Source organism: Enterovibrio paralichthyis (assembly GCF_019209835.1).
In the GTDB taxonomy this organism is placed as follows: Bacteria; Pseudomonadota; Gammaproteobacteria; order Enterobacterales; family Vibrionaceae; genus Enterovibrio; species Enterovibrio paralichthyis.
The window spans coordinates 57,672-149,280 of the sequence record NZ_JAHUTS010000013.1; the positions used below are offsets into that span (position 1 = coordinate 57,672).

General features: G+C 50.3%; 79 protein-coding genes and 5 pseudogenes (1 of these 84 running past the window's edge). 39 read left to right on the top strand and 45 right to left on the bottom strand.

Translation table 11 applies throughout. The features are described from left to right. From KU854_RS15405 to KU854_RS15415, 3 genes are all read left to right on the top strand, one after another. Positions 1–387 carry the end of a retention module-containing protein gene (locus KU854_RS15405; RefSeq protein ID WP_218359342.1) on the top strand. Its footprint begins 8,793 nt before the window's first position, so 387 of the gene's 9,180 nt are visible here — the last part of the coding sequence; its start codon lies off the left edge, out of view; its stop codon occupies positions 385–387. A 108-nt stretch (positions 388–495) separates the two neighbouring features. Next, complete coding sequence (locus tag KU854_RS15410) at positions 496–1,236, top strand: glycerophosphoryl diester phosphodiesterase (protein ID WP_218359343.1); 741 nt, start codon at positions 496–498, stop codon at positions 1,234–1,236. Between the two features lie 134 nt (positions 1,237–1,370). Next, positions 1,371–1,847: a Dps family protein gene (locus KU854_RS15415; protein WP_218359344.1), complete on the top strand. Its 477-nt coding sequence runs from the start codon at positions 1,371–1,373 to the stop codon at positions 1,845–1,847. A 94-nt stretch (positions 1,848–1,941) separates the two neighbouring features. Here the strand turns inward: KU854_RS15415 and KU854_RS15420 are convergent. After that, a pseudogene (locus tag KU854_RS15420) lies at positions 1,942–2,747 on the bottom strand (sulfite exporter TauE/SafE family protein). Between the two features lie 107 nt (positions 2,748–2,854). Here KU854_RS15420 and KU854_RS15425 point away from each other — a divergent pair. Then, positions 2,855–3,670, top strand: coding sequence for an AraC family transcriptional regulator (locus KU854_RS15425; RefSeq protein ID WP_218359345.1), 816 nt, complete (start codon positions 2,855–2,857; stop codon positions 3,668–3,670). Positions 3,671–3,739: 69 nt separating this feature from the next. Here the strand turns inward: KU854_RS15425 and KU854_RS15430 are convergent. From KU854_RS15430 to KU854_RS15450, 5 genes and pseudogenes are all read right to left on the bottom strand, one after another. Further along, positions 3,740–3,961: pseudogene (locus KU854_RS15430) on the bottom strand (hypothetical protein); the annotation flags it as partial. Positions 3,962–4,259: 298 nt separating this feature from the next. Then, positions 4,260–4,517, bottom strand: a complete 258-nt coding sequence (locus KU854_RS15435; protein ID WP_218359346.1) for a bacteriocin immunity protein — start codon at positions 4,515–4,517, stop codon at positions 4,260–4,262. A 1-nt stretch (position 4,518) separates the two neighbouring features. Further along, positions 4,519–4,800, bottom strand: a complete 282-nt coding sequence (locus KU854_RS15440; protein ID WP_336245257.1) for a hypothetical protein — start codon at positions 4,798–4,800, stop codon at positions 4,519–4,521. Between the two features lie 168 nt (positions 4,801–4,968). Then, positions 4,969–5,486: pseudogene (locus KU854_RS15445) on the bottom strand (RNA methyltransferase). Positions 5,487–5,585: 99 nt separating this feature from the next. Continuing rightward, positions 5,586–5,966 (bottom strand): annotated as a pseudogene (locus KU854_RS15450) (SpoIIAA family protein). 195 nt (positions 5,967–6,161) lie between these two features. On the opposite strand from KU854_RS15450, the gene KU854_RS15455 reads away from it, so the two are divergent. Beyond that, on the top strand, positions 6,162–6,344 hold the full coding sequence (locus tag KU854_RS15455) for a hypothetical protein (RefSeq protein ID WP_218359348.1): 183 nt from the start codon (positions 6,162–6,164) through the stop codon (positions 6,342–6,344). 173 nt (positions 6,345–6,517) lie between these two features. On the opposite strand, the gene KU854_RS15460 is transcribed toward KU854_RS15455, so the two are convergent. Both KU854_RS15460 and yccS read right to left on the bottom strand, forming a co-directional pair. After that, positions 6,518–6,796 (bottom strand): hypothetical protein, encoded by a 279-nt coding sequence (locus KU854_RS15460; protein ID WP_218359349.1) that lies wholly within the window; start codon positions 6,794–6,796, stop codon positions 6,518–6,520. Between the two features lie 12 nt (positions 6,797–6,808). Beyond that, positions 6,809–8,983, bottom strand: coding sequence for a YccS family putative transporter (gene yccS / locus KU854_RS15465; RefSeq protein ID WP_218359350.1), 2,175 nt, complete (start codon positions 8,981–8,983; stop codon positions 6,809–6,811). A 200-nt stretch (positions 8,984–9,183) separates the two neighbouring features. Between yccS and helD the strand changes: the two genes are divergently transcribed. The 5 genes from helD (at position 9,184) to hflC (ending at position 16,175) form a co-directional block, all read left to right on the top strand. After that, the gene (helD, locus tag KU854_RS15470; RefSeq protein ID WP_218359351.1) at positions 9,184–11,268 is read left to right on the top strand and encodes a DNA helicase IV; all 2,085 of its coding nucleotides are present in this window, start codon (positions 9,184–9,186) and stop codon (positions 11,266–11,268) included. A gap of 556 nt (positions 11,269–11,824) precedes the next feature. Further along, on the top strand, positions 11,825–13,006 hold the full coding sequence (locus KU854_RS15475) for an N-acetyltransferase DgcN family protein (protein WP_255555587.1): 1,182 nt from the start codon (positions 11,825–11,827) through the stop codon (positions 13,004–13,006). Next, complete coding sequence (locus KU854_RS15480) at positions 13,003–14,061, top strand: alanine/ornithine racemase family PLP-dependent enzyme (protein WP_218359353.1); 1,059 nt, start codon at positions 13,003–13,005, stop codon at positions 14,059–14,061. Before KU854_RS15475 ends, KU854_RS15480 begins: the two co-directional genes overlap by 4 nt. 66 nt (positions 14,062–14,127) lie before the next feature. Continuing rightward, on the top strand, positions 14,128–15,180 hold the full coding sequence (gene hflK / locus KU854_RS15485) for an FtsH protease activity modulator HflK (RefSeq protein ID WP_218359354.1): 1,053 nt from the start codon (positions 14,128–14,130) through the stop codon (positions 15,178–15,180). Then, entirely contained in the window at positions 15,177–16,175 is a 999-nt protein-coding gene (gene hflC / locus KU854_RS15490; RefSeq protein WP_218359355.1) for a protease modulator HflC, read from the top strand. The genes hflK and hflC overlap by 4 nt, the downstream gene beginning before the upstream one ends. Positions 16,176–16,383: 208 nt before the next feature. Here hflC and KU854_RS15495 read toward each other — a convergent pair whose 3' ends face one another. Both KU854_RS15495 and KU854_RS15500 read right to left on the bottom strand, forming a co-directional pair. Continuing rightward, complete coding sequence (locus KU854_RS15495) at positions 16,384–17,829, bottom strand: HD-GYP domain-containing protein (protein WP_218359356.1); 1,446 nt, start codon at positions 17,827–17,829, stop codon at positions 16,384–16,386. Between the two features lie 19 nt (positions 17,830–17,848). Beyond that, entirely contained in the window at positions 17,849–18,340 is a 492-nt protein-coding gene (locus tag KU854_RS15500) for a hypothetical protein (RefSeq protein WP_255555588.1), read from the bottom strand. A gap of 387 nt (positions 18,341–18,727) precedes the next feature. On the opposite strand from KU854_RS15500, the gene KU854_RS15505 reads away from it, so the two are divergent. The 3 genes from KU854_RS15505 to KU854_RS15515 all read left to right on the top strand — a co-directional run bounded on the left by KU854_RS15505 (position 18,728) and on the right by KU854_RS15515 (position 21,041). Continuing rightward, a complete protein-coding gene (locus tag KU854_RS15505; RefSeq protein WP_218359357.1) occupies positions 18,728–19,477 on the top strand; it encodes a PilZ domain-containing protein in 750 nt (249 codons plus the stop codon). Between the two features lie 156 nt (positions 19,478–19,633). After that, positions 19,634–20,251, top strand: a complete 618-nt coding sequence (locus KU854_RS15510; RefSeq protein ID WP_054778234.1) for a hypothetical protein — start codon at positions 19,634–19,636, stop codon at positions 20,249–20,251. Between the two features lie 55 nt (positions 20,252–20,306). Continuing rightward, positions 20,307–21,041: an oxygen-binding di-iron domain-containing protein gene (locus tag KU854_RS15515; protein WP_218359358.1), complete on the top strand. Its 735-nt coding sequence runs from the start codon at positions 20,307–20,309 to the stop codon at positions 21,039–21,041. Positions 21,042–21,097: 56 nt separating this feature from the next. On the opposite strand, the gene KU854_RS15520 is transcribed toward KU854_RS15515, so the two are convergent. Both KU854_RS15520 and KU854_RS15525 read right to left on the bottom strand, forming a co-directional pair. Then, on the bottom strand, positions 21,098–21,508 hold the full coding sequence (locus KU854_RS15520) for a BLUF domain-containing protein (RefSeq protein WP_218359359.1): 411 nt from the start codon (positions 21,506–21,508) through the stop codon (positions 21,098–21,100). A 90-nt stretch (positions 21,509–21,598) separates the two neighbouring features. Continuing rightward, positions 21,599–23,230 carry a VRR-NUC domain-containing protein gene (locus KU854_RS15525; RefSeq protein WP_218359360.1) on the bottom strand — a complete coding sequence of 544 codons (1,632 nt, stop codon included), beginning with the start codon at positions 23,228–23,230 and terminating at the stop codon, positions 21,599–21,601. A gap of 55 nt (positions 23,231–23,285) precedes the next feature. On the opposite strand from KU854_RS15525, the gene KU854_RS15530 reads away from it, so the two are divergent. The 3 genes from KU854_RS15530 (at position 23,286) to KU854_RS15540 (ending at position 28,590) form a co-directional block, all read left to right on the top strand. Continuing rightward, positions 23,286–24,749, top strand: coding sequence for a phosphatase PAP2 family protein (locus KU854_RS15530; RefSeq protein WP_418885864.1), 1,464 nt, complete (start codon positions 23,286–23,288; stop codon positions 24,747–24,749). Positions 24,750–24,930: 181 nt separating this feature from the next. Further along, the gene (gene ydiJ, locus KU854_RS15535) at positions 24,931–27,984 is read left to right on the top strand and encodes a D-2-hydroxyglutarate dehydrogenase YdiJ (protein WP_218359362.1); all 3,054 of its coding nucleotides are present in this window, start codon (positions 24,931–24,933) and stop codon (positions 27,982–27,984) included. Between the two features lie 162 nt (positions 27,985–28,146). After that, complete coding sequence (locus tag KU854_RS15540) at positions 28,147–28,590, top strand: VOC family protein (protein ID WP_218359363.1); 444 nt, start codon at positions 28,147–28,149, stop codon at positions 28,588–28,590. Positions 28,591–28,629: 39 nt separating this feature from the next. On the opposite strand, the gene aqpZ is transcribed toward KU854_RS15540, so the two are convergent. Next, positions 28,630–29,322, bottom strand: a complete 693-nt coding sequence (aqpZ, locus tag KU854_RS15545; protein ID WP_218359364.1) for an aquaporin Z — start codon at positions 29,320–29,322, stop codon at positions 28,630–28,632. Positions 29,323–29,581: 259 nt separating this feature from the next. Here aqpZ and KU854_RS15550 point away from each other — a divergent pair, with 259 nt between their 5' ends. Further along, entirely contained in the window at positions 29,582–29,737 is a 156-nt protein-coding gene (locus KU854_RS15550) for a hypothetical protein (protein ID WP_218359365.1), read from the top strand. Positions 29,738–29,814: 77 nt separating this feature from the next. On the opposite strand, the gene KU854_RS15555 is transcribed toward KU854_RS15550, so the two are convergent. From KU854_RS15555 to aceB, 8 genes are all read right to left on the bottom strand, one after another. Then, on the bottom strand, positions 29,815–32,148 hold the full coding sequence (locus tag KU854_RS15555; RefSeq protein WP_218359366.1) for a YgiQ family radical SAM protein: 2,334 nt from the start codon (positions 32,146–32,148) through the stop codon (positions 29,815–29,817). Positions 32,149–32,337: 189 nt separating this feature from the next. After that, on the bottom strand, positions 32,338–33,654 hold the full coding sequence (gene guaD, locus KU854_RS15560) for a guanine deaminase (RefSeq protein WP_218359367.1): 1,317 nt from the start codon (positions 33,652–33,654) through the stop codon (positions 32,338–32,340). Between the two features lie 4 nt (positions 33,655–33,658). Further along, positions 33,659–34,531 (bottom strand): xanthine dehydrogenase accessory protein XdhC, encoded by an 873-nt coding sequence (gene xdhC / locus KU854_RS15565; RefSeq protein ID WP_218359368.1) that lies wholly within the window; start codon positions 34,529–34,531, stop codon positions 33,659–33,661. Positions 34,532–34,558: 27 nt separating this feature from the next. Beyond that, positions 34,559–36,940: a xanthine dehydrogenase molybdopterin binding subunit gene (gene xdhB / locus KU854_RS15570; protein ID WP_218359369.1), complete on the bottom strand. Its 2,382-nt coding sequence runs from the start codon at positions 36,938–36,940 to the stop codon at positions 34,559–34,561. Further along, positions 36,930–38,384: a xanthine dehydrogenase small subunit gene (gene xdhA / locus KU854_RS15575; protein WP_218359370.1), complete on the bottom strand. Its 1,455-nt coding sequence runs from the start codon at positions 38,382–38,384 to the stop codon at positions 36,930–36,932. The genes xdhB and xdhA overlap by 11 nt, the downstream gene beginning before the upstream one ends. Before the next feature lie 287 nt (positions 38,385–38,671). Then, positions 38,672–39,406, bottom strand: coding sequence for a GntR family transcriptional regulator (locus KU854_RS15580; RefSeq protein WP_218359371.1), 735 nt, complete (start codon positions 39,404–39,406; stop codon positions 38,672–38,674). Positions 39,407–39,649: 243 nt separating this feature from the next. Next, entirely contained in the window at positions 39,650–40,090 is a 441-nt protein-coding gene (locus KU854_RS15585) for a GlcG/HbpS family heme-binding protein (protein WP_218359372.1), read from the bottom strand. Between the two features lie 28 nt (positions 40,091–40,118). Then, positions 40,119–41,744 carry a malate synthase A gene (gene aceB / locus KU854_RS15590; RefSeq protein ID WP_218359373.1) on the bottom strand — a complete coding sequence of 542 codons (1,626 nt, stop codon included), beginning with the start codon at positions 41,742–41,744 and terminating at the stop codon, positions 40,119–40,121. A gap of 302 nt (positions 41,745–42,046) precedes the next feature. Here aceB and gcl point away from each other — a divergent pair, with 302 nt between their 5' ends. From gcl to KU854_RS15615, 5 genes are all read left to right on the top strand, one after another. Then, positions 42,047–43,825 (top strand): glyoxylate carboligase, encoded by a 1,779-nt coding sequence (gene gcl / locus KU854_RS15595; protein WP_218359374.1) that lies wholly within the window; start codon positions 42,047–42,049, stop codon positions 43,823–43,825. 27 nt (positions 43,826–43,852) lie between these two features. Further along, positions 43,853–44,641, top strand: coding sequence for a hydroxypyruvate isomerase (gene hyi / locus KU854_RS15600; protein ID WP_218359375.1), 789 nt, complete (start codon positions 43,853–43,855; stop codon positions 44,639–44,641). Positions 44,642–44,645: 4 nt separating this feature from the next. Continuing rightward, a complete protein-coding gene (locus KU854_RS15605; protein WP_218359376.1) occupies positions 44,646–45,536 on the top strand; it encodes a 2-hydroxy-3-oxopropionate reductase in 891 nt (296 codons plus the stop codon). Between the two features lie 178 nt (positions 45,537–45,714). Next, positions 45,715–46,992: a glycerate kinase type-2 family protein gene (locus KU854_RS15610; RefSeq protein ID WP_218359415.1), complete on the top strand. Its 1,278-nt coding sequence runs from the start codon at positions 45,715–45,717 to the stop codon at positions 46,990–46,992. Positions 46,993–47,083: 91 nt separating this feature from the next. Further along, positions 47,084–47,698 (top strand): TetR/AcrR family transcriptional regulator, encoded by a 615-nt coding sequence (locus tag KU854_RS15615; RefSeq protein ID WP_218359377.1) that lies wholly within the window; start codon positions 47,084–47,086, stop codon positions 47,696–47,698. 246 nt (positions 47,699–47,944) lie between these two features. Here the strand turns inward: KU854_RS15615 and KU854_RS15620 are convergent, their stop codons facing one another. Beyond that, positions 47,945–48,706: a HEPN domain-containing protein gene (locus tag KU854_RS15620; RefSeq protein ID WP_218359378.1), complete on the bottom strand. Its 762-nt coding sequence runs from the start codon at positions 48,704–48,706 to the stop codon at positions 47,945–47,947. A gap of 504 nt (positions 48,707–49,210) precedes the next feature. Between KU854_RS15620 and KU854_RS24870 the strand changes: the two are divergent. The 3 genes and pseudogenes from KU854_RS24870 to KU854_RS15630 all read left to right on the top strand — a co-directional run. Continuing rightward, a pseudogene (locus KU854_RS24870) lies at positions 49,211–49,408 on the top strand (regulator); the annotation flags it as partial. 181 nt (positions 49,409–49,589) lie between these two features. Next, a complete protein-coding gene (locus tag KU854_RS15625) occupies positions 49,590–50,753 on the top strand; it encodes a DUF262 domain-containing protein (protein WP_218359379.1) in 1,164 nt (387 codons plus the stop codon). Then, positions 50,743–51,321 (top strand): HEPN domain-containing protein, encoded by a 579-nt coding sequence (locus KU854_RS15630; protein WP_218359380.1) that lies wholly within the window; start codon positions 50,743–50,745, stop codon positions 51,319–51,321. Before KU854_RS15625 ends, KU854_RS15630 begins: the two co-directional genes overlap by 11 nt. Positions 51,322–51,971: 650 nt before the next feature. Here the strand turns inward: KU854_RS15630 and KU854_RS15635 are convergent. Beyond that, positions 51,972–52,538 carry a hypothetical protein gene (locus tag KU854_RS15635; protein ID WP_218359381.1) on the bottom strand — a complete coding sequence of 189 codons (567 nt, stop codon included), beginning with the start codon at positions 52,536–52,538 and terminating at the stop codon, positions 51,972–51,974. Between the two features lie 292 nt (positions 52,539–52,830). On the opposite strand from KU854_RS15635, the gene KU854_RS15640 reads away from it, so the two are divergent. Both KU854_RS15640 and KU854_RS15645 read left to right on the top strand, forming a co-directional pair. Further along, the gene (locus KU854_RS15640) at positions 52,831–53,445 is read left to right on the top strand and encodes a hypothetical protein (protein ID WP_218359382.1); all 615 of its coding nucleotides are present in this window, start codon (positions 52,831–52,833) and stop codon (positions 53,443–53,445) included. Positions 53,446–53,541: 96 nt separating this feature from the next. Next, positions 53,542–53,787 carry a hypothetical protein gene (locus KU854_RS15645; protein WP_218359383.1) on the top strand — a complete coding sequence of 82 codons (246 nt, stop codon included), beginning with the start codon at positions 53,542–53,544 and terminating at the stop codon, positions 53,785–53,787. Positions 53,788–53,847: 60 nt separating this feature from the next. On the opposite strand, the gene KU854_RS15650 is transcribed toward KU854_RS15645, so the two are convergent. From KU854_RS15650 to uraH, 4 genes are all read right to left on the bottom strand, one after another. Beyond that, positions 53,848–55,212 (bottom strand): 8-oxoguanine deaminase, encoded by a 1,365-nt coding sequence (locus KU854_RS15650; protein ID WP_218359384.1) that lies wholly within the window; start codon positions 55,210–55,212, stop codon positions 53,848–53,850. A 70-nt stretch (positions 55,213–55,282) separates the two neighbouring features. Then, positions 55,283–56,710 (bottom strand): nucleobase:cation symporter-2 family protein, encoded by a 1,428-nt coding sequence (locus tag KU854_RS15655; RefSeq protein WP_218359385.1) that lies wholly within the window; start codon positions 56,708–56,710, stop codon positions 55,283–55,285. Positions 56,711–56,852: 142 nt separating this feature from the next. Further along, complete coding sequence (locus tag KU854_RS15660; RefSeq protein ID WP_218359386.1) at positions 56,853–58,193, bottom strand: NCS2 family permease; 1,341 nt, start codon at positions 58,191–58,193, stop codon at positions 56,853–56,855. 108 nt (positions 58,194–58,301) lie between these two features. Next, complete coding sequence (gene uraH / locus KU854_RS15665; protein ID WP_218359387.1) at positions 58,302–58,655, bottom strand: hydroxyisourate hydrolase; 354 nt, start codon at positions 58,653–58,655, stop codon at positions 58,302–58,304. A gap of 439 nt (positions 58,656–59,094) precedes the next feature. On the opposite strand from uraH, the gene puuE reads away from it, so the two are divergent. The 5 genes from puuE (at position 59,095) to KU854_RS15690 (ending at position 63,664) form a co-directional block, all read left to right on the top strand. After that, the gene (gene puuE, locus KU854_RS15670; RefSeq protein WP_218359388.1) at positions 59,095–60,033 is read left to right on the top strand and encodes an allantoinase PuuE; all 939 of its coding nucleotides are present in this window, start codon (positions 59,095–59,097) and stop codon (positions 60,031–60,033) included. 2 nt (positions 60,034–60,035) lie between these two features. Continuing rightward, entirely contained in the window at positions 60,036–60,551 is a 516-nt protein-coding gene (gene uraD, locus KU854_RS15675) for a 2-oxo-4-hydroxy-4-carboxy-5-ureidoimidazoline decarboxylase (RefSeq protein WP_218359389.1), read from the top strand. 199 nt (positions 60,552–60,750) lie between these two features. Then, entirely contained in the window at positions 60,751–61,743 is a 993-nt protein-coding gene (gene alc / locus KU854_RS15680; RefSeq protein ID WP_218359390.1) for an allantoicase, read from the top strand. Between the two features lie 35 nt (positions 61,744–61,778). Continuing rightward, complete coding sequence (locus tag KU854_RS15685) at positions 61,779–62,312, top strand: ureidoglycolate lyase (RefSeq protein WP_218359391.1); 534 nt, start codon at positions 61,779–61,781, stop codon at positions 62,310–62,312. 128 nt (positions 62,313–62,440) lie between these two features. Next, positions 62,441–63,664, top strand: coding sequence for a urate hydroxylase PuuD (locus KU854_RS15690; RefSeq protein WP_218359392.1), 1,224 nt, complete (start codon positions 62,441–62,443; stop codon positions 63,662–63,664). 73 nt (positions 63,665–63,737) lie between these two features. On the opposite strand, the gene KU854_RS15695 is transcribed toward KU854_RS15690, so the two are convergent. From KU854_RS15695 to KU854_RS15710, 4 genes are all read right to left on the bottom strand, one after another. Then, on the bottom strand, positions 63,738–64,643 hold the full coding sequence (locus KU854_RS15695; protein WP_218359393.1) for a glucosaminidase domain-containing protein: 906 nt from the start codon (positions 64,641–64,643) through the stop codon (positions 63,738–63,740). A 140-nt stretch (positions 64,644–64,783) separates the two neighbouring features. After that, the gene (locus KU854_RS15700) at positions 64,784–65,773 is read right to left on the bottom strand and encodes a DUF2860 domain-containing protein (RefSeq protein ID WP_218359394.1); all 990 of its coding nucleotides are present in this window, start codon (positions 65,771–65,773) and stop codon (positions 64,784–64,786) included. Between the two features lie 184 nt (positions 65,774–65,957). Then, the gene (locus KU854_RS15705) at positions 65,958–66,485 is read right to left on the bottom strand and encodes a DUF6942 family protein (RefSeq protein ID WP_218359395.1); all 528 of its coding nucleotides are present in this window, start codon (positions 66,483–66,485) and stop codon (positions 65,958–65,960) included. A gap of 10 nt (positions 66,486–66,495) precedes the next feature. Continuing rightward, on the bottom strand, positions 66,496–67,365 hold the full coding sequence (locus tag KU854_RS15710; protein ID WP_218359396.1) for a LysR family transcriptional regulator: 870 nt from the start codon (positions 67,363–67,365) through the stop codon (positions 66,496–66,498). A gap of 118 nt (positions 67,366–67,483) precedes the next feature. Here KU854_RS15710 and KU854_RS15715 point away from each other — a divergent pair, with 118 nt between their 5' ends. After that, the gene (locus KU854_RS15715; protein ID WP_218359397.1) at positions 67,484–68,686 is read left to right on the top strand and encodes an MFS transporter; all 1,203 of its coding nucleotides are present in this window, start codon (positions 67,484–67,486) and stop codon (positions 68,684–68,686) included. A gap of 60 nt (positions 68,687–68,746) precedes the next feature. On the opposite strand, the gene KU854_RS15720 is transcribed toward KU854_RS15715, so the two are convergent. Further along, positions 68,747–69,787 carry a GGDEF domain-containing protein gene (locus tag KU854_RS15720; protein WP_255555590.1) on the bottom strand — a complete coding sequence of 347 codons (1,041 nt, stop codon included), beginning with the start codon at positions 69,785–69,787 and terminating at the stop codon, positions 68,747–68,749. A gap of 408 nt (positions 69,788–70,195) precedes the next feature. Between KU854_RS15720 and KU854_RS15725 the strand changes: the two genes are divergently transcribed. Both KU854_RS15725 and KU854_RS15730 read left to right on the top strand, forming a co-directional pair. Further along, the gene (locus tag KU854_RS15725) at positions 70,196–70,870 is read left to right on the top strand and encodes a hypothetical protein (protein ID WP_218359399.1); all 675 of its coding nucleotides are present in this window, start codon (positions 70,196–70,198) and stop codon (positions 70,868–70,870) included. Positions 70,871–70,990: 120 nt separating this feature from the next. Further along, positions 70,991–71,185: a DUF4250 family protein gene (locus KU854_RS15730; protein WP_054778253.1), complete on the top strand. Its 195-nt coding sequence runs from the start codon at positions 70,991–70,993 to the stop codon at positions 71,183–71,185. 48 nt (positions 71,186–71,233) lie between these two features. Here the strand turns inward: KU854_RS15730 and metR are convergent, their stop codons facing one another. Next, a complete protein-coding gene (metR, locus tag KU854_RS15735) occupies positions 71,234–72,145 on the bottom strand; it encodes an HTH-type transcriptional regulator MetR (protein WP_218359400.1) in 912 nt (303 codons plus the stop codon). 104 nt (positions 72,146–72,249) lie between these two features. Between metR and metE the strand changes: the two genes are divergently transcribed. Both metE and KU854_RS15745 read left to right on the top strand, forming a co-directional pair. Next, a complete protein-coding gene (metE, locus tag KU854_RS15740) occupies positions 72,250–74,520 on the top strand; it encodes a 5-methyltetrahydropteroyltriglutamate--homocysteine S-methyltransferase (protein ID WP_218359401.1) in 2,271 nt (756 codons plus the stop codon). A 142-nt stretch (positions 74,521–74,662) separates the two neighbouring features. Next, positions 74,663–76,267, top strand: a complete 1,605-nt coding sequence (locus KU854_RS15745) for a CHASE domain-containing protein (RefSeq protein WP_218359402.1) — start codon at positions 74,663–74,665, stop codon at positions 76,265–76,267. 46 nt (positions 76,268–76,313) lie between these two features. Here the strand turns inward: KU854_RS15745 and KU854_RS15750 are convergent, their stop codons facing one another. From KU854_RS15750 to moeA, 8 genes are all read right to left on the bottom strand, one after another. Beyond that, the gene (locus KU854_RS15750; RefSeq protein ID WP_218359403.1) at positions 76,314–76,760 is read right to left on the bottom strand and encodes an META domain-containing protein; all 447 of its coding nucleotides are present in this window, start codon (positions 76,758–76,760) and stop codon (positions 76,314–76,316) included. Positions 76,761–77,100: 340 nt separating this feature from the next. Further along, complete coding sequence (gene pstB, locus KU854_RS15755; RefSeq protein ID WP_218359416.1) at positions 77,101–77,904, bottom strand: phosphate ABC transporter ATP-binding protein PstB; 804 nt, start codon at positions 77,902–77,904, stop codon at positions 77,101–77,103. Positions 77,905–77,939: 35 nt separating this feature from the next. Continuing rightward, positions 77,940–78,785, bottom strand: coding sequence for a phosphate ABC transporter permease PstA (pstA, locus tag KU854_RS15760; protein ID WP_218359404.1), 846 nt, complete (start codon positions 78,783–78,785; stop codon positions 77,940–77,942). A gap of 6 nt (positions 78,786–78,791) precedes the next feature. Then, the gene (gene pstC / locus KU854_RS15765; protein ID WP_218359405.1) at positions 78,792–79,703 is read right to left on the bottom strand and encodes a phosphate ABC transporter permease subunit PstC; all 912 of its coding nucleotides are present in this window, start codon (positions 79,701–79,703) and stop codon (positions 78,792–78,794) included. Positions 79,704–79,785: 82 nt separating this feature from the next. Next, positions 79,786–80,607 carry a phosphate ABC transporter substrate-binding protein gene (locus KU854_RS15770; RefSeq protein WP_218359406.1) on the bottom strand — a complete coding sequence of 274 codons (822 nt, stop codon included), beginning with the start codon at positions 80,605–80,607 and terminating at the stop codon, positions 79,786–79,788. 188 nt (positions 80,608–80,795) lie between these two features. Continuing rightward, on the bottom strand, positions 80,796–82,415 hold the full coding sequence (locus KU854_RS15775; protein WP_218359407.1) for a putative bifunctional diguanylate cyclase/phosphodiesterase: 1,620 nt from the start codon (positions 82,413–82,415) through the stop codon (positions 80,796–80,798). Between the two features lie 139 nt (positions 82,416–82,554). Beyond that, positions 82,555–83,304: a molybdopterin-synthase adenylyltransferase MoeB gene (gene moeB, locus KU854_RS15780; RefSeq protein WP_218359408.1), complete on the bottom strand. Its 750-nt coding sequence runs from the start codon at positions 83,302–83,304 to the stop codon at positions 82,555–82,557. Positions 83,305–83,312: 8 nt separating this feature from the next. Beyond that, complete coding sequence (moeA, locus tag KU854_RS15785; RefSeq protein WP_218359417.1) at positions 83,313–84,548, bottom strand: molybdopterin molybdotransferase MoeA; 1,236 nt, start codon at positions 84,546–84,548, stop codon at positions 83,313–83,315. A gap of 384 nt (positions 84,549–84,932) precedes the next feature. Here moeA and folE point away from each other — a divergent pair, with 384 nt between their 5' ends. Next, complete coding sequence (folE, locus tag KU854_RS15790) at positions 84,933–85,586, top strand: GTP cyclohydrolase I FolE (RefSeq protein ID WP_218359409.1); 654 nt, start codon at positions 84,933–84,935, stop codon at positions 85,584–85,586. 66 nt (positions 85,587–85,652) lie between these two features. On the opposite strand, the gene KU854_RS15795 is transcribed toward folE, so the two are convergent. The 4 genes from KU854_RS15795 to KU854_RS15810 all read right to left on the bottom strand — a co-directional run bounded on the left by KU854_RS15795 (position 85,653) and on the right by KU854_RS15810 (position 90,812). Further along, on the bottom strand, positions 85,653–86,846 hold the full coding sequence (locus KU854_RS15795; protein WP_218359410.1) for an amino acid aminotransferase: 1,194 nt from the start codon (positions 86,844–86,846) through the stop codon (positions 85,653–85,655). 310 nt (positions 86,847–87,156) lie between these two features. Further along, positions 87,157–87,405 carry a hypothetical protein gene (locus tag KU854_RS15800; protein ID WP_054778257.1) on the bottom strand — a complete coding sequence of 83 codons (249 nt, stop codon included), beginning with the start codon at positions 87,403–87,405 and terminating at the stop codon, positions 87,157–87,159. Positions 87,406–87,562: 157 nt separating this feature from the next. Continuing rightward, positions 87,563–88,963, bottom strand: coding sequence for an asparagine--tRNA ligase (asnS, locus tag KU854_RS15805; protein WP_218359418.1), 1,401 nt, complete (start codon positions 88,961–88,963; stop codon positions 87,563–87,565). A gap of 244 nt (positions 88,964–89,207) precedes the next feature. Beyond that, the gene (locus KU854_RS15810) at positions 89,208–90,812 is read right to left on the bottom strand and encodes a methyl-accepting chemotaxis protein (protein ID WP_218359411.1); all 1,605 of its coding nucleotides are present in this window, start codon (positions 90,810–90,812) and stop codon (positions 89,208–89,210) included. A 249-nt stretch (positions 90,813–91,061) separates the two neighbouring features. Here KU854_RS15810 and queD point away from each other — a divergent pair, with 249 nt between their 5' ends. Continuing rightward, a complete protein-coding gene (gene queD / locus KU854_RS15815) occupies positions 91,062–91,424 on the top strand; it encodes a 6-carboxytetrahydropterin synthase QueD (protein ID WP_054778258.1) in 363 nt (120 codons plus the stop codon). Positions 91,425–91,609 lie beyond the last annotated feature (185 nt).

Here is a 91,609-nt window from a genome sequence, read left to right on the forward strand (position 1 = left end):
TCTGGCGATGATACGTTAACCGGCGGCGCGGGTGATGACGTGTTTGCCTGGGGCGCGTCAGATGTGGATGCGGCAACCCTAAGCAAAGATGAAGTCACAGATTTCGAAGTGGGTGACAGTGTCACTGGTGACAAACTGGATATCTCCGCTCTGCTGCCAGAGACAGTCGGCAGTGGGTCGACCATTGAAGAGCTTCTTGACTACATCCGTCCTGAAGTGACTAGCGAAGGTTTGACCCTTCACGTATCGCAAACAGCCAACGGGACAGAAGTTCAGGACATTGTCCTGCGGGATATTGGGCTGTCAGATCTGGGTTTGAGTTCCGGTGCAACCGGCACACAAATCCTCGATGAGCTGGTTCAACAACAAACGCTCAAGCTGGATTAGGCCTTCGGCCATCACACCAAAAGCACTGCTTAACGGCGGTGCTTTTTTGTAGCCATTCGCCTGGCGAAGCGCTAAGTTTATGCCACCGAAACGTCAGAAGAAGAAAGAATGAAGACACTATTCGCCCACCGGGGGATGTCAGCCCTCGCACCTGAAAATACCCTTGCCGCGTTCAACCTGTGCCCGGAATATGGACTTTCCTGGGTGGAAGTGGATGTCGATGTACTGGCCGATGGTACCGTGGTGGTCAGCCATGATGACACGCTGGACCGCTGCACCAACCGCACTGGCAGTCTGTATGACCTGACCTTCGAAGACTTGCAGGACATCGATGCAGGCAGCTGGTTCGGTGATGACTTTATCGGGGAACCTCTACCTACCTTTACTCAGTTTATTGAGCTGGTGAACAAGCACAAACTCAATATCAATGTGGAAATAAAATCCTGCACGGCGGGGTGGGAACATACCGAAAAGCTGATTGACGGCGTGATTAACGGGCTGAAAAAGCTCAACCGTTACAGCGATTTACTGGTTTCCTGTTTCAACCCGCTGGCACTGGCAGAATTCAAGCGCAGAAGCCCGAATACAGCAGTTGCCTGTCTGTTTGAAAAAGAAACCCTGCAGCAGGACTGGTTGTCGATTTTGCAGGCCTGCCATGCTGAAGCAATCCACGTAGAAAACGATGGCCTCACCAAAGAAATGGTGCATGAAATGAAGCACCACGGATACGCCGTAAACGTTTATACCGTGAACGATCTTGCCCGTGCCAACCAGCTATTCAACTGGGGTGTAGACGGTGTGTTCACCGATGTAGGCCACTTGTTCCCGTCGCGCTACCGCCACGGCTAGCCATTATTAGCGATAGGTATAACGGATTGAATCTATAACTATCAACGATTATACCTATCGCCATACCTTTCGTAGACTGTTCCCAACAGGTGAGGCAAAGACCTCGAACCGGAAAAACAAAAAAGGGGATAGTCATGACAAGCATTAATATCGGTATCAAAGAACAAGATCGGATTGCTATCGCAGAAGGCCTGAAGCGCCTGCTGGCAGATTCTTACACCCTGTACCTGCAAACCCATAACTTCCACTGGAATGTTACCGGCAAACAATTCCGTGAACTGCACGTGATGTTTGAAGAGCATTACAACGAAATGGCTCTGGCCGTGGATGAAGTGGCTGAACGTATTCGTACACTGGGTTTGGCTGCACCGGGCACTTACAAGGCGTTTGCAGAGTTAAGCGCCATCAAAGAAGTGGATGGTGTGCCGTCCTCAAGTGAAATGGTCGATATTCTTACCCAAGGTCACGAGCAAGTTGTACGCACGGCACGCGAAGTGCTGAAAATCGCCCAAAGTGCCGATGATGAATCTTCCGCGTCGCTGGTTTCAGACCGTATGCGTGTCCACGAAAAAACGGCCTGGATGCTCCGCGCCCTGCGTGAAAACGGCTAAACCGTAAAGATTAAAAGCAAGCAATGTTCCGTAAGACAAAAGACCGCCGGTTGGCGGTCTTTGTGTATAGACAGCTTTTGTAGACTGGGGAAGGTTAGCCAATCACCTGAAAGAGCATTTTCACACTGAGAATGACGCAAAGGATCCCGATAAACTTCTTCAGTGTTTCACTTGGGAAATAACACGCCAGACGGACACCAAGGCGTGTCGAGAGATAGCTGCTGATTGAAAAAGCAATCATCGCTGGCAGGTAAATGAATCCCACAATCATGTTGTTCAGATCTGTATTGTCCAAACCGTTAATGAGGTAACCAAAGGTGCCAGACAGGGCAATCGGAAAGCCGATGGCGGCGGAAGTGCCTATCGCCCGTTTGACCTCAACGTTCTGCTGCACCAGATAGGGGATGGTCAATCCAGCACCGCTGATAGAAACAAGCGCCGACACTGAACCTATCGAAAACCCGGTCAACATATTCCCCACTGGGCTTTGTGGATTGTCGTTAACCTCATGTTCTTTCTTTCTGAACATTTTGAATGCCACATAAAGCATAAAAAGGCTAAAGAATCCCGCCAGATATACCCCATTTAAATAGGAAGCGATGAAGGTCGCCAGAAACGTCCCGACAAGCACAGCTCCCGACATTCTTATCGCCATTTTTGTATCTACATTTCTTTTTTTAAATGGGCTTTCATGCTGCCAAACGTAGTGAAAATCATCGCCGCCATGGATGTTCCTAAGGCCAGATGAACCACGTCATCCTGTCCAATGCCCTGTTTAGCAAATAAAAAGGTAAAAATCGGGACAGCCATTCCACCGCCACCCACACCGACAAGCCCGGCGAGCAAACCAATGCCAAGGCCTGCTGCCACGTAATAGAACAAAAACAAATACTCGTTCATCAGCACTCCATTTCGTACGAATTTGTTGGATTCCCCAAAATGCTACGAGAAAGTATATGTGCTGTGATAACGTTGTTTGGACATTAAATAATGAAAAGTGGCCAAATATGGATCGCCAAAAACCGCGTGAAGATTGTGATTACAGTGAGTGGCGGGAGGGAGCAGAATTAATTGCCCGAAACTGGTCACATGCCCGCGATGAAAGGGTTTCTCGCGCGCAGCGACCTTATGTGAGCCACAATCATCATCGAGGACAGTTAATATGTATTGATGAAGGATTGATACAGGTTAATACCGAGGAAGGGACTTGGCTGCTGCCGCCTCACCGCGCAGGATGGATACCGCCAGACGCCGTGCACAGTGTCTATTTTCATGGTTCGCTGAAAGGTTGGTCACTGTTATTTGCTCCTTCTGTCTGTCACGAACTACCCAATGCTCCCTGCGTGATTGCAATGAATGATGTCCTCAAAGTCCTGTCACACCGTGTGTTGGGTTGGAGTAAAGTGGCTGAATTATCCCCAGAGCAATCACGAATGCTCAGCGTTATTCTTGATGAAATCAGCAGGGCTCCTCACGAAGATCTTTACTTCCCTTTACCAAAGGATCCAAGGTTACAAAAGATCGCCCAGTCGATGCTGAATGAACCTGCAAACACACAATCGGTGGAACACTGGGCAAGCATCGGTGCCATGTCATCGAGAACACTCAGGCGGCTGGTCAGGACTGAACTAAATATGACCTTTAACATGTGGCGACAACAGATACAGTTGATCCAAGCAATGGAAATGCTGGCGCGAGGGAAGTCTGTCGGAGATGTTTCATTTGCTTTGGGGTACGCGACGCCGAGCAACTTTATTGCCATGTTTCGCAAAGTCTACGGTGAATCTCCCGCGCGCTATTTTTCCAGGCACCGGGCAGATTAAATGTGCATGATGTCGTTTTGCTGGCAGAAGGAAACATCAAAACCAACACCGTCATGCCTTTTATGTTCGCTATGCACAATCCTGATTGGGTATGTGTTCTGCTTTTACTCGCAAGCGATTCCGGTTGTCCCGGCTTCGCTTAATCAACTCATCACCCTGTACCATATCGTCTGATTTCGCCAACCGGTCATACAGCAGAACGTTGACGGTGGCGGCGAGGTTCATACAGCCAACAGTAGGCACGTAGACGACATGATCGGCTCTGTCGGCAATCGCCTGTGGAATGGCACCTTTTTTCGAAGGTGTAGTCAGTGTGGGTGAGCCGCATTCTGTATCGTGGGATTCAGGCTATATGTGGAAGTAGAGTAAAGGCCGACGGTTGGCGGCTTTCGTGTGTTTGGGCTCTTTGTATTTCCCTTTATCCAAGTGGCAAGTTAGATGGAGAGCTTCGAAGTATTTGGGACATTTACCCTTGTCGTGGAAGTGGAAAAATGGTCTTGGTTCTTCCCCCTTTTTAAGGGGGAAGTTAGATGGGGGTTTTGGCTCGTGCCAGAATAAATCGGCGTGGCACGATAGATAGAACGTTTATTTAGCGGTCTTTGAAGCCAGGTAAGCCCTCTGAGACTCTCCATTCCTTCACAATACGAACGATATTCTCAGGGGTGCCATCTTCTTCTGCTTCAGGGTAGTAAATGAGGTCAGAGCCGTCTGGGTGCTCACTGATTTCTTCAAAGTGCTCGATAAGTTCATCAAGCAGATCGTCAGTTTCTGCTACGTTTTCTAAAAATATTTGTTCTAGCAGGGCCAAAAATTCTGCTTCAGTGTAATCCGATATCGAGTTTTTCATTTCATCCTGCTTTGTGTATGTCTATGTGATTTTTGGGAGTGTTAACTCTTACGTTGTCGACATCGTAAACTTTACCACCATGCTGAATTTCCTCTACGTGGTGTAATTCATACGATGTTCTCTTACCTGCTTTATCTTTTTTTCTTACTTTCGGCGCTTTACCTACTTTCATGCGGTTGTGATTTTGGGTACTAAACTGGTTTAAAAGTTGTTCATCTTTAGACACTTCAATCCAAAACGCTTCTCTGAATTTATCAAAGCTAGAGAATTCGCGCCCCCGCATTTTGTCTGTGTAGTGGCCTAATGAACCCGGACACTATTTTAGGTTTTGGGGCAATACTGAGCTTGGTGTATTCCCCATCTTTGCCTTGCGTCTGAAAGTGGGAAACAACCGAGAGCTAAAAAGATAAGACCGTCATGCGACGGCCTTATTGGTATCCGGTTGGGCGGTTTATGCCATCTCGGTGCAAGCCTTTACCTTTAAGCGGTTCCGGTTGTCGCGGCTTCGCTTAATCAACTCATCACCCTGTACCATATCGTCTGATTTCGCCAAACGGTCATACAGCAGAACGTTGACGGTGGCGGCGAGGTTCATACAGCCAACAGTCGGCACGTAGACGACATGATCGGCTCTGTCGGCAATAGCCTGTGGAATGGAGCCATCTTCCGGGCCAAAGATATAGATCGCTTTTTCCGGATGCTCAAAGTAAGGCAATGGCGTCGCGCCCAGCGCCAGTTCGACACAAACCACCTTTGTATCGGTTGGCAAATCATCAAGCACACATTCGACATTCATTAAAGGGATGTTATCCACCATGGTTTTTGTGTCCGTGGTGAATTTCATTGCGCGATCGTAACGCACTATGTCACAGCGTCTGCCTGATAACAGCCTGCAGCGCGCATAACTGCGCCGACGTTTTCAGGGCTCTTAGGGTTAATTAAACCAATTACGGTGCGTGACTCTTTCATCGGGTGTCTCTGTTACGTTTTGGGCAATAGCGCGAAAGGGCGGCATTCTAGCAAATGCCGCGGATGATTGGCATCTTCAAGGCGGGCGTTATTTCCGGCTTAGCTGATCAGCCAGTTAACAGCATCATCATGCGAGGTGAATGAACGGATATCACCATGAACAAACCAGCTACCTACTTTGGCCGCCAAATCCTGCCATTCGTGTTTGCCGTAAATAGCAATCTTGTCAAAGCTTGGGGCGTGGGTAAGGCCGAGCTTGAAATCATCCCACGCCGCGCGAAGCTCCCAGCCTTCAAATTCAGTGGCATCAAAGAGCACCTTTACGCGGGGTTCATTGACTTTCACAAGCGCGGCTTCAAGCAGTGACACCATGCGCTCGTAATCTTCGTGGGTCAGTTTGCCCGATGCTTATATCGAAACAAAAAACTCATTTCTGGCTCTGTCTAAGCCAATTGAAAGCCCGTGCTTGCTCATATCCAACCTCCTGTTTACGTATGTTTTTCAACGCACAGGGGTCAGGCAAGGTGCAACCCCAAGTAAAAGCAACGCTTACATTGAGTGAGGCAAATTTGCAGGTTTAATTTTGTTGATCTTATGTTGCACTTTTAACAGGTGCGCAATGCGTCTGAAAGCCCTAATGTTAGTAGCACGTAGACCACACCGGAGAGTGACGTTATGAAAGTACTCATTGAATACATCCAAGCGGATAAATACAGGGACCAAGCGTGGGAAGCCAAAACACACAGAATGAAAGGGGAAGTCCAGGCGGTGACGCCGTCTTACGCCTTTCAGTTGATCTCCCAGAAAAAAGCGAGTCTCGTTACTTCTGAAGAAGCGCAGATCATTATTCTTCCGTGATGGTTGCACGGAGAGTTGTCATTCCGCTGACAGGTTGCATGCTCCAGGCGGGTGATGACGCAAGGCGGACGTGCTCCAATAATACCCAGGGCTTCGTTTTGTAAGGGTGTCCGACAGCAATACCCCCCTCTTATGGCCCAAAGAGGGGTTTTAACTTTCGGCTCACACTGGTTTTAGCCTGAATGTTCATCGTCTGTTTCTCTCGAAAACCCCTCCTCTTCAAAGCAGGCCACCGCGGCTTTGTATTCTTCGATGAGTGCTTCCAGATCGCCGCCTTTAAAATTGGCGATACGGTTCGCGGTATCGTCAACCCCGCATTTTTCCAGTAAATCAATAATCCGCTGATCTGAGACGGTGTTGCCATTCTCATCCACCCATTTTGATGGCGTTTGCGGGTTGGCATTCACCGACCCGAATGTGAGTAATAGCAAAGGAAGCATCAGTTTTCTCATCAAACAAATCTCCTAGGCTTTGGAGCTTTTCAATGCTTTTGCCGCCAGTTCATTGGTCAGCTCGTGCATTTCAGGCAGCATCCGGTGGATAAGATGAAGTTGCTGCAACACCATACGTGCGGAGGTGCTCTCTTCTTCACGCCAGCGTTCCAAATGCTTACCGAGCGCGGCATCCAGACAAGGCTTTTCTGTCGGTGACGTGCCGTCGAGGTTGGCAATCAGGCAGTCCAGCTCTTCATGAATTCCACGGTGCGCTTTGGAAACCAGCTCATGGATACTGTCGTCATCCATTTGCATCCGGTGCGCGCCAAGCGCCGAGATATAGCTCAGCATGGCGTGGTTCAGGCACAGGAAGCGAAAACTTTCGTCAGTTGCAGTGCGGTAACGTCCCGGTTCGGCGAGCATGTTACTGATCGCCGTGGTCAGCTGTGCATCATTATTGTGGGCGTTGCGGCGTGCCACGCGGTAAGCCATATTGTCGCGCTTGCCAATGCGGTACTGGCCGATAATTTGTGCCAGATAATCGCGGTTGGCAGACACAGCGTCTTTCATGATCCCCCGCAGGCGGTGGGCTTGCCAGTCTGGCAGGATATAGCGCACGGCAAGGACAGAAAGCGCACAGCCGACGATAGTATCCCCAAGCCTTGGTAACATCACATCGAAACCTTCCCCGAGCTGGTTAAAACACATCAACACCAGCAGGGTGATAAAGGCGGTCGCCATAGCGTAATGGGTGGTACGGAATGCGAAGAAAAGCACCCCGAACAACACCATCAAAACAAGCTGTCCGGTTAAGTCCGGGAACAAGGTCAACAATGGCAAACCTGCCAGCAGACCCACAAGGGTGCCGGAAATACGCTGGGTCAGCTTGCTGCGTGTCGCCGAGTAGTTGGCCTGACACACAAACAGAATGGTCAGCAAAATCCAGTAGCCACGTTGAAGCTCGAAACCCTGGATGATGCCGTAGCCAACAGCAAGCGTCAGGCTCAGGCGCACCGCGTGGCGGAACAGCAGGGATTTCGGTGTCATTTGCGCCCAGATGCGCGCCGCTTTTTCCCTTAGGCTGTGGGCGTCATAGTCGGCGATTTCTTTGTCTTCTTCGCCTTGTGTCAGTTCAGGGTTGCTGATGTTGAATAGCTGGCGTTCAACGGTGGCAAGGTTCCTGAACAGGTACTCCAGCTGACTGACCAGGGGTTTCCATGCCGGGTTTTCCTGCGCCTTGATATATTCAAGCGATTCATACAGTTCATCCAGCGCTTTAACGCTGTCTTGCCCATGTTGATAAGGCTGTGACAGGGTCAGGCAATGGGAGACTTCCATACAGGCTTTGGCCTGCAGGCGCAGCAGGCGCTGCAAACGGAACATCACGTCGCTGTGGTAAAACACCTCAGCCAGTTCCTGATAACGGTAGTGGGAGGAATTCGCCCGCTCATGAATATCCTGTGCGAGGAAATAGATTTTCAGCAGTTGGCTGTTGGTGTCGCTGAGCCTGCCGCCGCGCACGCGGTTCAGCAGGGTCGCTTTGGCGATATTCAGCGCGCTGACGACCTTGGCGTTTTCCCGGGCATCTTGCAGGCGCAATGGCTGGGGTTGCAGGTCGCGCGCTGGGTGGAACATATCAGACTTTTGCTCGAGATAAGCCGACAGGGATTTAAACACTTCTGCAAGGCTTTGCTGTACCGGTTGCAGCGGCCAAAGCATCAGCCAGACCAGCGAAATCACGCCATACCAAGCGGCACCGGCCAACAGCAGTGAAGGTTGGTACCAGATATTCTCAGAGGCATGCGCTCCCAGCATGGTGTAAACGGCGATAAGCAAAGACGCGAAGGCGATGCTGGCATAGCGTGGCCCAATAGCGCCCAGCATGATAAAGCCGAAGGTAGAGGCCATCAGTCCTGCGACAAACAGCAGGGGATAATTGAACAGCAGTTCAATGGAAAACGTGGCGACGGCAAAACAGAAAAGGGTGGTGAGAAGGGCAGAAAGCCTGCCGGAAAAGTTGTCGTCTGTTTCAGCCAGAGCCGAGGCGATAATGCCCAGCACCAAGGGAGTGATTGCCTGGGAATTGTCATACCACCAACAGGGAACAGCGACACCGACCAGCGCGATAAAAACACGCACACTGTAGTTAATCCGGCTGTTGGCCCAGTATTCCCGAAAAGTAAGAGAAGTTCGCTTGGAAATCATGACGACACTGATAGAGAAGGAATGTGGCTAAGATAGCAGAATCCGATCGGCTTCCAAGGGACGAGATCAAAAAGCGGTGGCTTTTCGCGTGTCAAAACAGTCAATCCCGTGCTTTTGCTGCCTTTTCATTCACATGGGTAAGCGAATCCAGCCCGAAATTGGTATGCTCTCCCTTCACTTATTACCACAAGACGTTATTCATGAAGCTAGTCGCCAACCGCATCGCACAATGGTTTGTTCAGGGGGCACATTACAGTGTCATGCTGGATGAGCATTGTCTGGTCTTTGAGTCCAAATCAATGAAGGAAACCGTGCCGTTTTCGATTTGGGACGGCCAGTGCCGGTTGTCGCGCGGTTTGTTGTGGGGCAGGTTGACGTTTGTGGTGTCGCCACTGGATGCGCCAGCGCGGAGTATCACTATATATGGTCTGCCATGGCGTGGATTGAAAGCCTTTACGGAATCACTGACAGAAGCGTATCAGGCATGGCTGGGCAAACAGCAAGGCCGCTTCAAAATGTTGGAGCCAGACTTTTTCGCATTGCGTGATGAGCTGGCAGAGCACAATGGCTTTCTGCGCCATGATGATTTGGTGAAGTGGCAGCAAAAAGTGGATGCCCTGTTCGCCAAAAACCAGATCCACCCGCAGGTGATGTCTAGCGCCAATCCGGCGCTTTACAACGCCATTTTTGGCTGGATGCAAAACAGCGAAGCAACGCGCAGCGCCCGCAACGCGGCGTGGCGTGAATCTGAGCTGGAACGCTGGAAAGTGTGGTTTGATGGCATCGAATCCTCGCCGCTTAATCTATCGCAACGTGAAGCGGTGTTGATGGATGACAATCATAACCTGCTGCTGGCGGGCGCCGGGTCGGGCAAAACCAGCGTTTTGATGGCGAGGGCACAGTATCTGGTTGCGTCCGGGCAAACCCTGCCAGAGCGAATTCTTATGCTCGCGTTTGGCAAAAAAGCCAGTGAGGAAATGTCCGAACGTTTGCAAAAGGCCGGGCTGAAAAATGTCGATGTCTCGACGTTTCACGCCTTGGCATTGAAAGTGATTAAAACCCTGACGGGGCAACATCCGACTATTTCGCCGCTGGCAACGGATGAGGAAAGCAAAACCAGCTGGATCACGCTCTGGCTGGCCGAAAACCTTGCCCAGCAAACCGTTGAAAAACGTTGGCTAAAACACCTTGGCGAGTGGTCAATTCCGGGGTTGAATGCCGACTCCCCGTTAAGCGGACAAGCCCATTCGGCAAAGTTGCACAAATGGTTGTGGCGACAATTGGATATCCTGCTTCAGCAACCCCAATCCGCTTCTGCACTCAAAGCCATGGTGAAAGGGGATGCCCAGGCAGAGAGTGAGTATGCCCTGATTTCACCGATTGTGCGCAGTTACCAGAATACGCTGAAAGAGGAGAAGGCTTACGATTTCCATGGCCTGATCCGCGAAGCGACCAAGCTACTTTCCAAGAAAAGTGCGACGTTTGGCGCGCAGTTTGACCACATTATGGTGGACGAGTACCAGGATATTTCCCCATCCCGTCTGACAATGTTGGAAGCCCTGTGCGGCGGGCAGCGTGATCGCGCACCGGCATTGTTTGCAGTCGGTGATGACTGGCAGGCGATATTCCGTTTTGCTGGTGCAGATGTCAGTCTGACGACCGATTTCCTGACCCGTTTCCCGCACGGCAATATCCGGTATCTGGACACCACTTATCGCTTCCACTCCCAAATCGGCGCAGTGGCAAATCCGTTTGTGCAAGTAAACCCAAAGCAATTGAGTAAACCGCTCAATAGCGTGAAAGTGCAGAAGAAAAAAGCGGTTCATCTGATGCCTTCAGAATCACTGGAGGATGTTTTGGCAACCATCGCCAAAGGTGCAACTGGCGAGCTGCAAACTGTGATGGTTATTGGCCGAAATCACGCCAACCGCCCAGAGCGCTTTTCAAAGTGGCAGGAAGCCTACCCGAACCTGTCACTGAATTTTGTCACCGCCCACGCCAGCAAAGGTCTGGAAGCGGATTATGTTTGCATTGTTGATGTGAACGACGGTGTATTCCCATCGCGTTCAACGGCCGTGGGTATGGAGGCGGCGCTGCTCAGGAGTGATGAAGAAACGCCTCATTCGGAAGAACGCCGCCTGTTTTATGTCGCCCTGACCCGCGCCAAAAAAGAGTGCTGGATATTCACCAATCCGGAAAAGCCTTCGCCATTTGTGGTTGAGCTTTGGCAGGGTGGCTATCCGGTCACCAGTAAAATCCCGAAAAAGGCGCTGGTGGCAGTGTGAAGCGGCGTATTACTTTTCCTAGGGTGAAAAGGGGCAATAGTGAATTGGCGGTCGCGCTCAAAGCTGTTGACTTCGGAAAAGTTATAATTGGGGAACCTCGGATTTTCATTAGTAGGGCTGATAGGCCTAAAACCTATGCTTGCGCGCTATCAGTCAAGAGGTCAAAACATCGATATGCAGATTTCGACCATTGCCAGATTTCACCTATCCATTGAAGCATCTGTTTGACTAGCATAGATAGTGATATTGAACGAGGGGTGTTTGTCTGACCAAACTAAGGCTGTAATACTCCTCGCACCGAAACCGTCTTAATGGTCTCCAATTTCTCAGCCAACAGGCAATGCCGACCACGGTGAGTTGCCTGTCACTTTGAACAATGTCTTGCTAGTGAGGCAAACTCAACTTGCATGATTCAAGAGCCGCACTGGTTAAATTAGTGTGCTACTGTTTATATTCCCCCATCGCTTAGTGGGGACCTCTTGTACCCTCCCGAAATGACGCATCGGCCTGCACTCGTCGCCCCCTAAGCCTAAACCCAACAAGGCTTATTATGTCCATGTTATCGCTCCCCGAGCCCCCCGAGACTGACACGCTTGACGTTCAACTGGTAAAACAGTTTTCGAAATTGTACTTAATCCAATCAGGGTACGAAACGTTGCCCACGGCCATTGTTTACTGCGAGGCGAACTTTGGAAAAATTGACGGGAAAACTGCAAACGGCCTTGTTCGCCTTTCCCCAAATTTCCGTATCCTAGCGGTGATAGATAGCGAGAAATCAGGCTTAGATTCTGGCTATGTGCTCGATGGTGAGTGCAACGGCATTCCAGTTTGTGCCAGTCTGAAGGACGCAATTGACAATGCCGGTGGCATCCCCGATTACTTCATTTTTGGTTTGGCACCATCAAGTGGCATGTATTCAGAATCTGAGAAATCACTCATCCTTTATGCAATGCGACTAGGTATGAATATTGTGAACGGTTTGCATGAGTTTCTAAATGATGACCCTGTTTTCATTTCTTCTTCCGAAACCCTCAATGTCACCATTCTTGATATTCGAAAACCTCATGCGAAGAAAGACTTACAAACGTTTAGCGGGATCATTCATCGGGTTGGCTGCCCTCGAATCCTTGTGGCAGGCACTGACTGTGCGATCGGGAAGCGCACCACAGCGACAATCTTAGCCAATGCGTTGCGTGAGCGCGGCCTGAATGTTGTGCTCATTGCAACAGGACAAACTGGCATCATGCAAGGTGCACGCTATGGTGTTGTTATGGATGCCGTGCCATCGCAATTCTGCGCGGGTGAGCTGGAGTCACTCATTGTGGGTGCATATGAAACCGAGCAACCTGACGTCATTATCATAGAAGGGCAAGGTGCACTCAGTCACCCCGCCTTCACCACGAGTGCTGCTATTCTTCGGGGCTGTGCACCAAATGGGGTCATATTGCAACATGCTCCTAGCAGGGCACATCGAAGTGATTTTGAAAACATGCCGATGCCTTCAGTTCATTCAGAAATCGACCTCATTGAGCTATTTGGTGAAGTTCCGGTGCTGGGTATCACGCTTAATCATGAAGGAATGAGTGCGCATGACATCGAAGAAACAATCAAGGAGTATCACAAGGAGTTTGAACTGCCTGTGACAGATGCTCTCTCTCTGCCTGCTGAGCGTTTATGCCAGATGGTCTTCAATACCTTTCCTGCGCTAAATAAACAGCTTCCAAGTATCACGCAATGATATCCCCCCGATTGGAGATACATTGCCAAAAACTTAAGCACAACGCGCAACGCTTAATAGGAAGACTCTCTCAGCTTGGCATATCAGCCACCCCTGTGATGAAGGTGACTCAAGGGGATCCCCATTTGGCGAAGCTATTTATCGAAGCTGGGGCAACTATGCTGGCGGATTCCCGCATCGATAACATTGAAAGAATGCGTAGTGCAGGCATTCATGTGCCCATTCTGCTAATGCGTACGCCAATGTTAAGTCAGGTCGAGCGAGTCGTCGAACACTGTGAAATTAGCTTGAATACGGAGATAGCGGTGATACATGCCTTGTCGCTGGCGGCAGAAAGGACAGGGCGAACCCATGGCGTGATCATCATGGTTGAATTAGGGGACTTACGTGAAGGGGTCATGCCCAATCTACTAGAAAAGGTGATGAGATATACCCTGAGCCAGCCCAATATTACGCTTGAAGGGATAGGCGCAAATTTAATGTGTCGTCATGGCGTCTCGCCGGATAAAGAAAAAATGTCGCGTTTGTCTGAGTTGGTACAGGCTTTGGAAACCATTTTGTCTGTTTCACTCCCTGTCATTTCGGGCGGAAACTCAGCGAATCTTCTCTGGGCAATGGGTGAGTATAAAGCCAGTCGGGTTAATCACTTGAGGCTAGGAGAAGCTATTTTCCTTGGAAGAGAAACGCTCAAGCAAACAAGGATGATGGATCTACATGTGGATGTTTTCTCGCTCTATGCCGAAGTCATTGAAGTAAATAGAAAGCCTTCTCTACCCTGGGGAGAAATACGTAACAATGCCTTTGGCGAATATAAGAAATGTCATGATCGAGGAGAGGTCAATCAAGCGATACTCGCCATTGGCCGACAAGACGTTTACCCACAAGGGCTCACACCGCCAAAAGGCATCAAGCTGCAAGATGCGAGCAGTGACCATCTTATTGTAGAAACCACCGATGATTCTTTGTGCGTGGGAGAAGAGGTGGCATTTTCTCTGGATTATGCTGCTCTCCTTTCTGCCATGACATCGCCCTACATAACGAAGGTTTATGCGTAATACATACCAATATTTGGTCTTTAGGCTAACAGCACTCATTCAAGTCAATGAACGGAGGGTCTAAAAATGCCTAACAACAATCAACCATCCAATAATCCTTGGGGTGGGAATAAATCGCCCCCTGATCTCAACGAATTTATCGAAAAGATACGCAATGTTAAAAAGTTACTTCCCGGAGGTAACCCATTTAATTTCGGCATTATTCTGATTGTGTTGCTTATCGCTTTATTAATAAAAAGCGCCATATATACCGTGCCTAGCGATTCTGTGGCTGTCGTTCAACGGTTTGGTGAATATGTATATACGGTCTTGCCGGGTTTGCATTTCAAACTTCCCCTTGGTATCGACTCGGTCGAAATTGTTCCAGTAAAGCGTCAACTCAAACAGGAATTCGGTTTTTCCACACCAGAAGCAAATAACCCCTACCAAAGTGCCCGGCTCTTCGACCAAGTGAGAGAAACGCAAATGGTGACGGGCGATCTGAACGCCGCTTTGGTCGAATGGGTTGTGCAGTATCGCATTTCAGACCCCGTTAAGTTTCTGTTTGAAGTACGGCAACCGAGCGCAACGTTACGTTATGTCTCTGAATCGGTGATGCGCGAGGTCGTTGGCGATAGAACCGTTGATGAAGTGATTACCGTTGGGCGGCAGGATATTGAATCAGAAGCACTGATAAAAATGCAGGAGCTATCCAGAAAATATGAGATGGGGTTTAGCATCGACCAAGTGCAATTGAAAAACATTAACCCCCCAGTTCCGGTTCAAGCGTCTTTTAATGAAGTAAATCAGGCGCAACAAGAAAAAGAAAAGTTAATCAATGAAGCCCGCAGGGATTACAACAAAATCATTCCCCTTGCTCTGGGTGAAAAAGACCAACAGATCCGGCAAGCCGATGGTTACCGGTTAAAACGCATTAACGAAGCAGAAGGTGACGTTTCTCGATTCAACGCGCTCTATGCGGAATATCTTAAAGCGCCAGCGGTAACTAAACGAAGGGTCTATATCGAAACCATGCAGTCTGTACTGCCAAAAATTGATGGCAAAATCATCATTGATACCAACTTGGAAGCGATTTTGCCGCTGCTCAACATTAAAGACAGACAGGGAGAGGGACAATGAAAGTCAAAACCGTTGGGGGAGTCGTCGCCCTTATCTCTGTCGTGGCGCTGGTCTTATACAGTGCGCTTTACACGGTAGATGAAGTGGAACAAGTGATCATCACGCAGTTTGGGAAGCCCGTCGGTTCACCCGTGGTAACGCCGGGTTTAAACATCAAGGTGCCATTCATACAGAAAGTCAATGTGGTTGAAAAACGGGTGCTGGAGTGGGATGGCGCCCCTTCTGATATGCCAACAAAAGATAAGCTTTATATCTCTGTTGAATTATTTGCCCGATGGAAAATCGTCGACCCGCTGCAGTACTACCTTCGCCTTAGAGATGAGCGCAGTGCCCAATCGAGGCTTGATGACATACTCGGCAGCGAAACCCGAAATGCGATTGCAAAACATGAATTGATAGAGGTGATCCGCACAACGAAAGACAGAGTGCCAGTGCGAGACGGGTTAATAGGGGACATGGAAGAGACGATAAAAATTGGCACGCTTGTGCCTATTTACAAGGGAAGGAAGCGGGTTGAAGAAGAGATCTTTGCCTCGGCAGCCCAAAAAATACAGGTATTTGGTATTGAGCTGCTTGATATCCGCTTCAAACGCATTAATTACAATGAAAGTGTCCGTCCAAAAATCTATGAACGCATGATCAGTGAGCGTCGCCAGATCGCTGAACGTTTTTTGTCTGAAGGTAACGGCGAGTCAGCAAGAATCCGTGGTGACCGGGTGAGAGAGCTGGACAAGATTCAGTCTGAAGCTTATCGCGAAGTGGAAGAGATCAGAGGGGTGGCGGACGCTAAAGCCGCCGAGATCTACTCACGGGCATACAATCAAAGTGATGAGGCGGTTGAGTTTTTCGAGTTTGTCAGAACATTAAGGTCATACGACGCTGTTTTTTCCGACAATACGTCGGTCATCCTCTCGACCGATGGGGCACTATTTCGTTTTCTGAATGGCTTTGAGACACTTTCGTCGCAGAACAAGACCCTCCAATTAGAAGAGTGATACCTAGTAACCCACACAAATTTTGAATTTCAAGGAGGAAAGACGTCGCCTTTCTGAGCGGGCTGTGTAGTGGTCTAATGAAGCCGGACACTATTTTAGGTGGTAAAGTTGCCACCTGACTAAGAGCTGGAGGCGCATTTAGGTTTGGGGCAAAAAAACTAACCTAACAAACAGCAATTAAACACAAACGGAAACAATTGGGCGGATATCAAGCTGCTTTCATATCCGCATCCTGATATCTCTCTGCAATGTTCTGGAATATCCGCTCTGTAGCGAGGAAGGCATCTACAACATCGGGGTCGAAATGTCGGCCTCGGCCTTCAATAATAATGGTTCGTGCCTGCTCGTGATGGAATGCTGCGCGGTAAATGCGGGTCGAGATCAGGGCGTCATAGACATCTGCCAGCGCGACCAAACGGGCGGGGAAGGGAATTTCTTCTCCCGACAGCCCTTTTGGATAGCCTGAACCATCCCACTGTTCATGGTGGGATGCGGCCATTTCCTGTGCGAAACGCAAAAACCGGCTGCTTTCAATGTCGTTATTTGGCATTGAAAGGGCATCAGCACCGAGTTGAGCATGGGCTTTCATAACCGCATATTCATCGTCGTGGAGCTTTCCCGGCTTCAGGAAGATGGCGTCAGCGATGGCGAGTTTTCCAATGTCGTAAAGGGGCGTGGCACTTTGCAGTAAATCAATCGTTTCATCCGTCAGGAAGTCTGCAAATCTGTCTTGCTTTTTCAGCTCGTAGGCCAGCGTTTTGACGTATGCCTGTTTACGAAGGATATGAGCGGGAGAAGGATTTTCCCGAAGCGCTGCAAGGGCGGATATTCCAGTAATTGTGATGTCACGGGTGAGGCTAATTTCAGTAAAGCGTTCATTGAGTTTCTGGAACATCTGGTTGGTGTGAAAGGCAATGTCGCTCAGCTCTCCGGCATCGCCAACGGTAACGGGGTGATTGAAGTTTCCGTTTGCTGCAAGGGCAAGGGCGCTGCGTTGGCGCTCTACCTGTTCATTGACCAGTCCGGCGCTGTTTTTGGCAATCACAATGATGTAGCCAATCACCACCATCGCGACAAAGAAAAAGGCTTTTAGTATTGCGGTGATCTTTTCAGTCGCTGATTCTGCTATGGCGGTATTGACCAGTGATACTTCTTTGGTAACCACCAGGCCAAGCAGGGTGGTTAGCATGACGACCAGGAAAATCGCGGTGAGCCCCATTTGCGCCGACAGCGATTGGTAGCCTGGCGCACCTGTCTCTTCCCTGGACTGCTGCTTCATTTTGAAGCGGGTACAGCTGATTGAAAGGTCGAGGCTGATCACCATGCCAATCAAGATCAAACCAAACGCCACTTTAAGGCTGTTTTCAAACGGAAAGCCATACAACGCGGCGTACCAAAGCGCGAACCCAATACCACCGAGCGCGAAAATTGTCACATTGGAAGAGAAACAAGGTTCACTGTGTTTAATGGCCCGCACAACCAGACGGCAGAAATACAGGAAAATAAACACGGTTGCGGTGTGTAGCGCCAACACGGCAGTGGGCAGGGTGTCGAGAAACGGGCAGATAAGGTTTCCGTATGAGGTGAAAACCACGACACCAGCCAGATAATGCAGTGCGGGGCGCAGTTGCGACGGTGGCGATGTTTCAGTCATTCATGGCCTTTAGCGGGTGTCATGGCTGTTTAATCCCGCATTGCATTAAGGTGCGCTCGGCAATCATTTCAGTGACCAAAACATGATATTGGTAGGCGGTGCCACCCTGATGGATTTTGGTTTCCGGTTGTAGCAGGGCTTGTTTGGTTAACTGGCTGTAAGTGGAGAAGGTATCGGCGGAAGAGTCGCCAGTGACCGCCATGGCAATCTTGGTGCAGACCGAGAGATTATTCACTAGCGAAATCTGCATTGACTCTTCATTGGCATCACTGACTGTCATGACAGCGAAATAGTCGCCCTCACGAAGCCACAATTCGCCATTCGGCAGCGACATTTTCTCCCCGCCCTGTGTTTCACGCCAATTATCTTCAAACCCAAATTGCACCAGGGCCTGTTTCATTGTTGCTGTGGCAGGAAAATGTTGTGGTGCCATCTCGTTGTTGGCAATCGTGGCTGCAGTAAAAAAGGATGCGGCAAACAGTGAGATTGTTTGAATCAGGAATGCTTTCAATCAGAGTCTCCATTACTGATGCTTACTGCCAAGTGTAGACAGAATGCGACCAGTAAGCTGTGCAACTAAAGCCTAACAACCATTGCGTGATGTCACAAAATTTAATCATGCTTCTTATTATTGCGGTGAAATGCGGCGGCGGAATCTAAAGAAACCCTAAGAGAAACAATGTGAAAATTGGGCGCTTTATCAATAAGTGACGTGTAACTATCACATTGAATTAAAGTCACCTTTTGCCTATATGTTATTAGTATGAGTTTTAAATGTTGGTTCCTGATGTGCGCGTCAGTTGTAAATAAATCCAACAGTATTCGGATATCCTGTCGTTAACTTAAAACGTATCGGGACAATAAAGTACAGAAAAAGCATTACCGGCGAGGACGTTGGATGAACACAAATACCGCAGCTACGAAGAAGCCGCCGGCAAGACAGAGAGAACGCGTGATTATGGGGCTTCAGGCCATGGATTTTATCCAGCATGGTACCGAGGCTTCTTTGACGATTGTGACGCCCTTGGGGCAGAGGCTGGATTTCAAATCCAACTTCATCGGGTTTGACGACCAACAGCATATTTTTTTCACCATGCCCAGGCTGACGAAGCACGAGTATGAAGAGTTTCTGGTTGAAGGCTTCAATGCAGATATCGAAGGGATTTCAGAGCAGGGGGCAGGGGCGCTGGTTCGTTTCCGGACACGAATCGAACATGTTGTTTACCGTCCTGTCCATCTGCTGGTTTTCCCTGTACCACAACAGGCGAAACTGGTATTGCTGCGCAACGAGGTACGTTATGAACTCAGGCTGCCCGGTGACATTCAGCTGGCATCACGCAAATTGAGGGTAGTGCTGACGGATGTGTCTTCCGGTGGCTGTGGCTTCAGTTTTGATGCCATTTCACCGGAGTTCGATGTCGACCTGAAAATCGTGTTGGAAGTGGTGAATGGTACGTCTGGCGACACTTATGCCCTCAGTGGTGCAGTGAAAAACTGCCGTAAAAAACGCGGGCGGCAAAACTACGGCATGGTGTTTGATGAGCCGGGTAAAGCCAACTGTCGCCGTCTGCTCTCCAACCTTATCTATGACGGCACCAAATACGTGTTCAAGAACCCTAAAAAGGATCAAGCGCCGGGCACCAATTAACCTTCCTTTCCTAAGCACCGCAAGTCGGTGCTTTTTCTTGTTTGCATGCTGGAAAACCGCGCTGGTTCAAATGTTAAAGAAAAAATGTCTCATTTGTGAACAGCCCCATTTTGTTGTCTAAACTAATTAAAGACCTCAATAAAATCAGACAGATTTATGACAAACCTGAATTCTGACAACCACTTTGTTACCGCTGCGATTGTGGCTGCTGAGCTCTATAAAGCCAGAGAGATTGCCAATGATATTTCATTGACTGCGAGTAACGCGCGGGCACTGGCGTTGCGTGCAGGGCAGGGGGCGGCAGGGTTTCGCGCCATCACAGATTTTATCGACCAATTGGCCGAAACCACGGTGAAGACCTCGGACATTATCAACCTCAAAGCGGTAACGATAAGCCAGTTGGCAACGGTGACAGTGAGAAAGCGCCGTTCGATTGAGAGCTTTACCAAAGCGGCGAAGATGAGCAAAGACGCCGAATACGTCAGCAGCATTGCGGAACCTATAGAGAAGATCAAAGCTGAGTATGCGGTTGTACTGCGGGAATTTCACCGCGAGGTGCTGCAGCTTTCAGAGCACTTGGACAATCTGGCACGTGAAATCAAAACCGCGTCTGTGTTGTCGGCGATGTCCCGAGTGGAAGCTTCCCAGTCTGGGAAAAAATTTGAGGAAGGGCTAAACGTCGTCGCGGACAACGTTTCCAATGCTGCGGTACAGATCCAGCAGCATGTAATGTTGTCGCAGTCACTTTGTCGTGATTTAGCCGAAGAGTACTGAATCTTACGTATTTAAATAGTTATTGCGCAAATTAACGGTTGCGGAGACACCTTGCATGATCACAAGAGAAATTTATTCCGGCGAAACGCATCAATGGTTCATGTTTGGACGTGATCCTTCAAAACCGGAGAAAATCATTGATACCAACCAATACATGATTCGTACCTCCAAAAACGCATTGCTGATGGACCCTGGCGGTATCGAAATTTTCTCTGCCATGCTCGCTTCTGTTGTGAAGCAGGTGCCGATTGACCAAATCCACCATGTATTTGCCTCGCACCAGGATCCGGATATCATTTCCTCCCTGGGACTTTGGGACACTGCTTTATCAGAGGCGAAACTGCATGCGCCCTGGCTTTGGGAAGGGTTTATCCGCCACTTCGGCATGGAAAATATTGAGTATGCCCCGATTGCAGACGAAGGGGGCACTATCGTGTTAAACGGCGTGGAGGTAAGGTTTATTCCGGCTCACTACCTTCATGCTTCGGGCAACTACCATGTTTATGATCCGAAAGCCAAAATCCTTATGAGTGGTGATGTTGGCGCGGCACTTGAAGCGCCGGAAGCGCCGCTTGAAGTGGAAGACTTTGAGGAACATATTCCTAAAATGAAAGGCTTCCACCAACGCTGGATGCCTTCAAACAAAGCGAAAAATGATTGGATTGCCCGTGTGCGTGAGCTGGATATTGAAATGATTTGTCCGCAACATGGCCGGATATTTACCGGCGACAATGTTGGTAAATTCCTGAACTGGCTGGAAGCGTTGGAAGTCGGTGTTGCGGTGCGGTAGCCCAGGTCGTTTAGGTATATAACCAATGAAAAGAGCGTGCGTTGGGCACGCTTTTTTTATTCCCTGAAAACGAGCAATAGGTTCAGGGCTTCACCAGGGTCAACGTTTTCGTGTTCTACATCATCAAAAAAGCGGTTGAAACCCGCTAGGCGTGGGTCGTTCACATTGATGTGGTGGAAACCCATACTCCAGTTGCTGAATTGCCGCTCTGTGATGTTTTTTCGCATCAGTTCAACGATGGAATAGTGGCGCGGGTCGCGGCTGATGGTGTCAAACAGCGGGCCCAGAACCTCAGGTCTCCCTTCAATCACCTGAATAAAGTCCCCGTCTTTGTAGAGCAGCATGCCGGTTACACCAAGCCTTTCGTTTTTCGCCCGGATCGTCGCCAGCATTTCCGCGAACTCCTCATCGGAGAAAAGATGTTCTGCACTGCTGATATAGACTACCTGCTGCAATTCATCGCTCATGGGGGCTCCTGATGTATTACCCGTTTTTCTTTGCCTTTAAGTATGTATCAGATCTGAGCTTTTGCATGGTAAATCACTGGATTTATAGGTTTATCTCTCAGTGTTCTCTTTCACGAAAGTGACAGAAGCCTTGATGGATTGCCCATTGAGAAAGTTCAGCCAACGCACCTGGTGATGCTGCAATTTATCACCCGGGCCTTTCACCTCAACGAACTGGCACTCACTCCCTTTCACCATAAACAGGTCCGGATGACCTGAACGGTTGGCGCGACGGTCAAACAGCAGGCGTGAAAGACAGGATATGAGCTGGCGGGGAGTGATTGTCTCCAATGCTGCTTCCAGCAACGTCCTGTCTATCCATTGCCAGTTAACCCAGTCATTGGCGAGCCCGGATTTAGCATCATAAACGGCGAGCAAATCGAAATTCCCTGCCAAAAATTCCGCATTACGGGCTTCAATTAGCCTTTGCCGGGCAGCAAGAAATTCAGACGAATACATGTCCCTCGGCCCGCGCTGGAAGGGGTTGAGGAAAGCGCCGGGGATGGGGGCGAAAATAATGTCCCAATACAGTAAGCCAAACAGGGCATTGAGCAGGCAGTTTTCGGTATACCAGACTCGCCACCCTAACTGCGCATAGTGATGCGCGGTTTCAAGTTCTACCCGTTGGTTCAGCGCCAATGTGATGGTGTGTTGCTCAAACTGATCGACCGTTTTTTCCGGCGCTGAAATGGCAGTTTTCTTTGAAAGCTGGCGGGCAAGGCGGCAGGCGACATCATGCTCGTCTTCATTAAACGGGTTGCCTAGCATGTCGTTGACATAATTTGCTGCGTCCTCAAAAGCGCCTTGTTTTATCGCAATGCGCGCCAGACGCTCCCTTGCTGGTGGCAAGGTGGATTGTTGATAGAGCGCTTGCGCGTCATCCAGTTGTTCTTCGCGCTCCATGTCCCGCGCAATGTGGTTAGCCAGCCTCTCCCATTTGCGGGAAAGGGGTGACCAGTCGGGTTTGGGAGGGAGGGACGTGGCCAGTGCCAGGATACCTGCGCGGTTTTTTGCTTCAGCATACTGCCAGCAAAGGTCGGCAAGTTCAGAAAGTTTAAGCCAATTTTCTATTTGGTCTCTGTTAGTAAACAGTCTGTCCTCCTGCCTAAGTGTTACGCTCTCAAAGCGGTAGATGCCTAGGTCGTTTAACACAAATTGGCTGAGGTCCTGCCGTGAATTGCCAAAGTAAAGTAACAGGAATACTGGCATGACGTCGTGATGAACACATATGCATGGCGTGGTAAGCCGTGGTGTTTGTTCCGGCGTCAATGTGGCTGAAATACTCTCGACAATCTGCGGTTTTCGAAGGGTCGATTTCAGGTGCAGATGGGAAAAGAGCGACAACAGTTCCGGTTTGGTCAGCAAGGATGCCATAACGTCGAATGGAGGTTGGTGGCTAAGGCTGACCATTTTTGCGCGTTCGAGTGCAACCAGTGCAGCGTCGATATCTTCAATTTCGGCGTAGCTCAGCTTGTCGCGTCGAAACCAGTTGCCGGTTCGTGAAAGCAGTCGCACCAGCAAAAGCTTTGCACCGAGCGGCAGGGCAGAAAAGGTGGTAAGCCAATTGCGTTCAGCTTCGGTTAGTAAGTCTAAATACCTTGCTGCAATCGTGTTGGTAATTGACGTGAAATTATCGAGGTAGTAGTGCGGATGCAGCACTATCATTTCCTGTGACTGGCTCATGGCAACCTAAAATCATTAAACGCGCGTGAAAATTTTTTATGGGGATTTATTCGTTGTGAGCATACCACGACTCATTTCAGGGCTGTTCTTTCTTCTCTCATTCTCCGTTTGGTCGGCGGGGGAGGCATCCAATGCCATCAACAGTACTTTGCCTGTCAAGGCAGCGGATTGCTTAATTGTTGATGATCAAAAGAACATACTGATGATTGATGAAGCCATCAGCGGCCGCTATTCCATTCCCGGTGGCTCTATCATTGGCGATGAAACACCACAGCAGGCGGCAGTGCGCGAGGTATATGAAGAAACTGGCTTGCATGTGACGGTTGGAAAGCAGATAGCCCAGACCTACAACTCCGCCATTTTTAGCTGTGAAATCAAAACGCCGACGCCTTATTTTGTCGATTCCAGCGGAAGAAGGGTGGTCATGGCCTGGTCAGCCCCCCACTTTGGCAAAGAGGTGACCCGTGTTTTGCTAATGCCAGACAATAAAACCGTGCGCGACAATTACCGATTCCCCGAACACAAATGGATGTTCAGGATCTGGGTGCCTGAAGTGTCGCCAAGCGAATTTGTTCTCTCTCCGGGGGAGTCGGATGCGTTAACGCCGTTTTATCGTAGCCAGCTCGATTTCTTGCAATCACTGCATGTTTACCGTGCCCAAAGCCCCGTGTTTGCCATGGCCGTTAAAGCGGTTGTGGTATTGGGCAGCATTTTCTCACCTCTGTTTTTCCTGCTGACGCTGTCGTATATCCGCGCCTATCATGGTCACCGCGCTGCGTTGATTTATGGCGCAGGCTTGATGACGGTTTCCATCATTGTCTTATTGATGTCCACAGTTATTGAAGTGCCGCGCCCCTATTTTATCGACCCAGTATTTCGGGAACACAATACAGTGGGTTACACCCTGCCAAGTTCCATGGTGGCGTTGACGACGTTTTTCTTCAGCTGGCTTTTGATCAACTGGGACAAAGAAAAACACCCGAAAGGAAGAAAGCGCGTAATGTTGCTGTCCGCGGTCAGTGTGTTGTTGATCAGTGCCAAGGTGATGATTCACGGTGAGCACTATCCCTCGGATATTATTGTCGGCTTTGCTATCGGGCTGTTTTGCAGCGTAGGACTCCGCCAACTCAAGGACTGGCGGTTTGCTACCCGAAACCGTGCCCTGACATCAGCAAGGTTCTGGTTTCTGGCTTTTATCGCAGCGGCAATCATCGGGTTGGGGATTCATAAGCCGCACATTGTCTACCTGTCCGCCATCTGCCTTGGTACCTGGTGTGCGTTGATGTGGCTGAAAATATTCCCGACTTACGTATCCGCAGTCAGGCGACCGGCAAAGCTGACATTCTTGCTGATAGCCGGGTTTGGTACGCTGGCGATTGTTGTCCTGGATCATTATTTTTCCGCCAAATATGCCGTCAATGAAGTGATTGTGGCGATGAATTGTGCCGCCGCCTGGGCGGTAGCCGTGTGGGTGCTGGTGGTGACACCGAGGATCTTCCATCGCATGTCAAAACAATAAGATAATGGCTGAAATCTGGGCCAGAAAGTAGAGCGATTTCAGCCGGTTTTACGTGCAGCCTAGCAGGATTTCTTCTTTGAAGCAGGTCACGCCTGAGGTAAAGTGAATGCAGTCAATTTCAACTGCAATTAGCCAGTTGCCGTAAGGAATCACGGCGAGGGTACTGGCATCAGGGAGCAAGATGTTACCAGCACTTAACCATCAGCATACGCTAGACCCGGTTGTTAGCGCATTTCTCGACGCACTCAAATCTGCCGGATTCAAAGGGGATAGCGAAACCTCTTACGCCAGCCGACTGGCTGTCGCCACCGATAACTCTGTCTACCAGCTTCTACCACAAGCTGTTGTTTTTCCCACTTCAAATGAAGATCTCACGCTTATCGGTAAGGTAAGCAGCAAGCCTGAGTTTGCGTCTGTCCGCTTTTCTGCCCGCGGTGGCGGCACAGGTACCAATGGTCAATCGTTGACGCAGCACGTGGTGGTCGATCTTTCCCGCCACATGCGAAAAATTCTGGAAGTGAATGCTGAGGAAGGCTGGGTGCGTGTTCAGGCGGGTGTCGTCAAAGATGCCCTGAATGATGCTTTACGCCCACACGGCTTTTTCTTTTCGCCGGATCTGTCCACCAGTAACCGCGCTACCGTTGGCGGCATGATTAACACAGACGCTTCCGGCCAGGGCTCATTGCGCTATGGCAAAACGTCGGATCATGTGTTGTCGCTTAAGGCCATTCTGGCAGATGGTTCCATGCTGGACACTCAAGCCCTTTCATTTGATGACATCGATGCGATTAAGGGCGGTGACTTTGCTGCCCAGGCGATGCGCAAGGTATCGGCTATCTGCCGCGAAAAGCGCGACGAGATTGAGGCCAAGTTCCCGCCTCTGAACCGCTTCCTGACCGGTTACGATCTGAAAAACGCCTATAACCCTGAGCAGGACACCTTTGATATCGGCCGCGTGTTGTGTGGTGCAGAAGGTTCGCTTGGTTTTATTGCCGAAGCCAAACTCAATATCACGCCAATCCCGAAAGCGCGTACGTTGGTTAATATCAAATACGACAGCTTTGATTCTGCGCTTCGCAGTGCACCAGTGATGGTGGAAGCCAATGCCCTGTCGGTAGAAACCGTAGACTCCCGCGTACTGAACCTTGCCCGTGAAGACATTGTCTGGAACACAGTGAAAGATCTGCTGACAGACGTACCGGGCAAAGAGATGCTTGGCATCAATCTGGTGGAATTTGCAGGAAACGATGTTCAGGAAGTGGCTGATCAGGTCGCGTCACTCTGCAAGCGTCTGGATACGCTGGTGGAAGAGGGCGGCCAAGGTGTGATTGGTTATCAGGTTTGCACCGAACTGGCTTCCATCAACAAAATCTACAACATGCGCAAAAAGGCCGTTGGCCTGTTGGGCGCAACCAAAGGGGCGGCAAAACCGGTCGCCTTCACCGAAGATACCTGTGTGCCACCGGAAAACCTCGCTGACTTTATTGTCGAATTCCGCGCGTTACTGGACAGCCACAAGCTCGATTACGGCATGTTCGGCCATGTTGACGCGGGCGTGTTGCACGTACGTCCTGCCCTTGACCTCTGCGACCCGAAACAAGAACTACTGATGAAAACCCTCTCTGACGACGTCGTAGCGCTGGTTGCCAAATACGGCGGCTTGATGTGGGGTGAGCACGGGAAAGGGTTCCGCTCTGAATACGGTCCCGCTTTCTTTGGTGAGTCCCTGTTTAATGAACTGAGGAAAGTGAAAGCGGCGTTTGACCCCCAAAACCGCATGAATCCCGGCAAGATCTGTACGCCCATTGACAGCACTGACGAGCTGGTCAAAGTCGATGGAGTAAAACGCGGCGCGTATGATCGCCAGATCCCGGTGACAACCCGCGACAGCTTTAAGCAGGCGATGGAATGTAACGGCAATGGCTTGTGTTTTAACTACGACACCAGTTCACCAATGTGTCCGTCGATGAAGATCAGCTACGACCGCCGCCATTCACCAAAAGGCCGTGCAGGTATTGTACGCGAATGGCTGCGCTTGCTGGCAGAGCAAGGCGTTGACCCTGTCACCATGGAAAAAGAGCTGATGGAAAGCACGCCATCAGTCCGTCAGATTTTCGCGCGTTTTAAAAACACCTGGCTTGCAAAAAAAGACGATTACGACTTCTCCCACGAAGTGATGGAAGCCATGAACGGGTGTCTGGCGTGTAAAGCCTGTGCGACCCAGTGTCCAATCAAAGTCGATGTGCCAAGTTTCCGTTCGCGCTTTATTAATCTCTACTACAGCCGGTACCAGCGCCCGGTGAAAGACTATCTGGTCGCCAACATCGAAGGCATGTTGCCTTGGATGGCGAAAGCCCCGGTGCTGGTAAATGCGGTTACCCAGCCTAAATGGGCGCAGACCGTCACAGAAAAAACCATTGGCTACGTGGATACACCGGCGTTATCGGTGCCGACGCTGGCAGAATCGTTGGATGGTCACCACGCACTCCGGTTCGATCTGGCATGGCTTCAGGCATTGAGCAGCGATGAACGTGCGCGCTATGTCCTGATCGTGCAGGATCCGTTCACCAGCTTCTATGAAGCCGATGTGGTGAAAGACATGATCGCATTGGCGGAAAAGCTGGGTAAAAAGCCGATGCTGGTGCCGTTCAAGCCCAATGGTAAAGCGCAGCACATCAAAGGCTTTTTGAAGAAGTTTGCCCGTACCGCGAAAAACACTGCGGATTTCCTGAATCAACTGGCGGCTCTTAACATCCCTATGGTGGGCGTCGATCCGGCACTGGTGCTTTGTTACCGCGATGAATACAACGAAGTGCTGGGCGACAATCGGGGTGATTTCACGGTACTGACTGCCCATGAGTGGTTGCTCGATGTCATTAAAACCGTACCGGAGAAACAAACGGCTGACACTGATGCCTGGTACCTGTTCGCACACTGTACCGAGAAAACCAAACTCCCGAATGCAGAAGCCGAATGGGGACGTATTTTTGGACATTTTGGTGCGACACTGAACGTGGTTGCCGTGGGTTGCTGTGGCATGGCAGGAACATACGGTCATGAGTCCGACAAGCTGGAAAACTCCAAAGGTATTTATGCCTTGAGCTGGCAGCCGAACCTTGAAGCGCTGCCACCGTCACGTTGCATGGCGACAGGCTATTCCTGCCGCAGTCAGGTGAAGCGTCTGGAACACCGGAAAATGAAACACCCGGTTCAGGTGCTTTTGAAGCTGGCTTAGTGGTTACTGCAATCTCCCCCTTTAGAGGCGCATCATGCGCCTCTTTCTTTTCCCGAGCATTTTTGAGTAGATATCTTTGATTCCGTCTTAATAGTTGGGCGGGGAAAGTGGCGGCTCCTGATAGTCTTTTCTAAATAGAAGCTGAGTGGAAAGGAGTCAGTCATGAGCACGCTTCAGCCACATGTTACGTTTCATGGTGTGTGCCGGGAGGCACTCGCGTTTTACGAACAGTCTCTGAATGGAAAGACCACCAAACTGGCGACCTTTGATGAGTCGCCGGTTGAGTTTCCCGCGCATACCCTGGCAAGGGTCATGCACGCAGAATTCATATCACCGGAAGTCACTTTTTATGCGTCGGACGGGTTGGATGACTCCCTGTCGCAGGGGTCGGGCGATGTCGCATTTCACGTCACATTTGGCGATGAACGCCGACAATCAGAGGTTTTTTCTGCACTTTCTGAGATGGGGCAGGTGGTGATGCCGTTGGATTACACGTTTTGGAAAGTGCGCTTCGGGATGGTCACGGACAAATACGGTATCCGCTGGATGCTCAGTTGTCCGGCTGCGGAAGAAGATTGGAAAGACGAAGACGACAGTGAAGACTAAAAGAGAGCCCCGATATTTCGGGGCTTTTTATGCGAAGGGTTATTCGTCATCCGGGCTTAGCCAGCGATAAACGATGCCTGCCAGGAAAGCACCAATCATCGGAGCCACCCAGAACAGCCAAAGCTGGGAGAGTGCCCAGTCACCGACAATCAGTGCAGGACCGGTACTGCGGGCAGGGTTAACCGAGGCATTGGTGATTGGCACACTGATAAGGTGAACAAGAACCAAAGCCAAACCGATAGCAAGTCCTGCAAAACCCGGACTAGAGAGCTTATGTGTTGCTCCAAGAATAACGATAAGGAACATGAAGGTGGTGAGAATTTCTGTCAGCAAGGCGGAGAGAAGGTTGTAACCACCAGGAGAGTGTTCGCCGTAGCCGTTTGATGCCAAACCACCGGATAAATCAAACCCGGGGGCGCCGCTGGCAATAATGTACACCACGTAGGCACCGACAATTGCGCCGGCTACCTGCACAACTATGTAGGGGATAAGTTCGGCAGTCGGGAATCGCCCGCCAGCCCATAACCCGAAGGATACAGCGGGGTTGAGGTGACAACCTGAGATATGGCCGATGGCATAAGCCATGGTGACAACAGTGAGGCCGAAGGCGATGGCAACACCAAGAAAGCCAATGCCGAGTTCAGGGAACGCTGCCGCGAAAACAGCGCTGCCGCATCCGCCCAGAACCAGCCAGAAGGTGCCGATAAACTCGGCAGTTAGTTTTTTAACCATGTCAGTTATTCCTAATCACTAATATAAGGCCCTGAACCCACGCAATAGTTGGAATACGGATTCAGTGTGAGGCATAGCTGTTTGCCGGGGTGGAACTTTTTAATTCAGACAAACGTACCTTTGACTGAGGCGGGCTGATATGCGTCACGTGCCATGAGTGAGAACAAAGCGTAAAAGCGCAGAGGTGATTTGAGGTGTGATCGATGGAGATCTGTGTTAGCGTCAATAAATCAATGGGATATCAGCTTGGAGCGAAGAGATGGTCAAAATAGTGTTTGTCATCGGCCTGATCATTATCGGCGGGCTAGCGATGAAGTTTCTCGACGAAAAATCCCAGAAAAAGGTAGTGATTGGTGTTGGCGTGTTGGCTGCCATCGCGATTCTCAGTCTGATCATTACTGAGCTGATGCGCTAACTGTTTCCTACGTTTACTGATTGTTGAATACAAAAAAGGCGAGCTAACCAGCTCGCCTTTCTGTTATCTATCCCGACTTATCGCGCCGCAGGGCGGTTTCTGCCGCCGGTTGGGCGCTTTTTATTGCCGTTCCCTGCCGGTTTGCCACCTGCCTGATGTTTTGGCTTGCCAGCGGTTGCAGGACGGCCATTACCGTTCGGCTTACCGTTTGCACCTTGGCCATTGCCGTTTGGCTTACCACCTTTAGGCGCACCGTTTTTCGCAGAGCCGTTAGGGTTGCTGCCGCTGCGCGCTGAAGGTTTGCGGATATCCGGCTGATTCGGGTGCTTGGTCGCAAAGCGTTTTGCACCATGACGGCTTGAACCGCGGCGTTGTGCCGGAGTCATTTCTGCTTCACTGCCTTCGCGTGGAACCAGACACTCAGGGCGATCACCAATCAGGTGACGTTTACCCATGCTGATCAATGCTTCACGCAGCAACGGCCAGTTTGCCGGATCGTGGTAGCGCAGGAAGGCTTTGTGCAGACGACGCTGACGTTCACCTTTCGCCACAAACAGCTCTTCACGTTTCTTGTACTTCACACGCTTCAGCGGGTTGGTTTCCGCGTGGTACATCGCGGTTGCGTTACACATTGGCGACGGGTAGAAGTTCTGCACCTGATCACAACGGAAGTCATTTGCTTTCAGCCACAGTGCCAGGTTCATCATGTCTTCGTCGGTACAGCCAGGGTGCGCTGCGATGAAGTAAGGGATCAGGTACTGCTTCTTGCCAGCTTCCTTGGTGTACTTCTCAAACAGCGCTTTAAAGCGATCGTAAGTGCCCATGCCCGGTTTCATCATCAGATCCAGCGTACCTTTCTCGGTATGCTCTGGTGCGATCTTCAGATAGCCGCCCACGTGGTGTGTCACCAGCTCTTTCACGTACTCTGGTGATTCAATCGCCAGGTCGTAACGCACACCGGAAGCGATAACCACTTTCTTCACGCCTTCGAGCTGACGCGCTTCGCGGTACAGGTCGATAGTGTGCTTGTGGTCTGTGTTCAGTTTTTCACAGATTTTCGGGAATACGCACGAAGGACGGCGACAGTTTTTCTCTGCACGCGGATCAGAACAGCCAAGGCGATACATGTTCGCTGTTGGGCCACCCAAATCGGAAATTACACCGGTAAAACCAGGCACTTTTTCGCGGATATCTTTGATCTCACTGATGATCGATTCCTGCGAACGGTTCTGGATGATACGGCCTTCGTGCTCGGTGATAGAACAGAAAGAACAACCACCGAAACAGCCACGCATGATGTTGACAGAGGTTTTGATCATTTCATACGCAGGGATCTTCGCATCGCCGTAACGTGGGTGCGGAACACGTGCGTATGGCAGGCCGAACACATAGTCCATTTCCTCTGTGGTCAGCGGAATTGGCGGGGTGTTGACCCACAGTTCGCGGTCGCCGTGCTTTTGCACCAGCGCACGCGCAGAATATGGGTTGGTTTCCAGATGCATTACGCGGCTGGCGTGAGCATACAGGATACGGTCGTTCAACAGTTTTTCGTAAGAAGGCAGGCGCACGTAGCTGTTCTCAGCGTCGTGGCGCGAAGGGCGAACCATTACTGGTTTCGCTTCTTCTTCTTTCTTCTCAGTCGCGCAGGCTGTTTCAACTGCGTATGGGTTTGGCATCGCCATCGCTTTGCCTGGCTTGTCGATACGCGAGCTGTCGATTTCCGTCATCTCTTCCGGAACAGTTTTCAGCATCACGGCTGTACCCGGAATACGGGTCATCTCAGCAATATCTTCGCCGCGTGAAAGACGGTGGGCAACTTCAACCAGTGCACGCTCTGCATTACCAAACAGTAGGATGTCTGCTTTCGCATCACACAGAATGGAACGGCGGACTTTGTCAGACCAGTAATCATAGTGTGCAAGACGACGCAGGCTGGCTTCGATACCACCCAGAACGATAGGGGTTTCTTTGTAGGCTTCTTTACAGCGCTGGGAGTAAACCAGTGCAGCGCGGTCAGGACGTTTGCCACCTTCGTTGCCTGGGGTGTAAGCATCGTCATGACGTGGTTTGCGGTCGGCGGTGTAGCGGTTGATCATGGAGTCCATGTTACCCGCAGTCACACCGAAGAAGAGGTTAGGCTGGCCCAGCGCCATAAACGCGGTTTTGTCCTGCCATTCAGGTTGCGCAATGATACCTACGCGAAAGCCCTGCGCTTCAAGCACACGGCCGATTACCGCCATACCAAAGCTAGGGTGATCGACATAAGCATCGCCGGTGACAATGATGATGTCACAGCTATCCCAGCCAAGCATGTCCATTTCTTCCCGGCTTGTTGGCAGGAAAGGAGCGGGACCAAAGCATTCAGCCCAATATGGTTGGTATTCGTTGATCGGAGTTACAGAATTGCGCATTTTTTAACCTCTTTCTCGCGAGGCGTGAATTATAGCGGCTTGGAAGGTGGAGAGCCAGAGCGATTAAACCCGCAGTTTTGCAAGGTTTTAGCCGTTCATACTGTGATTGGGGTGTTTAACTTGCAAACTAGTCAGAAAAACGGCCTCTGACAGTGAGTGACTGGCAGAGGCCAACTTCAGATTGGAGGGTTATTTGCGGTAAACCGAACGCCCATAAGAATAGGTGTCGCACACCGTGCGGTCATCGCCTAGAGTCATGAGAACAAAGAGCTTGTCTTCCAATGACTGGGCATGTTCCATCCGGAATTTCATCAGCTGGGTGGCGTGCAGATCCAAAATGACAAAATCCGCTTCTTTACCGGCTTCAAAGTTGCCGACGTAGTTATCCAGTGACAGTGCCTTTGCGCCGCCTAATGTGGCCTGATACAGGGATTTCAGCGGATGCAGCTTTTTACCCTGAAGTTGCATCACCTTGTAGGCTTCACTCATGGTCTGGAGCAGGGAAAAGCTGGTGCCAGCACCCACGTCTGTGCCCATGCCGACTTTGATGCCTTTGTCTTCCATTTCATCGAGTGGGAACAGCCCAGAACCCAGAAAAAGGTTGGACGTGGGACAGAACGCGATGGCTGAGTCGGTTTCCGACAGGCGTTTGCATTCGCCGTCACACAGGTGAATGCCATGGGCGAACACTGAGCGACTGGAAAGCAATCCGTGTTGGTCGTAGACATCAAGATAGTTTTTGCTGTCCGGAAACAATTCCTGCACCCATTCGATTTCTTTCTTGTTTTCGGAAAGGTGGGTGTGCATGTACACGTCGGGGTATTCCTCCAGCAATTTGCCCGCCAAACGTAACTGTTCAGGGGAGCTGGTTGGGGCGAAGCGAGGGGTGACGGCGTAATGCAGGCGGCCTTTGTTGTGCCATTTCTCAATCAACGCTTTGCTGTCGGCGTAGCCTGATTCGGGCGTGTCGGTCAGATCGTCCGGCGCATTTCTGTCCATCAGGACTTTACCCGCGATCATGCGCAGGTTGCGCTTTTCGGCTTCCTGGAAAAAGACATCCACAGAGGCTTTATGTACCGTGCCGAAAACAAGGGCTGTCGTCGTACCGTTACGGGCCAGTTCATCCAAAAACTGCACCGCGACTTCACGGGCGTAATCCACATTGGCGAAGCGCTTTTCTTCGGGAAAGGTGTAGTTGTTCAGCCAATCGAGAAGTTGCTCGCCATAGGCGGCAATCATCCCAGTTTGGGGATAGTGGATATGGGTATCGATAAAACCAGGGGTGATCAGTTTGTTTTCAAGTTCGACGATTTCTACGCTGTCATCCAGCGTCGGCAGGATGTCGGCAGCATGGCCGACTTTGACCACATGGCCGTCGGCGATGAGCAATATGCCATCGTCGAAGTATTGGTATGAGTTTTCCAAACCCACGTCCGTAGGGTTAGCAAGGCTGTGCAGGATGGCAGCGCGAAAGGCTTTTGCCGGATGAGCTTTTGGGTCTTTCATTCCTTTATGCCCTTATTTTCTCGTTATTCTTATTGTCATCTCTATTAAGGATAGAGAGCTTTTCCGTCTGTTTCTGCGCTTCCTGTTCCCGTTTGTTGGCGATCTGCGCCCCCTGATAACAAGCGATAAGCTCTCCTGCTACAGATACGGCGATTTCCGCCGGGTGTTTTCCCTTGACCGCGTCAATGCCTATCGGGCAGATCATGGTGTTGATGGCCTCGTCATCAAAGCCACGCTCTTTCAAGCGATAGTCGAAGCGTTTGCGCTTGGAAAGGGAGCCAATCAGTCCGAAATAGCGGCTGTCCCCGCGTTTCAGGATGTCGCGCGAAAGGTCGAAATCGAGCTGGTGGTTGTGGGTGAGCACGAGATACATGCTGTTTGTGGGCAGTGTTGCCACTTCGCCAACCGGATCGTCCGAGACCCGCATTTCCACGTTATCAGGAATGTAATCGGGGAATTGATCTTCACGCTCATCAATCCAAATCACCTTAAATGGCAGGGTGGCAAGGATATGTACCAGCGCTTTGGCAACATGGCCTGCACCAAACAGCGCCAGTGTATGGCGCTGCTGCCCGATAGGTTCAAAGCTTAATGTGACCATGCCACCGCAGCACTGGCCGAGGCGTGCACCGAGATTGAAGCGTTCGATTTTCATCTCGCTGTCGCCTTGCACCAACATTTCCTGCGCGGTTTGCATCGCGACGTGTTCGAGGTGTCCACCGCCGATGGTGGCGGTGACGCCATCTTCCGTTACCAGCATTTTGGTACCCGCGCCACGGGGGACTGACCCCTTGTCTTCCAGCACAGTCACCATTACGCACGGTGTGCCTTTGGCCTGAAACTCCGCCAGCGCCTGGATCCAATTGTCTTTAAACATCACAGCCTCCAAGGTTCGGGTTCGTTTCTACAGCGCAAATGACGCTGGCGATTTGCCTTTCCGCGCCCGTTTGATGGCGTTGTAAACCTGCTCAGGCGTGGCCGGGGCAGGGAGGTGCGGGATTTCGCCATCCTCTGCAACGCTCACAATGGCATCACGGAGCGCGCTCCACACGGAAATCGCCAACATGAACGGCGGTTCACCCACAGCTTTAGAATGGAATACCGTGTCTTCAGGGTTGGCGCGGTTTTCGACCAGCTTGGTATTGAAGATCTCCGGCGTATCAGCCACGGCCGGGATCTTGTAACTGGCGGGGCCTGCCGTCATTAGCTGGCCTTTGTCGTTCCACACTAGCTCTTCGGTGGTCAGCCAGCCCATACCCTGGATAAAGCCGCCTTCCACCTGACCGACATCAATGGCCGGGTTCAAGGATGCGCCCACATCGTGCAGGATGTCTGTGCGCAGCACTCTGTATTCGCCGGTGAGGGTATCGACAATCACTTCCGAGCAGGAAACGCCGTAGGCGAAGTAATAGAACGGACGGCCACGGGCTTTGTCGTGATCATAGAAAATCTTGGGTGTGCGGTAGAAACCAGATGCCGCCAGCGAGATTTGGTTCAGCCAGCAAAGCTCGGTGAAATCGGCAAAGGTCATGGTCTGTTTATCGCCCATGGTGACGATGCCATTGCTGAACATGACCTCTTCCGGCGCGACATCAAAATGGGATGAGGCGAAGTTCACCATACGTTCTTTGATGGTCAGTGCCGCGTTTTGTGCTGCTTTACCGTTGAGGTCAGTACCGGATGATGCCGCCGTTGGCGAGGTATTCGGCACTTTTTCCGTGTTGGTGGCGGTGATTTGAATCGTGTTGATGTCCACGTTGAAGGTTTCAGCCACAATTTGTGCCACCTTGGTGTTGAGACCTTGCCCCATTTCCGTCCCCCCGTGGTTGAGGGAAATACTGCCATCGGTGTAAACCGTCACCAGTGCGCCAGCCTGATTGAGGAAGGTGGCTGTGAAGGAAATGCCGAATTTGACTGGTGTCAGCGACATCCCTTTTTTCAAGATGGGGCTATTGGCGTTAAATTCCGCAATAGCTTTGCGACGCGCCTGATAGTCGCAGGACATTTCCAGCTCGGCGGTCATTTCGTGGATAAAGTTATCTTCCACTTTTTGGTAGTAATGGGTTTCGTCGCGGCCTTCACCGGCATAGTAGTTGGCTTTGCGAACATCCAACGGGTCTTTGCCAAGGTGACAGGCGATGGTGTCCATCACGTGTTCAATGGTCATCATGCCCTGTGGGCCACCAAATCCGCGGTAGGCGGTGTTGGATGCCGTGTTGGTTTTCACGCAGTGTCCGGTGACAGTGGCATTTCCAAGGAAGTAGGCGTTGTCGGAGTGAAACATGGCGCGGTCGACAATCGAGCGCGACAAGTCCGGCGAATGCCCGGCGTTACCGGCAACCACAATTTCGATGCCCTGAATCACGCCATTGTCGTCAAAGCCCACTTTATATTGGTTAAAGAAGGGGTGGCGTTTGCCTGTCATCATCATGTCTTCACGGCGTGGCAGGCGGAATTTCACCGGTTGTCCGGTTTGATTCGCAATCACCGCCGCGATACAGGCAGGGCCAGCGGCCTGAGTTTCCTTGCCGCCGAAACCGCCGCCCATGCGGCGCATGTCGATCAGCACTTTGTGCATAGGCACGCCCAGCACTGACGCAACCAGCTTTTGGACTTCGGTTGGGTTTTGGGTCGAGCAATAGACAATCACGCCGCCATCTTCCGTGGGCATCACGCTTGAAACCTGAGTTTCCAGATAAAAATGTTCCTGCCCGCCAATGTGCAATGAGCCTTCCAATACGTGTTTCGCGCTGGCAATGGCAGCGACAGAATCGCCCCGTTTCTGGGTATGACTGTCGGTGACAAACAGCTTTTGCGCCAGCGCTTGTTCAACATCCAGTGCGGCAGGCAAAAGTTCGTATTCGATGATAGCGGCCTGCGCGCCTTTGCGGGCGTTATCGAGGCTGTCTGCAGCCACGGCAATCACGGGCTGGCCGACATACACCACTTTGCCGTCTGCAAGCATTGGGTCTCCCGGCAAGATAGGGCCAATATCCAGCTCGCCCGGCACATCGTTGGCGGTGATCACGGTGCGCACGCCCGGTACTTTGTAGCAAGGCGACACATCGAGTTTGGTGATGTTGGCGTGGGCATGAGGGCTCATCAGCGCATAGACGTGCAGTTGATTGGGAAATTCTGCGCGGTCGTCAATATAGAGCGCTTCACCGGACACCTGTTTCTCGGCGCTCTCATGTTTGACCGATTTGCCGACGCCGGTGGCCAGTCCTGCTTTGGCTTGGGCGGTCATTTCTTCCATGGTCATGGCCGGGGTCGTTTTACGGGACATAATGAATCACCCTCGTTTCAATCATTTTTCCATCAGCGGCGTAGCTGAGCTCGGTGAACATGCGATAAAGCAGGTTGGCAGCGGTTTCAGTGCGGTATTCCTTGGTTGCCCTGAAATCGGAAATCGGCGAAAAGTCGCTTTCCAGGGCTTTCATCGCCGCCTGAATCGTCGTGGCAGAAAGCGGTTGACCCACCAATGCCTGTTCACAGTGACTTGCCCGCGCAGGAATTGCGGCCATGCCACCGAAGGCAATCCGCGCTTCTGTAACTGTGTCACCGTCAAAGGTCAGCCTGAACGCGCCGCAGACAGCAGAGATATCGTCGTCGAAACGCTTGGAAATCTTGTACGCCTTGAAGGCTTTGTCCGGCTGTGGCTTGGGAATGCGGATCGTCTGGATAAACTCCGACGGTTGCAGCGCCGTCACTTTGTAGTCTTTGAAGAAATCTTCCAGCGCGATCTCACGGGTAACGTCACCACGACGCAGGATGATGGTCGACGCCAGGGCAATCAGCAGCGGTGGCCCGTCTCCGATTGGAGAGGCATTGGCAATGTTGCCACCAGTGGTTCCCTGGTTGCGGATCTGCAGCGATGCAAAGCGTTGCAACAGGGCACTGAAATCCGGGTAGTGGGGTAGCAATGCGCGGTAGACATCGGTAAAGGGCACGTTGGCGCCAATTTCGATGTGGGTGTCGGTTTCAATGACGGTTTTGATGTCATCAACGTGGCCGAGGTAAACCAGTTTATCGATATCGCGGTGGAACTGGGTGACTTCCAGCGCCAGATCTGTGCCGCCAGCCAGCAGTTTGGCAGTCGGATGCGCCATCAGGATTTTCGCCAGCTCATCACTGCTGGTGGGTGTGAATGCTGACTTTCCATCGGCTTGGTACTCCAGCTCCGGCTTGCCAATCGCAGTCAGTTTCTCAATGGTTTCGCGCTCGTACTCGGCGAACTGGTCGCGGATAGGGGCTTCCTGACTCAGCGACAGCGCGGCTTCAACGATAGGGCGGTAACCGGTGCAGCGACAAAGGTTTCCAGCCAACGCCTCATAGGTTTCTTCCTTGTCGGCATTGGGATGGTTCTTGGTCAGTGCGAACATCGACATGATAAAGCCGGGCGTACAATAGCCACACTGACTGCCGTGAAAATCAACAATGGCTTGCTGAACCGGGTGAAGCGCCGCTTTGGTACGCAGGTCTTCCACTGTAATCAGCTGCTTGCCATGCAGGGCAGAAACAAAGGTCAGGCAAGAGTTCACGCTGCGGTATTCAAGCTTACCATCAACCACTTCACCCAATACGACTGTACAGGCACCGCAATCGCCCGAACCACATCCTTCTTTCGTTCCTGTTTTACGAACGTGTTCGCGCAGGTAATTCAATACAGTCAGGTTAGGGGAAATATCACCCTCTTCCTGCAAGGTCTGATTTAAGAGAAAACGGATCACACGGCCTCCATGACGATTTCGTATCCATTGATTACAAACTAGTCATTTCTGACCGCGCGGTCAACAAATCGATAACAATTGAAAATCATGAATTTAACAATTAAAAGTACTTTAAAATCATTAAGTAAGATGTATGGAGACGGATATTCAACAGAAATTGTAACTATAGATTGTATACAATTTGTGAGATTGATCGTTTCAAATTCTTGGAAGTAAGATTTGTAAAGCAGAAAGAGACACAAAAACCGGCGGTTTTGTGTCGCTTTCCAGAAGGGTTGGAGCTGGGACTAGGCTTTCTTTTTCAACACATTTGAAAACACGGCATGCAAATCCTGGGTGGCAGAATCATCATGAAGGTTCAGCTTGGATTTGATGTGGTCAAGATGCGTTTTCATCAGGGAAATGGCGCGTTCTTTGTCCTTGGCCTCGATAGCATCAAGCAATGCCGTATGTTCATCAAACGAGCAGTTGTGCTTCTTGGTGGATTCATACAGCGCAATGATCAGCGAACATTGGGAAACCAGACTGCGCTGGAAGCTCATCAGCGGGATGTTGTTTGCCATGGCGGCCAGTTCAATATGGAACTCACCGGAAAGTCGGATGCTGCGTCCGGTGTCATTTTGGGCGATCGCTTCATGTTCTTCTGCGACCATAGCGCGGCATTTGGCGATTTGTTCTCTGGTAGCGTGTTCTGCAGCCAGTTCAACGATGGCCAGCTCCATTACCTCGCGGGCTTTCAGGATTTGCAGCGCTTCATCAACGGAAGGGGATGCCACAATCGAGCCACGGTTTGGGCGGGTGCTGACAACCTGCTCTATCGAAAGTCGCAGCAGGGCACGGCGGATTATGGTGCGGCTGACGCCAAAGATTTCGCCCAGCGCTTCCTCGCTCAGCTTGGTGCCGGGAGGCAGGCGCTGTTCAAGAATCGCATCAAAAATATGGCCGTAAACAATGTCATCCTGCGTGAGTTTAGGGTTTGTCGATTTGGATTTCTTATTGGTTGCTTTGAGAAGCCCTGTCATACAGTTTTTCCTTTTCAAACCCATGGCGGCGTTTGAGTCTGCTGTCAAATAACGTTCTGAAAGCGAACGTAAACTTATAATCTTGATTATGTTTTGTATAAGAATAGCTGAAGTGATTGTACAACATTGCCTCAACGATTGTATCGGCGGTGTTATTGGTTTGTGGCGCGGGTAATAAAAGCGGCTCCCCTGACCAAGCAGGAGAGCCGTCGCGGTTATCCGGTGAGTGTGAAAACGAGCGGGTTAGAGATTGAGCAAGCTGTCCGTGCTGAATTTGGCCGCGAGAATACCTGCAATTGCTACTTCCTCGTCTGTGTCTGAAATGTCACCGGACACACCGACTGCGCCGAGCAATTCAGCATGGTCATCACGAATAAGCACGCCGCCCGGCACGGGAACGAGATTTCCTTGTGCCAGCGTGGAAACTGACGAGATAAAACAGGGTCGGGTCTGGGCATCATCGGCGATTTTTCGCGACGAACAACCAAGCGCGATCGCTCCCCACGCTTTGGCAATCGCGATCTCCGGTCGCATCATGCTTGAGCCATCCTGCCGTTGCAGCGAAATCAGCGCGCCACCTCTGTCCAGAATAGCGACTGTCAGTGGCGCGGTTTTCCGCTCCTGCGCAGCGAGAAATACCTGCGAGGTAATTTCCAGCGCCTTTATCATCGTCAGATTTTCCATTTAAGCTCTCCTTATGAGCCAATACCAATCATTCGAGTTTTGCGTAGCAGGGGATAGTGAGGAAATCAGCAAAATGGGCATCGGTTGAGAGTGTAAAAAATAACTCCGATGCTTCGTCGAATTTGCGGTTTCCGTCTGCGCCTGCTGACGTTTTCATGTCCTTCACTTCTTCATTCAGCCATTGTCTGAACAGCGCCGTGGTAAAAGGTCTGCCGTCGTCCAGACTGACCTCATGCTTCAACCACTGCCAGATGTTGGCGCGGGAAATTTCAGCCGTGGCGGCATCTTCCATCAGGCCATAAATGGGCACGCAGCCGATGCCGCGCAGCCAGGCTTCCATGTAAAGCACGGCAATGCGGATATTCTTCCTGACACCGGCTTCATCCTTTGGCCCCTGGCTGGGTCTGAGTAGCACCTCGCTGTTAAAGCTGCCGTCCGGAATGAAATGGCGTTGGTTGGTCGCGCCTGCGAGGTATTCATCGAAAATTGTTCTGGCCAGCGTGACCAAATGGGGGTGAGCGACCCAAGTGCCGTCATGGCCGTTGGTCGCTTCCCGGCGTTTGTCTTCAATCACTTTTTGGGTGACGCGCGCCATTTCTTCCGGATCTTTTGACGGGATAAAGGCCGACATGCCGCCAATTGCCAGTGCGCCGCGTCGGTGACAGGTTTGGATCAGGCGTTTGCTGTAAGCCTCCAGAAAAGGCTGATCCATTCCGATAGCATGGCGATCCGGCAAGATGCGATCGGTGTGGTTCTTGAGCGTTTTGATATAGCTGAAGATGTAGTCCCAGCGCCCGCAGTTCATTCCCACGATGTGTTTGCGCATGGCATAGAGGATCTCTTCCATCTGGAAGACAGCGGGGAGGGTTTCAATCAGAACTGTCGCTCGAATAGTGCCCGTTTCTGCGCCAACGTAGTTCTCTGAAAAGTCGAACACCGACTCCCACCACGCTGCTTCTTCCATGGACTCAAGCTTAGGCAGGTAAAAGTAAACGCCCTGACCACGCTCTTTTCTGCTTTGGTAGTTGTGAAAAAAGTAGAGGCCAAAGTCCATCAGGCTTGCGGGCATGGGGTGACCATCAAACAGGATGTGCGCTTCCTTGAGGTGTAAACCGCGGGGGCGGTGGATCAGTGTGGCGGGTTTATCCACCAACTGATAATGCTTGCCGTTAGCCGGTTCATGGTAAGAAATAGTGCCGAGGTTGGCGTCACGCATGTTGATTTGGCCGTTCACCATATTCTCCCAGGTCGGGGAGGTGGCATCTTCAAAGCAGCACATAAACACGTTCGCGCCAGAGTTCAGCGCATTGATCACCATCTTGCGATCGACCGGGCCGGTAATTTCCACCCGTCTGTCAGTCAGGGGCGCTGGAATAGCGGCGACCTTCCAGCTTTTGTCATTGCGGATTGTTGCGGTGTCGTGGCGAAAATCCGGTAAAGCGCCGTTATCAAATTCCTGCTGCTTTTGTTTTCGTGCTTGAAGTAGCGCTTCTAGCGGGCTTGCAAACTTCTCACACAAAGCCTGGAGGAATGCCAGGGCTTCGCCGCTCAGTATGTCTTTCGCGTCCTGACTGAACAGAGAGCCTGTGATGACTAGTCTTTCGTGACCAGTGGCTTGAGTCAGGTGATCCTGATTTTTCGTTGTTTCATACATCGGTAAGGTCCTTTATTAATGTATACAATCTAACTTTATTAAAATTTCATTTAGTTGTTCTTATAGTGAACAATAAAAGCACAATGTTAATGCAATGTGAATAACCATTTTTAATAATTCTTCTTCGACAGTAGCTTGCTAAGTCTCTCCTTTAACCCTCCTACAGCGCTTCTCAGGCCTTTCTTTCAGTCTCTTCGTGAAAGTGCATTGTTTAAAAAGTGTTAAGAAAACTCTTGCGTTCAATAAATAATCGATCTAAGAATACAATTAACACTAAAATTGTATACAAAAGGAGTTTTTGTATGGGAAAGATGAGAGCCATTGATGCTGCCGTTGAAGTTTTGAAGCGTGAAGGCGTGGTAAAAGCGTTCGGTGTGCCCGGTGCGGCAATCAACCCGTTCTACTCGGCGTTGAAAAAATCAGGGGGGATTGATCATATCCTTGCCCGTCATGTCGAAGGGGCGTCCCACATGGCAGAGGGCTACACCAGAGCAAATCCGGGCAATATCGGTGTCTGTATCGGTACGTCTGGCCCGGCGGGCACAGACATGATCACCGGCCTTTATTCGGCGCAGGCTGACTCCATTCCCATTCTTTGTATTACGGGGCAGGCGCCCAGAGCGCGGTTACACAAGGAAGACTTTCAGGCGGTGGACATTGAATCCATTGCCCGCCCTGTGACCAAGTGGTGTTCAACTGTGTTGGAACCTGCCCAGGTGCCCCGCGCTATCCAACATGCCTTCCATGTTATGCGCTCCGGCCGCCCCGGCCCTGTGTTGATTGACCTGCCGCTGGATGTGCAACTGGCTGAGATTGAATTTGATATCGACAGCTATGAGCCATTAGCGCCGTACAAGCCTGCCATCACCCGCACTCAGGCCGAAAAGGCGATGGAGATGCTCAACGATGCTGAGCGCCCGCTGATTGTTGCCGGCGGCGGTGTGATTAACGCCAATGCGTCAGCGCTTTTGCAGGAGTTCGCTGAAATTGTCGGTGTGCCTGTTATTCCGACCTTGATGGGCTGGGGCACCATTGCCGATGACCACGAGTTAATGGCGGGCATGGTTGGCCTTCAAACCTCCCACCGTTACGGGAACGCCTCGATGTTGGCATCCGATCTGGTGTTTGGTATCGGTAATCGCTGGGCTAACCGCCATACCGGATCGGTGGATGTGTATACCGAAGGCCGAAAGTTTATCCATATCGACATCGAACCGACCCAGATTGGCCGTGTTTTCTGCCCTGATCTTGGCATTGTGTCGGACGCCCACGAAGCACTGTCTGTACTGATTGATGTTGCCAAAGCCTGGAAAGCGCAAGGGAAACTGCGTGACCGCACTGAATGGGTGAGCGAATGCCAGCAGCGCAAAGCGACCATGTTGCGCAAAACCCACTACACCGAGCAGCCAGTCAAACCGATGCGTGTGTATGAAGAGATGAACCGGGTGTTCGACCGCGATACCTGCTACGTCAGCACCATCGGGTTGTCCCAGATTGCTGCGGCGCAATTCCTTCATGTTTACAAGCCACGCCACTGGATTAATTGCGGGCAGGCTGGCCCGCTGGGTTGGACGGTTCCGGCAGCCCTTGGCGTTCGCGCTGCTGACCCAGAGCGTCAAATCGTGGCGATTTCCGGCGACTATGACTTCCAGTTCATGATTGAGGAGCTGGCAGTCGGTGCTCAGTTCAACCTGCCATACGTGCATGTTCTGGTGAATAACTCCTATCTGGGATTGATTCGTCAGGCGCAGCGCCAGTTCGACATTGATTACTGCGTGCAGCTGGCATTTGAAAACCAGAACGCGCCGGATTTAGCTGATTATGGCGTCGACCATGTGACTGTGGTGGAAGGGCTGGGTTGTAAAGCCCTGCGTGTCACAGACCCCGAGCAGATTGCCCCCGCACTTGAACAAGCCAAAGCGTTGATGCAAGCACACCGCGTGCCTGTGGTGGTGGAAATCATGCTGGAAAAGGTGACCAACATTGCCATGGGCGCAGAGATCAACGCCGTGAACGAGTTTGAATCACTGGCGGAATCTATTGCCGATGCGCCGACGGCATTAGCCGCAGAGCGTCGCTGATCAACGTAGACAGATAAGGACATTGCTATGCCAAAACTTGCTGCCAATTTATCCATGTTGTTTAACGAACTGCCCTTTATCGAGCGCTTTAGCGCGGCTGCCAACTTCGGTTTTAAAGGGGTGGAATACCTCTTCCCCTATGCGTTTGATGCCAATGAGCTGAAAGCCGAACTGGATAGAAACCACCTCAAGCAGGTGCTGTTTAACCTTCCGGCCGGAGACTGGGACGCGGGCGACCGCGGTATAGCCGCTGACCCATCAAGGATTGATGAGTTTCGCGCTGGCGTCTCGCTCGCGATTGAATACGCCAAGGTGCTTGGGTGTGAGCAGGTCAACTGTCTGGCAGGGATCGTGCCGGCAGGCGTCAGTCAGGAAGCTGCAGAAGAAACCTTGATTGAAAATCTGAAATTTGCCAACGACCAGTTGGAGAAAGCTGGGATTCGCTTGGTGATTGAAGCGATTAACACCCGCGATATTCCGGGCTTTGCCCTGACCAATACCCGACAGGCGCTGCGCATTTGTGATGCGGTGGGAAGCGAGAATCTTTCGCTGCAATACGACATCTACCACATGCAGATTATGGAGGGGGATATCGCCCCGACCCTGAAATCCACACTCAGTCGGATTGGCCATATCCAAATCGCGGATAACCCTGGGCGGCATGAACCTGGTACCGGTGAGCTGAATTATCACTTTTTGTTCCGCTATATCGATGAGATTGGCTATCAGGGCTGGGTGGGTTGCGAATACAAGCCTGCCACCACCACGGAAGAGGGCCTGAAATGGCTCGTGGATTACAACCAGAATGAGGAGTAAGGGAATGACGACTATCGCGTTTATCGGAACGGGCATTATGGGCAAACCCATGGCGGAAAACCTGCAAAAAGCAGGCTATCAACTGCATCTTTCCGAAAGCCGCAGCCCTGCGCCATCTTCTTTGGTGGAAGGCGGAGCCAAAACCTATCCAACCAACCGAGAAGCGGTAAAAGAGGCGGAATATATCATCGTTATGGTGCCCAACACGCCGGATGTAGAGAACGTCCTGTTTGGTGATGATGGCATTGAGCCAATGCTGGACAGCGGCAAAACCGTTATCGACATGAGTTCTATCTCCCCGATTGAAACTCAAGCGTTTGCAGCCAGGGTCAATGAAAGCGGTGCGGCTTATCTGGATGCACCGGTCTCCGGCGGCGAAGTGGGCGCGATCAATGCCACGTTGACCATCATGGTGGGAGGGGACGAGGCTGTCTTTGAACGGGCGCTGCCCTTGTTTGGCGCGATGGGTAAGAACATCAATCTGGTTGGCGATAACGGCGCGGGTCAGGTGTGTAAGGTCGCGAACCAAATCATCGTGGCACTCAATATTGAAGCGGTTTCAGAAGCCTTGGTATTCGCATCTAAAGCCGGTGCTGATCCGGCGCGTATCCGCAATGCGCTGATGGGCGGATTTGCCAACTCCAAAGTGCTCGAAGTGCATGGCGAGCGTATGGTGAAAGGCACGTTTGATCCGGGCTTTCGCATCCGTTTGCATCAGAAAGATTTGAACCTCGCGCTGACTGGCGCTGAAACCCTGGGGGTAGCGTTACCAAACACCCGATCGGCGCAGGAGCTGTTCAGCCTTTGTGCAGAGCAAGGGGGAGGGGATTGGGATCACTCCGCACTGGTCAAGGCCATTGAATCTCTATCCAACCACAACATTCGCGGTGAGTAGCACTTTGTTTGCTCCCGGCGTTTAGATTTTCGTTTTATCGGTCCTTTGTTTTTGCCCGCTTCTTTCACGACGGGCTTTTTTTCTATGGAGACACGCAATGGAACAGCTGGATGCTTTGAAGGAAAAAAGGGAAAACTATCATGCTCACCCTGAGCAGGAACCCGTTTTCATTGGCGGCATGACACCGTCACTTTTTCTGCGCAAATTGTTCGATTCAGCGGTCGATGCCGCTTTGCCTTACGGCAATATGGCGAACTTCTTGCCACATGACCGTACAGGAAAGCTGGTGGTAATTGGGGCAGGGAAGGCAGCAGCATCCATGGCTCAGTCGCTGGAAGAGCACTGGCAAGGCCCTTTGCAGGGCGTGGTCGTGACCCGTTACCAACATGGCGCGCCGTGCCGTTTTATTGAAGTGGTGGAAGCCTCCCATCCGGTTCCTGACGACGAAGGGGAAAGGGTCGCCAAGCGGATCCTGAACCTTGTCTCCGACCTTGACGAAAACGACACCGTGATTTGTCTCCTTTCAGGCGGAGGCTCAGCGCTGCTCAGTTTGCCTGCTCCGGGTATTTCGTTTGCAGAAAAGCAGGCTATAAACAAGGCGCTGCTTAAATCCGGTGCGGCGATTGATGAAATAAACTGCGTTCGTAAGCACCTGTCGGCGATTAAAGGCGGGCGGCTGGCAATGGCGGCCTATCCAGCCACCATGCTGACGCTGGCAATATCCGATGTGCCGGGTGATGCAGAAGATGTGATTGCCTCGGGCCCAACCGTCGCAGACCCAACAACCCGCCGGGATGCCATCAATATCCTCGATAAGTACGATATTCCGGTAAGTCTGGACGTGACAAGGTGGCTGGAAAGTGACGCCTCTGAGACCCCAAAACCGGGTGATCCACGACTTTTCAACAGCCGGTTGGAGATAATCTCTACGCCGATGAAATCATTATTGGCTGCACAGGAAGAAGCCGAAGCCATGGGCATTCCAGCTTATATTCTTGGTGACAATTTGGAAGGAGAAGCGCGGGATGTCGCTTTGGTGCATGCTGCAATGGCAACCAGCGCAGCAAGGCATGACCAGCCATTTCCCGTCCCCTGCGTGATCCTCTCTGGCGGGGAGACCACGGTGACAGTCAAAGGCAATGGGCGAGGCGGTCGTAACTGCGAGTTTTTACTTTCTCTCTATCAGGCTTTAGAAAAAGCGCCTGATGTCAGGGGGCGGATCTATGCACTTGCCTGTGATACCGATGGTATTGATGGGGTGGAAGACAACGCGGGTGCAGAGCTGAAACCGTCCTTTTATGCAGCGGCAGAAGTGCTGGGATTGTCGCCGGGTGACTATCTTGCTGACAATGACAGCTATGGCTTCTTTCAGGCGTTAAATGCCTTGATCCTGACCGAGCCTACCCGCACTAACGTCAACGATTTCAGAGCAATCCTTATCCTGCCAGAAGCCTGAAATGCGAAGGTTTCTTGTGGATGCACTGGATGATCGCTGTGGGATTCATTAAAGTTGTGGTTACGCACTTTAATGAATCCACGGATGGGCAATGTCACGTATCAGGACGAAAAATCAGGAAAAAATCATCGAAGTGGCCAGCCAGCTGTTCGCAGAAAAAGGCTATGCGGCAACCACGACGGCTGAAATCGCCCAGCGTGCTGAAATTCCCAAGCCCAACCTCTATTACTACTTCAGCACCAAAGACAACCTCTACCGCGCAGTGCTGGAAAGCGTGACCCAGCCTTTGCTGGAAGCCTCATACCCGATAGAACAGCTTGATGACCCACGGGAAGCGATTACCCAATATATCCGCACCAAACTCCATATCTCCAAAGAGCACGCTGCCGCTTCTAAAACCTTCGCCGCAGAAGTGATGGCCGGCGCACCACACCTTCCGAGAGACATTGCCGAAGCGCTGTTGGATCAGTCCAAAATGATCCTGAGTAAGTTCGAGCGCTGGATAGAGAAGGGTTGGATGGATCCTGTCTCCCCCAAACACCTGATGTTTATGCTCTGGTCATCCACCCAGACTTACGCAGACTTCAACTGGCAGATTTGTCAGGTCAGCGGTCAGTATGAGTTGGACGACAACGACTTCGAAGAAGCGGCCACGTTTCTGACCAATATGGTGCTGAGAGGGTGCGGGGTGAAGCATGCAGACTGACGAATTGCTCTTGGTTCTTCCCCCTTTTAAAGGGGGAAGTTAGATGGGGGTTTTGGTTCTTTGCGCTTTGGTGGTGTGAATTGGAAAGGGACAGAAATCATTTAGAGTCAGAGTTCTAATCCGCTCACTTCGGATAATTTAATTTTGGGGAAAACTAAGTAGACGACTTTGTTGTTGGAGAGCATTGGCTGCTGGCGCAGCCAAAAGAATGCTATTGCCTATTGACCTGAGAAGGGCTCATAAGTGTTATGCATTTACCCGCCGAACCAAAGTCTTACTGCACCCAATACTAAGAAGATGGCGCCTAAGATTTTTATCTATATGACTATCCAATAAGTGGACTAAAAATTCTACATCTTCTATGACCTTGCTTACTTCAGAAGAGGAAATTTTAGTCAGACTAACCTTTGGTCTATCGCAATTATGAATGCAGTCATGCCTCCTCTGAATTAAAACAGCATACCGACTGGATAGCTTTTCAACCATTGCCTTCTTTTTCTTTTCTTTGTCAGGGTTAGAAAGCTTTCTATAATCTGTCGCCGTTATTCCCATCAAACGATGCTTGGCCGATTTATTTAAAAGCCAATCTTCCATCATCGGTTTACCAAGAATCTTATTGGAATCATCCATAATATGGTTGAATAGGTCTTTTATCTTAACCAATGAAAGAACATTATCTTTTTCTATTAGCTCTCGGGCCGCGTTTCGCCATTTCCAGTTAGAGTTTGTCGTGTGCGCTTGAAGTAAAGAGCTAATTGGTAACTTTAGCGATTTAATCTTGTCATTTAGTCTAATAGCATTGTCGAAATTTTTTGCATTCAGGATCTTCGACAAGACATCTGCGAAGGCATCACAGAAATACGCATCTAGTGCACCAATCGCCATCATCCAAGAAGCTCGGTATATATCGTCTTTCAACGTGGAGTCAGACAAAGAGTCAGCATGACTCTTCAGCTCTCTTGATCGTTGAATATCCTGACTAAAGTGGCTTAAGGCCGTCTTTGGCATAATTTTTCCTTAAGATGCATAACAGCTTATTAGCGGGCAACTTGCCCGTTTAGTAGAAATCCGGGACGCCCGATTAGTCCGCGTACGCTTGTGCCAGCTTACCATATAGCTGAGCAAAATCAGTGAGCTGAGTTTTATGGTTGCAACTTGAATGGGATAAAACGGGCGTCCCGTACTAAAAACCAGCTCATTATTGCTATATTCATTTCACTGTATATTTACACAGATGAAATGCATGAGAAAAATTTAGACTTTGTGGGATGATTCGAGCACTCGGTTGGTTGAAGCGCTAACTTACTTTGGGGCAGCAACGTGCCAGAACAGATCGGTCTGACATGAGTAGGGACATTTATGTGTCAGTGGCTTTGCTAAATTAGCAATTTATGAATAACTTATTATAAGGTAAGTCCGGCAATTAATACTTCTTCGTACAATGCGTACAATGCGTACTTTGCCTGCTTATATTTAAATCCAATGCAACCTCTTGTATTTATAGGTTTATTATTGAAGTATCTCGAAATGAGTAAGAATTCCATTTTTCGAGAGTTAGTAGTGACAATTGACCAAGGAAGAAGTCGCTGTGCTGTGTTTTAAATCCGTGATAATAGTCACGAATTGGGACGAGGGAAATCCGATTTCTCCCGAATGTAAAGGCTTATGAGAATTGCAAAAGGTTGGGAGCTAACCATTAGTAAAGATTGGGAATAGTTCAAAATGTTACGCGATTTGAAGTAGTATGTTAATTAAGATTGTTAACATTCTATGCCCTTGATTGAAGCACCGGAATAAAAGTCGGGCACCAGAAGCTATTCTGGCTTTTTTTGCATTAAATTTCAGTGTATTATGCCAATAAATCAATCTAACAACTATATAGAGCGTCAGTATGAACGATATAACAGATCAAGAAATCGAATCGTACCCGATAAACGAGTTTCAGCTAACAACCACACCAAACGACTTTAATATTTCGACAATAATTTCTTTTATAAGCTCTAAGGTTTTTAAGATCCCTGCGTTTCAAAGACACTACGTATGGGATATAAAACGCGCATCGAAACTAATTGAATCTCTTCTTATTGGTTTACCAATCCCTCAAATATTTTTATATGAAAGTGGTAAAAATGAGTTCTTGGTAATTGATGGCCAACAACGTCTGATGACACTTTACTACTTTTTTAATGGTCGTTTCCCTAAGAAGGAAAAGCGGTCAGAATTAAGAGCTATTTTTGATGAGCAAGGTTATATCCCTGAAAAGATAATGCAGGATGACAACTACTTCCAAAGATTTAACCTAAGACTAGATGGATTAGTTGATGGACAAGAAAATCGTTTCAACGGGAAAAACTACAATACATTAGGTGAAAGTCAAATGGCTCTCAACCTGGCAACAATAAGAAACATGATCATTAAACCAGTAGCAACTGAAGATGACGAAGATGGAGCCATGTTTGAGATATTCAACCGACTGAATAGTGGCGGTATGAATTTGACTCCACAAGAAATTAGAATGAGTCTATATCATTCTAAATTCAACGTAAGCCTAATAAATTTAAACGAGAACAATATTTGGCGTAACACCATTCTCGGAAAAGACATTGTCGACATGAGACTAAATGATGTTGAAGCTATTCTACGTACGCTAGCAATGGTACATAGCCGCGAAGAATATAAAACCACAATATCTGGTTTTCTAAATACATTCTCGAATGCAACAAAATCATTTTCTCAAGAAGATACAGATTTCTTCAAAGAACTTTGGGATAGCTTCATGGTGGCATGTGAAGGTTTGCAAGTTGAAGATTTTAGAACTGGTGCTAGTCGTTTGAGTATTACTTTATTCGAGTCAGTATTCTATGCAGCGTGCCGTTCGTCTGTAGAACAAAAAAATGTAAACATACCGAAAATCACCTCAGAATACTTAGCTCTCTTGAAGTCAGACGATATATTCATTGAGTCTAGTACAGGTAAAACGACTCGAAGAGACAGTGTAGTGATGAGAACTGACCGTGCTAGAACTCTGCTACAGGAATATATCAATGGCCAATGATGATTCTGGACGAAGAGCTATTTGTGCACTCTATAATGACTATGGTGAGAATTACAATTTCTTGATAGAAAATAGTCAGATCAGCATAGCCAATGACTACAAAGCTCAGTATTCCAAAGTAATGCTGCTATCTACAGCAAGTTATTTTGAAAGCAAGATTATCCAAATCATGTTTGAGATGTTGAACCCTAGTACGTGTTCAATTACTCACGGTTTTATGGAAACTAAAGCGTTAAAGCGCCAGTATCATACTCTTTTCAATTGGGACCAAAGCAACGCAAACCAATTTTTTTCACTGTTTGGTGCTGAGTTTAAAGAATTCATGAAAGCCAAGCTAGCTGAGGATACAGAGCTGAATAGTAGTATTAGCGACTTCATGATCTTAGGATCTACAAGAAATAAGCTCGTACATGGGAATTACGCTACATTTCAGCTCACTCTAACGGCGGAAGACATTTATGCTAAATTCGAAAGCGCCATTAAGTTTGTTGATTCATTGTTACCTTTGAGTGACGAATTCCGAAGAGTTCAATCCGAAGCTTCTGAAGAAGAACAAGAACCAGCTTAAAGTTAATATTTTAAATTGCATCTTTTAATAAAGGCTCCTTACGGAGCCTTATTTGTATATTATATGGGGGAGTTGAAAAGTTTTAAAAACGTTGATAGTTAGTTCAAATTACCCCGTGATACAACACGGGAAGTCACGACGAACAGCATTAGAAGAATGGATAACTTCTAGTATAGCAAAACCCCATGAACAGGATGTGCATGAGTAAAAGGCCTATCCAGTAATGGGGCATGAACGTGCCATAGCAGTTCGACATGACAAGAGTATGGGCAAAACCAACCCCATCCTAACCTTCCCCTTGAAAAGGGGAAGGAACTAAAAACTGGAGGCGCATTCAGTTTTGGGGACAAAATTGAGCTAGCCCAGTCTATCCAATCCGATTAAACCTTGAACTGAAAAGTGACCGATTGCCCCTGATTAACTCAACAAATGACTTCTAAATGCACTCAAGAAAAGGCACTTTTAGAAAAAGTTCAATTTATCAGTTTCATCCCTGCGCGCTCGCCACCTCAAGTCTGTTATTTTATCCAGCACTTCCACATCAAGGATAGGCAAGGGCAGCGTTGTTTTTCCTAACTCCTTAAGGTGCCTGTCCATGTATTATTTAAGAGCGAATGTTCGTGCGAAAAAACAGGGGTACGATCAATAGTCTATTGGTCATTAATCTCAAAAGCATTCAGCCACTTATCGCCCCATAGATATCGAGCAATCCAATATTGGTGAGGCTGAGTTATTTCTGGGTCTAATTTCAAATCATCAATAAGTTTTGATAAGTTTAGCTCTATGTTATCGGTATCTAATGCTTGAAATATTTCATCTTTTGCAGTTAATGCATATGAATCGTCTTCATAGATATTGAAAAAGAAATCACATTTTTCATTGGTGGCAACATGACCGATTCCTAAGAAACCTTCATCTTGAACGAGATAACTCAAGTAATCAGAATCTTTGTTTTTATTGACTTTTTCTAATGCGAACCAATCGCCAATGTTATCTGAACTGTTATCTGGGATTGGGAATGCAATAAACGTTGAAATCAGATCTTTTTCGACGAGCCTTTTTATAAGGTTGTAGGCGTGAAGATAATCTTCAAAGTAAATCCTAGATGTCATCCCTTGAGCATCATGGCAAATGTTGAGTTTTGGGAGGTATTCAAAATCCTTGTTCAGATATTTGTTGGCAATTCCCCGAATGATGTCGAAACCAGCTTTACTCACTGTGTGCCTCCCGGTATATGTGCTTTGTTCATAAGCTTTCACTCTTACTCAATCTAACAATACAACTAACATTTGACCATCCGGATACAATCCGATTAAAACTAAAAAGTGCCTGACTGCCCCCTGATGAACTCAACCAACACCTGCAACTAACCCTACTGTCAGTTGCAGGTTGTGACTGTTCCCCTCCCAAAAGCTATCCCCCGGTGGAACAAACGGCTCCCTTTCCCTTGCTGCTGATGGTCATCGATACCCATCATCATCCCTGTGTTTAAACAAAGAATTAATTGTAATGAAAAGGGAAGAGATAACAGTGAGTGGTCAATCCGGCTTGATATACAGCAATGAGAAAAACAGCGCCAAATGGATGTTTGGCTTTGCATTTGTACTGTTCCTTCCGGTTTTATCTTTGCTCTACATGGTTTGGACATCCTGGTCCTTTGTGATTTTTGTGGCTGCGCTTGGCTTTCTGCTTATGTTTTTGGTTTTATTTTGTATTGGGAAATACCACCACAACCTTTTTCAGGCTTTGGGAGAAACGCCATTGCTACTTGAACCTGAGCACTGCGTTTGTGGTGAAAGAACCAAAGCGACAATCTTTGTTAGTCAAAGAGACTTCAGCCGAGTCAGTTCTTTGAAATTCCAGTGCATGAGGGAAGACAAATCCCAAACCATGCCGAGAGAGGTTCTTTACGAATACCACTACACCGTCAAACCCGTCAATGAGGGTGACGGAACACGACTGGAGTTTGAAATAGAGACTCAGGAACAAGATCCGGCCACCTGTCGACTTTTCACCACTTCCGCTGTGCGAATCCGCTGGGAATTGTCCTTTGAATATGTTGAAAAAATGGAACGGGTCAGGCGCACTTGGGATGTACCGGTTGTAAGTTCCAAGGCAGCTTAATAATGGTGGGATGACAGGAAAGTCGAAATATTGGGACGAAGTCTCAGGCACTGGAAACATAGAGTTAGGTTACGTACAACCAAAAGGAATTGGGTGATGGCTGCGTTTTTTATGATTGCTGGGCTGATTGGGATGTTATTCACCTGGCTGACCGGATTTATGATGCCCTGGTCTTTCGTGACCTTTCTGGTTGTTTTTGCGGTAGCGCTCATCTGGGCACTTCGTAACACGAATGGTCAGTATGGCTCGGATGGTGGTGGCGTCTATTACAGCGATTCAGACAGTGGTTCTTCTGGCGATAGCTTTGGCGGTGGTGATTGCGGCGGCGGCGGTGGTGATTGAGCGCACCGGAAGATGAGAAAGGAAAGTCATCCCGTATCAGATAACTTTCCCTGTTTCTTTTTATTTCATTGACGCAGCTCTTTCTGCCAACCTTTTCGCCGCGGCGCGGTGTTTCGCCATCAGCTCCTGCGTATCGACGTCAACCAGCTCGCCGTCAACAACTCGCCATTCTCCGTTGACCATCACTCGATCTGCACGGTGTGCACCGCAAAGTACCAGCGCGGCCAGTGGCTCGTGACTGCCGGAAAACTGAATTTCATCGAGCTTGAACATGGCAATATCGGCCAGCATGCCCTTGGCGATGGTGCCGATATCTTTGCGGCCGATGTTTCTTGCGGAGCCTTGTGTCGCCCAGCGGAAAGCATCAAGGTGGCTGACGTTGGCGGAGCCGTAACGCAGACGCTGGATATAGGTTGCCATTCTCAGTTCATTGACGAGATTCGAACCGTCGTTTGAGGCGGAACCATCAACACCGAGCCCAACAGACGCGCCGGCTTGTTCCAGTTCTAGATTCCGGCAAATTCCAGAGGCAAGCATCATGTTCGAACTGGGGCAATGGCAAATTCCAATTCCAGCTTTTCCAAGCCGACTAATTTCCTCATCATTGAAATGAATGCCGTGTGCCAGCCAGGTTCTGTCATGCAGCCAACCTACCTCTTCCAGATAGTCAACCGGGCGATAGCCAAAGCGCTCCAGGCAGAAATTTTCTTCGTCGATGGTTTCGCAGAGGTGGGTATGGAGCATCACTTGGTGTTCTTTGGCAACGAACGCTGTCTCTTTCATTAATTCAGTCGTCACCGAGAATGGCGAGCAGGGCGCAAGGGCAATTTGGGTCATGCCGCCAAATTCAGGCTGATGGTATTCGCGGATCAAGCGAAGGCTGTCATCAATGATCGCCTGTTCGGTCTGAATGGTGAGCCTTGGCGGCAGGCCACCCTGATCTTCGCCAAGGCTCATTGAGCCCCGTGTCAGCACTGTGCGAAGCCCCAGCTTTCTGGTCGCCTCCACCTGAATATCAATAGCGTGCTCCAAACCCACAGGGATCAGGTAGTGGTGGTCGGATGCCGTGGTACAGCCGGAAAGCAGCAACTCGGCACTGGCAAGCTCTGTGCCGAGGCGCATCATCTCCTCATCCAACCCCGCCCAAACCGGATAGAGGGCTTTGAGCCAGTGGAAAAGTTCTTTATCCAGAGCATCCGGGTAAGCGCGGGTGAGGGTTTGGTAAAAGTGGTGGTGGGCATTGATAAGACCCGGCAGCACCACATGCTCTGAGGCATCAAAGGTGTGGTCAATGGGTTGTGAGGGGGATTGGCCTTTAGCAACTAACTCGATGATGGTGTTGCCTTGAACAACGATACCGCCGCTTGCGTCATGAACTGTGCCTGTCCAAATTGCGAGAGGGTTTTTAATCCATGTGCTTGCCATGTATTTGCATCCTTTGCGGGTATGAGGTTCGCCCCGGCTTTTTGATCAGCGCGGGGCGAGAGTGGAGAGGTTAAGGTGTCGGTTTATGGTTTGTGGAAACATCGTTTTGGCTCGAATCCCTGACAACAACAGGATCCGCCGTTTCCTCGTCCAGCGGCTGGGTGTATTCGCTGTTTCTTTCTTCTTCCTCTGCCTGAATTTCTGCCTGAACGTCTTCCTTGGTTTTTGGCAGAATCAGGTTAAGCAAGACAGCGACGATGGTGCCGGTAGTGATGCCTGAGTGCAGTAGCTGGGCAACATCATAGTTCAAGTGCTGGAGCAGGGAAGGTTTGATGGTCACCGCCAAACCTGCGGCGAGTGACACACAGATAACCAGCGCGTTGCGGCGCGTATCGGCGGCTCTCACCAACATGCGGATACCTGCGTAGGCGATCATTCCGAACATAATAAAGCCAACGCCACCGAGAACGGGTTTTGGCACAGTCACGGCCAGCGCGCCGAATTTCGGGAACAGGCCAGCAAGGATCAGCAATGCCCCTGTAGTGCCCACCACGAAGCGGCTCGCCACACCTGTGATACCGACAATACCTACATTTTGGCTAAACGATGCCAGCGGCGTGGCACCGAAGATAGAGCCAATCGCACTGCCGATGCCGTCACCCAATAGACCTCGTTTTAAATCTTTACCAGAAATGGTGCGGTGACAGTTGCTGGCAAGGGCAAGGAAGTCACCCGTTGCTTCGGCAATCACCACAATGTAGGCAAGAGACATGCTGATAATGGCTGGCCAGGAGAAACTGAATCCGAATTTGAAAGGTTCTGGTGTGGCAAACCAACTGGCTTCACTGATCTGGTTCATGTCGACCATACCCATGCTGAGTGCGACCAGATAACCGCCAGCCAGACCAATCACAATGGCTGAAGCGGCCACCGAGCCTTTAGCGTAAGTTGCTACCAGCAACACCACCAGAAGGGAAATAGCCGCCAGGAAGAGTTTAGGAAGGGTCGCAAAGTTTTCGCTGCCCGCGGGCGCATCGCCCACCCAGTTCATGGCAACGGGCAGAATGGTCAAGCCGATGAGGGTGACCACCACGCCACTGACAACGGGCGGAAACAGCTTTCGGATATGCTCCATAAAAAACGCGGAGACAATGACCAGACAAGCGCCAACCAAGGCTGCACCCATGATGCCGGAAACGCCATCAGCCTTACCGATACCAATGGCAACGCCAAGAAACGCAAAGCTTGAGCCCATGACAACCGGGAGTCTTATCCCTACGGGCCCCAAACCGAGACATTGCACAATGGTAATGAGTCCGGAGACGAAAAGGGCGGCATTGACCAGGATGACCACATCACCGCCTGGTAATCCGATGGCGGTGCCGACAATCAGTGGTACCGCAATAATTCCGCCAATCGACGCAAGCATATGCTGAATAGCAAGCAGGAGTGTCTGGCCTGCAGGTGGTTTATCGTTTAGTTCATAGAGCAGTTTCATAACTTCTTCCTTCAAGCCGCCTTAAATCCGTGTTGTTGGCGGCGCTGGTGGTGAATGTTGAATTACCCCTTGGGACGGTTTGTGGTCCTTTAAAACTAAAAATAAAGCGAAAAAATAGGGACCTCTTTGGGTCCCTTGGTTGTTAACCGAGAATGATGAGTTTGAACACAAACAGGATGCTCAATGCATACATGGCAATCGAGATATCGGAGAATTTTCCGGTACCCGCTTTGAGTACGGTGTAGGTGATGAAACCCAGTGCAATACCGTTAGAGATAGAGAAAGTCAGCGGCATCATCAGGGCGGTCACAGCCGCAGGAACAGAGTCTGTAAAGTCATCCCAGTTGACGTTGCGGATACTGCCCATCATGAGAAATGCCACGTAAATCAGCGCGCCGGCTGTGGCATACGCAGGGATCATACCTGCTAATGGCGCAAGGAATATGGCCGCCAAGAACAAGATGCCCACCACAATGGCTGACAGGCCGGTTCTTGCGCCGGCTGATACACCAGCGGCACTTTCTACGTAACTGGTTACCGGTGGACAGCCGAAGCAGGCACCGATCACGCTAGACAGACTGTCGGCTTTCAGGGCTTTTGGCAGACCTTCAATTTCACCGGTTTCCTTGTTTACCAGGTTTGCGCGCTCCGCCACACCCATCAGGGTGCCTGCGGTATCAAACATGTTCACAAACAGGAAGGCCAGGATGATGCTAATCATGCCGACATTCATCGCGCCTGCGATATCCATGGCTAAAAAGGTGGGGGCAATACTGGGCGGCGCAGAGAAAATGCCCTGGTATTCAAAAAGGCCAAGTCCAAGACCAATCAGGGTTACGCTGAATATGCCGATCAATACCGCGCCAAATACCTGCTTCACGGAAAGTACCGAGATAATAAAGAAACAGACTGCGGCGAGAATCGCCTGTGGCTGGGTAAAGTCACCCAAAGTCACCAGAGTGGCTGGGCTGCCAACAACAATGCCTGCGCTTTTCAGGCCGATAATGCCAAGGAAAAGGCCGACACCGGCTGTCATGGCGTAACGCAGTGAAGAGGGAATGCTATTGATGATCCATTCCCGGACCCGCGAAATGCTGAGGCCGACAAAGATAACGCCAGAGATAAACACAGCGCCGAGCGCGACCTGCCAGCTGTAACCCATTTCCCCAACCACAGTAAAGGCGAAGAAAGCGTTCAGCCCCATGCCGGGAGCAAGCCCCACCGGCCAGTTGGCAAACAGCCCCATCATCAGCGTACCAATGGCTGCACCAATGCAGGTGGCAACAAACAGCGCGCCGGGATCCATCCCAGAAGCTGACATGATATTGGGGTTCACGAAAATGATGTAAGCCATGGTGGCAAAAGTGGTGATCCCGCCAATCAGTTCGTTTTTGACCGAAGTGCCGTGTTGGCTGAGTTTAAAGTAACGTTCGAGAAAGCCACCCTTTCCTATAGGTTGCTCAACAGTGCTTTGCTTTTCCATTGTCTCATTCCTGTTGTTCGAGGATAGGCTGCGGGTTTTCCTTTCCGCAGCGTTCCGGTTTTGATTCCAGTGAACATTGTGTAAGCCACTAACATTGATTCGAGACGTTTAACTGCCTCTGTACGTTGAAAAGCTATAGGGCGAAACGAGCAAAGGGACATGGTAATGGGCATTGTCATCATCGATGCCAAAGCGGATTACTACATCATCAAGAAAGGGAATATCGGTAAGGGACACACCGCTCTTTTTGAAGTACTCGGCGGTGTTGAACTGGAGCTGGTATTTCCCGCGCTGGAATTCTGCACCTTCCAGAAGAGGAGAGTCGGTACGGCCATCGTGGTTAGTTGTTGTTGTCATAACATGGCTCAGCGAATTGCCATCGACTTTATACAGCGATACCTCAATGCCTGCGCCGGGCTTTCCCGAAGCGGTGTCGAGCACATGTGTTGTCAGTCTTCCCATTGGCTTCCGTTCCTTATATTGCGGGTTGTTACTTTATTTATACCTTCAATCTGCCTGATTTTGAGAGCAATTGTGGCAATTGTGATCCTATGCGTTTCAACCGATGTGCACAGTTATGAATTTAAAATGTACACAATATTTAATTCTTGTAAAGGTCAAAAATTGTGCAATGTTAATATTGAGAAAACGGTTAAAAGCCCATGTGGCGGGGCTCTATAGCAAGAAATAGCGATGTTCTTAGTCAGTTTTGAATGTTCTGAAACATGAAGTTGGCAACATTCTATTAACTTGTTCTTGTAAATTGTATACAAAGTGTAATACTAAAAATGCACTTGCCGACGATAGATAGATCATTTGATGACCTGCGCTTTAGAAGTAGAGAAAGAAAACGGCAATGCGATATGACTTTGACGCTAGGTTTAATGACAGGAATCACGCGATGAGTAGTGACTATCCAAGGGATTTAAAAGGCTATGGTGCTCATCCTCCCCACGCAAGGTGGCCGGGAGAGGCTCGGATTGCCGTTTCTTTTGTACTCAATTATGAAGAAGGTGGCGAGCGTTGTGTCTTGCACGGTGACAGGGAATCGGAAGCATTCTTGTCTGAAATTCCCGCTGCGCAGCCGTTGGCCGGTGTTCGTCATATCAGCATGGAATCGATTTATGAATACGGTTCGCGTGCTGGCGTGTGGCGCGTATTGCGACTGTTCCGTCACCATGAGATCCCGCTGACCATCTTTGCTGTCGGCATGGCGGCAGAGCGTTACCCGGAAGTGATTCAGGCAATGGCTGAAGAAGGCCATGAGATTTGCAGTCACGGCTACCGCTGGATTGACTATCAATACGTGCGCGAAGAAGACGAGCGCGAAGACATGCAAAAAGCCATCGACGCGATTAAGAAAGTGACCGGAGAGCGTCCGCTTGGATGGTACACCGGCAGAACCAGCCCTAACACGCGCAGGCTGGTGGCAGAAGAAGGTGGCTTTCTCTATGACTCTGATGCCTATGATGATGACTTGCCGTACTGGCATGAAGAGGGCACAGAGCCGGGTCATCCACAGTTGGTGATCCCTTACTCTCTGGACGCCAACGACATGCGCTTTTCGACCGTGCAGGGCTTTAACTCAGGCGAGCAATTCTTCCAGTACCTGAAAGACAGCTTCGATGTTCTTTATGAAGAAGGGCAGGATGCGCCGAAAATGCTCTCAATTGGCCTACATTGCCGTTTGATTGGGCGTCCTGGGCGGTTAGCGGCGTTGAAGCGGTTTATTGAATACGTCAAACAACACGATAGGGTTTGGATAACCCGTCGGGTTGATATTGCCAATCACTGGCATAAGCATCATCCCCATCCAAGTATGACCAAGGAGAAGGCGTAGAAATGGCAGTATTTTCAACGTGTCGCCCCAGCGAACTTACCAGAGAACAGTTTGTAGAAATTTTTGGTGGCGTATATGAGCACAGTCCTTGGGTTGCTGAACTGGCGTACGAATCTGGTCTTGATGCAAAGTTCGACGATCAGGAAGCCTTGCATTCACTGATGGCAGACGTGCTTAACAATGCTGAAGATGCAGCAAAAATGCAGGTGGTTCAGGCGCACCCGGATCTGGCTGGCAGGGCGGCACAGGCGGGAGAGCTGACGGTTGAGTCCACATCCGAACAAGCCAGTGCAGGTATTGATAAATGCACGCCGGAAGAGTTTGCCCGCTTTACCGATTTCAACGACCGCTACAAGGAGAAGTTCCGCTTCCCGTTCATCATGGCAGTGAAAGGGGCGAACCGGCACCTGATCCTGGAAGCGTTCGAAAAGCGCTTACAAAACGATGTAATAACTGAATTCGACACAGCGATTGCGGAAATTAACAAGATCGCTTTGTTCAGGCTACGTGATTTGTAGCTGCTCTGGGTACTGGACGCTTACTACTTAACAAGTCGTCCAGTCAATTCAGCGTCTCGCAAATTGAAGCTCGCCGGAGGCTCGTTCGAAGCCCCAGCCAAAGTGAAAGGGGAAAAGACGCGACCTTTTGTATCAATAAATGCCACTGTCTGTTTGGCAGTAAGGCGTTGAGATCTCGTTGATAAAGGAAGCAATGTAAATGGAAAATCGTCCTGATTTCGTCAAACTCGTGAATCTCGCCAGCAGTCGTCTGGGTGCGCAGGCTATATTCGCAACCGATGACTTCTTCGCCGACAAGCAGCGTCTTGTCGATGATGCCCCGCCGCAATGGAAAGAAGGTGTCTATGACGAGAATGGCAAGTGGATGGATGGCTGGGAGTCGCGCCGCAAGCGCGAAGAAGGCCACGACTTTTGTGTGATTCGCCTTGGCTTGCCGGGGAAAATTGTCGGTGTCGACATCGATACCGCACATTTTACCGGTAACTATCCGCCCTCTGCCTCACTGGAAGGCTGCTACTGTCCGGATGGAGAGCCGCCCCATGATCAGCATTGGGATGAATTACTGCCTTCACTGAGCCTAAACGGCGACAGCCATCATTTTGCCGATATCCACTCGGATAAACCCTATACCCATCTTCGATTCCACATTTACCCGGATGGCGGCGTCGCGCGCCTGCGTGTTTACGGACACCCTGAAATCGACTGGGAGCGCGTGAGCCCTGAAGTCGAGCTTGATTTAGTGGCTGTTGAAAATGGCGGCCGCGCACTGGCCTGCAATGACCAGCATTTCGGTCACATGAGCAATCTCATTATGCCGGGGCGTGGTGTCAATATGGGTGACGGTTGGGAAACTGCACGACGCCGTGTTCCCGGTAACGATTGGGTCATTCTTTCCCTCGGCCACGCCGGTACCATCGAACGCATTGTTATCGACACCGCGCATTTTAAAGGCAACTTCCCAGACAGCATTGCCATTCAGGCGGCGCTTGTTGAAGGCGGAACAGATGAGCAAATCGCAACCCAAAGCCTCTTCTGGCGCGAACTTCTGCCTAGCCAGAAGCTCTCGCCGGATAACTTGCACGAGTTTGTCGAACAGGTAAATGCGCTGGGCGCGGTTTCCCATGTCAGGGTGAATATCTTCCCTGACGGCGGCATCAGTCGGGTGCGTTTGTTTGGCAAAAAAGCAGGTTAATGGAAGTTCCCGTTACAGTGAAAACAGGATGCAACATGGATATGGAACAAGAGTACGCGACTGGAACCATGATAATGCTGACGCTGGAGCCTCTGACGCAGGAAGCCTTTGCCCCATTTGGTGATGTGATTGAAGCGGATAGCCGTGACTTTTTTATGATCAATAACGGGTCAACGCGCCGCTATCACAAACTGGCGACGACGCAGGTGGATGAGGGCAGCAGGGTCATTATCAATATCTTTCAGGCGACACCGCTTTCCTATCCTTTACCGATCAAGATGCTTGAGCGCCACCCATTGGGCTCGCAGGCGTTTATGCCTTTGCTGGGTAACGGTTATCTGGTGGTGGTTGCACCGCCGGGTGATGAACCGAACCCCGCCGCAATCCGTGCATTTTATGCGAAGGGCAGCCAAGGGGTGAATTACCATCGCGGCGTTTGGCACCATCCTGTTCTTGCCCTGTCTCCCGACGACCAGTTTCTGGTGGTTGACCGGGAGGGAGCAGGAAACAACTGTGACGAGTTTTTCTTTTCAGAACATACACGTGTGATATTGGCGCCTGATTTGTAGTTTCACCCTTTCAGTGAAGTGGGTTTCCTGATGGGATGAAAGCGCGCGGGTATCCGGGAAAAACAGGAAAGGACGACGTAAGCTATTCAATAGACTGAAAAGCAACGGCGTCCGTACAGGAGGTTGTTATGGATCCGTATATCACGGAATGGCTCAATCTGGCCGTACGTTGGATGCACATGATCACTGGCGTAGCGTGGATTGGTGCGTCTTTCTATTTCGTCTGGCTGGAAAACAACTTAAACCGTGAGAACCCGAAAGAGGGATTGTCCGGTGATTTGTGGGCCATTCACGGCGGCGGGATTTACCACCTAGAAAAGTACAAACTCGCACCACCCAAAATGCCGGAAACCCTGCACTGGTTTAAATGGGAAGCGTATTTCACCTGGATCACCGGTGTCGCATTGCTCACGGTGGTTTTCTATTCCAATGCCGATATTTATCTGGTTAAACCCGGATCCGGCATTGAGCCAATGACTGCAGTGGCGATCGGCATTGGCTCTCTGATCGCGGGCTGGTTTGTATATGATTTCCTTTGTGATTCGGCACTCGGCAAAAAGCCAATGTTGTTGGGTGTTGCGCTGTTCATTGCCCTTGTCTTCGCCGCCTGGGCGTTGAGTCAGGTATTCAGTGGCCGTGGCGCATACATCCATGTCGGTGCGATTATCGGCACCATTATGGTCGGAAACGTGTTCCGCATTATCATGCCTGCGCAGCGCGGACTGGTGAAAGCGATTGAAGAGGGCACAGAGCCTGATCCTGAATTGCCAGCCAAAGGTTTGCTGCGTTCCCGTCACAATAACTATCTGACACTGCCGGTGCTGTTCATCATGATCAGCAACCATTTCCCAAGCACTTATGGCAATGAATATAACTGGGCGGTACTTGCGGGACTGTCAGTGATCAGCGTGCTGGTTCGTCACTACTTCAACACCCGCCACGGCAGCCAGAAGTATGCCTGGACGATCCCAACTGCCGCGTTGGGGCTGGTTTGTCTGGCGTTTGTCTCTGCACCGCAGTCAGCATCGCCAACCGCTGCAAGCTCTGCGGATTCCCATGATGTTTCGATCGCTTCGGAAAATCAGGAGGAGACAGTGTTTGTTTCGGTGAAAGGCATTATCAAGGAGCGTTGCACTGTGTGCCATTCGCAGTCACCGACGCATCCAGCCTTTGCTACAGCACCGGCTGGTGTCATGTTGGACACGGCTGAACAAATGAAATTGGAGGCGTCACGCATTGTGGCGCAGGCCGTGACGACCAATATCATGCCGCTGGGTAACCTGACCCAAATGACGCAGGAAGAAAGGGATATTATTGGCAAGTGGGCGGAAGATGGCGCCCAGATCCAATAGCGCAAACATTGTTCCAATAGACTTCCCACTCACATCCAACTAAAAGCCGGGCAAACGCCCGGCTTTTGCTGTTTTAGCGCCCGAACCGGATGACTTCCGGGCTTGAGTCTTCGACTTTTGCGTTGTCAAAGCTATCCAAGTTGTGGTGTTTGATTAAAGCGCGAAGGTTATCGACATAGGCTTGCCCGCGGGTGGAGTAGTGGATTAAACCACCCACCAGTTCATAGCCTGTCAGTTCGTGTTTGGCGCGCAGCTTTTTGCGGAGTAACCATAACTGGCGATAGGCCTTGGTTCGGTTAACGTTGTGGATGTAGCTGGCCGTGCCTTCAAACAAGGAATCGAATGCGGCCACTTTTACATGGCCACCGGGCGTGGTGAGAAATTTGCCACCGCCTGAGGGAAGGTGTTCGCCATACAGATTGTTGCCTGCGACCGCGAAATGGCTGGTTCCCCAACCGCTTTCATCAATCGCCTGAGCCAGCGCCATTCCCACCGGAATCACATCGACCTGAAGCAACAGTTCGTCATAGTTGTTGGCTTTGACGCCATAATCTTTGACCATCTTGGCCATCCAGGCCTTTTCATCTTCGGTCCACTGATCCTGGGATTTATCGATGATACCAATCAACGTTTTGCGGGCGGCAAGGATTTCATTGTTGACTGCCACAATGGTAGGAAGCAGCAAGCGGATAAAGGTCTGGCTCTTTTCATCGGTGGGCAGGGCGTTCAGGTCTTTGGGCAGGTTTTCGACGTAAATGGCAGGGAGTTCGCTGCTACTTTCTACATCACTCAATTGGTAGTTGATCTGGTGGTAGAGACTGACCAAACCTGTTGCTGAAGCAAGCTCTGTCACAGGAACGTTAGGGTAGGGTGAGGATTCGAGTTCAGGCGGCAATGGCAGTTCGCCAGCCATCAATTGAAACGAGAGTAACCCTGCGCCTAACACAGCCAAAGCCTTACTACGACAACATACAGACATACAAAACCTCACTATCTTTGCTACTGACAACATTATAGAAACTCAGCCGGGGTACGCATTCCGGCTGGGTGATAAATCGCTGTTGTGTGTCAGAAGAGAAAAGGGCGGCGCAAGCGAATCACTCACGCAGCCCGGTCACCTTAGAAACGGTAGGTGACGCCGAGAGAGGCAATGTATTGGTTTGACGTGTAAAAGTCGATGTTGGAATCGATATTGGTAAAGCCCGCCAGTGTAATAAAGGCCAGCGGTTTGATGCCAAAAAGCTGGCTGTATTCATAGGCCAGGAAAGCGCCGTATTCAGTGTCGCTGCGTGTTTGGCCGAACACCGGATGTACAGCATCATAATCACGCTGGTGGTATTTGCCTGTCAGTACGATTTTGTTGCGTCCGGCAAAGCTGAAATAGGTCAGTTCACCGCCGAGCGTCTGACTTGCCATCGCATCGCCGTCGGCATCGTTTTTAAGGTACACCACAGAAGGCGTCACGCCGAGTCCACGTCCTAGAAACTGGCGATAGCTGAGCTTTGAATAAAAGGTGTCGCCACTGCGTGCAAGACTTTGTTGTTGTCCCGTGGTTAATCCCATGCCTGCACCGCTGAGTTCGGTGTCGATGTCCATTTGGGCATAGGCCAAATCAAGCGACAGCAGTGAACCGCCAATGCCATCCAGTTTGAGGCGAAAAGCATCACCGGACTTTTCGGTTTCGCTGCGGGAAGTATCCACGATAAAAGGATCTGCCCATACATCCTGCGCAAGGAGGGTTGGCAGATATGAAACAGACACTTTGGTGCCGGATTCCAACTGCTGGCGATAGCCCAGCTCCAATGCGAGGGTTCCGACAGCGATATCTTCACGGGAGGTGCCGACAAAAACCTGCTTACTCAGTCCTTCCCCGAATGTGAAGGCGAGGCTGCCTAACCCCCCAAACAATGAGTCTGTCTCGCGCTTGCCTTCGCTGTTCAATGGAGAGTCTTTCACGGCACTGCCACTGGTAGAGAGGTTAGAGTTGGTTGAGATAACCCCTGCAATCACCGAGACCTCACCACTTAGCCCGCCGCGATCGGAAAGCCCTGCGTGGGCAACGAGTGGCAGGAGCGCTGCGCCCGCCAATAAATGTTTGGCTACTTTCATCGTGAATCTTCCCTGAAGTGATGTGCTGAGTTGTATGGTAGCAGTTGGCAGAAGTTAAAAAACATCCAAAAATCGCGAAGTTAGCATATTGTGATTGATGTTTACCCAAACGACCTGAATCCTGCATCTTCAGGTCGTTTGGGTGTATACGTGACAGGGTGACAGAACGATCAGCCAACTCTGCTTACAGGGCATCCACCAATTTAGTCAGCACATTGATTTTGATGTTGGAAAGCTGTCGGTAATCGAAATAGGGGCAGATGACGACTGGCAATGTGGGGTGACGGGCAAATTCGTTGTCCAGCCAGATACATTGTTCCGATAGGCCAAGTTTGTTGGCGTGGGTTCTTCCGGCGATAACATGTATCCCGCCAGAGGCTGCCAACTGTTCGACAGACCAATGCCCAACGTGCAAGGCGGTATGGCTGCCGGACTGAAGCAAAGCCGTGTCGCGAAATGCCTGCCAGGTAGCAGCGTTCTTTGGCCTGTAAGGCGAAGATGTGTCGAATGCCATCAACCATTTTGCATACACGTTGAAGACTTTCCGCCAGCCATTGCCACTGATATCACCAATAGCCTTAATTTCTCCTTGGTTCAGCGCCCTGAATGTACCTTGTGAAGGTGTTTCTCCCCAAAGCTCCTCAACAGGTGGCGCTTTTTCGACATAAACATGGATGTTGGCGGCGGCATCGCCAAGTGCAAAATCACTCATCATTTTCCTGTTACTTGTTGTCTTGTACAAAATCGATAAAGGCGCGGTCGGCCAGGGAGAGATAGCCCTGTTTACGCCACGCCATGGCGATATCAAGGGTGACGGGTTCTTCGAACGGAATGGGGACTAAACCTGGCTCATGTTGGGTGACCAATTCGAGAAGGGCGGTAATGGCAAAACCGTGACGGACAATATTGAGGATCATCGCCAACAGATTGGTTTCAAAAGAGAGCTGTGGCGTGATCTTGTGTGTGGCGCAGATACGGTCGATAAATTCCCGGTGAAAGTAGCCTTTTTTGAACATGACCAGTTCTTCGTTGAAGAACTCGCGAAAGCTAATGGATTGTCGGTCTGCCAAAGGGTGGTCTGTAGAAGTGACAGCTACCATTTGAGATGAAATTAAATGGGCGGTTTGCAGTGCCGGTGGCACATCCTGGTTATGGATAACACCGATGTCCAACTGGCCGTCGAGCAGCATTTGGCGGATTGATTGGGTTCCTGCCTCCACCACACTGAGCTTGAGATCAGGGTATTTGCTTTTGAAGCCCATCAGGATAGAGGGGAAAAAGTAAGAGCCGAGCATACCCGGCACGCCGACACGGACTTCGCCTTTTTGCAGACCACGCAATTCTGCCATGGCGGTTTCGGCGTCTTTTACCTGCTGGATGATCCGGTGGGCGTGTGTCGTCAATATCTGGCCTTCGTGGGTCAGATGCACCTGCCGCTCATTGCGGTCAAACAAAGGCAGACCAATACTGCTTTCCAGTTTCTTAATCGCAATACTGAGTGCGGGCTGAGCGATATTCAGCTTCCTCGCTGCCCGGGTGAAGTTTTGTTGCTCCGCCACCATGACGAAATAGCGTAGTTGTTTGATATCCATAGGGTATGTGCTTAACGATATATTTTCGATCTTACTCTTATATATTTAATATACTTTATGTATCGCGAATAGGTTGCTAATTTCACAGGGTATTGTGAATTAAGAAGCGAACCACCGAATGATAGAACTTCAGACCCCCGCTTACCGCAAAGCTGCCTTTGCCCTCTCTTTCGGCTCCTTTCTGGTGTTCTGCAACCTGTACCTGTTCCAGCCCATGTTGCCCGTCTTTGCTGATGCTTTTGTCGTGACAGCAACCAAAGCAAACTGGTTGCTGGCATCTTCAACGCTGGGTCTGTCGCTCAGTTTGCTTCCATGGGCAATGCTGTCTGAGAAAATCGGGCGTCGTCCTGTGATTTTGGTCAGCCTGATACTGATGCCTTTGGTTGGCTTCCTTTCTTTGCTGGTGGATTCATTTTGGGGGCTTGTGGCTGTGCGCGCCTTAATGGGCATCTCTCTTGCCGGTTATGCGGCAGTTGCGGTTGCCTATATGGCTGATGAATTCAGCCCCTCAGCACTTGTTGTTGCCGTGGGCGGGTATATCAGCGCTAACTCTCTGGGCGGCATTGTTGGCCGACTGTCCGGCGGTATTCTGTCAGACGTTACAGGTTGGGAAGGCGCAGTGATTGCCATGGCCTGTTTTACGACGTTGGGCATGCTGATGGTGGTGTTCCTGTTACCCGCTCAGACCCGATTCCAACCCTCTAAAACCTCTTACCTTTCACAAACCAAGGTAGTGGCCAAGCATATTCGTAATCCTGTGCTTTGGGGTGCGATGGTGATTGGTGGCATCAACTTTGCGCTGTTTGTGAACATCTACTCAGTGGCCGGGTTCCGCTTAATTGCAGAACCGTTCAACCTGCCGGTAGGTTTGGCATCGACCATCTTCCTTTGTTATCTCGCCGGGACATTAACATCGCGCCTGAGTGGGCGCTGGGCAAACCAATACTCACCGATCACTGGTATGGCTCTGGGTACCCTGATCACTATGGCAGGGGTGCTGGTAGCGAGCATTGAGCAGCAGGCGACTGTGATTCTCGGGTTGTTGATCGTCAGCGGCGGTGCGTTCTTTACCCATTCTCTGGCCTACGGTTGGGTCAGCAGAAAAGCCCAGGACGGCAAAGCCATGGCGACGGCGTTATATTTGGTTCACTACTATGTCGGCGGCAGTCTCGGTGGTTTTTACCTGATTGGTTGCTGGGAGTATGGTGGTTGGACGGCGGTAACGCTGGGGGCAGTTTCCCTTGCGGCTGTGAACCTTGTACTTATTCAGCTTTTGGGGATAAAGGAACGAAAATCCCAGGTTGAGCAGACCTGCCCTTGATGATAAACGCCACCTTTCTCGGGTGGCGTTTATGATGGAACCCTACCTAATTCATTGTCATCAATTGGCGAATTCTACCCAGGTACGTTTCTGGCACTCTTCGCGGTTGGCATCGGTGGCAATGCTTTCGTAGGTACAGCTTTGATCACGGCCGTTTCCTTTGGCCTGCAGTAAAGCAATATCGGCTTTTTCCAGCATTTCAGAAAGCTTGTCTTCCCGGTTCAAGCTGGTGCTGATGCCAATCGACGTGGTCACTTGCAGCGGCTCATCAACCCCTTCGACAACAACGCGCAAATCTCTCACCCGCGTCATGATCCTGTCTGCCACCAAAAAGGCGTTTTCAGCACTGCATTGCGGCATAAACAGAATGAATTCTTCACCGCCAAAACGGCCGAAAATATCAGACTTACGCAACGTAGCTTGTATCGAGTCAGTAAACGCTTTCAACACCAGATCCCCAGCATAATGGCCGTAGCGATCGTTAACACGTTTGAAGCGGTCAAGATCCATCAAAAGAACGGAATAGGGGCGTGCCGCCGTGCGCGTATTTTCAAAATCGTGCTTGGCAAGCGTCAGTAGCATGCGGCGGTTATAGACGCCGGTTAATGGGTCCAGTGACGCATGGCGATAGAGCCTCAGCATCATGTGCAACTTTGAACTTTGCGCCCAGATGACCAGCAAACCCACGACGGTTTGCAGCCAATAGATGGCGAGGTTATCCAGTGAAAGAATAGAGCCACTGTGAAAATCGACATAGATTTGCGTTGCTGCTGTCATCACCATCATGCTGAGGGATTCTTTGATCGTTAGCGGCAATATGGTCAGCACGACGACATGCAGGAAGGGCAGCAGGGTATAGCAATAGGTAAAGGCATTGATCGAATGTGGGTAGCCCAGCAGGTGGTTTGCCAGCAGGTAGAAAATGTTCATGCTGGCCGTCATGGCGATCAAGCCATTGCGGCAGGCTATCAGTGAATTTCGCTGATGGGTTGCCCACGCAACGGTAAGAAGGGTAACGGCTAATAAAACCCGGAGCACGACAAGCATGCCATTGGAGCCCTCCAGCAGCATGATATCAACCGGAACCCAAAGGAGCGTCATGATGGCCCAGATAGCGCAAAGGGCAATGATTCGCGTGCGAAGATATGTCGCGCGGGTAGTGCTGAAACTACTCGCATGATGCCTGGCGCTCAAAAGCTCGTTGAATTGAATTTGAAATCGCTGGAAGGAAAATTCCATGCTGATGAGCCTAGTCCCTTATGAAGTTGTCGTTAAAAATATCGTTTGACCACGACCACAATGGTTATCGAATCCTTCCATGGTTGTGTGCTCATAAATTTAGCGCACATACTAAAACAGTTACATATCAATGCGACCGGATGCAAAGAATTCATCAATTTATGTGACCTTATCAACGTTGTTGTCTTTATGTGAACACTTGCGAGGAGATCGACGCAGAAGCCTGCAACTTATATAATCCCGGGGATTTCGAATTCTGGTGGAAGATAGATGTACGACGTTTTTAGTTCTGTTGTTTTAGCTGGTGTGTTGGGTGCGCAAGCTGTCCTCACATTGGTGTTACTCAAAGGTGATATCTGCCCGGGTCAACGAGGCCGCCTGCACAAAGCATTCTGGTTCCTGGTCGCAGGTTGGGCAATCACTGTGCCTTATTCCGCCTTTTCTGCGCTGCCATTTATTTCGCTGGGTATTTTCTCTCTTCGCTCTAAATCCGGCAAAACCCGCCAGTCTGGCCCTATCCCTGTTTTGCATTTGGCGAATGGCTTTGGCGTGCTGGCATTCCTGGTCGCGGCCTGGCAACAGGGCGTATCTTCAGCCTTGCTGATGGTGTCTCAGGTATTGCTTGTAGGTGCAATCACTGCGCACGTTCTTTTGGTTAAAGCCCGCTCCCGTTTACAGGCATTCCACCGAATCCTGCCGGTGGTAGGCATTGCAGCCGCTATGCTGACAGCAGTAAGTGTTGCGATGGCTGGTGCTGCCATGGGTGATGCCGAGGCAAGCGCGATGGTTTCCAACGTGCTGTTGAGCCTTGGCCTAATGGTTGCTGGCGTGTTGATTTGGGCAACCCATCTGTTCCGTCAAACCACACCGCACCTCGCCCAACTTTGTGTGTCGTTGGCTGTATTGGCGTCGGCGTCGGGCGTTGCAATGGCGACGGTAATGTAAAGCTGCCACTTTCTGTCGCAGAAAAGATAAAAGGCACGTCATGTGCCTTTTTTGCGTTCTGTCACCGACGCATTGTGCCTGTAGCTTCTAAACTTTTACCGTAACGACGGAGGAGCAGCGATGGAAATTCATAACCTTGAACATATGGATGGCGCGATCGTTTACGGTATTGTCAACGAACGTCTTCGTCTGGAATGTGCTTCGCTTGATGACCTGATGGTCCAGTTTGATTTGGACCCCCAGACTTTCCACGACAAGATTAACGAGATGGGCTGCTATTACGATCCACTTGTTAACCAGTTGCGCCCTAAATAAGCGGTATACCTAAACGACCTGAATCCTGCATCTTCAGTATGTTTAGGTTTATACCCGTTTAATCCCTTCCAAATGGGTGTGGCACTGATTGCGGGCGGTGATAAAAAACGCCTGCAAGTAGGGACGTTGCGCGTCCTGATTTCTTACCGCGGCAAACAGACGGCGCCAGAGCCCTTTGCCCAAAGGCTTATCCACTACCAAACCTTGCCTTGAAAACTCACTGATAGCCCAGTTTGGAAGGGCGGCAACCCCCAATCCTGCTGCGACCATTTGAATCAGCATCAAGGTATTGTCGGCCGATTTGAACTGCGCGGGTTCAATGCCTACCGGCTGCAGGAAGTGTTTGATGATATCCATACGCTGACGCTGAACCGGGTAGGTGAGCAGCGTTTCCTGTGCCAGATCTTCAGGTTCAATAAATGCTTTCGACGCCAAGGGATGGGTGTCAGCCAACACCAGACGCATTTCAAAGTCGAACAGTGGTTCATAGTGGATTTCGCTACGCGGCAGGATGTCAGAAGTGATCACCAAATCCAGGTTTCCCCCTGCCAGTGCGGGAATGGGCTCAAAGCCAAAGCCAGAAGAGAAATCCAGCGTGACCAATGGCCAGCCAACCTTGTATTCCTTGAGCGCAGGCATCAACCACTGGAAGCAAGAGTGGCACTCGATCGCCATGTGCAATCGCCCCTGAGCATCTTCCTTCATGGCCGCCAACTCGGTTTCAGCCTTTGCCATTCTCGGCAACACATCATCGGCCAGTCGCAACAGCACTTGACCTTCTTCTGTGAACTTTACCGGGCGGGTCTTTCGCAAAAACAACTGCGAACCAATTCTCTGTTCCAGATCTTTTAGCTGGTGGGAAAGGGCTGACTGGGTCAGACACAACTGCGTCGCAGTGGATGTCAGCGAGCCGGTTTCACGCAATACGGCCAGTGTCCGTAAGTGTTTAAGTTCCAACATGAATTATTCTCAATATCCGTTTGAGTAATTTGAGTTTGTTTTATGCACTCTATTCTATCAAGGTGGACATGTAAACATCTGGACGGCTAAAAAGGATTTAGACAATGACCACCACCCATATTCTCGGCTACCCGCGTATTGGCGACAAACGCGAACTGAAATTTGCTCTCGAACAATACTGGAACGGCGAAATCAGCCAGCAGGCACTGCTGGATGTTGGCGCGACGATCCGCCACCAAAACTGGGCACAACAAACATCAGCGGGGCTTTCTTTTGTCACCGTTGGTGACTTCGCCTGGTACGATCATGTTTTGCAAACCAGCCTGACACTTGGGCACGTGCCAAAACGCCACCGTCACGGGCATCCGGATCTGGATACCCTGTTCCGTATCGCCCGCGGTAAGGCGCCAACGGGTTGTAGCTGCGCCGCGTCAGACATGACCAAATGGTTCAATACCAACTACCACTACATCGTGCCGGAATTTACCAAAGACGACACCTTTTCACTGAGCTGGAACCAGCTGTTTGAGGAAGTGAGCGAGGCGCAAAAGCTGGGTCACAAGGTCAAGCCTGTGGTGCTAGGGCCGCTGTCGTACCTTTACCTCGGCAAGGAAAAAGAAGAAGGCTTTAACCGACTGGAACTGCTGCCGCGTTTGTTGTCGGTCTACCAGCAAATCTTCACGAAACTCAAAGCGCAGGGAGTGGAATGGGTGCAGATAGACGAACCCATTCTGGCGCTGGAGCTTGAAGCCGAGTGGCGCAACGCGTTCAAACTGGCTTATCAGGTGATAGGTGGAGATGTGAAGCTACTTCTAACCACTTACTTTGACGCGGTTGACCACCATGCGGATGTGATCACTTCACTGGGTGTTAACGGTCTTCATATCGACCTGGTCTCAGCGCCTTCCCAACTGGAGAGCTTTGTCAAACAATTGCCACAGGATTGGGTGCTCTCCATCGGTGCGGTCAATGGCCGTAACGTTTGGAAGGCAGACTTAGCAAAATGGCTGAATGTGTTGCAGCCAACCAAGGATATCCTCGGTGAACGCCTGTGGATTGCCAGCAGTTGTTCACTGTTGCATTCGCCGCTGGATCTTGAATCTGAAGAAACACTGGATGCCGACGTAATATCCTGGCTGGCTTTTGCCAAACAAAAAGTAGGTGAAGTGACACTCCTGGCAGAGGCACTGGACGGTAAAGACAAAGCCATTTCTGCCTGCAATCAGCACAGCGAAGCGATCACTGCACGTAATAGCGACAGCCGTGTGCAAAACCCGAAAGTTCAGGCACGTGTCAACAGTATCACTGCTGCGTTGGCAGAGCGTGAACTGCCTTATGCCAAACGTGCGTTGTTACAAAAGACGGCGCTTGGCTTGCCTTTGTTCCCGACCACGACAATTGGCTCGTTCCCACAAACCGTTGAGATCCGCCAGCAACGCGGCGCTTTCAAAAATGGCCGTCTCTCTGCAGATGATTACGAGCAGGGTATGAAAGCCTATATTGCGGATGCTATTCAGCGTCAGGAAGCCTTGGGTTTGGATGTGTTGGTTCATGGTGAGCCGGAACGCAATGACATGGTGGAATATTTTGCTGAAAACCTCGAAGGTTTCGCTGCCACCCGCTTTGGCTGGGTACAAAGCTACGGCTCTCGCTGCGTAAAACCGGCCATTATTGTGGGTGACATTTCCCGCCCTGAGCCGATCACCGTTTCATGGGCAGGTTTTGCACAATCCCTGTCGACCAAACCTGTGAAAGGGATGCTGACTGGCCCGGTAACGATTCTTGGCTGGACATTCCCCCGCGAAGATATCTCCCGTCAGGAGATGGCACAGCAAATTGCGTTGGCACTTCGTGATGAAGTGGATGATTTGCAGCAGGCTGGCATCAAAGTTATCCAGATTGATGAACCGGCTATCCGGGAAGGGATGCCGCTTAAAGCCAGCCAATGGCAGGATTATCTGGGCTGGGCGGTGAATGCTTTTAAACTCTCGGCAGCGGTAGCCAGCCCTGAAACTCAAATTCATACCCATATGTGTTACAGCGAATTCAACGACATGATCGAGCAAGTAGCCGCAATGGATGCTGATGTCATCACCATCGAAACATCCCGTTCGGACATGGCACTGCTTCAGGCGTTTGATGAGTTTGCCTACCCGAATGAAATCGGCCCCGGTGTTTATGATATTCACTCGCCCAATATTCCGGCGGTGGACGATATGGTGGCACTGCTTGAGAAAGCGCGGGAAACCATTCCGGATGACCGTTTGTGGGTGAACCCGGACTGTGGTCTGAAAACCCGTAACTGGCTGGAGGTGGAAGCGGCGCTTTCCAACCTTGTACAGGCCGCCCAATTGCTGCGCGAAAAGCAAGCTTGATTGTGACTGTCCCGGCGTTTTCGCCGGGATTTTTTTTGCCATAACTTTACAAAGTTATTTGCCTTCTCTGACTGCTAAGGCTGGCGGGATTTAAGATTATGTCCAACAATTAGTTAACATTATGTAGAGGGCGAAAAGTGGGATGGTGAAGCGGGTTTTATCTTCAACGATTATTACAGTCTTGGTTGGGCTGTTTTTTTCGTTTCTCGCTGCCATGTCGCTTTACCAGTCTGAGCAACAATCCATTAAACACGAAATCCAGAAAGATGTTGAGAATGCCGCGCTCTCCCTGAGTAGGGAACTCAATATCAGCATTGAACTTCTGTACGCACTGCGAAACCAGCTAGTGATGACAGAAAACCTCACCGAGAGCAATTTTGTCGCCCTTGCTGAAGCGGTGATGGATCGCCACCCCAATATTCACGCCATGGAATGGTCGGAATTCGTTTTGGCAAAGGAGCGCGATCTTTATGAAGCGGAAGCCGCGCTCGAATTCGCCCTGTTCGAAATCGTCGAACTGAATGAAGACGGAAATTTGGTGAGCGCCGGTGCGAGGAGCCAGTATTTCCCGGTTCGTTATGTCACTCCCTTTGAAGACAACCAAAATGTGTTGGGGTTTGATTTGGGGTCCCGTACTTCAATGAAAAACGCCATCATGATGAGTTGGTACCGAGGCGTGCCGATTGCGACACCGGCTATCCGGCTCAAGCGCGAATTCGAAGATCACAGCGGTTTCTTAATGCTACTGCCTGTATTTTACGGTGATCCGGAAACAGATGCGGATCGCCGATCTGCACTGCGCGGGTTCTTGCTCGCGCTTTTCGATGTGTCAGACATCTTTGATATTGCCATCAGCAACACAGTAAAACAGTCTATCAATCTGGAGTTACTCGACAGGGGACTGAACCGTCAAAGCGACATTATTTACAGTAATGTGGTGGATTTGGGTCGGCCTCCGGTTGAAGGCTTGAGTTACACCTCTGAACCTATCTACTTTGCTGGCCGTGAATGGCTACTACGCGGGACGCCGTCTGCGGACTATGTTGACGCCAAAATGAGTGCCTATCCGCAGGTGATTTTTGTGGTTGGCGTGCTGATATTTAGCCTGGTGGCTTATCTCCTCTATATGCTGCAATACCGGGCGATGACCATTCAAAAAAGGGTGGATGAGAAAACGCGGGAGTTGCGAGAAGCTAACAAGAAACTGGAAAAACTCTCCAAGAGCGATGGACTCACGGGCTGCTATAACCGCGAGTATTTTGAAGAGGCAGTGCGTTCTGAGGTGCGTCGTACACAACGCGATAACCTGTTTCTCAGCCTGATGATTATCGAGATCGATAACATGTCCAAATACAACGCCAAACATGGGCGTGTTGCGGGTGACAAGGTTATCCGGCTGATCAGCCAGTCGATCAGCGATACCTTAAAACGTCCTGGTGACTTGCTGGCTCGCTACGGTGGAGAAACGTTTGCCGTGTTGATGCCAAACACCAAAGACGGTGCGCCCATTGCCCAGCAGTGCATGGTGGCTGTGTCTGAATTGAAGTTGCCGTTCGACAAAGACGAAGGGCAGGAGATCATGACGGTGTCTATCGGTGGCGTCACCATTCTGGATGTGTCGCACCTGGAAGAGTTGAAAGTGGTCTCTTATGCTGAGCTTGCCTTGGGTAAAGCGGTGATGCAAGGGCGCAATGAATACCAGTGGATGTATGTGCCGGAAACAAATCAGCCTCCAAACGGAGGCTGATGGGAAATATTTGTCAGCAACAATTGCTGGCGAAACTTCCAGAAAATCAGTTTACCCAGTCACGCAGCGCGAACGTCAGTACGTGCTCGTCGTTTTGCAGGGTCAGCTGCTGTTTGGTCAGCGTGACTTCACTCCAGTTACCCAGAACGTTAGTCATCACGCCTTCCACTTCCATCGCTGGCTCTGGACAAGCCATCATGGTGGTTGCCATGTTTTCGATGCGGAATTCGTTGCCTTTCAGCTCAGCCTGACCAAAGTAGCGGTTGCAGCCAGCGTGACCGTTTGCAGTGAACGCTTCGCCGATCTCAAGGCTTGGTGCAGCAAAACCTTCTGGCAGGGTCAGAGGTTGACCATCAACAGTTTCCAGTACCCAGTTGTGGTGCTGCATGTTTGCAGTGGAAACTTCCAATGTATCGCTTTTACCTGAAAGGCTGGTTGCACAGCCCGCAAGGATCGCAGGTGCGACTAACATTGCAATTGCCAATTTTTTCATTATCTACTCCAGAAACATGACTCATACCCAAACCTTCGGTGACGGAATATCACAGCGCCAATTTGGGTAGAAGATATCTACTCACACGTAGAGACAGTGTAGATGAGGCAAGGTTCCTACGGTGTCTCACTACGCAGCTATTATTATGATTCTTAAGCACCTAGCAAGTCAGGGATTTGTTAATCTTCTCATTTGGCGACGATTCGCACTATTTTTCGCTAATTTGAGCGCTTTGTACCCTACAAAAAATAAAAAAGCCCCCTGGAGAGGAGGCAAAGTTATACCATCGCGAATCTTATAGTTGTTATTGATTAAATCTTGAACGGGCTTCCGGCTGCGATTAGCCGAAATCACCATTAACGTAACCACGGGTGCGCTCATCCACGGGATTTGCAAACACTTCAGCGGTTTCACCGTGCTCAACCAGTTCACCCATCAGGAAAAACGCTGTGCGGTCAGAAATACGGCGTGCCTGTTGCATTGAGTGGGTCACGATCACGATGGTGTAGTTCTTTTTCAGCTCTTCCATCAGGTCTTCAATTTTCTTGGTCGCAATCGGGTCAAGGGCTGAAGTTGGTTCATCCATCAGGATAACTTCTGGCTCCATGGCGATTGTGCGGGCGATACACAGACGTTGCTGCTGACCACCGGACAGGCCGAAAGCGTGAGATTTCAGGCGGTCTTTCACTTCATCCCAAAGTGCTGCACCACGCAGGCTTTTCTCTACCACTTCGTCCAGTTTCTTCTTGTCTTTCACACCTTGCGCACGCAGGCCATAAGCCACGTTGTCGTAGATGCTCATCGGGAATGGGTTTGGTTTCTGGAACACCATGCCCACCTTGATACGCAGGGTGGCGATATCGATGTGACAGTAAACATTTTCGCCTTCCATTTCGACGCGGCCATCGATTTTTACGCCTTCAATCAGGTCGTTCATCCGGTTCAGGCAGCGCAGCAAGGTCGACTTACCACAGCCAGACGGGCCAATCAGCGCAGTCACTTTCTTCGCTGGAATAGGCAGCGTGATGTTTTTCAGCGCGTGGGTGTCGCCATTGTTGTAGTACAGGTTCAGGTTTTCGATATTGAACGTGTTTTTGTTGGTTTTAATTGCGTGCACGTTATTCGCTTGCGTTGTTGTGTTCATCATTGTTGCAGTAGTCATATTCGTTTCTCCCGGGCTCAGTAGATCGCTTTGCTAAATTTGCTGGCAATCAGTTTGGTCAGCATGTTGATACACAGTACGACGACGATCAGTACTGTCGCGGTGGCATACGCCTGGTTCCATTCGTGAATGGTGTAGAGCTCCTGGGTCAGTTTGTAGAGGTGTACGGTCAGGGTGCGGCCAGAATCCAGCACACTTTCCGGAATGCGGGCAACCATACCAGCTGTCAAAAATACAGGGGCTGATTCACCGATAACGCGGCCAACACTCAGGATGATAGAGGTCACGATACCTGGCATGGCACTTGGCAAAATCAGCTTCCAGATGGTGTAAATCTTCGATGCGCCAAGGCCGTATGAGCCTTCACGGTAAGTTTGTGGTACCGCCATCAGCGCTTCTTCGGTGGTACGGATAATCACAGGCAAAATCAGGATACTCAGCGTCAGTGCGCCAGAAAGAATCGAGAAGCCCAGACCCAGTACAGCTACGAAGAAGGTCATACCGAACAGACCGAAGATGATGGACGGGATACCCGCCAGAGATTCGGTACAGAAACGGATGACTTTCACCAAACGGCTGCCGACTTTGGCGTATTCGGTCAGGTAAATCGCCGTCATGATGCCGATAGGAGCGGCAATAGAGATGGACGCGATAACCATGTAGATGGTCGATACGATCATCGGCCAGATACCAGATTCTTCGCCAATGCGGGTGTAGTCGCTGGTGACGAATGACCAGTTAACGTATTGCAGGCCGTTGCTCAGGATGTACCAGATAATCCAGAACAGGAAACCGACGGTCATTGCGGCGGCAAACCATACTGTTGCCAGCGAGATTTTGTCTTTCATTTGACGTGATAGCATGGTCAATTACCTCGCTTTTTCGCGGTTCAGGTACAGCAGAGCTGCGTTGAGGATCATGATAAATACCAGCAGCACGATGCCGGTTGCGTACAGCGCACTGGCGTGTACACCTGATGCGTAAGACATTTCCAATGCGATGTTGGCGGTCAGTGTACGGGCTGATTCCAGGATGCCTTCTGGCATTGCCGGGGCATTACCCATCACCATGATGATGGCCATGGTTTCACCCAGTGCACGGGCGATACCCAGAATGACGCCTGTCATGATGCCGGAGCGTGCCGCTGGAACCAGCAGTTTGAATGTGGTGAACATTTGCGATGCGCCCAGTGCCAGAGAGCCTTCTTTGTAGGCTTTAGGAACGGCACGCAGTGAAGTTTCAGATACCGCGATAACGGTTGGCAGGATCATGACTGCCAGAACAATGATACCGGCGAGCAGCGTGTTACCGGCAGGAACGTTAAACACTTCCTGAATCATTGGCACGATAATCACCAGGCCAAAGAAGCCGTAAACCACAGAAGGGATACCCGCCAGCAGTTCAACAGCAGGGCGGATAATGTTCGCCAGCCATTTCGGTGCGATTTCAGCGATGAAAACGGCGGTCAGTACAGCTACCGGCACACCGATAGCGACGGCACCAATGGTAGAAGCCAGTGATGCAACAATCATCGGGGCGATACCGTAAAGCGCTGGTGGCAACCACTCAGATCCGGTAACAATGCCCATCACTCCAGCTTCCTGAATAGCAGGCATGCCTTCGACGAAAATGAAGTAGCCGATAGTGGCCAGAGATAAAACGCCGATAATGGCGGCAGTTAAGAATAGATTGCGGAAGAAAATTTCTCGCCAGTCGCGTTTTTTACCACGACCTAGGTTGCCACTTGGCATCGTGATTGTTTGTTCGGTTGCGATGGTCATAGTCGGTGCTCCATTGCGTCAGTAATTGACTGCAGGAATATCCTCAAAAGCGGCCCGGCGAAATGTGCCGGGCCAAGGGGAATTACTTAACTGGCACGTAGCCTTGGCTTGATACGATTTTCTGGCCTTCTGCAGAGACTACCCAGTTCAGGAAGTCATTTGCCGCTGCGGAAGGTTTGCCATCTTGGTTCATCACCAGGAATGGACGTGCAACTTGATAGTCACCGGCTGCTACAGCTTCTGCTGTTGGCGCAACGCCGTTCACTTTCAGTGCTTTCAGTGATTCATCGATAGAACCGAGAGAGATGTAGCCGATTGCAAATGGGTTGTTTGCAACGATGGTTTTCACCACGCCGTTACCGTTGCCCACTTGTGCGCGTTGGGAGATAGCGGAAACCGTTTTGCCGTTCACTTTACGCTTCAGACCCATGATGTCTTCGAATGCGCCGCGGGTGCCTGATGCGGTGTCACGGGTAACGACCACGACAGGTTTATTTTCGCCGCCCACTTGCGACCAGTTGCTGACTTCACCGCGGTAGATTTTTGCGATTTGCTCAACAGTCAGGTCCTGCAGGGTGTTCGCGTTGTTAACCACAACCGCGATGCCGTCACGGGCGATGACTGTTTCTTTCAGAGAAGGCTCTTTTTCAGACTCTTTCAGTTCACGAGAAGCCATACCGAACATTGAGGTGCCGTTTTTGGCTGCTTTTACACCGGCAGATGAGCCTGTGCCCTGAACTTCAATGAAGGTATTGCTGTTTTTGTTTTGATAGGTCTCTGCCAGCACTTCCATGACTTCTGTTACAGAGGTTGAGCCTGAAATGGTGATGGTTTCCTGAGCGGTTGCAGTTGTAGCTACCAGAGCGCCAGCGACACACAGCGCAGAAAAAACTTTAGATTTCATATTTATATCCTTAAACGTTGCCTTTCTCGAAGGAGTTCTTTGCGTCAACGGAGGCAACTTTAGGGAAGTTATATGACAACTATGTTTCACTAACTTGAAGCATTAATGACGAGATGAAATATCTGATCAGAAGTGTATGTATGCTTTTTAATCAGATGGTTGGAAATTAGTCTGACAGGTGGAGGTGGTTAATTCTGGCTGGCGACTTTGCCGATTGATAGCTGTGTTTCAGACAGCCAGGCGTCGGTCTGGGCAAGGTTCATGGGGCGGCCGTACCAGTAGCCCTGTATTTTGTCACAGCCAATAGAGATCAGATACTTACCCAGTGCCTCGGTTTCAACGCCTTCTGCAACCACACGGCAATCCAGACTGTGCGCGAGGAAAATCGTCGAACGGACAATCGCTTCGTGGTTGCTGCTGTAAAGAAGGTCGGTCACGAAACTGCGGTCAATTTTGATCTCATCGATAGGCATATTGCTGAGAATAGACAGTGAGGAAAAACCGGTGCCGAAGTCATCGATACTAAGTGAAACACCGAGTTTCTTGATTTTCTCCAACACAACCCGCGCTTTATCTGGATTCTGCATCATGCTGGTTTCCGTCACTTCCAATGTTAGCTGTCCGGGATTCACTGAATAGCGGCTGAGTAAAATTGCAAGAAAAGGTTCCAGCGAGTCATCTTCAATGTCCCTAACGGAAAGATTTACCTGAACACTGGGCGTCAGGGATTGCTGTCGCCAAACGGCCAGTTGTGCCACTGTGGTTTCCAGCACCCAATGGGTGATTTGTTTAATGGCGTTAGTGCGCTCGGCGATAGGAATGAATTCGTCTGGACTGACACTGTAGCCATCGCCCAGCGGCCAACGGATCAGTGCTTCAAAGGTGGTTTGGTGCGGGTTGTGGACGTTCAAAACTGGCTGGAAGAACAGCTCAAAATCCATCGATGCAACGGCGGCATGCAACATGGCTGCAAGCTCGGTCTGATCATAGAAATTACTCGATGCTGTGGGCTCGTAAACAGCATAAGGGGCTTGAATTCGCTTGGCGTTGTACATCGAAATTTCTGAGCGTTTCAGGATCTCTTCTGCGTTAGATCCGTGTTCCGGATACAGTGCAACACCCGCTGTGTTGGTCAGATTTACATCATGGTCGTTGATCGTTAAAGGATGGTCGAGATAGCTTTGGATACTCTCAATGTAGCGCCCAATGCTGATGGACTCCGGGTCATTCAAAATCAAAGTGAAACGGTTACCACTGGAGCGGGAGATAAAAACATCATCGCCGACAAATTCTTTCAGCCGAGATGAGAATTGCGCCAAAAGCTGATCGCCTTTCTGGTGGCTGAATACTTCATTGATATTGTTGAAATTATTGATGTCTACGGTGATGAGCGCGAAGCGTTGCTGCGAGAGTTCATAATCAATGATCTGCTGGGCGATGGTGTGGAGCAAGAAACGGCGGTTTGGTAAACCCGTCAAGGGGTCATGGGATTCATTGTGGCGGTTCTGGAACTCTGCAAATGCCACCCGCTCCATACTCTGGGAGATCACACCAAAGATCATGACGCAGAAGACGCCGCCACCAAAAAAGACCATGGCAACAATAAAATCGATGGTAGTCGCTTCAGGCTTTCTGCTGAGAAATGCAGCGAAAATGACATACCCCAGCACAAACCCTAGCATAACGGGGATGAAGCTGAGGGTGGAATGACGTCTGTCCCGACGGAAGAGTGCAATGGAAGACTTAAGCGCAGAGATCAGCGCGAGCATGCCGAGAATAACGATGACTATCGATATTGTTTTTAGCATTGCTAGCTCTCACCACCCGCATGACAAACTTTACATACAGGGTTGCGTGAAGAGGTTAGCAACCCAGCCTGTATTTAAGATTAGTCTAAATTCCAGATTTTTGAGAAATGTGTCACCTAATTGAGTTGAACTGAGAGTATTAGCGTCGGCAAATTTTACAGTTCGAGCTTTTAGGCAAACCAAAATGTCGCCACTCACTGCTCATGGCATCGTAAAGCATCACTTTGCCACTGGGAATGGCAGCAAAGTGGGTAATAACCTTAATTGCTTCCAGTGCCTGGGTTGCCCCAATAATGCCAACCACAGGTGAAAGGATACCTGCTTCCACGCAGCTAAGTGCCTGTTCGCCAAAAAGGGCGCTCAGGCATTCGTAGCAAGGTTCGTTATCTGCATAGGTAAACACTGCCACCTGACCTTCCAGACGAATGGCTGCACCACTGACCAGCGGGGTTTTCAGCGCAAAGCAAAGGCGGTTTAGCTGGTTTCTGGTGGCAACGTTGTCGGTACAATCCAGTACGATATGGTGTTGTTCCACCAATGCTTGTAGCTCGACGTCGTTCAGGCGGGTGGCAATGGCCGTGATCTCGGTATGCGGGTTGAGTCTTTCCAGCGCTTTTTGCGCAGAGTGGACCTTCATTTCCCCCACAGTGGCATCGCAGTGCAGCACCTGACGCTGCAGGTTGGATAACTCCACTTTATCATCGTCAACCAAGGTCAACTGGCCAATGCCCGCCGCAACCAAATATTGGGCTGCTGCACAGCCCAGACCACCTGCACCAATCATCAGCACGCGGCTTTGTTTCAGCGCTTCCTGGCCGTCAAAATCAAACTGGCGGAGGATGATTTGGCGGTTGTACCGCAGCTCTTCTTGGGGAGAAAGAATGTCCACAGCTTTCCTTAGTTCAATACAGCGTTGAATGGCTCAATCGTCACGGTTTCGCCCGGCTCAATATGACCGCGATCCTGCTCTAACACGGCGAAACAGTTGGCGACCGACAGGGAGCTGAATGCGCCTGAACCCTGGTTTCCGGTTGTCGCTACCAGTAGTTCGCCGTTTTCGTCCACGCGGTAAACAGCGCGTTGGTAGTCAGCGCGTCCCGGTGCTTTCTTAAAGCGGGTCTCAGCTTTTGCTTTCAGTGTAATGGCCGGTTTCCACTGGGTGTAACCCGCCAGTTTTGCCAATAAAGGCTGAACCAATACGTGCAGTGTGACCAGCACAGAAACAGGGTTGCCCGGCAGGCCACAGAACAGCGCATTTTTCACCGTACCGAACGCGAAAGGTTTACCCGGCTTGATGGCGATTTTCCAGAAACCGACTTCACCTTCCTGATCGAGAATATCTTTGGTGTAGTCTGCTTCACCCACACTGACACCGCCAGAAGTCACAATCACATCGGCTTCGTCTGCAGCTTTCAGGAAAGTTTCGCGCAGTTTCTCCGGGCAATCCGGCACCACACCAAGGTCAATGGCTTCGCATTGCATTTTTTCCAGCATGGCGCGGATGGTGTAGCGGTTGCTGTCGTAGATTTCACCTTTACCAAGCGGTTCGCCAACCTGGCGCAGTTCATCGCCGGTAGAGAAAAACGCGACACGCGGTTTGCGCATCACTTCCACGGTACCAATGCCAAGGGTTGCCAGCAAAGGTACTTCACGCGGTGTCAGCAGGGTGCCTTTTGGAATAACCACGTCGCCTTGTTTAACGTCGTCGCCGACAGGGCGAATGTTTTGCTGTGGGGTAGCGTCGGCGGTGAAGGTGATGTTGTCACCCTCGACAACCGTTTGCTCCTGCATAATGACGGCATCTGCACCTGGCGGCACTTCAGCGCCGGTCATGATGCGGATACAGGTACCCTGTGGCCATTCACCTTCAAAAGGAATGCCTGCAAAGGACTTACCGGCCAGCTTGAGTGTTTTGCTGTTCGCCAGATCTGCAAGGCGCAGTGCGTAACCATCCATCGCTGAGTTGGCGAAAGGTGGCACGTTGATTGGCGAGCAGATGTCGCTGGCGGTAATGCGGTTTTGGGCATCAACCAGCGCAACCGATTCGATTTGTGTAATCGGTGTTGTACTTTCAAGCAAAATAGAAATGGCGTCAGAGACAGGCATCAATCCAGGAGTGTCGCAGCAACCCATAAGTAAACTCTCAGTTGTGTTGAGCGGAATGTGCTCAATACGAAGAAGAAAGCGATTATTATCGCAAACTTTCATTTTACACACCACTTTAGGTCATTGGCTTTTCAAGCAAGTGATAGCCACGAACTGCTCACAATCTGATATTTAAAAGTCGAATTTCTCATATGATGGTGATTTGCTCTCATGCCGCGCATTTCTTCGACGGTGTGAGGAGGGAAGCGGTTGAATTGACTATGCCCACACGCAAATCAAGGTGTAAATTTTCGAGTATTAACGTTATGCTTCAAAAATCTGACAACCATTGATCTTTGTCTTTAATAGGCGAGTATTAAGTTAAGTTGCAATATCAATACGATCCGAATCAGTACGATCCGAGGAAAAACTATGACAACACTAAGTGATTCTGCAAAACGAGTTCGTGACGCGCTGGTAGCGCGCGGCATTGAGACTCCAATGCAGTCCGGTTCGTCGTTGAGCGCCGAAGAGAAAAAAGAAAAGATCGAATACCACATGCGCGAAATCCTGTCGGTGATCGATTTGGACCTGGAAGATGATAGCCTGATGGAAACGCCGGCACGCATTGCAAAAATGTATGTGGAAGAAGTGTTTTCGGGCTTGGATTATTCCAACTTCCCAAAAATCACCGTTATCGACAACAAGATGGGTTGCGATGAAATGGTTAGGGTGAAAGACATCACCTTAACCAGCACCTGTGAGCATCATCTGGTGACCATCGACGGTAAATGTACAGTGGCGTACTTGCCGAAAAACAAGATTATCGGCTTGTCGAAGATTAACCGTATCGTACGCTTCTTTGCGCAGCGCCCGCAGGTTCAGGAACGCCTGACCCGCCAGATCCTCGTTGCTCTGCAAACCCTGCTGGAAACAGACAACGTTGCAGTACATATGAATGCCACCCACTACTGTGTGAAAGCGCGTGGCGTGATGGATGCAACCAGTGCGACCACCACAACCGCACTGGGTGGGATTTTCAAATCCAACGCGGCAACACGTGCGGAGTTCCTGCACGGTATCTGATTAAAATCCCAGACAAACAAAAAGCGCCCCGAGAGGCGCTTTTTTCATGCTTGTTATTCTGAATGATTATTTCAGAACTGCCGCGATTGCTTTACACAGTGGGCCCATGTTTGAACGGGTCATACCGGCAACGCTGATACGGCCAGAGCCAACAATGTACACACCGAACTCATCTTTCAGGCGGGTCACTTGGTCTTTGGTTAAGCCAGAGAAAGAGAACATACCGTTTTGACGTTCAATGAAGCTGAAGTCGCGGTCAACGCCTTCTTCTTTCAAGGTCGCAACAAACAGCTCACGCATTTCCTGGATACGCACACGCATGTCAGCCACTTCTTTTTCCCACTCTGCACGCAGCGCTGCATCATTCAGGATTTGGGTCACAACCGCAGCACCGTGTGCCGGTGGGTTGGAGTAGATAACACGGGCAATGCTCTTCACCTGGCTGAATGCAGTTGCTGCTTCTGCCGCTGATTTACCCACCAGATTGAATGCACCAACACGTTCGTTGTACAGGCCGAAGTTTTTCGAGAATGAGCTAGCAACCATCAGTTCCTGGCAAAGCTCAGCAAAGATACGCAGACCAGCTGCATCTTCTTCCACGCCTTTTGCAAAACCTTGGTATGCGAAGTCAAACAGTGGCAAAAGGCCTTTTTCAACACACAGATCAGCCAGCTGACGCCATTGCTCTGCATCTGGGTCGATACCGGTTGGGTTGTGGCAGCAGCCGTGCAGCAGGACGATATCACCCGCGTTTGCGGTTTGCAGATCAGCAACCATGGATGCGAAATCCATGTCTTTGGTTTCTGCGTTGTAGTAGGTGTAAGACGCAACTTCCAGACCCGCAGCAGCGAATACGCCGTTGTGGTTTGCCCACGTTGGGTTACTTACCCATACTTTTACGTCGCCAAGCTGGCGCTTGATAAATTCCGCCGCCAGACGCAGTGCACCGGTACCGCCAGGTGCCTGTGCAGTTTGCGCGCGCTTGTCAGCGATCAGGGTCGCTTCGTTACCAAACAGCAGTTTTTGTACTGCAAGGCCGTATTCCGGTGTGCCAGGAATAGACAGGTAAGATTTGGTTTTTTCGTTTTCAAGCAGCGATGCTTCCGCTTTTTTAACGGTAGCAAGAACAGGGGTGTTTCCGGATTCATCCTTGTAAATACCTACACCGAGGTTGATTTTCTCAGCACGCGGATCGGCTTTGAACTCTTCGGTCAGGCCCAGAATCGGGTCGGCAGGAGCCGCTAAAATTTTTTCAAACATCTTCGTTCATCCATGGCGTTGTTAAAAGACACTATCGCTGTTTATACCATTTTGAATCGTTGTAATAAAACGGAAATTCAACCTTATTGCTTGGTTAAAACACTGTGGTAGGGAAGGTAGAGGATTTGTTGTCCGGGATGGGATAAAAAGCAGCAAGGGCGGTAGGAGAATTGTGCGACTCAGGTTTTCTGCGAAGAGATAAATGATGAATTATTCTGCCCTAGAAGCTTTTGGAAACAGGTCACTTCCTGACGGAAATTAAAAACAATTCAGGCCGCGACTGCAGCCTGAGATTCTAAAACGCTATCGGTTACTTATGGTGTTTGTGTACCCACTCATTCAGGTGTTTAACAATGGCGTTCACGGCATGCTCCTGGGTGGGTTTTTCCCCGTGTTCAACTTCCAGTTTGCCTTCTTGGATGGGCGTTTCACCTGTCATGTCTTCGGCAATGTGCAGCCAGTCGGGATGCCAGTAATAAGGCTGGTTACCCAAAGTCCAGTGATGGACGCCGTTGCTTTCTCCGCGATAGTTAAGATCGCCAGCGGAATATTTGCTCATAATTGTTCTCTCAGTGTTTGTTCCAATCCCAATTTAACAAATAGTTGCAAGCAGGGGATGGCCGCAAACTGAGAATTTAGTGCAAACGATGATTGCAATTTCCCGGGCGAAAAAAACCTCCGGCAATGCGGAGGTTTTTTGATAACTGTTTGTGCGCTTAGAAGTTTGCGCTGCGTGGTGTACGTGGGAATGGGATAACGTCACGAACGTTGCCCATACCGGTTACGTAAGATACCAGACGCTCGAAGCCCAGACCGAAACCAGCGTGTGGCACAGTACCGTAGCGACGCAGATCGCGGTACCAGTCCATGTGCTCTGGGTCGATACCGATTTCGCGCATGCGCTCATCCAGGATGTCCAGACGCTCTTCACGCTGTGAACCACCGATGATTTCACCGATGCCCGGTGCCAGAACGTCCATCGCTGCAACGGTCTTGCCGTCATCGTTAAGGCGCATGTAGAACGCTTTGATGTCTTTCGGGTAGTTCTTCACGATAACTGGCGCTTTGAAGTGTTGCTCAGCCAGGTAGCGCTCGTGCTCAGAAGACATGTCGATACCCCATTCAACTGGGAATTCGAACTCTTTGCCAGAATCCAGCAGGATTTGGATCGCGTCGGTGTAATCAACCTGCGCGAAGTCAGAAGTCACGAACTGCTCCAGACGGGTAATCGCTTCTTTGTCGATACGTTGAGCGAAGAATTCCATGTCATCACGGCGCTCTTCCAGAACCGCTTTGAACACGTACTTCAGCATGTCTTCTGCCAGCTTCGCAACGTCATCCAGTTCAGCAAATGCCACTTCTGGCTCAACCATCCAGAATTCCGCCAGGTGGCGGCTGGTGTTTGAGTTTTCTGCACGGAAAGTAGGGCCGAAGGTGTAAACCTTGCTGATCGCACATGCATACGCTTCTGCGTTCAGCTGACCAGAAACGGTCAGGAAGGTTTCTTTACCGAAGAAATCTTCGTTGTAGTCCACAGTGCCTTTGTCAGTGCGTGGCAGGTTTTCCATGTCCAGCGTTGATACGCGGAACATTTCGCCTGCACCTTCTGCGTCAGACGCAGTGATCAGCGGTGCTGAAACCCAGAAGTAACCATTTTCGTGGTAGAAACGGTGAATTGCCTGAGCCAGACAGTTACGAACACGTGCTACCGCACCGATAACGTTGGTACGTGGACGCAGGTGAGCAACTTCACGCAGGTACTCGATAGAGTGACGGGTTTTTGCCATTGGGTAGGTGTCTGCATCTTCAACCCAACCAACCACTTTCACGTTGGTTGCTTGCAGTTCGTATGCCTGACCTTGTCCTGGGCTCTCTACCACTTTACCGGTAACTTCTACAGAACAGCCTGTGGTCAAACGAAGCACTTCTTCCTTGTAATTATTCAGCTCATTAGGAACAACTGCCTGGATTGGATCAAAACAAGAGCCGTCATAAATGGCGAGGAAAGAAATACCGGCTTTGGAATCGCGACGAGTGCGGATCCAACCACGAACAGTGACTTCGGTGTCTACTGCCGCTTTGCCGTGCAGGACGTCTGCTACAGGCGCATAGTTCATAATTTGCATCTAACTCCGTTGAAGATACCCGGCGACGCTGTGTCACCGGTAGAGGACAATTCTCACTTGAACTGGCAAGTTTACCCGCATCGCAGAACTACCTCAAGATGCAGAAATAGCAAGGATTGCGAGGCTGTGCGGTTTAGTGATGGATTGGTGAAAGAATAAGCGAGAAAATCCCCGGCGCTGGCTGTTTTTGCCTGTGCCGGGGGTAGGATTTAAACGGAAAGTGCCGTCAGGGCGATCACGCCAGTTTGAAACGGCCGATCATATGTTCCAGTTGATCCGAAAGTTGTTGCAATTCGGTACTGATTTCCTGTGTCTGGTTGGCATTGGTTGCGGTATCGTCGGCGTGGGACTGGATGCGCATTACCTGATCGCGCAGGGCATCCGCCATTTTTGCCTGTTCCACCGAATCTTTGCTGATCTCTTCTGCATTACTGTTCACGGTGAGGATCTCTTCAGCCATTTGCGCCAGTGAGCGTGAAAGCTGCATCACCGTTTCTGCGCGTTTTGTGGTGCTTTCACAGGTGGCGTCTATGGCATTGGCCGACTTGCTGGCATCAGCGGTGAGTTGCTCAATAATGCTTTGAATGTCACCCGTGGCATCATGAGTACGGCTGGCAAGGTTGCGCACTTCATCTGCAACCACCGCGAAGCCACGGCCTTGTTCGCCAGCGCGTGCTGCCTCAATGGCGGCATTAAGCGCCAGCAGGTTGGTTTGTTCTGCAATGGCGCGAATGACCTCCAAAATGCTGTTCACTTCCAGGCTCTGTTGGTTAACCGCCAGAATCTGATGCCTGACCTGTTCAATTTCTTGCACCAGTTGCTGGATTTCCTCCGCGGCCACGTTGGCATCATTGCGCCCTTGCTGGGCACTGTTTGCGAGCGACTTACTCAATTCTGCCGCTTCAGTGGTTTTTTCCTCAACGATATGCTGGTGGTGCTGCACATCGTCGATCGACGAAGACATTTCTTGAGTTTCGCGGCGCTGATTTTCGACCAGCTTATTGGTTTCGCTGGAGACATTGGTGAGGATCTTTGCCTCATCCACCAAGGTTTTCGCGGTGTCCCGCACCTGGTGGAGGCTGCCGGAGAAACCATCGAGAAGTGCATTGCAACTATCTGCCAACTGGCCAATTTCGTCCTGCTGGGACAGGGTAATGCGCTCGCTCAGGTTCTTGTCATTGCTGCAAGTGCGCATAAACAGTGAAATGCGTTTGAGAGGGGACACCAGCGCGTTGCGGATAAAGCCGAACGTCAGGGCGAAACCAGCAAGGGTAATGGCTGTCATGATGGCGGCGGTAACCAGCATTTTGTTGTTGATGGTTTCGTAGAGTGCTGAAAGGTTGTATTCAAGACGCACCACGCCCAACACGGTGTCTTCCGGCACCACATGGCATTGAAGACAGTTGGTGCCACGGTAGCTGGAGCTGGCTTTCATAGGCAGTGCGACGACAATCCCGGGGCCATAATCACGGGTGACATTCTCGATGATGGTTTCCCCGCCCACAGCACGTTGGTCGATACTGTCGGCAATTGCCTGTTCCGGGTTGCCGGGGCCGAAAATTGATGTGATGCCATCTGCGCGGATAACCCGGGCATCTTCAATGCCATTTTGTTCCAACACTTTCTGACGCAGCGCTTCTTTTTGGTGAATGGTGCCGGTCAGCATCATCATATTGAGGCTGTCGAAGTAGTTGCTGGCTTTGTCCAGAGTCTGTTCCCCGACAATGTCGGTGACCAGCGTTTTTTGCTGGTTGTTTTGATAAACCAGCGACACAGCAAGAACAACAGAAAATATGAAGAAAAGTACAATAAGAATTTTTGCCGCAATGGGTAGACGCATTGTTTCAGACCACGAACTGTCGTTATTTTTATCAAGAGTTTAGCGGCAATTTTGTAAATGGGTGATTTCATTAATGTTGTTGTGTGATTGTTGCAGCACAATTATGTAAACACTTGTCGCAAATATAATGTAACGCGGTTTATTCGCGCACGTTTAAATGCCTGTTGGTGGGCTATCGAGAATTGAGCTCAAGGCGATTATTCAGTAGCATGCCGCCCGACGTTATATTCCCAAACAGGAAAGGAAAGTATGCAAACCGAGTTGTTCAAAGAATTCATGTTTGAAGCGGCACACCGTCTGCCTCATGTGCCGGAAGGCCACAAGTGCGGCCGACTGCATGGCCACTCTTTCCTGGTTCGTTTGTACGTGACAGGCGAAGTGGATCAATACACTGGCTGGGTGATTGATTTTTCCGAAATTAAAGCGGCGTTCAAACCTATTTACGACCGCCTTGACCATTACTACCTCAACGACATCGAAGGCTTGGAAAACCCGACCAGTGAAGTGTTGGCAAAATGGATTTGGGATCAGCTTAAACCTAGCCTGCCATGTCTGAGCAAAGTAATGATCAAAGAAACCTGTACAGCGGGTTGTATCTATAGCGGTGAATAATAGGGCGTAAGCGGCTTACTAGGGCGATTAATTGCTCACTGCGAAAAAAAGGGCCTGTTGGCTAATGCCAGTCAGTTAAGCTGACTGGCTTTCTTTTTATTGGGGTATTTCTTTGCCTTAGGCTTCACGGCTCTCGGGTATATTCGCTCTTCTCGCTTAATGGGCAACACATGATGTATCGCCTC

Bases quoted from the DNA above. Each gene is read 5' to 3' on its own strand.
- KU854_RS15410 (WP_218359343.1), top strand. From the start codon at position 496: ATGAAGACACTATTCGCCCACCGGGGGATGTCAGCCCTCGCACCTGAA.
- KU854_RS15415 (WP_218359344.1), top strand. From the start codon at position 1,371: ATGACAAGCATTAATATCGGTATCAAAGAACAAGATCGGATTGCTATC.
- KU854_RS15425 (WP_218359345.1), top strand. From the start codon at position 2,855: ATGGATCGCCAAAAACCGCGTGAAGATTGTGATTACAGTGAGTGGCGG.
- KU854_RS15435 (WP_218359346.1), bottom strand. From the start codon at position 4,517: ATGAAAAACTCGATATCGGATTACACTGAAGCAGAATTTTTGGCCCTG.
- KU854_RS15440 (WP_336245257.1), bottom strand. From the start codon at position 4,800: ATGCGGGGGCGCGAATTCTCTAGCTTTGATAAATTCAGAGAAGCGTTT.
- KU854_RS15455 (WP_218359348.1), top strand. From the start codon at position 6,162: ATGAAAGTACTCATTGAATACATCCAAGCGGATAAATACAGGGACCAA.
- KU854_RS15460 (WP_218359349.1), bottom strand. From the start codon at position 6,796: ATGAGAAAACTGATGCTTCCTTTGCTATTACTCACATTCGGGTCGGTG.
- yccS (WP_218359350.1), bottom strand. From the start codon at position 8,983: ATGATTTCCAAGCGAACTTCTCTTACTTTTCGGGAATACTGGGCCAAC.
- helD (WP_218359351.1), top strand. From the start codon at position 9,184: ATGAAGCTAGTCGCCAACCGCATCGCACAATGGTTTGTTCAGGGGGCA.
- KU854_RS15475 (WP_255555587.1), top strand. From the start codon at position 11,825: ATGTTATCGCTCCCCGAGCCCCCCGAGACTGACACGCTTGACGTTCAA.
- KU854_RS15480 (WP_218359353.1), top strand. From the start codon at position 13,003: ATGATATCCCCCCGATTGGAGATACATTGCCAAAAACTTAAGCACAAC.
- hflK (WP_218359354.1), top strand. From the start codon at position 14,128: ATGCCTAACAACAATCAACCATCCAATAATCCTTGGGGTGGGAATAAA.
- hflC (WP_218359355.1), top strand. From the start codon at position 15,177: ATGAAAGTCAAAACCGTTGGGGGAGTCGTCGCCCTTATCTCTGTCGTG.
- KU854_RS15495 (WP_218359356.1), bottom strand. From the start codon at position 17,829: ATGACTGAAACATCGCCACCGTCGCAACTGCGCCCCGCACTGCATTAT.
- KU854_RS15505 (WP_218359357.1), top strand. From the start codon at position 18,728: ATGAACACAAATACCGCAGCTACGAAGAAGCCGCCGGCAAGACAGAGA.
- KU854_RS15510 (WP_054778234.1), top strand. From the start codon at position 19,634: ATGACAAACCTGAATTCTGACAACCACTTTGTTACCGCTGCGATTGTG.
- KU854_RS15515 (WP_218359358.1), top strand. From the start codon at position 20,307: ATGATCACAAGAGAAATTTATTCCGGCGAAACGCATCAATGGTTCATG.
- KU854_RS15520 (WP_218359359.1), bottom strand. From the start codon at position 21,508: ATGAGCGATGAATTGCAGCAGGTAGTCTATATCAGCAGTGCAGAACAT.
- KU854_RS15525 (WP_218359360.1), bottom strand. From the start codon at position 23,230: ATGAGCCAGTCACAGGAAATGATAGTGCTGCATCCGCACTACTACCTC.
- ydiJ (WP_218359362.1), top strand. From the start codon at position 24,931: ATGTTACCAGCACTTAACCATCAGCATACGCTAGACCCGGTTGTTAGC.
- KU854_RS15540 (WP_218359363.1), top strand. From the start codon at position 28,147: ATGAGCACGCTTCAGCCACATGTTACGTTTCATGGTGTGTGCCGGGAG.
- aqpZ (WP_218359364.1), bottom strand. From the start codon at position 29,322: ATGGTTAAAAAACTAACTGCCGAGTTTATCGGCACCTTCTGGCTGGTT.
- KU854_RS15550 (WP_218359365.1), top strand. From the start codon at position 29,582: ATGGTCAAAATAGTGTTTGTCATCGGCCTGATCATTATCGGCGGGCTA.
- KU854_RS15555 (WP_218359366.1), bottom strand. From the start codon at position 32,148: ATGCGCAATTCTGTAACTCCGATCAACGAATACCAACCATATTGGGCT.
- guaD (WP_218359367.1), bottom strand. From the start codon at position 33,654: ATGAAAGACCCAAAAGCTCATCCGGCAAAAGCCTTTCGCGCTGCCATC.
- xdhC (WP_218359368.1), bottom strand. From the start codon at position 34,531: ATGTTTAAAGACAATTGGATCCAGGCGCTGGCGGAGTTTCAGGCCAAA.
- xdhB (WP_218359369.1), bottom strand. From the start codon at position 36,940: ATGTCCCGTAAAACGACCCCGGCCATGACCATGGAAGAAATGACCGCC.
- KU854_RS15580 (WP_218359371.1), bottom strand. From the start codon at position 39,406: ATGACAGGGCTTCTCAAAGCAACCAATAAGAAATCCAAATCGACAAAC.
- KU854_RS15585 (WP_218359372.1), bottom strand. From the start codon at position 40,090: ATGGAAAATCTGACGATGATAAAGGCGCTGGAAATTACCTCGCAGGTA.
- aceB (WP_218359373.1), bottom strand. From the start codon at position 41,744: ATGTATGAAACAACGAAAAATCAGGATCACCTGACTCAAGCCACTGGT.
- gcl (WP_218359374.1), top strand. From the start codon at position 42,047: ATGGGAAAGATGAGAGCCATTGATGCTGCCGTTGAAGTTTTGAAGCGT.
- hyi (WP_218359375.1), top strand. From the start codon at position 43,853: ATGCCAAAACTTGCTGCCAATTTATCCATGTTGTTTAACGAACTGCCC.
- KU854_RS15605 (WP_218359376.1), top strand. From the start codon at position 44,646: ATGACGACTATCGCGTTTATCGGAACGGGCATTATGGGCAAACCCATG.
- KU854_RS15610 (WP_218359415.1), top strand. From the start codon at position 45,715: ATGACACCGTCACTTTTTCTGCGCAAATTGTTCGATTCAGCGGTCGAT.
- KU854_RS15615 (WP_218359377.1), top strand. From the start codon at position 47,084: ATGTCACGTATCAGGACGAAAAATCAGGAAAAAATCATCGAAGTGGCC.
- KU854_RS15620 (WP_218359378.1), bottom strand. From the start codon at position 48,706: ATGCCAAAGACGGCCTTAAGCCACTTTAGTCAGGATATTCAACGATCA.
- KU854_RS15625 (WP_218359379.1), top strand. From the start codon at position 49,590: ATGAACGATATAACAGATCAAGAAATCGAATCGTACCCGATAAACGAG.
- KU854_RS15630 (WP_218359380.1), top strand. From the start codon at position 50,743: ATGGCCAATGATGATTCTGGACGAAGAGCTATTTGTGCACTCTATAAT.
- KU854_RS15640 (WP_218359382.1), top strand. From the start codon at position 52,831: ATGAAAAGGGAAGAGATAACAGTGAGTGGTCAATCCGGCTTGATATAC.
- KU854_RS15645 (WP_218359383.1), top strand. From the start codon at position 53,542: ATGGCTGCGTTTTTTATGATTGCTGGGCTGATTGGGATGTTATTCACC.
- KU854_RS15650 (WP_218359384.1), bottom strand. From the start codon at position 55,212: ATGGCAAGCACATGGATTAAAAACCCTCTCGCAATTTGGACAGGCACA.
- KU854_RS15655 (WP_218359385.1), bottom strand. From the start codon at position 56,710: ATGAAACTGCTCTATGAACTAAACGATAAACCACCTGCAGGCCAGACA.
- KU854_RS15660 (WP_218359386.1), bottom strand. From the start codon at position 58,193: ATGGAAAAGCAAAGCACTGTTGAGCAACCTATAGGAAAGGGTGGCTTT.
- uraH (WP_218359387.1), bottom strand. From the start codon at position 58,655: ATGGGAAGACTGACAACACATGTGCTCGACACCGCTTCGGGAAAGCCC.
- puuE (WP_218359388.1), top strand. From the start codon at position 59,095: ATGAGTAGTGACTATCCAAGGGATTTAAAAGGCTATGGTGCTCATCCT.
- uraD (WP_218359389.1), top strand. From the start codon at position 60,036: ATGGCAGTATTTTCAACGTGTCGCCCCAGCGAACTTACCAGAGAACAG.
- alc (WP_218359390.1), top strand. From the start codon at position 60,751: ATGGAAAATCGTCCTGATTTCGTCAAACTCGTGAATCTCGCCAGCAGT.
- KU854_RS15685 (WP_218359391.1), top strand. From the start codon at position 61,779: ATGGATATGGAACAAGAGTACGCGACTGGAACCATGATAATGCTGACG.
- KU854_RS15690 (WP_218359392.1), top strand. From the start codon at position 62,441: ATGGATCCGTATATCACGGAATGGCTCAATCTGGCCGTACGTTGGATG.
- KU854_RS15695 (WP_218359393.1), bottom strand. From the start codon at position 64,643: ATGTCTGTATGTTGTCGTAGTAAGGCTTTGGCTGTGTTAGGCGCAGGG.
- KU854_RS15700 (WP_218359394.1), bottom strand. From the start codon at position 65,773: ATGAAAGTAGCCAAACATTTATTGGCGGGCGCAGCGCTCCTGCCACTC.
- KU854_RS15705 (WP_218359395.1), bottom strand. From the start codon at position 66,485: ATGAGTGATTTTGCACTTGGCGATGCCGCCGCCAACATCCATGTTTAT.
- KU854_RS15710 (WP_218359396.1), bottom strand. From the start codon at position 67,365: ATGGATATCAAACAACTACGCTATTTCGTCATGGTGGCGGAGCAACAA.
- KU854_RS15715 (WP_218359397.1), top strand. From the start codon at position 67,484: ATGATAGAACTTCAGACCCCCGCTTACCGCAAAGCTGCCTTTGCCCTC.
- KU854_RS15720 (WP_255555590.1), bottom strand. From the start codon at position 69,787: ATGACGCTCCTTTGGGTTCCGGTTGATATCATGCTGCTGGAGGGCTCC.
- KU854_RS15725 (WP_218359399.1), top strand. From the start codon at position 70,196: ATGTACGACGTTTTTAGTTCTGTTGTTTTAGCTGGTGTGTTGGGTGCG.
- KU854_RS15730 (WP_054778253.1), top strand. From the start codon at position 70,991: ATGGAAATTCATAACCTTGAACATATGGATGGCGCGATCGTTTACGGT.
- metR (WP_218359400.1), bottom strand. From the start codon at position 72,145: ATGTTGGAACTTAAACACTTACGGACACTGGCCGTATTGCGTGAAACC.
- metE (WP_218359401.1), top strand. From the start codon at position 72,250: ATGACCACCACCCATATTCTCGGCTACCCGCGTATTGGCGACAAACGC.
- KU854_RS15745 (WP_218359402.1), top strand. From the start codon at position 74,663: ATGGTGAAGCGGGTTTTATCTTCAACGATTATTACAGTCTTGGTTGGG.
- KU854_RS15750 (WP_218359403.1), bottom strand. From the start codon at position 76,760: ATGAAAAAATTGGCAATTGCAATGTTAGTCGCACCTGCGATCCTTGCG.
- pstB (WP_218359416.1), bottom strand. From the start codon at position 77,904: ATGAACACAACAACGCAAGCGAATAACGTGCACGCAATTAAAACCAAC.
- pstA (WP_218359404.1), bottom strand. From the start codon at position 78,785: ATGCTATCACGTCAAATGAAAGACAAAATCTCGCTGGCAACAGTATGG.
- pstC (WP_218359405.1), bottom strand. From the start codon at position 79,703: ATGACCATCGCAACCGAACAAACAATCACGATGCCAAGTGGCAACCTA.
- KU854_RS15770 (WP_218359406.1), bottom strand. From the start codon at position 80,607: ATGAAATCTAAAGTTTTTTCTGCGCTGTGTGTCGCTGGCGCTCTGGTA.
- KU854_RS15775 (WP_218359407.1), bottom strand. From the start codon at position 82,415: ATGCTAAAAACAATATCGATAGTCATCGTTATTCTCGGCATGCTCGCG.
- moeA (WP_218359417.1), bottom strand. From the start codon at position 84,548: ATGGGTTGCTGCGACACTCCTGGATTGATGCCTGTCTCTGACGCCATT.
- folE (WP_218359409.1), top strand. From the start codon at position 84,933: ATGACAACACTAAGTGATTCTGCAAAACGAGTTCGTGACGCGCTGGTA.
- KU854_RS15795 (WP_218359410.1), bottom strand. From the start codon at position 86,846: ATGTTTGAAAAAATTTTAGCGGCTCCTGCCGACCCGATTCTGGGCCTG.
- KU854_RS15800 (WP_054778257.1), bottom strand. From the start codon at position 87,405: ATGAGCAAATATTCCGCTGGCGATCTTAACTATCGCGGAGAAAGCAAC.
- asnS (WP_218359418.1), bottom strand. From the start codon at position 88,963: ATGAACTATGCGCCTGTAGCAGACGTCCTGCACGGCAAAGCGGCAGTA.
- KU854_RS15810 (WP_218359411.1), bottom strand. From the start codon at position 90,812: ATGCGTCTACCCATTGCGGCAAAAATTCTTATTGTACTTTTCTTCATA.
- queD (WP_054778258.1), top strand. From the start codon at position 91,062: ATGCAAACCGAGTTGTTCAAAGAATTCATGTTTGAAGCGGCACACCGT.